110 protein-coding genes and 1 tRNA gene (2 of these 111 running past the window's edge) are annotated in these 113383 nt (G+C 54.5%); 67 read left to right on the top strand and 44 right to left on the bottom strand.

The features are described 5' to 3' along the window. The 3 genes from BGP77_RS15450 to BGP77_RS15440 all read left to right on the top strand — a co-directional run. Positions 1-247, top strand: the end of a protein-coding gene (locus BGP77_RS15450) for an ATP-binding protein (RefSeq protein ID WP_108165603.1). It extends 3386 nt beyond the left edge of the window; only the last 247 of its 3633 coding nucleotides appear in the window; its start codon lies off the left edge, out of view; it ends in the stop codon at positions 245-247. 25 nt (positions 248-272) lie between these two features. Beyond that, a complete protein-coding gene (gene upp / locus BGP77_RS15445; protein WP_108165602.1) occupies positions 273-902 on the top strand; it encodes a uracil phosphoribosyltransferase in 630 nt (209 codons plus the stop codon). Between the two features lie 120 nt (positions 903-1022). After that, positions 1023-1736 (top strand): winged helix-turn-helix domain-containing protein, encoded by a 714-nt coding sequence (locus BGP77_RS15440; RefSeq protein ID WP_108165601.1) that lies wholly within the window; start codon positions 1023-1025, stop codon positions 1734-1736. 22 nt (positions 1737-1758) lie between these two features. Here the strand turns inward: BGP77_RS15440 and BGP77_RS15435 are convergent, their stop codons facing one another. After that, positions 1759-2733 carry a class I SAM-dependent methyltransferase gene (locus BGP77_RS15435; protein ID WP_108165600.1) on the bottom strand — a complete coding sequence of 325 codons (975 nt, stop codon included), beginning with the start codon at positions 2731-2733 and terminating at the stop codon, positions 1759-1761. 285 nt (positions 2734-3018) lie between these two features. On the opposite strand from BGP77_RS15435, the gene BGP77_RS15430 reads away from it, so the two are divergent. Further along, positions 3019-3633 carry a hypothetical protein gene (locus BGP77_RS15430; protein ID WP_108165599.1) on the top strand — a complete coding sequence of 205 codons (615 nt, stop codon included), beginning with the start codon at positions 3019-3021 and terminating at the stop codon, positions 3631-3633. Between the two features lie 4 nt (positions 3634-3637). Here BGP77_RS15430 and BGP77_RS15425 read toward each other — a convergent pair whose 3' ends face one another. Next, positions 3638-3946 (bottom strand): hypothetical protein, encoded by a 309-nt coding sequence (locus BGP77_RS15425; protein ID WP_108165598.1) that lies wholly within the window; start codon positions 3944-3946, stop codon positions 3638-3640. 508 nt (positions 3947-4454) lie between these two features. On the opposite strand from BGP77_RS15425, the gene BGP77_RS15420 reads away from it, so the two are divergent. The 4 genes from BGP77_RS15420 (at position 4455) to BGP77_RS15405 (ending at position 7629) form a co-directional block, all read left to right on the top strand. Beyond that, the gene (locus BGP77_RS15420; protein WP_108165597.1) at positions 4455-5174 is read left to right on the top strand and encodes a hypothetical protein; all 720 of its coding nucleotides are present in this window, start codon (positions 4455-4457) and stop codon (positions 5172-5174) included. Positions 5175-5311: 137 nt separating this feature from the next. Beyond that, positions 5312-6007 carry a tRNA (adenosine(37)-N6)-threonylcarbamoyltransferase complex dimerization subunit type 1 TsaB gene (gene tsaB, locus BGP77_RS15415; RefSeq protein ID WP_108165596.1) on the top strand — a complete coding sequence of 232 codons (696 nt, stop codon included), beginning with the start codon at positions 5312-5314 and terminating at the stop codon, positions 6005-6007. 42 nt (positions 6008-6049) lie between these two features. Then, positions 6050-6859 (top strand): undecaprenyl-diphosphate phosphatase, encoded by an 810-nt coding sequence (locus BGP77_RS15410; protein WP_108165595.1) that lies wholly within the window; start codon positions 6050-6052, stop codon positions 6857-6859. A gap of 2 nt (positions 6860-6861) precedes the next feature. Beyond that, positions 6862-7629, top strand: coding sequence for a class I SAM-dependent methyltransferase (locus BGP77_RS15405; protein ID WP_108165594.1), 768 nt, complete (start codon positions 6862-6864; stop codon positions 7627-7629). On the opposite strand, the gene plsB is transcribed toward BGP77_RS15405, so the two are convergent. Together plsB and BGP77_RS15395 are read right to left on the bottom strand one after the other, a co-directional pair. Continuing rightward, the gene (gene plsB, locus BGP77_RS15400; protein ID WP_108165593.1) at positions 7593-10079 is read right to left on the bottom strand and encodes a glycerol-3-phosphate 1-O-acyltransferase PlsB; all 2487 of its coding nucleotides are present in this window, start codon (positions 10077-10079) and stop codon (positions 7593-7595) included. The genes BGP77_RS15405 and plsB overlap by 37 nt on opposite strands. 144 nt (positions 10080-10223) lie before the next feature. Further along, positions 10224-10430: a SlyX family protein gene (locus BGP77_RS15395; protein WP_158269404.1), complete on the bottom strand. Its 207-nt coding sequence runs from the start codon at positions 10428-10430 to the stop codon at positions 10224-10226. A 199-nt stretch (positions 10431-10629) separates the two neighbouring features. Between BGP77_RS15395 and BGP77_RS18335 the strand changes: the two genes are divergently transcribed. After that, complete coding sequence (locus tag BGP77_RS18335; protein ID WP_108165591.1) at positions 10630-11091, top strand: cold-shock protein; 462 nt, start codon at positions 10630-10632, stop codon at positions 11089-11091. A gap of 67 nt (positions 11092-11158) precedes the next feature. Here the strand turns inward: BGP77_RS18335 and BGP77_RS15385 are convergent, their stop codons facing one another. Both BGP77_RS15385 and BGP77_RS15380 read right to left on the bottom strand, forming a co-directional pair. After that, the gene (locus tag BGP77_RS15385; RefSeq protein WP_108165590.1) at positions 11159-11566 is read right to left on the bottom strand and encodes a hypothetical protein; all 408 of its coding nucleotides are present in this window, start codon (positions 11564-11566) and stop codon (positions 11159-11161) included. Further along, positions 11563-11832: a hypothetical protein gene (locus BGP77_RS15380; RefSeq protein WP_108165589.1), complete on the bottom strand. Its 270-nt coding sequence runs from the start codon at positions 11830-11832 to the stop codon at positions 11563-11565. The genes BGP77_RS15385 and BGP77_RS15380 overlap by 4 nt, the downstream gene beginning before the upstream one ends. An 89-nt stretch (positions 11833-11921) precedes the next feature. Between BGP77_RS15380 and dapE the strand changes: the two genes are divergently transcribed. Beyond that, positions 11922-13052, top strand: a complete 1131-nt coding sequence (gene dapE, locus BGP77_RS15375) for a succinyl-diaminopimelate desuccinylase (RefSeq protein ID WP_108165588.1) — start codon at positions 11922-11924, stop codon at positions 13050-13052. On the opposite strand, the gene BGP77_RS15370 is transcribed toward dapE, so the two are convergent. Further along, positions 13045-13431, bottom strand: a complete 387-nt coding sequence (locus tag BGP77_RS15370) for a DUF2721 domain-containing protein (RefSeq protein WP_108165587.1) — start codon at positions 13429-13431, stop codon at positions 13045-13047. The genes dapE and BGP77_RS15370 overlap by 8 nt on opposite strands. 44 nt (positions 13432-13475) lie before the next feature. Here BGP77_RS15370 and BGP77_RS15365 point away from each other — a divergent pair, with 44 nt between their 5' ends. After that, on the top strand, positions 13476-13913 hold the full coding sequence (locus tag BGP77_RS15365) for a TerB family tellurite resistance protein (RefSeq protein ID WP_108165586.1): 438 nt from the start codon (positions 13476-13478) through the stop codon (positions 13911-13913). 323 nt (positions 13914-14236) lie between these two features. Then, on the top strand, positions 14237-15559 hold the full coding sequence (locus tag BGP77_RS15360) for a M15 family metallopeptidase (RefSeq protein WP_108165585.1): 1323 nt from the start codon (positions 14237-14239) through the stop codon (positions 15557-15559). Between the two features lie 92 nt (positions 15560-15651). Here the strand turns inward: BGP77_RS15360 and BGP77_RS15355 are convergent, their stop codons facing one another. The 3 genes from BGP77_RS15355 to BGP77_RS15345 all read right to left on the bottom strand — a co-directional run bounded on the left by BGP77_RS15355 (position 15652) and on the right by BGP77_RS15345 (position 20766). Then, positions 15652-17004 (bottom strand): class II 3-deoxy-7-phosphoheptulonate synthase, encoded by a 1353-nt coding sequence (locus tag BGP77_RS15355; RefSeq protein ID WP_108165584.1) that lies wholly within the window; start codon positions 17002-17004, stop codon positions 15652-15654. A 120-nt stretch (positions 17005-17124) separates the two neighbouring features. Beyond that, entirely contained in the window at positions 17125-20181 is a 3057-nt protein-coding gene (locus BGP77_RS15350; protein WP_108165583.1) for an FAD-binding and (Fe-S)-binding domain-containing protein, read from the bottom strand. Positions 20182-20286: 105 nt separating this feature from the next. Continuing rightward, the gene (locus BGP77_RS15345) at positions 20287-20766 is read right to left on the bottom strand and encodes a CBS domain-containing protein (protein WP_233252374.1); all 480 of its coding nucleotides are present in this window, start codon (positions 20764-20766) and stop codon (positions 20287-20289) included. A 679-nt stretch (positions 20767-21445) separates the two neighbouring features. Between BGP77_RS15345 and BGP77_RS15335 the strand changes: the two genes are divergently transcribed. Together BGP77_RS15335 and BGP77_RS15330 are read left to right on the top strand one after the other, a co-directional pair. Then, complete coding sequence (locus BGP77_RS15335; RefSeq protein ID WP_146171269.1) at positions 21446-23476, top strand: FG-GAP repeat protein; 2031 nt, start codon at positions 21446-21448, stop codon at positions 23474-23476. Between the two features lie 144 nt (positions 23477-23620). Next, positions 23621-25549, top strand: coding sequence for an FG-GAP repeat protein (locus tag BGP77_RS15330; RefSeq protein ID WP_158269403.1), 1929 nt, complete (start codon positions 23621-23623; stop codon positions 25547-25549). A 72-nt stretch (positions 25550-25621) separates the two neighbouring features. On the opposite strand, the gene BGP77_RS15325 is transcribed toward BGP77_RS15330, so the two are convergent. The 3 genes from BGP77_RS15325 to BGP77_RS15315 form a co-directional block, all read right to left on the bottom strand. Continuing rightward, entirely contained in the window at positions 25622-27346 is a 1725-nt protein-coding gene (locus BGP77_RS15325) for a proline--tRNA ligase (protein ID WP_108165579.1), read from the bottom strand. A 114-nt stretch (positions 27347-27460) separates the two neighbouring features. After that, positions 27461-27901 carry a VOC family protein gene (locus BGP77_RS15320; RefSeq protein WP_108165578.1) on the bottom strand — a complete coding sequence of 147 codons (441 nt, stop codon included), beginning with the start codon at positions 27899-27901 and terminating at the stop codon, positions 27461-27463. A gap of 43 nt (positions 27902-27944) precedes the next feature. Continuing rightward, positions 27945-29057, bottom strand: a complete 1113-nt coding sequence (locus tag BGP77_RS15315) for a GNAT family N-acetyltransferase (protein WP_158269402.1) — start codon at positions 29055-29057, stop codon at positions 27945-27947. Between the two features lie 117 nt (positions 29058-29174). Here BGP77_RS15315 and BGP77_RS15310 point away from each other — a divergent pair, with 117 nt between their 5' ends. The 5 genes from BGP77_RS15310 to maiA all read left to right on the top strand — a co-directional run bounded on the left by BGP77_RS15310 (position 29175) and on the right by maiA (position 33663). Continuing rightward, positions 29175-29612 (top strand): HIT domain-containing protein, encoded by a 438-nt coding sequence (locus BGP77_RS15310; protein WP_108165576.1) that lies wholly within the window; start codon positions 29175-29177, stop codon positions 29610-29612. 111 nt (positions 29613-29723) lie between these two features. Beyond that, complete coding sequence (locus tag BGP77_RS15305; protein ID WP_108165575.1) at positions 29724-30251, top strand: phosphatase PAP2 family protein; 528 nt, start codon at positions 29724-29726, stop codon at positions 30249-30251. Beyond that, positions 30248-31309, top strand: a complete 1062-nt coding sequence (locus tag BGP77_RS15300) for an MJ1255/VC2487 family glycosyltransferase (RefSeq protein ID WP_108165574.1) — start codon at positions 30248-30250, stop codon at positions 31307-31309. Before BGP77_RS15305 ends, BGP77_RS15300 begins: the two co-directional genes overlap by 4 nt. Positions 31310-31443: 134 nt before the next feature. Beyond that, complete coding sequence (gene tyrR, locus BGP77_RS15295; protein ID WP_108165573.1) at positions 31444-33006, top strand: transcriptional regulator TyrR; 1563 nt, start codon at positions 31444-31446, stop codon at positions 33004-33006. Positions 33007-33027: 21 nt separating this feature from the next. Continuing rightward, positions 33028-33663 (top strand): maleylacetoacetate isomerase, encoded by a 636-nt coding sequence (gene maiA, locus BGP77_RS15290; RefSeq protein WP_108165572.1) that lies wholly within the window; start codon positions 33028-33030, stop codon positions 33661-33663. Here maiA and BGP77_RS15285 read toward each other — a convergent pair. From BGP77_RS15285 to BGP77_RS15270, 4 genes are all read right to left on the bottom strand, one after another. Then, entirely contained in the window at positions 33648-34373 is a 726-nt protein-coding gene (locus BGP77_RS15285; RefSeq protein ID WP_108165571.1) for an RNA methyltransferase, read from the bottom strand. The genes maiA and BGP77_RS15285 overlap by 16 nt on opposite strands. A 66-nt stretch (positions 34374-34439) precedes the next feature. Beyond that, the gene (locus BGP77_RS15280; RefSeq protein WP_108165570.1) at positions 34440-34862 is read right to left on the bottom strand and encodes a DUF4864 domain-containing protein; all 423 of its coding nucleotides are present in this window, start codon (positions 34860-34862) and stop codon (positions 34440-34442) included. 56 nt (positions 34863-34918) lie between these two features. Then, on the bottom strand, positions 34919-36199 hold the full coding sequence (locus BGP77_RS15275) for an HlyC/CorC family transporter (protein ID WP_108165569.1): 1281 nt from the start codon (positions 36197-36199) through the stop codon (positions 34919-34921). Positions 36200-36287: 88 nt separating this feature from the next. Further along, positions 36288-37082 (bottom strand): inner membrane protein YpjD, encoded by a 795-nt coding sequence (locus BGP77_RS15270; RefSeq protein WP_108165568.1) that lies wholly within the window; start codon positions 37080-37082, stop codon positions 36288-36290. Positions 37083-37265: 183 nt separating this feature from the next. On the opposite strand from BGP77_RS15270, the gene ffh reads away from it, so the two are divergent. The 16 genes from ffh to BGP77_RS15190 all read left to right on the top strand — a co-directional run bounded on the left by ffh (position 37266) and on the right by BGP77_RS15190 (position 54816). Next, a complete protein-coding gene (gene ffh, locus BGP77_RS15265) occupies positions 37266-38693 on the top strand; it encodes a signal recognition particle protein (protein WP_108165567.1) in 1428 nt (475 codons plus the stop codon). 220 nt (positions 38694-38913) lie between these two features. Beyond that, the gene (gene rpsP / locus BGP77_RS15260; protein ID WP_108165566.1) at positions 38914-39165 is read left to right on the top strand and encodes a 30S ribosomal protein S16; all 252 of its coding nucleotides are present in this window, start codon (positions 38914-38916) and stop codon (positions 39163-39165) included. A gap of 19 nt (positions 39166-39184) precedes the next feature. Beyond that, on the top strand, positions 39185-39724 hold the full coding sequence (rimM, locus tag BGP77_RS15255; protein ID WP_108165565.1) for a ribosome maturation factor RimM: 540 nt from the start codon (positions 39185-39187) through the stop codon (positions 39722-39724). Positions 39725-39732: 8 nt separating this feature from the next. Further along, positions 39733-40518 carry a tRNA (guanosine(37)-N1)-methyltransferase TrmD gene (gene trmD, locus BGP77_RS15250; RefSeq protein ID WP_370446859.1) on the top strand — a complete coding sequence of 262 codons (786 nt, stop codon included), beginning with the start codon at positions 39733-39735 and terminating at the stop codon, positions 40516-40518. Further along, complete coding sequence (gene rplS / locus BGP77_RS15245) at positions 40508-40873, top strand: 50S ribosomal protein L19 (protein WP_108124591.1); 366 nt, start codon at positions 40508-40510, stop codon at positions 40871-40873. Before trmD ends, rplS begins: the two co-directional genes overlap by 11 nt. A 231-nt stretch (positions 40874-41104) precedes the next feature. Further along, positions 41105-42403 carry a homoserine dehydrogenase gene (locus tag BGP77_RS15240; RefSeq protein ID WP_108165563.1) on the top strand — a complete coding sequence of 433 codons (1299 nt, stop codon included), beginning with the start codon at positions 41105-41107 and terminating at the stop codon, positions 42401-42403. Positions 42404-42430: 27 nt separating this feature from the next. Continuing rightward, positions 42431-43825, top strand: coding sequence for a threonine synthase (thrC, locus tag BGP77_RS15235; protein WP_108165562.1), 1395 nt, complete (start codon positions 42431-42433; stop codon positions 43823-43825). Positions 43826-43829: 4 nt separating this feature from the next. Next, positions 43830-45545: a single-stranded-DNA-specific exonuclease RecJ gene (recJ, locus tag BGP77_RS15230; RefSeq protein ID WP_233252372.1), complete on the top strand. Its 1716-nt coding sequence runs from the start codon at positions 43830-43832 to the stop codon at positions 45543-45545. Positions 45546-45615: 70 nt separating this feature from the next. Then, a protein-coding gene (prfB, locus tag BGP77_RS15225; protein ID WP_108165560.1) for a peptide chain release factor 2 occupies positions 45616-46723 on the top strand; the annotation gives its coding sequence in 2 pieces (ribosomal slippage) (positions 45616-45699 and positions 45701-46723; 1107 coding nt in all). Positions 46724-46775: 52 nt separating this feature from the next. Further along, positions 46776-48290, top strand: a complete 1515-nt coding sequence (gene lysS / locus BGP77_RS15220; protein ID WP_108165559.1) for a lysine--tRNA ligase — start codon at positions 46776-46778, stop codon at positions 48288-48290. A gap of 15 nt (positions 48291-48305) precedes the next feature. Beyond that, on the top strand, positions 48306-48761 hold the full coding sequence (locus BGP77_RS15215; RefSeq protein ID WP_108165558.1) for a hypothetical protein: 456 nt from the start codon (positions 48306-48308) through the stop codon (positions 48759-48761). Between the two features lie 624 nt (positions 48762-49385). Then, positions 49386-51764, top strand: a complete 2379-nt coding sequence (lon, locus tag BGP77_RS15210) for an endopeptidase La (RefSeq protein WP_108165557.1) — start codon at positions 49386-49388, stop codon at positions 51762-51764. A 131-nt stretch (positions 51765-51895) separates the two neighbouring features. Then, positions 51896-52453 (top strand): glycine zipper 2TM domain-containing protein, encoded by a 558-nt coding sequence (locus tag BGP77_RS15205; RefSeq protein WP_108165556.1) that lies wholly within the window; start codon positions 51896-51898, stop codon positions 52451-52453. Between the two features lie 22 nt (positions 52454-52475). Continuing rightward, positions 52476-52772 carry a PepSY domain-containing protein gene (locus BGP77_RS15200; RefSeq protein ID WP_108165555.1) on the top strand — a complete coding sequence of 99 codons (297 nt, stop codon included), beginning with the start codon at positions 52476-52478 and terminating at the stop codon, positions 52770-52772. An 18-nt stretch (positions 52773-52790) separates the two neighbouring features. Continuing rightward, entirely contained in the window at positions 52791-53468 is a 678-nt protein-coding gene (locus tag BGP77_RS15195) for a response regulator transcription factor (RefSeq protein WP_108165554.1), read from the top strand. Between the two features lie 40 nt (positions 53469-53508). Then, positions 53509-54816 carry an ATP-binding protein gene (locus BGP77_RS15190; RefSeq protein WP_158269401.1) on the top strand — a complete coding sequence of 436 codons (1308 nt, stop codon included), beginning with the start codon at positions 53509-53511 and terminating at the stop codon, positions 54814-54816. Here BGP77_RS15190 and BGP77_RS15185 read toward each other — a convergent pair. Genes BGP77_RS15185 through BGP77_RS15175 form a run of 3 tightly spaced genes read right to left on the bottom strand, consistent with a single transcriptional unit; the run spans position 54813 to position 56100 of the window. Then, entirely contained in the window at positions 54813-55184 is a 372-nt protein-coding gene (locus BGP77_RS15185; RefSeq protein ID WP_108165552.1) for a hypothetical protein, read from the bottom strand. The genes BGP77_RS15190 and BGP77_RS15185 overlap by 4 nt on opposite strands. Then, complete coding sequence (locus BGP77_RS15180; protein WP_108165551.1) at positions 55181-55876, bottom strand: M48 family metallopeptidase; 696 nt, start codon at positions 55874-55876, stop codon at positions 55181-55183. Before BGP77_RS15180 ends, BGP77_RS15185 begins: the two co-directional genes overlap by 4 nt. Next, positions 55873-56100 (bottom strand): DUF3820 family protein, encoded by a 228-nt coding sequence (locus BGP77_RS15175; RefSeq protein ID WP_108165550.1) that lies wholly within the window; start codon positions 56098-56100, stop codon positions 55873-55875. The genes BGP77_RS15180 and BGP77_RS15175 overlap by 4 nt, the downstream gene beginning before the upstream one ends. 5 nt (positions 56101-56105) lie before the next feature. Here BGP77_RS15175 and BGP77_RS15170 point away from each other — a divergent pair, with 5 nt between their 5' ends. Next, positions 56106-56453, top strand: a complete 348-nt coding sequence (locus BGP77_RS15170) for a DUF3024 domain-containing protein (RefSeq protein WP_108165549.1) — start codon at positions 56106-56108, stop codon at positions 56451-56453. Here BGP77_RS15170 and BGP77_RS15165 read toward each other — a convergent pair. After that, the gene (locus BGP77_RS15165; RefSeq protein ID WP_108165548.1) at positions 56426-57556 is read right to left on the bottom strand and encodes a MalY/PatB family protein; all 1131 of its coding nucleotides are present in this window, start codon (positions 57554-57556) and stop codon (positions 56426-56428) included. The two genes, BGP77_RS15170 and BGP77_RS15165, sit on opposite strands and share 28 nt — an antisense overlap. Before the next feature lie 124 nt (positions 57557-57680). Between BGP77_RS15165 and tcdA the strand changes: the two genes are divergently transcribed. From tcdA to BGP77_RS15120, 9 genes are all read left to right on the top strand, one after another. After that, the gene (tcdA, locus tag BGP77_RS15160) at positions 57681-58517 is read left to right on the top strand and encodes a tRNA cyclic N6-threonylcarbamoyladenosine(37) synthase TcdA (RefSeq protein WP_108165547.1); all 837 of its coding nucleotides are present in this window, start codon (positions 57681-57683) and stop codon (positions 58515-58517) included. A gap of 91 nt (positions 58518-58608) precedes the next feature. After that, complete coding sequence (locus BGP77_RS15155; protein ID WP_108165546.1) at positions 58609-59112, top strand: TIGR03546 family protein; 504 nt, start codon at positions 58609-58611, stop codon at positions 59110-59112. 12 nt (positions 59113-59124) lie between these two features. Next, positions 59125-61023, top strand: a complete 1899-nt coding sequence (locus BGP77_RS15150) for a TIGR03545 family protein (protein WP_108165545.1) — start codon at positions 59125-59127, stop codon at positions 61021-61023. 53 nt (positions 61024-61076) lie between these two features. Next, complete coding sequence (locus BGP77_RS15145) at positions 61077-61892, top strand: RluA family pseudouridine synthase (protein WP_108165544.1); 816 nt, start codon at positions 61077-61079, stop codon at positions 61890-61892. 195 nt (positions 61893-62087) lie between these two features. Then, positions 62088-63092 carry a glycosyltransferase gene (locus BGP77_RS15140; protein ID WP_108165543.1) on the top strand — a complete coding sequence of 335 codons (1005 nt, stop codon included), beginning with the start codon at positions 62088-62090 and terminating at the stop codon, positions 63090-63092. Positions 63093-63318: 226 nt separating this feature from the next. Beyond that, entirely contained in the window at positions 63319-64509 is a 1191-nt protein-coding gene (locus tag BGP77_RS15135) for an amino acid aminotransferase (protein ID WP_108165542.1), read from the top strand. Positions 64510-64579: 70 nt separating this feature from the next. Beyond that, the gene (gene uvrB / locus BGP77_RS15130; protein ID WP_108165541.1) at positions 64580-66607 is read left to right on the top strand and encodes an excinuclease ABC subunit UvrB; all 2028 of its coding nucleotides are present in this window, start codon (positions 64580-64582) and stop codon (positions 66605-66607) included. A gap of 22 nt (positions 66608-66629) precedes the next feature. Continuing rightward, positions 66630-67034: a DUF1801 domain-containing protein gene (locus BGP77_RS15125; protein ID WP_108165540.1), complete on the top strand. Its 405-nt coding sequence runs from the start codon at positions 66630-66632 to the stop codon at positions 67032-67034. Between the two features lie 38 nt (positions 67035-67072). After that, positions 67073-67969, top strand: a complete 897-nt coding sequence (locus tag BGP77_RS15120) for a hypothetical protein (RefSeq protein ID WP_108165539.1) — start codon at positions 67073-67075, stop codon at positions 67967-67969. Between the two features lie 86 nt (positions 67970-68055). On the opposite strand, the gene BGP77_RS15115 is transcribed toward BGP77_RS15120, so the two are convergent. After that, positions 68056-68733, bottom strand: coding sequence for a Sir2 family NAD-dependent protein deacetylase (locus BGP77_RS15115; protein ID WP_108165538.1), 678 nt, complete (start codon positions 68731-68733; stop codon positions 68056-68058). A 66-nt stretch (positions 68734-68799) separates the two neighbouring features. Here BGP77_RS15115 and BGP77_RS15110 point away from each other — a divergent pair, with 66 nt between their 5' ends. Continuing rightward, positions 68800-70152, top strand: a complete 1353-nt coding sequence (locus tag BGP77_RS15110; RefSeq protein WP_146171268.1) for a hypothetical protein — start codon at positions 68800-68802, stop codon at positions 70150-70152. A gap of 53 nt (positions 70153-70205) precedes the next feature. Here BGP77_RS15110 and BGP77_RS15105 read toward each other — a convergent pair whose 3' ends face one another. The 5 genes from BGP77_RS15105 to BGP77_RS15085 form a co-directional block, all read right to left on the bottom strand. Further along, positions 70206-72014 (bottom strand): FG-GAP repeat protein, encoded by a 1809-nt coding sequence (locus tag BGP77_RS15105; RefSeq protein ID WP_158269400.1) that lies wholly within the window; start codon positions 72012-72014, stop codon positions 70206-70208. A gap of 264 nt (positions 72015-72278) precedes the next feature. Next, positions 72279-73979 (bottom strand): bifunctional diguanylate cyclase/phosphodiesterase, encoded by a 1701-nt coding sequence (locus BGP77_RS15100; protein WP_108165535.1) that lies wholly within the window; start codon positions 73977-73979, stop codon positions 72279-72281. Between the two features lie 21 nt (positions 73980-74000). After that, a complete protein-coding gene (locus BGP77_RS15095; RefSeq protein WP_108165534.1) occupies positions 74001-74426 on the bottom strand; it encodes a response regulator in 426 nt (141 codons plus the stop codon). A gap of 5 nt (positions 74427-74431) precedes the next feature. After that, positions 74432-76240 (bottom strand): CHASE domain-containing protein, encoded by a 1809-nt coding sequence (locus BGP77_RS15090; protein WP_108165533.1) that lies wholly within the window; start codon positions 76238-76240, stop codon positions 74432-74434. Positions 76241-76670: 430 nt separating this feature from the next. After that, positions 76671-76747, bottom strand: a tRNA-Val gene (locus tag BGP77_RS15085). A 217-nt stretch (positions 76748-76964) separates the two neighbouring features. Here BGP77_RS15085 and BGP77_RS15080 point away from each other — a divergent pair. Then, on the top strand, positions 76965-79061 hold the full coding sequence (locus BGP77_RS15080) for a bifunctional diguanylate cyclase/phosphodiesterase (protein ID WP_108165532.1): 2097 nt from the start codon (positions 76965-76967) through the stop codon (positions 79059-79061). On the opposite strand, the gene BGP77_RS15075 is transcribed toward BGP77_RS15080, so the two are convergent. Continuing rightward, positions 79044-79775 carry a hypothetical protein gene (locus BGP77_RS15075; RefSeq protein WP_108165531.1) on the bottom strand — a complete coding sequence of 244 codons (732 nt, stop codon included), beginning with the start codon at positions 79773-79775 and terminating at the stop codon, positions 79044-79046. The genes BGP77_RS15080 and BGP77_RS15075 overlap by 18 nt on opposite strands. After that, positions 79769-80404, bottom strand: a complete 636-nt coding sequence (locus BGP77_RS15070; protein ID WP_108165530.1) for a SatD family protein — start codon at positions 80402-80404, stop codon at positions 79769-79771. Before BGP77_RS15070 ends, BGP77_RS15075 begins: the two co-directional genes overlap by 7 nt. Before the next feature lie 160 nt (positions 80405-80564). Here BGP77_RS15070 and BGP77_RS15065 point away from each other — a divergent pair, with 160 nt between their 5' ends. Beyond that, positions 80565-81314 (top strand): sulfite exporter TauE/SafE family protein, encoded by a 750-nt coding sequence (locus BGP77_RS15065; RefSeq protein ID WP_233252371.1) that lies wholly within the window; start codon positions 80565-80567, stop codon positions 81312-81314. Between the two features lie 14 nt (positions 81315-81328). Here BGP77_RS15065 and BGP77_RS15060 read toward each other — a convergent pair whose 3' ends face one another. The 4 genes from BGP77_RS15060 to BGP77_RS15045 all read right to left on the bottom strand — a co-directional run bounded on the left by BGP77_RS15060 (position 81329) and on the right by BGP77_RS15045 (position 85112). Then, complete coding sequence (locus tag BGP77_RS15060) at positions 81329-81823, bottom strand: hypothetical protein (protein ID WP_108165529.1); 495 nt, start codon at positions 81821-81823, stop codon at positions 81329-81331. Between the two features lie 266 nt (positions 81824-82089). After that, positions 82090-82518 carry a S24 family peptidase gene (locus BGP77_RS15055; protein ID WP_108165528.1) on the bottom strand — a complete coding sequence of 143 codons (429 nt, stop codon included), beginning with the start codon at positions 82516-82518 and terminating at the stop codon, positions 82090-82092. A 70-nt stretch (positions 82519-82588) separates the two neighbouring features. Beyond that, positions 82589-83485, bottom strand: a complete 897-nt coding sequence (locus tag BGP77_RS15050; protein ID WP_108165527.1) for a chemotaxis protein — start codon at positions 83483-83485, stop codon at positions 82589-82591. 61 nt (positions 83486-83546) lie between these two features. Continuing rightward, positions 83547-85112, bottom strand: a complete 1566-nt coding sequence (locus BGP77_RS15045) for a PAS domain-containing methyl-accepting chemotaxis protein (RefSeq protein WP_108165526.1) — start codon at positions 85110-85112, stop codon at positions 83547-83549. Between the two features lie 237 nt (positions 85113-85349). Here BGP77_RS15045 and BGP77_RS15040 point away from each other — a divergent pair, with 237 nt between their 5' ends. Next, positions 85350-85991, top strand: coding sequence for a hypothetical protein (locus tag BGP77_RS15040; protein ID WP_108165525.1), 642 nt, complete (start codon positions 85350-85352; stop codon positions 85989-85991). Positions 85992-86143: 152 nt separating this feature from the next. Beyond that, on the top strand, positions 86144-86458 hold the full coding sequence (locus BGP77_RS15035) for a hypothetical protein (RefSeq protein WP_108165524.1): 315 nt from the start codon (positions 86144-86146) through the stop codon (positions 86456-86458). 37 nt (positions 86459-86495) lie between these two features. Here BGP77_RS15035 and BGP77_RS15030 read toward each other — a convergent pair whose 3' ends face one another. Beyond that, the gene (locus BGP77_RS15030; RefSeq protein ID WP_108165523.1) at positions 86496-87194 is read right to left on the bottom strand and encodes a VC0807 family protein; all 699 of its coding nucleotides are present in this window, start codon (positions 87192-87194) and stop codon (positions 86496-86498) included. A gap of 140 nt (positions 87195-87334) precedes the next feature. Between BGP77_RS15030 and BGP77_RS15025 the strand changes: the two genes are divergently transcribed. Then, entirely contained in the window at positions 87335-87910 is a 576-nt protein-coding gene (locus BGP77_RS15025; RefSeq protein ID WP_108165522.1) for a mechanosensitive ion channel domain-containing protein, read from the top strand. Here BGP77_RS15025 and BGP77_RS15020 read toward each other — a convergent pair. Then, the gene (locus BGP77_RS15020) at positions 87848-89077 is read right to left on the bottom strand and encodes a sugar MFS transporter (RefSeq protein WP_108165521.1); all 1230 of its coding nucleotides are present in this window, start codon (positions 89075-89077) and stop codon (positions 87848-87850) included. The genes BGP77_RS15025 and BGP77_RS15020 overlap by 63 nt on opposite strands. Before the next feature lie 177 nt (positions 89078-89254). On the opposite strand from BGP77_RS15020, the gene BGP77_RS15015 reads away from it, so the two are divergent. Both BGP77_RS15015 and BGP77_RS15010 read left to right on the top strand, forming a co-directional pair. Further along, the gene (locus BGP77_RS15015) at positions 89255-90466 is read left to right on the top strand and encodes an MFS transporter (RefSeq protein ID WP_108165520.1); all 1212 of its coding nucleotides are present in this window, start codon (positions 89255-89257) and stop codon (positions 90464-90466) included. Positions 90467-90551: 85 nt separating this feature from the next. Beyond that, positions 90552-92336, top strand: a complete 1785-nt coding sequence (locus BGP77_RS15010; protein WP_108165519.1) for an ABC transporter ATP-binding protein — start codon at positions 90552-90554, stop codon at positions 92334-92336. A 5-nt stretch (positions 92337-92341) separates the two neighbouring features. Here the strand turns inward: BGP77_RS15010 and BGP77_RS15005 are convergent, their stop codons facing one another. Then, complete coding sequence (locus tag BGP77_RS15005) at positions 92342-95419, bottom strand: efflux RND transporter permease subunit (RefSeq protein WP_108165518.1); 3078 nt, start codon at positions 95417-95419, stop codon at positions 92342-92344. Continuing rightward, positions 95416-96690, bottom strand: a complete 1275-nt coding sequence (locus BGP77_RS15000) for an efflux RND transporter periplasmic adaptor subunit (RefSeq protein WP_108165517.1) — start codon at positions 96688-96690, stop codon at positions 95416-95418. Before BGP77_RS15000 ends, BGP77_RS15005 begins: the two co-directional genes overlap by 4 nt. 337 nt (positions 96691-97027) lie before the next feature. On the opposite strand from BGP77_RS15000, the gene thrS reads away from it, so the two are divergent. From thrS to BGP77_RS14965, 7 genes are all read left to right on the top strand, one after another. Next, complete coding sequence (thrS, locus tag BGP77_RS14995; protein WP_108165516.1) at positions 97028-98959, top strand: threonine--tRNA ligase; 1932 nt, start codon at positions 97028-97030, stop codon at positions 98957-98959. 45 nt (positions 98960-99004) lie between these two features. Beyond that, positions 99005-99502: a translation initiation factor IF-3 gene (gene infC / locus BGP77_RS14990; RefSeq protein WP_255414367.1), complete on the top strand. Its 498-nt coding sequence runs from the start codon at positions 99005-99007 to the stop codon at positions 99500-99502. Positions 99503-99666: 164 nt separating this feature from the next. Beyond that, on the top strand, positions 99667-99861 hold the full coding sequence (rpmI, locus tag BGP77_RS14985; RefSeq protein ID WP_108165514.1) for a 50S ribosomal protein L35: 195 nt from the start codon (positions 99667-99669) through the stop codon (positions 99859-99861). 27 nt (positions 99862-99888) lie between these two features. Continuing rightward, positions 99889-100242, top strand: a complete 354-nt coding sequence (gene rplT, locus BGP77_RS14980; protein ID WP_108165513.1) for a 50S ribosomal protein L20 — start codon at positions 99889-99891, stop codon at positions 100240-100242. A gap of 133 nt (positions 100243-100375) precedes the next feature. Next, the gene (locus BGP77_RS14975) at positions 100376-100825 is read left to right on the top strand and encodes a protein tyrosine phosphatase family protein (protein ID WP_108165512.1); all 450 of its coding nucleotides are present in this window, start codon (positions 100376-100378) and stop codon (positions 100823-100825) included. 32 nt (positions 100826-100857) lie between these two features. Next, positions 100858-101403, top strand: a complete 546-nt coding sequence (locus BGP77_RS14970; protein ID WP_108165511.1) for a DUF4256 domain-containing protein — start codon at positions 100858-100860, stop codon at positions 101401-101403. A gap of 16 nt (positions 101404-101419) precedes the next feature. Next, on the top strand, positions 101420-102466 hold the full coding sequence (locus BGP77_RS14965) for a hypothetical protein (protein ID WP_108165510.1): 1047 nt from the start codon (positions 101420-101422) through the stop codon (positions 102464-102466). Here BGP77_RS14965 and BGP77_RS14960 read toward each other — a convergent pair whose 3' ends face one another. Together BGP77_RS14960 and BGP77_RS14955 are read right to left on the bottom strand one after the other, a co-directional pair. Continuing rightward, complete coding sequence (locus BGP77_RS14960; RefSeq protein WP_108165509.1) at positions 102467-103234, bottom strand: SDR family NAD(P)-dependent oxidoreductase; 768 nt, start codon at positions 103232-103234, stop codon at positions 102467-102469. Between the two features lie 30 nt (positions 103235-103264). Next, positions 103265-104293 carry an aldo/keto reductase gene (locus BGP77_RS14955; protein ID WP_108165508.1) on the bottom strand — a complete coding sequence of 343 codons (1029 nt, stop codon included), beginning with the start codon at positions 104291-104293 and terminating at the stop codon, positions 103265-103267. A gap of 156 nt (positions 104294-104449) precedes the next feature. Here BGP77_RS14955 and BGP77_RS14950 point away from each other — a divergent pair, with 156 nt between their 5' ends. Both BGP77_RS14950 and BGP77_RS14945 read left to right on the top strand, forming a co-directional pair. Next, complete coding sequence (locus BGP77_RS14950) at positions 104450-105034, top strand: TetR/AcrR family transcriptional regulator (protein ID WP_108165507.1); 585 nt, start codon at positions 104450-104452, stop codon at positions 105032-105034. A 3-nt stretch (positions 105035-105037) separates the two neighbouring features. After that, the gene (locus BGP77_RS14945; RefSeq protein WP_108165506.1) at positions 105038-105637 is read left to right on the top strand and encodes a trans-aconitate 2-methyltransferase; all 600 of its coding nucleotides are present in this window, start codon (positions 105038-105040) and stop codon (positions 105635-105637) included. Here the strand turns inward: BGP77_RS14945 and BGP77_RS14940 are convergent. The 4 genes from BGP77_RS14940 to purM all read right to left on the bottom strand — a co-directional run bounded on the left by BGP77_RS14940 (position 105634) and on the right by purM (position 109104). Beyond that, positions 105634-106626: a 2-hydroxyacid dehydrogenase gene (locus BGP77_RS14940; RefSeq protein ID WP_108165505.1), complete on the bottom strand. Its 993-nt coding sequence runs from the start codon at positions 106624-106626 to the stop codon at positions 105634-105636. The two genes, BGP77_RS14945 and BGP77_RS14940, sit on opposite strands and share 4 nt — an antisense overlap. A gap of 69 nt (positions 106627-106695) precedes the next feature. Then, positions 106696-107415 (bottom strand): DUF3108 domain-containing protein, encoded by a 720-nt coding sequence (locus tag BGP77_RS14935; protein WP_108165504.1) that lies wholly within the window; start codon positions 107413-107415, stop codon positions 106696-106698. Beyond that, entirely contained in the window at positions 107402-108061 is a 660-nt protein-coding gene (gene purN / locus BGP77_RS14930; RefSeq protein ID WP_108165503.1) for a phosphoribosylglycinamide formyltransferase, read from the bottom strand. The genes BGP77_RS14935 and purN overlap by 14 nt, the downstream gene beginning before the upstream one ends. Beyond that, complete coding sequence (purM, locus tag BGP77_RS14925; protein WP_108165502.1) at positions 108058-109104, bottom strand: phosphoribosylformylglycinamidine cyclo-ligase; 1047 nt, start codon at positions 109102-109104, stop codon at positions 108058-108060. Before purM ends, purN begins: the two co-directional genes overlap by 4 nt. A 227-nt stretch (positions 109105-109331) precedes the next feature. Between purM and BGP77_RS14920 the strand changes: the two genes are divergently transcribed. The 3 genes from BGP77_RS14920 to hda are packed head-to-tail and all read left to right on the top strand — an operon-like array spanning position 109332 to position 112117. Next, a complete protein-coding gene (locus BGP77_RS14920) occupies positions 109332-110426 on the top strand; it encodes a DUF2066 domain-containing protein (RefSeq protein WP_108165501.1) in 1095 nt (364 codons plus the stop codon). 39 nt (positions 110427-110465) lie between these two features. Continuing rightward, positions 110466-111422, top strand: a complete 957-nt coding sequence (locus BGP77_RS14915; RefSeq protein ID WP_108165500.1) for a hypothetical protein — start codon at positions 110466-110468, stop codon at positions 111420-111422. Continuing rightward, a complete protein-coding gene (hda, locus tag BGP77_RS14910; RefSeq protein ID WP_108165499.1) occupies positions 111422-112117 on the top strand; it encodes a DnaA regulatory inactivator Hda in 696 nt (231 codons plus the stop codon). The genes BGP77_RS14915 and hda overlap by 1 nt, the downstream gene beginning before the upstream one ends. Before the next feature lie 11 nt (positions 112118-112128). Here the strand turns inward: hda and BGP77_RS14905 are convergent, their stop codons facing one another. After that, positions 112129-112704 carry a hypothetical protein gene (locus BGP77_RS14905; RefSeq protein WP_108165498.1) on the bottom strand — a complete coding sequence of 192 codons (576 nt, stop codon included), beginning with the start codon at positions 112702-112704 and terminating at the stop codon, positions 112129-112131. An 83-nt stretch (positions 112705-112787) separates the two neighbouring features. Between BGP77_RS14905 and BGP77_RS14900 the strand changes: the two genes are divergently transcribed. After that, positions 112788-113054, top strand: a complete 267-nt coding sequence (locus tag BGP77_RS14900; protein WP_233252370.1) for a hypothetical protein — start codon at positions 112788-112790, stop codon at positions 113052-113054. Next, positions 113047-113383, top strand: the beginning of a protein-coding gene (locus BGP77_RS14895; RefSeq protein WP_108165496.1) for a pseudouridine synthase. It continues 467 nt past the right edge of the window; 337 of the gene's 804 nt are visible here — the first part of the coding sequence; it begins with the start codon at positions 113047-113049; its stop codon lies off the right edge, out of view. Before BGP77_RS14900 ends, BGP77_RS14895 begins: the two co-directional genes overlap by 8 nt.

Here is a 113383-nt window from a genome sequence, read left to right as displayed (position 1 = left end):
GGGCCTGCAATTATTGTTCATTATGCCGACCAGTAAATCCGGTCCGTTTATGGATATGATTTCCAACCAGTTTGTGTTCTCCAAAGTGCCGCTGGCCGGTGGCCATCGCATTGGTGAATTGCAATCGCGCGTGCTGGTTGATCGCCAGCGATGCAATCAGGATAAAATTAAGGCGTTGTGGGCCAATCATCGCAAGGTGATTCGTCAACAGGCCGAACTCGATTTTCTGGCGGATGTAGACGCTTAACTTCAGTTAAAGACAGGAGACACCCATGGCCGTTCATGAAATTAAACATCCGCTGATCCAGCACAAACTCGGTCTGATGCGTGAAGCGGGCATCAGTACCAAACACTTTCGCGAACTGGCCGGTGAGGTGGGTAACCTCCTGACCTACGAAGCGGGTCGTGAACTGGAAACCGAGCAATTCGACATCACCGGCTGGACCGGTGAACCGATGACGGTTCAGCGCATTAAGGGCAAGAAAATTACCGTAGTGCCGATTCTGCGTGCCGGTCTGGGTATGCTCGATGGCGTGATGCAGTTAATTCCTAATGCGAAAGTCAGTGTGGTTGGGTTTTACCGCAACGAAGAAACGCTCGATCCGGTGCCTTATTTCGACAAAGTCATTGAAGATGTGGATGACCGAACGGCCTTGATTGTTGATCCGATGCTGGCGACTGGCGGAACGCTGATCGCAACCATTGATTTGCTCAAGGAAAAAGGCTGCAAACGCATCATGGGTCTGTTTCTGGTCGCCGCACCGGAAGGTCTGGAAACCGTAACTCAGGCGCATCCGGATATTGATCTGTACGTGGCGGCCATCGATGAGCGACTGAACGAGCAGGGCTATATCATTCCGGGCCTGGGTGATGCCGGCGACAAGATCTTCGGAACCCGCTAAAAAAGCTGCAATTTCGCGAATACCGTCTAGAGTAATGGCATGACAGAGCAACATGCCGTCGCGCGCTGACGTTGATGGCCTTAATGGAGTTGGACATCCGTGGCATATCGGGCGGACACGATGGGTAAGAAGCGTATTCTGATGGTGGACAGCCACCCTGAAGACGTTCGCAAGCTTCGCGAGTATCTGGTCAATAACGAATACGACGTTGAACTGGAAACCGACAGCAGTCAGGCGTTAAAGCGCATCCGGGATGAGCAGCCAAATCTGGTCTTGATGGAAGTGGATTTGGACGGCGAAAGCGGCCTGACCATCTGCAAGCTGTGCCGCAAGGATTTTGACGGCGGTATTTTGTTCTACACACACCGCGACAGTGAGATGGACCAGGTGCTTGGCCTGGACATGGGCGCTGATGATTACCTGATTAAAAACACCGGTCATCGTCTGGTGCTGGCACGTTGTCAGTCACTGACTCGTCGGGCCGAACGCGGCCGCCGATTGGAAGCCCGACGTCATACCGAACGTCTGGAATTCGGCGACCTGATCATCGATAACACCATGCGTGAAGCCTGGCTGGGTCAGCAGCAGATTGATCTGACCAGTGCCGAATTTGATTTGCTCTGGCTGTTATCCAGTCATGCCGGTCAGATACTGACGCGTGAAGAAATTTTCAGCCGTTTGCGCGGTATTGAATACGATGGCCAGGATCGCTCGGTGGATGTCCGGGTGTCGCGTATTCGTCCCAAGGTCGGTGACGATCCGGTCCACCCTCGACGCATTAAAACGGTGCGTTCTAAAGGCTATTTATTCGTCGGCGACCTTTCCAAGCATTAACGCTTCAACGCTCTAACGCCATTCAGCCTTTGCGCACGGCGCGGTACACCCGAAAACCGCGTTCGTGGGCGAGCTGTTGCACCTCAAAAGCGCCTTTCTGTAACACCGCCTGATAGTCGAGAAAATCGTTAGCGACCCACCACAGACTGCCGCCGGGTTTGAGCCAGTCGTGACTGGCCGCAAAAAAACGCTCGCTCGGTTCATAGTGCGTGCGAATGCCGGTGTGAAATGGCGGGTTGGTGATCAGGTGATCGTAGCGCTGCACGGGTACTTCACTGAGACCGTCAGACCAAATGACCTCGGCACGATCAGCCATGCCGGCATCCGTCAGTGTCCGTTGGGTTGAGGTGGTGGCTAACCAGTCAATATCGACGGTGGTTAAGTGGTTTTGTTGATCGCCATTCAGCAACGCCAGACTCAACACACCCGAACCGCACCCCAGCTCTAACAATTCCCCTGACAAGGCTGGCAATTGGCCAAGCAATACGGCGGTACCGGTATCAAGCCGGTTTTGACTGAATACACCGGGCAGGGCGTGAATGGTGTGGTCATTCCAGTTGAAACTGAGCCAATCCTGACCGGCGGGTAAGGCGTTTTCCTGCCGAACCTCAAATAAGCCACAGTGGCGAGCGCTGTCGAGTTTATCGCAGCGAGCCCAGGGGCTGACACGTTTGGGCAGGCTTTTAATGCCACCGAGATTTTCTCCCACAATCCAAAGCGTTGCTCCGGCAGCCTGTTGCTGAACCTGGCGCAGCCACCATTCAAGGCGGCCTTTGGCTTTGGGGTAGAACAAGACCAGGTGATCGACCGTTGCTGGCCAGTCAGCATCCGGTGCCAACCATTGCGCTGGATTTTGACGGTGATTCGCCCGATTGGGTGTGATGCAATGGTCGCCGGTTTTGATCAGCGAATGGGATTGCGGAGGGTCAAGCCACAATACCGAGGTGGCGTCCAGAGAATCGCGGTGGCGTTCGAGTATTTGCCAGCAAGGGTGCATTGCAAGTCGCTTTCATGATCGGGGGAGCGCAGTGTACCAGCGCCAATAAAAAAAGCGGATACCGGGGAGGGTATCCGCATCAAGTGGGGTAGGACCCCAATCAGGGAGTAGTCACCATTACTGCTGCTGCTACGATCAACAGTTAATTGACTATAGAACAGCTGTTCAGATTGAGAGGCGACTGGTTGGACGATTGTCTTCTAACATCAAGATTTTTAGCGCCGTACCGACATAATAAGAATGTCACTGCCTCAACAGCGCCATTTGGCGCGGGTAACGAATGCTATGGCCGCTAAGACTGTTTTTGTCTCATTATTACTGCTGATATTACCAACGCTGAGTTCTGGCTATGGCGCAACCGGTCATGCGCGTCAGCAATTGCGTTTGATTGCTATTAGCCTTATTGAGCCACAGCTTACCTCCGCCGCTATGCAGTTCAATTTGCCGTCGTTACCAACCACTTTGGTGGATGGTGAACACGATCGGCTGATTGCACAGATGAACGTCTTGGTTGCTGAAGGATTGCTGGATCGTCAGCCGATGATCGCCACCGACCGTCAGTTAACGGTTAATGGTTTGAATACCCGGCGCGTCGGTGCACATCGTTATGATCGTCCACTGATGATCAGACAATCTCCGGTACGTTTTGGTCACGCCCACCTGGCGCAGACTGGAGAAATCTGGGTGACGTCGTCGGCCACCCAGGCCACGCAGGTCGAAGTGCACTTTCAATGGGTTGCCGATCAATTAGCGGAATGGTTATGGGCTCCAGCGTTCGATCAGGAGCCGCGATTGGCGCGTCTAAAAGCCAGTGCAAATCAGCCATTGGTGGGTGTGGCGACGCTGGTTTGGAAGGACCAGCAATGGCAATTAGCCGAGCTCAACCCTTATGCTGACTGATGGTCTACTGCAAACGACGTTGCAATTGACCAATGGCGCATTGCAGATGCGCTGGTAATCGGTTTTCGCCGTGTTCGCTTGGGTTCATCAGCGCCTGAACGACCTGAGACAAAATCTCGGTCCAGTCATCAGCAATAAAGCAGGCTTCGGGCAATTGCTGCAACGAATCGATCAATAAGCCTTTGAGTTGTGGCAGCCGCTGACGCGCTGCTTCGTTAAAGGACAATTCAACAATCATGTCTGCGACTTGCTGTCGACGTAAAAAGACCAGCGATGAAGACGCTTCTACCACTACTTCAGCCGTTACCGCCACGTTGAGTCCCTCAGTCAGGTTAGCTTGAATAGCGCGCGGTCAAGCTACCGCCGAGGTGGCTCGGCTGGCAACGGATAACTCTGGGGAGTGATTGTGGATAAGGTGTCGGTAACCTGGTGTGAGTTGGTGCTATCGGTTAGTGCGTTGAAATATAACGATTTTTACTTTGTAGTTCTTTGTAATTGATGATCATAAGCGCTCTGGCTTTCGGTTGTATGTACGTCATGGAATCGTTATCGATGGTGGTCAAAACAATTAAAACGCTTCATTTTTTGGAAGGCGTTGGTGGTCATTTGAATCGTAAAATGTCAGTCGTTTTATAAATTGAAATTGGAAATTAAGTGCTGCTCGTCGTATCCGAATCACATCACATTTTAATTATTCATCTTTAAATAACATTTTTACTCACTTTTTTATTGCGGTAATTTGCATCTTAGGTTTCAACTGACTAAATTGTTTACCGGGTTTAATCGAATAAATTCGATGATTCCAACATAAGGAGAAAAGGATGGCAGCTGCCAAGAAAAAAACTGCGGCAAAGCGCGGACCCAAACCGGGTTCCAAGCGTACGCCGAAAAAAACTGCGGCAAAGAAATCAACCGCACGTAAATCCACTGCACGTAAAGCCAAAGCGAAAGCCACGACTGCCGAACCGGTAATGACGGCGGGTGTTGTTTCTGCAACGCGGAAATTGGACAAAGCCGAAGCGAACGTTATGAAAGCTGAGGCGAAACTGGGCGCCGCCGCAGCTAAGAAAATGACGGCTCGTACCAAAGCGTCTACGGTTAAGACACCGGCGGCTAAGCGCCAGCTGGATACTGCTCTTAATCAGGAAAAAGCAGCACGCGATGCAGTGAATGCTGCGAAGCAAGCGGTTAAAGCCGCTAAGTTCGACCTGAAAGTCGCTGAAATCGAAGCGCAGGCTGAAGAGTTCAAAGCGAAGGTTGATCTGCGTGTTGCAGAGCAAGAATTGAACCTGACCACCAAGCTGGAAGAAGACCTGGCCGGTGCCTTGGCCAAGTTTGAATCTCAGTGGCGTGCGGCGCGTAAGAAGAAAGACGCGAAAAAGGTGAAAACCTTCCGTGCTAAAGAAGAAGCGAAGATCAAAGCCAACGCTCGTAAGATCAAGGCCAAGGTCAAAGCTTTGGAAAAGAAAGAAGCCACTAAGCAAAAGCCGGGACCGAAGAAAAAACGCGGACCGGGTCGTCCTCCTAAGAAGAAAGCCTGATTTCTGGGATTGTCGATACAAAGAAGCCACCGTTCAGGTGGCTTTTTTTATGCGTGTCATAGATGGCCTGTGACTTGGCTGTGATAAACTGCCGGTTTTAATATTGGCTACAGCGCCACCAAGCTGGAAGAGATTACATGCTTCGATTATTAGCCATCGATACCACGGCAGATGTCTGTTCGCTGGCACTGCTCGGACCCGATACAGACCTCAGTATTCACGAAGAATTGCCCCGCCAGCACGCCCGCCAGCTGTTGCCTCGTTTGGATGCGCTCTTTGCGGACGCAGGTTGGGCAAAACGCAGTTTGGATGCGGTTGTCTATGGTCGCGGGCCGGGGTCGTTTACCGGCATTCGTATCGCCGCCGGTGTTGCCCAGGGCATTGCGTTGGGCGCCGATTGCCCCATCCTGCCCATCAGCACGCTCGAAACGCTGGCTTTTGAAGACAGCCAGGTCGACCAGGAAACCTGGGTTGCTTTGGATGCACGCATGCAGGAATTGTATTTTGCGCGTTATCAGATCGGCGCCGATGGATTGCCCGCTTTGATCGATACCGAACAACTGATGGACCCATCGGGTTTGCCTGAACCTTTATCCGGTGTTCGGCTGGTGGGTAATGGTTGGTTGACTGACTATGGGTTTTCGGAAAACTGGCGAGCGCATCTGACAACACAGCCAATCGCATTGACGTTACCTAAAGCGTCGGTTGCAGCGCGTTTGGCTCAGCGGCGCTTGGTGGAAAACCCCGATTTGGCATTGCCGCCGGAATCCGCATTACCCATCTATCTGCGTGACAAAGTGACCTGGGATAACAAACCCAAGGTCGGTTCGTGAGCGCCATGGTTTTGCCAGCGGCATTTTTATAAGGAACTTTCTGTGCTCAGTGATCTGCAAGTTTTTATTCTGGCTCTGGTTCAAGGACTGACGGAATTTTTGCCCATTTCCAGTTCGGCGCATTTGATTTTGCCATCGCAGTTGCTGGGCTGGCCGGATCAGGGGCTGGCCTTTGACGTGGCGGTCCATCTCGGTTCGTTGCTGGCCGTGTTGGCTTATTTTCGGCGCGATGTCTGGGCCATGCTGATCGCCTGGTTCGCCAGTCTGGTTCATCAGCCGCACTCGAAGGCCGACAGTCGACTGGCCTGGTGGGTCATTCTGGGGACGATTCCCGCCGGTCTGGCGGGTCTGCTGTTGGACGATTTTATTGAACAGCATTTGCGCTCTATGCTGGTGATTGCCGTGGCGACCCTTATGTTTGGCGCCGCCTTATGGTGGGCGGATCGTCGTGGCGAATCACGTTTTGATTTAACACAGTTGAACGCGCGTTCGGTATTGATCATTGGTGTTGCGCAGGCTCTGGCATTGATTCCAGGAACGTCGCGCAGTGGGATTACCATGACGGCAGCACTGGCATTGGGTTTTCAAAAATCTCAGGCGGCCCGTTTCAGCTTTTTGCTTTCCATTCCGTTGATTGCGGCGGCGGCCCTGTTGAAAGGACTTGAGTTGGTGCAATCGGCCTTGCCAGTTTATTGGGGTGAGATACTGGCTGGGGTTTTGATATCTGGTATTAGCGCTTACCTGTGCATCGCACTGTTTTTGAAGTGGATTGAGCGTGTTGGCTTCTTGCCCTTTGTGATCTATCGCTTTGCTCTGGGTGCGGTCTTGCTGGTGATTTATTTCTGGAGTTGAGCATGGCGTCTATTCCGGTTCTTGCCGATCACTCACAAACACCGTCATTGCTCCGAGAAACGCAAAGCGTCCTGTCGGCTTGTGATGTTCAATGGTTACAAGCGCCTGCAGAGGGTTTATTTCTGAGGGTTGAAAATGGCTGCCTGGGTTTGGTTGATGGTCGCGCACTTAAACAAAAACCGGTGGTTGTTGATTTTGTAGCGGGCAAAGCTCGGCACCGGCAGTTGTACGGCGGCGGGCGTTCTCAGGCAATCGCCAAGGCCGTCGGTCTGCATCAGCGTTCGCAATTAGACGTCATCGATGCAACCGCCGGACTCGGGCAGGACGCTTTTGTGCTGGCGGGTCTGGGAGCCCAGGTGCGTCTGCTGGAGCGACATCCATGGGTGTATTTGCTGCTGAGCGATGGTTTAGCCCGAGCGCAACGTGAAGGCCTGGAGGCGGCAACACGGATGACCTTGCTGCCCTTGGCCCAAGATCTGGAATCGGTAGGTGCTACCGATGTGGTTTATCTGGATCCGATGTTTCCCGAAATAGGGCGTAAATCGGCGGTGAAAAAGCCGATGGCGCTTTTTCAGCAGTTGGTCGGTGGGGATGACGATGCTGATGCCCTGTTGCCGGTCGCGTTGGAAACGGCGCGCTTGCGGGTCGTGGTGAAGCGTCCGCGCCTGGCGCCTGTTTTGGCGGGCCAGGCGCCGACTTACGCGCTCACCGGTAAAAGCAATCGCTTTGATATTTATGCATTACGGTCGGTGTTATCCGACGCATCGTGATTGGCTTCTCCTAAGCCGGTGACCTGCATGATGTTATACAACACCTCTGCGGGCACCACCTGATCGGAAGCGCGTACAACACGCGGCAGTCGGTCATCGAATACAATGCAGCTGTCGGCATTGACGCTGATCACGCCTTGTTGTTTCAACGTCTGAATAAAGTATTTAAACAGCGCTTTGTCGAAAAATTCCGGTGCGTCCAAACCGTTTAATACAGACAGTCGTTGAGCCATTTGCTGCGACTGGTTTTCCAGTTCTTTGGTCGATGCCTTGGCGGAGCCCAGACGAATCAAAACGGCCAGCGTCAGCAGATAACGCTCTAGCGTTGGCAGCATAATGGCCGCCAGCAATTCCAGTTGCAGTCGGTTGGCCGAGCCTTTGTCCGCAGCGTACCAGCGCTCTTTATCTTGGAAAATCAGTTGCTGCTTGGCCAGGCAAGCCAGCCAGGTTGGCACACTGTCGGCCGCTTCTTCAGCGCTGATGTCCAAAAACAATTCAGTCCGGACGTAGGGGTAAATCAGCTTAACCCCTTCTTTCAGTGCCGTTTCATCAATGCCCTGACCTTGACCAAGTAAAGCGGCGATCAACGCCGGTAACGCGTAGATGTGCTGGATATTGTTGCGGTAATACGCCATCAGCACGGCGTTTTGGCTGTCGAAGCCGTAAAGATCGCCCAGCTTTTGCGGAATATGGCGCAAGGTTCCCATGGCGAGTGCGTATTCGATCCAGTCATCGGCATTGCCCTCAGGGAGGGTAATGAAGGGGCTGTAAGGGTGGTGTTGCTGCAAGGCACCGAGCAGTGTCAGTTGTTTGCGCAGCAAGGCGCCGTCAATGGCGCGATGCGAGGTGGCTAACAGCGTTAACGCGACCAGGTTGACCGGGTTCAGTGCAGCGGCCTGATTAATGCGGGTACAGACTTGGCGCGCCAGGTTATCGACGAAAGGGACCAGCCAGCCGGGTTTGTCGTCAGCGCTGTATTGATGGTTGCGCCAGTCGGGGTTGTGTTCATCCAGCAGGTGATTCAGCGCCATTGGCTGACCAAAATTGAGATAAACGTGGCCGTAGTTCTTCAGTCGGCGCACGGTTTTGACCAGATCGAACAGATTCTCTTTTTTCTTTTCCTTACCGCGTAATTCACCCAGGTAAGAGCGCGATTCAAGCACCTTTTCATAGCCGATGTAGACCGGGATGAACACAACCGGGCGGGTGTAATCGCGCAGGTGGCTGCGGACCGTCATGGCCAGCGTGCCGGTGGCTGGGTGACGCATGCGACCGGTCCGTGAACGGCCACCTTCAATAAAGTATTCGACCGGGTAGCCGCGGGTAAAAACGCTGTGGATGTATTCGTTGAAGACGGCGGTATACAGCTTGTCACCACCAAAGCGACGACGAATAAAAAAGGCGCCACCGCGACGCAAAATACTGCCCACTACCGGCATATTCAGGTTCTCGCCCGCGGCGATATGCGGCACATTCAGGCCCTGGTAATAGAGCGAGTAGCTGAGCAGCAGATAATCCATATGACTGCGATGGCAGGGCACATAGACGATGGCGTGATCTCGCGCCAGTTCACGAACCGGTTCAATGCCGCTGACTTCGACGCCGTTATAAATGCGGTTCCACAGCCACGATAAAATCAGATCAAGCACTCGAATAACGTTATACGAAACGTCCGCCGCAATATCAGTGGCGTGTTTGGCGGCTTGCTTCTGCGCTTTTTCCAGCGGGATTTTTTTGCTCGCAGCGTGTTGCTCAATGGCCTTACGCACGGCCTCGGTATGCAATAACTGACTGATTAACACTCGGCGATGTGACAGGTCTGGACCAATAACAGCGGTGCGCACTCGGCGAAAATGGATGCGCAATACCCGCGCGACTTTACGCGCCGCCAGGTTAGGTTCTGGTTCGTCTTCGGCTAACCGACGCAATGAAATGGGTTCGTTGAGCTCGAAAAAAGTGTTGCGGCCATTAAACAGAATGGTGAGTAATTTTTGGAAGCGGCCGATGACGTTCCAGTTCGAACTGAGCAAAGCCTTGAGCAGGCTGTTCGATTTACGCGGACCTCGTCCCCAATACAGAGCCACCGGTACCAGCAGGATGTCTTCGTCCGGGTGATCGCTCAAATGATCAAGCAGCTTTGCGATCATCGGTGTGATACTGGAGCGGCGACGTCGCAACACCGAACGACGTGGGTGCAGGGCGATGAACGGCCGGCGTTTTTCCAAACCTTGCAGTTCCAGCCGTTGGCTTAAATCGGGTAAGCCCAGTTGACGGCATTGGCGATCCAGGACCATGGCATCGGCCGTGGATTGTTGTTCCAGAACATAAACAACGGTGCGCGCCTGCTTTAAAGGCTCCAGGTCAATCTTGGCGGGCTTGTTGTCGAGTCGGACCCACCAGAACAGGATGGTTTGAGCAAAGCGACCGATCAGGTCGAACAGGGACCGCATGATGAAGTGTCCTATGAATTGGCCGATGAAAAGCGCGAGTGTAACGGATTGAGGGTGGTTCAGCCCAGTGCCGGACGACGCAACTTAGTCGAAGGTGTGACGGATGTGCACAAGAACACTGGGTTCAGAAAGGGCGGTGTTATTTCAGTAGTGCGGTGGCGGCTTATTATCGATGTCGTCGGGCAGCTCATCGCGCAGGCTTTGTTGATCCGACAGTACGCGTTCCAACGCACGTTCAAGACGTTCGATGCGGTCTTGCTGGGCAATGACCACACGATCGAGCGCTTCGAGGGTGTCATCGAGGTGAGTCAGGCGGGTTTCCAGGTCGATCAGGCGGTCGGTCTCGCTCATGTTCAGTGTTCCAGGGCTGGTTTTTACGGCGGTTTTTGGCATTATGACGACCGTTACAGGGAGTTTGTCTGTCATTTTAAGCTTGGTTAAGACAGGATGTCAGGCCCGCCGGCGCTGCCAGCCAAACACCATAGCGGGCCACAGCATAGCGTATCTATAGACAGAGCGTCATAAAGACAACAACATCCGAGTGGACACTATGAAGTTGAAAGCATTTTTTATTCGAGCAGGGGTTTCCCTGTTGGTGGCCGTCCCTGGCCCCGTCATCATGGCGGCTTCTTTGTCGCTGTCATCCGTACCTGAAACCTGGACCCTTGACGAACTCACCGATGCACGCGTTCATCCGGTGGAGTGGAGTGCGTATGTATTGTCAGCGCTGGTGATGCTGATTTTGACAACGCTGGCGCAATATATTGCACAGCCGATTTTGTCTGAAATCGATGTCGATACCCGCGAAGAAGGCATCGTCAAATGGTTCAATGTCAGCAAAGGTTTCGGCTTTATCACCCGTGACAGTGGCGAAGATGTCTTCGTGCATTTTCGGTCCATCCGTGGACGGGGTCACCGTTCTCTGCAGGAAGGCCAACGCGTAAAATTTGGCGTGGTTGAAAGCACGAAAGGGTTGCAAGCAGAAGACGTTACGGTAGTGCGTCAGCGCTGATTACTGAACCACGAGTACTAAAAAAGGCGAGCCTGGCTCGCCTTTTTTAGTGTCTGCTCGATGGGTGTTATGAGTGTTCGGTTTGCCATTGAATGTTCGTTTGGCTGCCATCGGGCGCAATACTGATCCAGGCATCGGGTTCGGCGCCTTCCTGCCAGCCATCGGCGGCAATGCGGACTTCACGCTGAAAATGTGCGGCGGCCGCCTGAGCGCACTCCTGATCGTCTCGCCAGGGTAGTTCAGGGCTGTTCAGCCAAAGGCTGGTAAAGCCATCGACCACTTTTTCGATCACCAGAATGGTGAAGCGTTCTCCTTCCCAGATGCCTTGAAACGGACGGGCGTTTTTGGGCATGCCAGCCACGCGTTTGGTAGCCGCCAGGTCGTCCAGTTGCTCGGCGAGCCACTGTTCGAGGTCGGTTGCGGCCAACCCTTTTAAATAGATTTCGATGTCAGGAGCGCGATGGTGATGGGTCACGGGCGAGGTTCCAGAATAAACAATAAAACACGAAAAACGCTGAGAGCCAGATAACCCCCTAACGCATAGAGTCCGCCGGCAACGATCAACAGTAAACCGAAGAGTGAAATGGCTTCCTGGGTCATGCTCGGTGCCACCAGTTTATCGGTAAATACGATGATCATCATGCCGGCACAAAAGATAAAACCGCCGGTGGTGAATTGTTTCAGCGCTTGTCTGGGCGATTCCGTCCGACGGCGCAGCCATTCCACCAAAACCGGGCGCATTGCAAGTAATCGAGACAGCATGGGCGATGACGCTGACAGCATTTAACCGTATGATAGCGCGCTCTAAACCCGCTGCACAAAGGTTGTCCATGACGTCCGCCACCCTGGCTTTGGCCAAAGAACTGATCGCTCGCTCCTCTGTTACACCCGACGATGCCGGTTGTCAGGCATTACTGGCTGAGCGCTTGGCGGCGGTAGGCTTTCGCAACGAATCGATGCGTTTTGAGGACGTCGATAATTTGTGGGCCGTTCACGGTGAAGGCGGCCCGTTGTTGGTGTTTGCCGGACATACCGATGTGGTGCCAACGGGCGACCCCAGTCAATGGCGTTTTGCGCCGTTTGAGCCAACGGAATCGGACGGTTATTTGTACGGTCGCGGCGCCGCCGACATGAAAGGCAGCTTGGCGGCGATGACCGTCGCTGCTGAGCGTTTTGCGCAGCGCCATCCGGATCACCCCGGTCGACTCGCGTTTTTGATCACTTCCGATGAAGAAGGCGATGCCTATAACGGCACGACCCGCGTTGTCGATACGCTGGTGGAGCGCGGTGAGCGCATTGATTGGGCGGTGGTTGGCGAGCCGTCGAGCACCGATAAAGTCGGCGATGTCATCAAAAACGGTCGCCGCGGTTCCATGCTTGGCTACCTGACCGTTAAAGGCATTCAGGGGCATGTGGCGTATCCGCATCTGGCCAGTAATCCAGTGCATCGTGTGGCCCCGGCCATTGCTGACCTGAGCACGGAAGTGTGGGATGAAGGCAACGACTTCTTCCCGCCGACCAGTTTCCAGATTGCCAATTTTCAATCCGGAACCGGCGCCACCAATGTGATTCCTGGCGAAGCGCATTTGGTGTTCAGCTTCCGGTTCAGCACCGAAGTGACCGCGGAGCAATTGCAGGAGCGGGTGCATGGCATTTTGGCCAAACACGAACTGGAATATGACCTGCGTTTTGAAGTGAAGGGTCAGCCATTTTTGACCGAGCGAGGGGCCTTAGTGCAAGCGGCAACACAGGCCGTGAAAGACGTCATGGGCTATGAAACACAACTATCGACCGCTGGAGGCACCTCCGATGGTCGGTTTATCGCGCCAACCGGCGCGCAGGTCGTTGAACTGGGGCCGGTCAATGCCACCATTCACAAAGTGGATGAATGCGTAGCGATTGACGATCTCGAGCCACTGACCGATCTGTACCTGGCGGTGATGGAAAACCTACTTACTTAAATTCCAGGCCTTTTAACTGAAGGTTCAGAGCGCGGCCGCTGATCTGAACTTCGTAGAGGCTGAAGCAGAGCGACGCCACCATTAAGATCAGTGACAATGCAAAGCAGCCGGTGCCCAGAAGGGCTTGGTCGAGAAACAGAAAGAACATCGCCAGCACGCAACCAATGAAGGCGAGCACACCAAGCACCTGCATGCGGCGAATGGCCTCGATGCGGATTTTCAGGTTGAGTATCTGGTCGGTTAAATCGCTGTTTGGGTCGTCCTGATTCTGTCGGATCAGGGTTCGGATTAACTGAGCAACCACCAGAAAACGGTTGGTATAAGCCAGCAACAACAGTGAAATGGCGGGGAAGAGTAAAGCGGGTGTGGTCAGATTCATCAGCTTGCTACACTCCGGCGTTCAGCAAGGGGAAGGAGAGTTGTATGTTAGCCAAATTGCTGGACTGGTTTGAAGCACCACAGCAAGCACCGGAAGAATTATCCGCGGATGAGGCCGCTACGGTCTTGATGGTGGAAATCATGCTGGCGGACCACGATCTGGACGAGCGCGAGGCAGACCTTATTGCCGAGCGCCTGGCCAAGCGCACCGGGGATGACAAAGCGACGGCAACGGCGCTGGTGCAAAAAGCCCAGGAACGTCATAGCGAAAGCCCGGACCTTTATCCTTTTACCCGCGTTATTAACGACCATTTTGATGAAGATCAGAAATACGCTCTGGTCGTCGATTTATGGCGCACGGCGTTGGCCGATAACACCATCGACAAGCTCGAAGAGCATATGATCAGGCGCATTGCCGATATGCTTTACCTCCATCATAGCCACTTCATTCAAGCCAAGCGGGAAGCTCAACAGGAAAGCTAATCGGCCGATAACTTTCTGACGCTTGTCGCATTGCTGTCTATTTTGGCGTGTTTTGTGCCGGAAATTTGGCGCTCTATACCCTAAATCCAGCCGAACGTGCGGATCAAAGTTCACAAAGGCAGTCATCGCATTGCAACCTTTGTGAACTCGGTCAATACTAGTGACAATTCGGGTTGCGCGAACAGTTGCCTGCAACCGCAGTCGGATTGGAAAGCGGCTGTCTGACCGTTTTCCCCAATCTGGGCGCAAGGATATATTCTGGTTGGAGTTATAAAGAAGTGAATCGTAGACAGTTCCTATTTCAGGCGCTTTCGGTCTCTGCCATGGCCGCAGGAACCGGTTATGCGACCTTGGATATGATTCGTCGATCTTCACCGGAATGGGCGATCAGCCAGGCTGAAAAAGCTCGCAAAGCAGCTGAAGACGCCTTGAAATCGGGTCCGGTTTCCGATGAAGGCACCTTGGCCAGCGCGCCTGCGCAGCCAGCGGCCAACCCCACCCAACCCAGTTCCCCTGTTGAAACAGCACCGGCAACGCCGGCTGGCGACATTGCCAGTCAGCCAGCGGCGCCCGTTGAGCCGGGCAGCGATGCCTGGCAGCGTACAATGGCGCGCCAGCAAGCACAGCAGGAAGCATTGACCTCTGTGCCGGCCGAGCAGCCCAGTGCTGTCGCGCAAAGCGACGCACCGGCTACCGTGACGCCTCAGCCCCAGCCCAGTCGCCAAGACCGTTTAAACCGATTGGCTCGTCAGGAAGCGGCTCAGGAATCGTTAACCTCGGTGCCCTCTCCGGTTGAACAGGCAACCGCCGAATCCACTGCCCCCGAAGCACCTGTTGAACCGACCGCACTGGCACAGACCGACTCTGTGCTTGATGAAAGCCAGGCAACCAGCGATGCACCGGTCTATGTCGAAGAGTCGCAAGACGAGGCTGAGAAAGTCCGGCAAAAGGTTGAGCACTTCGAATACGATTTTTCGGATGACGTCTTCGTTACCCAGGATGACTTCCAGACTTTGGTTTCAGCACTGGAGCGCATGAATCGCGTTCAGGCTTATGTCGGTCATGGCAATTTCAATATCGTCGCCTTTGATGACATGGTGCGTTACGCCCGCTACCAGCCGCGTATCGGTGAGTTCACACCAGCGGAATTGAATTATCTGGAACAACTGTTTTATGACGACGTCCGGGATTTGGGCTTTTTCGGTGAACGAGTGATCAGTCGCCTCGATCATCGTCTGAACGCCAACGATATTCAGAAAATCCAAGGCACTGGTCATTTCCTGTTGCGCGGTCAATCCGAGAGTTTCTATAACCAGCTGCGGGCGCAGGTTGGGGATTCGCTGATTCTCACCAGCGGCGTGCGCGGCGTGGTTAAGCAGTACCACCTGTTTATGGCCAAGGTGGTGCAAGCGGAAGGCAATATTTCCCGGGCCTCGCGCTCACTGGCACCGCCGGGACATTCCTACCACGCCATTGGCGACTTCGACGTCGGCCGCGTTGGCGGCGGGCTCGCCAACTTCACCTCCGACTTTGCTGAAACCGACGAATACAAGCGCCTGCGCGATCTGGGTTTTGTACACATTCGCTATACCCAGGACAACGAATTCGGCGTGCGCTTTGAGCCTTGGCATATTCGGGTCGTCTGAGACGACCCGTGGCAGACGCTTAACGCTTAACGGAAGATGCTGATTAGCGAAAACCTATCCGGCATCTCCCTTCTTTCATCAAGCAGGCCGTGTTAGCGACCCCGAGCGGTCTTCACCGCGTCGGCAATCAAGAACGCCAATTCCAACGCCTGATCGGCATTTAATCGAGGATCACAGTGACTGTGGTAGCGCTCGGCCAGATCGTGTTCGGTGATCTGGAACGCGCCACCGATGCATTCGGTGACGTTGCGACCGGTCATCTCGAAATGCACACCGCCGGCGTGGGTGCCTTCGGCGCGGTGAATCTGAAAGAAATCCTTCACCTCCGAGAGAATGGAATCGACCGCACGGGTTTTGTAGCCGTTGTCGGTTTTGATGGTGTTGCCGTGCATCGGATCGGAACTCCACACCACCTGTTTGCCTTCTTCTTTCACCCGCTTCAGCAGCGCCGGGAAATGGTCGGCGATCTTGTCGGCACCCATGCGCACGATCAGGTTCAGACGGCCCGGTTCGTTGTCTGGGTTCAGAATATCGATCAGTTTGATCAGTTCATCCGGATCCGTGCTTGGGCCGGTTTTTAGGCCGAGCGGGTTGTTAATGCCCCGGCAGAATTCGATGTGGGCACTGTCGAGCTGACGCGTACGATCACCAATCCACACCATATGAGCGGCGCAGTCGTACCAATCGCCGGTCAGGCTGTCCTGGCGGGTCAGTGCTTGTTCGTAAGGCAGCAGCAGCGCTTCGTGCGAGGTGTAAAACGCGGTCTCGCGAATCTGTGGGGTGTTGTCAGGGGAGATGCCACAGGCGCTCATGAACGCCAGGGTCTCGTCGATCATATCGGCGAAGTGCTGGTAGCGTTCGCCTTGTGGGCTTTTTTCGACAAAACCCAGATTCCACTGATGCACCTTGTGTAAGTCAGCAAGACCGCCCTGGGCAAAAGCGCGCAGCAAATTCAGTGTGGATGATGACTGATGATACGCCTTAAGCATGCGCTCGGGGTCGGGCGTGCGCGAGGCTTCGTCAAAATCAATGCCATTGATGATGTCGCCACGATAAGCCGGCAAGGTGATGTCACCCTGGGTTTCTTTGTCGGACGAACGCGGCTTTGCAAACTGGCCCGCCATACGACCGATTTTCACCACCGGGCTTTGGCCGCCAAAAGTCAGTACCACTGCCATTTGCAGCAGTACCATAAAGGTGTCGCGAATGTGGTTGGTGTTGAATTCTTTAAAGCTCTCGGCGCAATCGCCGCCTTGCAGCAAAAACGCCTCGCCCCGGGCAACTTTGGCCAATTGAGCTTTCAGTTCGCGCGCTTCGCCAGCAAAAACCAGTGGCGGCTGACCAGCCAGTTCGCGTTCAACCGCTTCGAGCGCGGCCTGGTCCGGGTAAGTGGGCATCTGGCGGATGGTTTTAGTGCGCCAAGAATCGGGCGTCCAGCTAGTCATGGAACTTCCTACTGTGGGGTGATCAGACGGAGTAGTTTGCCTGAAAGAGGCAAGGGCTGCATTTTATGCACTGCATTGCTGAAATCTATTGCGGATTCAGCAATGCAGGCTTTCGTCTCGTCAGCTGGCTTGAATTTGCCCGGCCAGAAACTGCAGAGGGTGGCGCAATTCAACGCCTTGCAGACGGTTGACCTGGGAACGACAGGAGTAGCCGGTGGCAACCAGCCCTTCGGTGGGCTCATTGGCGACGACATCGCGCCAGGACAGGTCATAGATGCGTTCGGACGTTGCCCGGTTGCGGCTTTCGTGGCCGTAGGTTCCGGCCATACCGCAGCAGCCGACATTTTTCAGCGTCAGTTCCTGGCCCAGCGCTTCAAAGACGCGCTGCCAATCGGCCATGCTGGCAGCGGCGTTGGTTTTTTCGGTGCAATGACCGAGCAGCTGCACGCGGCCCGGACGGAACAATGGGCGAAGCGATGCCAGTTGTTCAAGGCGCTGACCCAGAAACTCTTGCATCAGCAGCACCTCGGGCAGATCGCCTTCCAAGTATTTACGGTATTCGCTGCGATAAGCGAGTGTCATCGACGGGTCGACACCAACCAGTGGAATACCCGCTTCAGCCAGGGCGTTAAATTCTTTTTGGCGGCGCTGAGCGACTTTGGTGAACGCACCGAGAAAACCATGAACATGCAGCGGCTTGCCATTGGCGCGGTATGGCATCACCCAAACGCGGAAACCGAGTTGTTGCAGCAGTTTCAGAATATCGCCCACGGTGTCGGTGTCGAAAAAGGAGGTAAAGGCGTCTTGTACGATGACCACCGAGCGCTGACGCTCCTCTTCGCTCAACGCTGCCAATTGCTTCGGTTTGGCCCAGCCAATGTTCAGATGACGCATCAGGCTGGCTAGGTGATGGCGGTGAATCAGCGGGCTATCGACCATGCCAGCGCCACGGTCGAGCAACCAGGCGGTTGGTTTAGCGCGCATCAGTCCGTTATAGAGCCATTTGAAGGGTGCGCGGGCCAGCAGGGGAATCACAAACTCTAGGGTGCCGATAAAATAATCTTTCAGCGGGCGTAGATAACGACCGTGATACAGATGCAGGAACTTGGCGCGGAATTCCGGCACATCTACTTTAATCGGGCACTGGCCACTGCATGACTTACAGGCCAGGCAACCGGCCATCGAATCGTAAACTTCCTGGCTGAAATCATAGTCGCCACGCTTCAGAGCCCAGCTGTTTTTAAGCCGTGCCGGCCAGCTGAGCCAGCCCGACCGCTGGCGTTGGGCGTTGGCCACATCCAAGGTATTAACGCCTTGCTCGCCCAGCGCGCGAATCCATTCGCGCAGCAACGATGCCCGCCCTTTCGGTGATTGCCGCCGGTCGCGTGTGCCTTTCCAGGAGGGGCACATGGCATCGTTCGGGTCGTAGTTGTAGCAAGCGCCATTGCCGTTGCAGTAAACGGCTTCTTTTTGATGCTGCCAGCTTTTTACCGGAATGCTTCTGTCGAGTTCGCCGCGAGTTGTTACGGCGTCGATGATGGTGAGTGCCTGGCTGGCATCGGCTGTGGCAATCTTGCCTGGGTTCAGTTGGTTGTGTGGATCAAAAGCGCGCTTGATGGCCTGTAATTCCGGGTACAGGTCGCCAAAGAAGCTGGGCGCGAATTCTGAGCGCACGCCCTTGCCATGTTCGCCCCACAACAGGCCGCCGTATTTCTGCACCAGCTTGACCACTTCATCGGTGATGAGTCGCACCCGCGCCAGAGAGGCTTCGTCTTTCATGTCCAGGGCGGGGCGCACGTGCAATACGCCGGCATCAACGTGGCCGAACATGCCGTAAGTCAGGCCTTCTCGGTCGAGCACGGCGCGAAAATCCATAATAAAATCGGCGAGGTTTTCCGGCGGTACGGCGGTGTCTTCCACAAAAGGCACCGGTCGAGCTTCGCCTTGTGCATTACCCAGCAGACCGACAGCGCGCTTGCGCATGCCCCAGATGCGCCCTACGGCTGCGCTGCCACGGGCAACGGTGTAGCCATTGCACTGGCCGGGCTGACCGGCGAGGGCATCCAAGCGATCGGTCAGACGCTTTATACCGGCTTCCAGTTCGGCTTCGTCGTCGGCGGTGTATTCCACCAGGTTGATGCCTTCGACCACTTCCCCTTCAGCGGCCGGAAAAAACTCGGCCACACCGTTCCAGCTGATGTCGTTTTTGGCAAGACCCAGGACTTTGCTGTCGACGGTTTCAATCGATGTCGGCTGCGCCTGCATCAGCGTCTGGGCATCGCGCAGAGAGGTTTCAAAAGAATCGTAGCGAACGTTCACCAATGCGGAAAATTTGGGAATACGCAGCACATTGAGTTTAGCTTCGACAATAAAGCCGAGCGTGCCTTCGCTGCCGCAGAGGATATTGTTCAAATCGAACTCACCAGCGTCGTTGCGAATATGCGCCAGGTCGTAACCGGTCAGACAGCGGTTCAGTTTGGGGAAGCGTGCTTCGATGTCGTCGCGGCGGCGCTGGTGTACGTCATCAACAGTACGGTGAATGGCCCCGGTCAGGCCGGGAGCCTGCTTTAACGCATCCAGTTCGGTTTCGCTCAGAGGGCCGCTATCGAGGCGCTCGCCGTCGAGCAGAACGGTGCTCAAGGCCAGCACGTGATCGCGTGTTTTACCATACATCACCGAGCCCTGGCCGGAGGCGTCGGTGTTGATCATGCCGCCAATGGTGGCGCGGTTACTGGTCGATAATTCCGGTGCGAAGAAATAGCCGTGTTCTTTTAAAGCAGCATTAAGCTGATCTTTCACCACCCCGGCTTCAACCCGGGCCCAGCCTTCTTCAGCGTTGATTTCCAGAATGTGGTTCATATGCCGCGACAGATCGACCACGATGCCATCGGTCAGCGACTGACCATTGGTGCCAGTGCCACCACCGCGTGGGCTTAATACAATGTCTTGCCATTCGCGACGACTGGCAAGGCCGGTAGCCAGCTGCAGATCAGCCGTGTGTTTGGGGAAGATGACGGCCTGCGGCAATACTTGATAAATGGAGTTGTCGGTCGCCAGCACGGTGCGGTTCGCATAATCCGGAGCAAGTTCACCATCAAAGCCGGCGGCTTTGAGCGCATCAATGTAGGCGAGGTACTGGCTTTGGACCGGGGTGACTTCAGCAATTCGAGGGATCATCAACTTCGGCACTTTTTGGCACTTTCGCAGGGACGGCCGGTATTCTAACGGAATGTGCCCTGATTACGAGTTGACCGGTGCGCTGGAACGCACCGGTCAAGGGATTCAGCTGCGCGGAGAGGGCGCGCGGGCCGCAAGAGGTTTGCTCATGCCGGGTTTACGACCAGCCTCGGAAGCCTGACGCCAGGCGCGCAGTTTCAGCAGTGCCTGAACCACTTGCGTCCGGGTAATCTCACCAATCAGCCGATGATGCTCAACCACCGGGTACTTCTTCGGCTTATCGCCGGTCATGGTTTGGGCGAGATCCACGATGCTCAGATCGCTGTTAACCGTTAGCACATCGCGGCGCATGACATCGGCGACCTGAGCGGCATCTTCACTGTGATAGCTGTCGGTCAGCAATTGTTTCAGGCAATCCTGTTCGGATATGTAGCCAACCAGATGGCCCTGTTGGTCAACCACCGCACTGCCCAGTATGTGATGTTTGATCAGAATCTGGACGGCCTCGGTCACCGTGGCGGAGTCTTGAATGGTAACGCGGGTTGGGGTCATGCAATCGGCGACCGTCAGTGGATCAGGCTTCATCGGCGTGCGTCCTCCAAGTGGATAGTGTGATAACAACAGCCGTTGGGTCTGGATCAGAATAGTCAAGGGTGTGTCGGTCAGCAAACCGGGTGTCGGCTTAAAGACGGTTGTTTTTAATGAAGTTCGAAAATGCCTTTGGAGCAGTGGTTTTCAGTATAGGGTCAAGAAAGTGTCATTTATTTAGGGTTTCTCCAACGATTTGCCCAAAAATAGGCAAATTACCGCTCTTATTAAAACGATTTTTCAAACGGCCGGTAGAGATAATCAGATTACTTCAGTAACACCTATAAAGGTTGGGTGAGATTATGTCTGCAAAACGAATGGAATCTTTTTTACGCCTAGTAATGGGACTCATGTTGGCGATCGTGTTGGCCGCCTGTAGCCAACCCAACGACCCGGAACAATCCGAGTCACCCAACGCTAATAGAATTGACGTTCCGGACATTGGGTTAATTGATAATCCTTTCTATCGCGCTTGCATGGAAAACCCGGAGCAGAGTCAATGCCTCGACAGCTGTAGAGAGGATGCCGATAAACCATTCTGCGATTTAGCATGCGATATAGACCCTTCGTATTCGTTTTGCGATAACACCGAAGAAAATGAAAGCTGCAGTGTTAATCCCAATCAACCCTAGGTGGTGGAGAAACCTGTGAGCCGGGTAATGATGATCCAGAATGTTTGGAAGCTTTATGCAACGCAGACTTTGGTCTTGATGGCTGTGCTGACCTTTGTACTCAAGACAGAGAGAGCTTCGAATTCTGTGATGATATTTGTGCCAATCTCGATGCAGGTTATGGGTTTTGTGATGAAATATGCGAAGACACCGAAAATGGGTATCTGTTTTGCGAAGCAGTCAAAACATGCGAAGAAAATCCGGATCAACCCAAGTGCATTGTCGCCTGCAGTGATACATCAAACCAAAATCAACTTTACTGTGATGCCTTATGTAACATACGACCAACGCTTGCGTATTGCATTGAAGACGACCCCGCCGGATTTACAGTTCAATTGAAAGCTGCCAACAAAATTCAGTTTCATTGGCAGAAATTGGCAAAAGATGAAACGACGGATTATGACAGTTACCGTATTCAGGCTAATTTGGGCGACAGTGAACTGATAAATAAAGAAATAGCTGCGGGCTCTGAACTTTCTTTTACTAAATATATATCGATGTTTGATCACCGCTGGACAGATGCCGTCTATCGTCTTAGTGGTTGTTTAGCGGGTGCTTGTGACGATATTGGTAGTGCTCTGATTGCCTATCCCGACCACATGCTCAAAGGGATGGGCTATATGAAGTCATTTTATGATGTTACACAGCCCGTGGCGGGACAACACTTCGGTATGTCCGTTAACGTCAGCAGTAATGGGCGTTATATGGCAGTTAGCGCCAGAAAAGTAGAAGAAAGCGACGGCCTTTATCCTGGTGCCGTTTATATTTATGCACGAACAGAGGATGGCTACTGGGAAGACCGAAGTATTTTACGGCCTAAAGATCGCATCCTTAGCGATGGTGCAGCCGAGGGGTTTGGCTGGTCGCTCAGTTTCTCTTCAGATGGGAAGTATCTTGCCGTTGGTGCGCCGTTCCAGACGGATGGTCTGAAAGAAAACGAGGGTATGGTTTATATCTATGAACTGAATGATCTCGGGAATTACTACGAATGGCGTTGCAGTTCAGCAATGGTAGACCACGAGCAGGCACAATTCGGTTATAGCGTCAGTTTCAATAAAGACGGTCGGTATATCGCCATAGGCGCGCCATTTGACAGTACCGTTGACCCAAATGGTCAGGCAGTTGGTTCGGTATATGTTCTGAAAGTCAATCTGGAAAAGGAAAACTGCCATGATGGTTTTGTACGGTTCAGTGATCGTAATAAAGAACCAGAAACCCGCTTTGGTCAGGCAGTCGCTCTGAGTGGTGAAGGTGATAGGCTGGCTGTCGGAGCTTCACGGGCAAACCGCGATGGCATGGTGGTCATGTTCGCTAAGAATAGAATGGGTAACTGGGATCAGGGAAATATGGAATGGACCGTCTACTTAAGTGCCATAAGTCTATTCCCAAATAACAGTGCATTTGTAGAGTCTAAGTTTGGTGAGTGGCTTGCTATGAGTGACGATGGAAAAACCATTGCTGTAGCGGCTCGTGACTACAGTGGTAATGGCAAGGCTTCTGGGGCGGTGGTTACATTTACGCTGAATGAAAACTTGTGTGAAAAATTCTACTATGGGGCTTTAGGTGAATGTAATCTGTGGGCCAGTGACAACACCATCCTGACTCCAAATAATATTGCTGAACTGGATCAGTTCGGTTTTAGGCTGAGTATGAGACCCGATGGCGAGATGATTGCCATTTCATCCATTTATGAAAACGGTGCCGATTATGGCGTACTCGACGAGCCTGGTAGCTCATCAGAAGAAATCTCCAAAGCGGGTGCGGTGTATTTGTATAAACGCAACTTGCCCGACGGCAATGGCTGGACTCATATCAAATACATCAAAGCGTCTAACCCCGGAGAGAACGATCAGTTTGGGTACAGTGTCAGTTTAAGTAACGCCGTCCTCGGTAGCATTGATGAAACGGAAGGCACCTTATTAGTGGGCGCGCCTTTCGAAGACCGAAAAGGGGCTCATACGATGAGAAGTGGATTCGATAGTCGTAACGATGTGTCTGAGCGTCGCGAAGATTCTGGTGCTGCCTACCTCTACTAGCAGTGCTTTATGTGCCTGCCTTCTGTAACAGCCTTTAGAGGCAGGCATAAAAGTCCATTGTCGGCAATAGCGACTCGCAAGCGGGTTTGTTGTTTTTAATCGTCGATAAACGGTGAATGGCCAGGAGGCCTTATGATTTTAAGGATGAAAGCATCTCTCTGTTGCCGTGTTTTTATGCTGTTGACAGCTTCCCTTATGGCGGCTTGCCAACCGTCGACCGACAGTGGTGAGCAGCAGAACAAGGGTGACAATGGCAGTGTATATGATCAGGACATAGGGCTCATTGGAAACCCGTTTAAGCCAAACGACGACGAAGTCGATGAAGTTCATGAAGGTGAGGCAGGCAACGATTATATACAAAGTGTAGAGGTAGAAGTCCGTTCACCTAAGCGTCTGCATTTCCAGTGGTCCGCTAAGAAACAGGCAGACTATTACAATTTAATTGCTATGCGTGAAGGCAAAGAGATTTGGTCTTCAGGTCAACTGCAGTATGAAACCGCCTACGACATGCATGTCCCCTTATACGACCCGGCGATGACAACAGAACCGCTCTATATGTTGCAGCCGTGCAGCGCAATCAACGGGTGCGATATGGTAACAGCCGCTCAGACTGGACTTATTAACCGGTACAATATGCTAGACGGCATTGGTTATTTTAAATCGAATGATCCGGTTAAAGACGGTGAGTTTGGACGAGTTGTCGAATTGAGTGAAAACGGCGACTGGATGGCTGTTGGTGGTTCTGGAAGTGACCAACGTTTTGGCTTGGTGCATTTATACCGGCGACACAGCAATGGTTTTTGGTCATTGAATCAGGTTTTGAAATTGCCGGATGCTGAAGCCAATGATGAGTTTGGAGCGTCATTAAGTTTTAGTAGGGATGGTCGGGTGCTCGCAGTTGGCGCTCCTGGTCGCAACGTTGCTTATTCTGCAAATTACACGCTGGATAGTGCCGGTCATGTTTTTCTATTCCAGTATGATGGCAGCGCCTGGCAAGAAACGGATTCACCGCTGATTTCTTTATATCCTCACCGCAATGGGCATTTTGGCGCCAGCGTCAGTCTGAACGATAACGGCGACCGTTTAGCGATCGGCGCGACCGGTGAACATGAAACCGGAGAAGTCTATGTGTTCGAAAAGCCAGCGGCTGGTTGGCGTCAGGCCAGGGTAACTCACTTTGCATTTCCAGATGGCAGAACCAACGTACTGGGCCTCGGTCAGGGCGCTCTGTTTGGTAAGAGTGTCAGCATCAGCGGGGATGGCAGTCGTTTGGCTGTGGGGGCTCCGGAGGAAGTTGCTCCGGTCAGTTTAGGCAAGGTCTTTATCTTTTTCAGAAAAAACGTGCCGACAGGTGAGGCTGATGTTTGGCGAACGGGCAGTGATTGGAGAGTCGGTTTATACGGTCTTAAACAATTGAAATATGGCCAGGGTGAGTCGCACTTTGGAACCAGTGTGAGCTTAAGCGCCAACGGCCGAACATTGGCTGTTGGTGCGAGTTATGACAGCCGATTCTCATCATCTGGCTTCAACAACGAACCGGAGCGCCGGGAATATGTTGGTGCCGCCTATGTTTGGAACTTACCCGAAGATTGTACACAAGTGCCGTGCGAGAATTCCTGGTTGCAGCCGCTCATCGCATGGGATTCGGCACATCGTCATTATATTAAAGCCAGTAATATTGCCGAGAGTACTCGACAATATTTTGGTCACCAGATTAGTTTGAGCTCCGATGGCAAGCGTTTGGCGGTATCGGCGATAAACGAGACCAGTCGTGCAAATGGTATTGGAGGTTCACCGGTGGGTGGAGGGATTGGTTTTGAATATGCCGGTGCCGCCTATGTTTTTCAGCCGGTTGATGGTCAATGGACTGAACGGTCGTATATCAAAGCCTCGAACTCTGGCGGAGGCGACTATTTTGGACACAGTTTGTCGCTAAGCGGCGACGGAGACACCTTGGCCGTCGGCGCACCCTATGAGGACCGTGGTGAGTTTTCTGGTATCAGCAATGGACTGGATAGTAACCAGAACGAGAACAATAAGCTGAAGAATTCTGGGGCTGTGTATTTGTACTAGAAAGACTAGAAAGGTGCGCCAGTCAGGCTCGTGTAGTGAGCCAGACTGGCGCTTAGTCAGGTCGGCAGGCAATTACCGACCCAGTCGCTCACGCAAGAACGCTACTGCGTCGGTGAGCTTCAGGCTTTCTTTTTCGTCCTTGCGGCGAGCTTTGTATTCCAATTCGCCCTCGGCCAGACCGCGGTCACTGACAACGATGCGGTGAGGTACGCCAATCAGTTCCATATCGGCAAACTTCACACCCGGGCTGGTTTTCTTGTCACGGTCGTCCAGTAGAACTTCGATACCGGCTTCGCTCAGTTCACGATACAGCTGTTCCGCTACTTCCATGACCTCCGGTGATTTATGCGCGTTCAACGGCACGATACCGACCTGGAAAGGCGCTAAGGCGTCAGGCCAGATGATGCCGTTGTCGTCATGGTTTTGTTCGATCGCCGCCGCGACGATTCGGCTGACACCAATGCCATAGCACCCCATTTGCATGACCTGGGCTTTGCCGTTTTCATCCAAAACGGTGGCGTTCAGGGCTTTTGCGTATTTGTCGCCCAGCTGGAAGATGTGGCCGACTTCAATGCCTTTAGCAATTTTTAAGGTGCCATTACCGTCGGGGCTGGGGTCGCCCTCAATCACGGAGCGTAGGTCGGCGATCTCGGGTAACGGCAGGTCGCGCTCCCAGTTGATGCCAAACCAGTGTTTGTCGTCGATGTTAGCGCCAGCGCCAAAGTCGCTCATTAAGCTGACAGCGCGGTCGATCACAATCGGCATCGGTAAATTCAGTGGGCCGAGGGAGCCAGGACCAGCACCAACGACGGCACGAATGCGTTCTTCGCTGGCCATGACTAACGGTGCTTTAACCTGCGACAACTTTTCAGCTTTGATTTCATTCAACTCATGATCGCCTCGCACCAGCAGTGCTACCAGACCACCTTCAACGTCGTCTTCAGCTTCAACAATCAAGGTTTTGATGGTTTTCTCGATGGGCAGGTTAAAGCCGTCGACCAACGCCGCGATGGTCTTGGTGTTCGGTGTATCAACCTGACGCAGTTCTTCGCTGGGCGCGGCTCGCTCACCGGCGGGCATGACGGCTTCAGCGCGCTCAATGTTGGCGGCGTAATCGCTGCTGTCAGAGTAGGCAATGTAATCTTCACCCGATTCCGCGAGTACCTGGAATTCATGTGAGCTGTCGCCGCCAATGGCGCCGCTGTCGGCCAATACAGGGCGGTAGTTCAGTCCCAGGCGATCGAAAATCCGGCAGTAGGCCTGGTGCATGTTTTCGTATTCGGTTTGCAGCGAGTCGAGGCTGACGTGGAAAGAGTAGGCGTCTTTCATGACGAACTCACGCGCCCGCATAACCCCGAAACGCGGCCGGAATTCATCGCGAAATTTGGTCTGAACTTGATAGAAATTGGCAGGCAGTTGTTTGTAGCTGGTCAGTTCGTTGCGCACCAGGTCGGTGATGACTTCTTCATGGGTGGGGCCAAAGACAAAATCGCGCTCGTGGCGATCCTGCATTTTCATCATTAAGGCGCCCATGTCATCCCAGCGGCCGCTTTCCTGCCACAGTTCAGCCGGTTGCACGCAGGGCATCAGCACTTCCTGAGCGCCCGCGCGATCCATTTCTTCGCGCACAATGCGTTCGATTTTACGCAGCACTTTCAGGCCGGTCGGCAGCCAGGTGTAGAGGCCGGAGGCGAGTTTGCGCACCATACCGGCGCGCAGCATCAATTGATGGCTGGCGATAACGGCATCGGCGGGCGTTTCCTTGACGGTAGCGATCAAATACTGGCTTGCGCGCATGAAAATTCTCGTTGTTGGCTGTGTGTCGTTGGGTATGAATCAAAAACGGGCCGCCATTGTAGAGCCAACGGCGGCCGAGGTGTAGTCAGCTTTGTGCCGTGCTTGGGTGGTGAGTTACCACTCGCCTTGATTGGACATGGAAGCCCAGGGCTCGGCGGCAGGCAGAGCATCGCCAGCTTGCAGCAGTTCAATGGAAATGTTGTCCGGGCTGCGCACAAAGGCCATATGACCGTCGCGTGGCGGTCGCAAAATGGCAATGCCCATTCCCTGCAAATGTGCGCAGGTGGCGTAGATGTCGTCGACTCGATAGGCCAGGTGGCCGAAGTTGCGGCCACCGCTGTATTCTTCCGGGTCCCAGTTGTAGGTCAGCTCCACCATCGGCGCTTTGTCGGCTAAGGCGCGTTCGCGGTCTTCCGGGGCGGCCAAAAAGATGAGCGTGAAGCGGCCTTTGTCGTTGTCGCTGCGGCTGATTTCGACCAGGCCTAGGCCATCGCAGAAAAAGCGCAGTGAGGCGTCGATGTCGCTGACTCGAACCATGGTGTGTAGATAACGCATAAAAACTCCAGATCGTGCGGTCGGTTTATTCAGTGTGTTTCAGTCAATCGGTTTGCTTGAACGGCAATGCTTCAGTCATTTGTTCGCGATAGCGTTCAACCATCTCCGCTTCTTCCAGACAAAAGCGTTCTACGGCTTCCTGGAATTCTGGTCGTGACAGCCAGTGGAAAGAGCGGGTAATGCGCGGTTCGAACCCCCGGGCGACTTTGTGTTCCCCTTGAGTGCCTGGGTCGAAGCGTTGCAGTCCATGGCGGATGCAATAGTCGATGCCTTGGTAGTAGCAGCATTCAAAATGCAGATTATTGAATTCATCCAGGCAGCCCCAGTAACGGCCGTACAGCGTGGTTGAATCGCGAAAGCACAGAGCCGCAGCAACGCCTTCTTCACCCTGAAACGCCATAAAGAGCACCAGCGAGTCTGGCTGATCCGCCAGCAGTTGCTCGAAAAACTCCAGTGTTAGGTAGCCATGACGGCCGCGCTTGAGGTAGGTGGCATGGTAGAAAACGTAGAACTGACGCAGGGTAACAGCGTCGATTTCCCGACCTTCAAAGCAGTGCATTTCCAGGCCCTGATCGGCAATGGAACGGCGTTCTTTGCGCAGGTTTTTGCGTTTGCGCGATGCGAAGCGATCGAGGAAGTCGTCGAAATCGCGGTAGTTCTGGTTACGCCAGTGGAACTGAACATCTCGCCGTTCTACCCAATCGCTGTGGCTGGACCAGAGATCAGCGGTGGCGTCGTCGGGGAAGAGCAGGTGGCAGCCGCTGTAGTCCTGACTGAGCGTTTCCTGTTGCATGGCTTTTGCCAGGTCGGTGACCAGTGGCGCATTCAGTTCAGCGCTTGCACGTGGCCCCATCGACGGGGTGTAGGGAATGGCACACACCAGTTTTGGGTAGTAAGGCAGGCCGTGTTGCTCATAAGCGTGGGCCCAGGACCAGTCAAAAACATACTCGCCCCAAGAATGCGTTTTGGCGTAGCAGGGCAGTGCCAGCTCGTGTTGCTCGTCTTGCCAGTGCAGATGATGGGGCGACCAGCCTCCGTTTGCACCGCACACGCCACTGCTTTCCAGAGCGCGTAGAAAGCTCGGCTGGCAAAAGGGGTTGTCTGTGTTCTGGCCTAGGTGTTGAGGCCATTGGGTGAGCCACTGAACGTCGGGCATGAGGCCATTCCTGGGAAAGTGCTGAGGCATTATATCGATTGAGCGCATGCATACCCAGAGCCGAGCCACTTATACATCGCAGCCTTTGAGGTACAATGGCTGGCAAAGGAGGGCTCGATGTTCGAACTGGATCACCGCTTGCAGAATGATTGCGTCGAAATTGGCGAGTTGATGCTCAATCGTATTCTGTTGATGAAAGACGCCAACTACCCTTGGTTAATACTGGTACCTCAGCGCGAGGATATCAGCGAGATTTACCAGCTGGATGTAGACGATCAGGAACAACTGATCTGGGAAAGCAGCTTTGTTGCTGAGCGCCTGATGGACACCTTTAACGGTGACAAAATGAATATAGCGGCGCTGGGGAATGTGGTTCCGCAATTGCATATTCATCATGTCGTGCGTAAACGCACGGATGCGGCCTGGCCTAACCCTGTTTGGGGCGCGGTGCCAGCCAAAGCCTATCCGCGCGGGGCTTTGCGTCAGCGAGTGCTGGCGTTACAGTCGGCGTTTGAAACGTCGGTCTTTAAGGCGGCCGAACCGCCCGCAGCCTGATGGTGCGGGCACCCGCTGCAGTCGGGGGGATGTCATGAAAACTTCATCAAACAGTCAGAAAGGTGACACGGGCGAATGAATAATAGACGCCATGACGATGGAGGCTTCTTCATGAAATGGCTGCAGCGCATCCAACACCTCGATACCCTGACCTTTAACTGGTGCATGGCGCGTCGTCGCCGTGAGCGTATTACTGCTTTGAGTCGTGCGGTCTCCCGTACCGCCGATGGTTGGCTTTATCTACTGTTCTTTGCCGTCTATGGCTTAGCGCAGCCGGAGTCCGGCATGGCTTTAGTGAAAGTCGCTGTCTGGGCCTTTGCGGTAGAACGGGCGATCTACTGGGTGTTAAAGAACACCTGTCGTCGCAACCGACCGCAAGAAGCGATCGACGACTTTACCAGCTTTATCATTCCGTCTGACAAATTCAGCTTCCCTTCAGGCCATACTTCAGCGGCGTTTTTGTTTACCGTTCTGGTGGCGAGCCAGTTACCGGTGCTAGTGCCGGCGCTGTTGTTCTGGTCTTGCTGTGTGGCCATGTCACGCATCTTTCTGGGCGTGCATTTCCCGACAGATACGCTGGTCGGTGCAACCCTTGGTTCGCTGGTCGGCTTCTGGGCGCTGGGAGGGTTCGTACTGTGAAAATCCTCTATGGTGTTCAGGGAACAGGTAATGGTCATATCACCCGCGCTCGGGTGATGGCCGAAGCGCTGGCGCACGCTGGCGTTGATGTGGACTGGGTCTTTTCCGGGCGTGAGCGCGACCGTTTTTTTGATATGGAAGTCTTTGGTGATTTCCAGGTGTTTAAAGGCCTGACGTTTGCCACTCGCGATGGTCGGATCGATTTGCGTCGTACCATGAATGACACGTCCATGCGCGGTTTATGGCGCGACATTCGCTCGCTCGACCTAAGTCAATACGATTTGGTGGTGACCGACTTTGAGCCGGTCGTGGCCTGGGCTGCCCGCAGTCAGGGCATGCCTTGCGTGGGTGTCGGTCATCAGTACGCGTTTAACCACGACATTCCCAAGGCCGGTCATTCGGTGGTGTCTGAAGCCATCATGCGTTGGTTCGCGCCGGTCACTGTTGGGCTGGGCGTGCACTGGCATCACTTTGGTGCGCCGATTCTGCCGCCGATTATTGAGCCCACTCAGGCACCCAAGCCCGGCTCACTGGATAAAGCACTGGTTTATCTTCCGTTCGAAAACAGTGACGCGACGTTGGCGCTGTTGAACGACGTCAACACTCCGACCCGCTTTGTGATGCATTGCGCCGACATTGAACCCGGCCAATATGGCCAAGTAACGGTACGCGGTTTCAGCCGGGATGGTTTTCAGGCGTCACTGGCCGAATGTGGCAGCGTAATCTGCAATGCTGGTTTTGAATTGGCCAGTGAAGCTTTGTCGATGAGCAAACGCATTCTGGTCAAACCACTGCGTGGTCAGATGGAACAGCAGTCCAATGCCGCCGCGTTGCAAGCACTGGATTTGGGATCGGTGATGCCGAAAGTATCGACCGGAGCCATCGAATCCTTTCTGCGACAGGGTGAGCCGCGCTGGGTGAATTACCCGGATGTGGCAACGGCGTTGGTGAGCTGGTTGCAGCGCTATCCGCATGCGTCCATTGACAGCCTGGTCGAAGAGCTTTGGTCGGGGGTGAACTTCCCGTCAGAGCAGCTGCCCGCTCAGCAAGTTGCCTAGTTTTCGTAAGTATCATTAGACGGTCCGCTTGCGGGCCGTTTTTTTTTAGCTGTAAAGCTCAGTTGACAAAAAAGCGACCCTGCGGCAATTTAGCGCGCTGGAAACGAATGCGTACAGCGCGGTGGGGACAGTGAATGCGGCTCAAGATCGAATGCGAAGAGCGCCTGGGGATTTGTGCTGAGGTGCTGGATATTCTGGTGCAACACCAGATCGATCTCAGAGGCATCGAAATAGAACCCGCTGGCCGGATTTATCTGAATTTCCCGACGCTCGTGTTTGATGAATTTCAGCATCTGATGCCGGAAATCCGTTTGATACCCGGCATTCAGGACGTCTCCTTAATTCCTTATCTGCCTGGCGAACGCGAACAACAGGAAATGCAGACGTTGCTGAAAACGCTGCCCGAGCCGGTCGTTTCAATCGATAGCCAGGGCAGTGTGGTCATTGCCAATGAAGCCGCGCTCGATATTCTGCAATTGCCCGAAGCGGAAGTGCACGGCAAGTTGCTGAAGAACTGGGTCAAAGGGTTCAACTTCACCCACTGGCTGAATAGTGAACAACCCGGTGCGACCGCAGCGCATTTGCAACTGCGAGGTCGTACCTTTCTAGCCGATATTTATCCGATTCAGGTACCCAACGAAACCGATACCGAGCAAGACGATTACTTTGCCGGTGCGGTGATCACCTTTAAGTCGCCCGAGCGCCTGGGTCGTCAGATTACGGCTTATCAACAGCAGGCCGGCGAGTTTGAGTTGCTGATCGCTGAAAGCCAGCCGATGAAAAAGGTAATTCGTCAGGCTAAGCGCATGTCGGGTCTGGATGCGCCATTGTTGATCACTGGCGAAACCGGCACGGGTAAGGAGTTGCTGGCGAAATCTTGTCATCAGCACAGCCTGCGCAAAGACAAACCCTTGTTGGTGCTGAATTGTGCCGCCATGCCCGACAGCGTGGCTGAAAGCGAACTCTTTGGTTATGCCGCTGGCGCATTTGAAGGTGCGACTCAAGCGAAAAAAGGCATCGTCGAACTGGCCGAAGGTGGCACGGTGTTTCTCGACGAAATTGGCGATATGTCGAAGGTACTGCAATCGAAGTTTTTACGGCTGATGCAGGACGGCACTTATCGCCGGGTGGGTGACGAACAGGAATTTACCGCCGATGTCCGTATTATCTGCTCGACGCAAAAAGACCTGTTGGCACTGTGCCGTGACGGGACTTTCCGTGAAGATCTTTACTATCGATTGAACGTTCTGGCGCTGCACATTCCGGCTCTGCGCGACCGTAAAAACGATATTCTGCCGATGGCTGAGCGCTTTATTGCTCGCTTTGCTGAGCCCCAGCGCCGCCGGATTCGTATCTCACGCGCCTGTCAGAATGCGCTGCAGCAATATCCCTGGCCGGGAAATGTGCGGCAGATGGAAAATGCGTTGTTGCGCGCGGTTTCATTGGCGGAAGACGACGTTCTGGAACCCGAGCATTTGCAATTACCCAGTTATTCCAGTGGCTGGGGTTATGTCGATGAGCACTTTGAAGGCACGCTTGATGAAGTGATGAAACGCTTTGAATCCCAACTGCTGCGTCGACTGTATCCGGCTTATCCCAGCAGTCGGCAATTGGGAAAGAAACTGGGTGTTTCACACACGGCCATCGCTAATAAGTTGCGCGAGTACGGCATTGGCAAGCACAGTCGCACAGACTGAGTCAGCGACCAGGAGAAACCCATGAAATTCTATCATTATTGGCGTTCATCCGCGGCATACCGGGTGCGCATCGGTCTGGCACTGAAAGGCGTCGACGCGCAACAGGTTCCCATTGAGCTGCGCGCGGGTGAGCAGCACAGCACTGCTTATCGAGCGGTGAATCCGGCCGGTCTGGTGCCGTCTCTGGAATTAGAGCCTGGCTTGGTGCGGCAGTCGATGGCGATTCTGGAATACCTGGATGAGATTTATCCGAATCCACCCTTGTTGCCGAACGATCCAGTGGCAAGAGCTGACGTTCGCGCCTTGTGTCAGGACATCGGGTGCGACATCCATCCGTTGAATAATTTGCGGGTGCTTAACCGAGTGCGTTCACAGTTCCAGGCCAGCGAAGCCGAGGTCAGTGATTGGAATCGGCATTGGATTGAAACGGGTTTGAATGCGCTGGAAACCCAGGCGGCCTGCTTCGGCAGTGGTCAGTGGTTCTATCGCAATCAGCTGACCATGGTCGATGTGCTGCTGATTCCGCAGATGTATAACGCTGTGCGTAATGACATTGCGTTGGATGCCTGGCCGCGCTTGCAGCGCATCTATCAGCACGCTACCGCTCAACCGGCGTTTGTGCAGGCCGAGCCGAGTCGACATCAGCCAGAAGGCTGATCTTTGGAAGCCTGTTGAGCGGCACTGAGCACACCTCGCAGCAGGCGCAATTCTTTGGCGGTCGGCTGGGCACGACGAAACAGTGCGCGCAGATGATCCAGTGCCTGTCCTGGGTGGGCTGGGTTCAGAAAACCAATGTCGCCCAGTGTTTCGCCCAGATGATCGTAGAAACGTTCCAAATCAGCATGCAGTGGGTAGGGCGTTTCAATGTTATTGGCTGTTTCACTTTGCGCGGCTTTAAACACTTCGTAACTCAATAACTGGACCGCCTGACTGAGGTTCAACACCGGGTAGTCCGGGTTGGCGTCAATATTCACCTGGGCGTGGCAACGCTGAATGTCATCGTTGTGCAGGCCCATCCGTTCGCGGCCAAAGACCAGAGCAACCGGTGCATCGTGCTGGCGGGTTACGGCTTCTTGTCCACATGCTTCGGCTGACAGAGCCGGTAATCGAATACTGCGTTCGCGGGCGCTGGTGGCAACCACCAGACCACAATCGGCGATGGCTTCATCAAGGCTTGATACTACCCTGGCGTGATCGAGCAGATCGGTCGCCTGACCGGCCCGGTTGTACGCTTCATCCGAGGGGAAATCGATCGGATTAACCAGAACCAATTGCTCCAGCCCCATGTTTTTCATGGCGCGTGCGGCGGCACCAATGTTGCCAGGATGCCAGGTCTGGACCAGGACGATGCGGATATTGAGAGACATGAAAACGCCTTGGGGTTGATCACGGGGTCGCGCAGTTTAACACGGGCGTTGTCTCAATCATCCGGCTCATATACCCGGCGGCTGATACTCGGCCAACTGACAGCCGGCGATGCGCCATTCACCCTGGTTGGTTTCGCTGAGCACGTAGACCGCGAGGTATTGCTGATCGTCGTCGGTGCGGAGCCAGACCGGTAACATCCAGTTGTCTCCAGCGGCTTCCAGCTCTCTGAAGCGAATGACACTGAATTCGGTTAATGGCTGATACTGGCGCGCGATCATGGTGTAAAAACGATCGGCCGTCAGAAAGCGGCCTTTGATGTTGGGGTGCGCCCAGGCCCAGGCCGCTTCGGCATCGCCGCTGCGCAGTGCGCTCAGTTGCTGGGTGATCAGATTGCGGAATTGGTCTTCCAGGGCATTGTCACTGTCCTCAGCCTGGACGCCGGCTGCCAGTAGCTGGCAGCACAGCAGGAGGAGAAGCAGGGAACGCATGGCGGACTCCCGTTTAGGGTGGACCCATTCCCATACGCGCCCGGGTGAAAATTGGTTCAGCGCGCCCGGTTCAAGGGCATTTCCCGAACTCGGGCAGCAATGACGGCATTGTCTTTGATTTGCAGAATCTCGATCAGGTAGCGATCGATTTTAATCGACAGGTTGGCATCCGGAATGTCCTCGACGTGTTCCAGTACCAGGCCGTTCAGCGTTTTCGGGCCGTCAGTCGGTAGTTCCCAGGCCAGGGCGCGATTGATTTCACGGATGTTGGCGGTGCCGTCGATGACATAAGAACCATCTCGCTGCGGATGGATTTCTTTATTGGAGTTGGCAATGTCGGTGGTGAATTCGCCGACGATCTCTTCCAGCAAATCTTCCAGCGTTACCAAACCCTGAATGTCACCGTATTCGTCAACTACCAGTCCCATGCGCAATTGCTGGGTCTGGAAGTTGATCAACTGCGTATGCAGCGGGGTGTTTTCCGGCACGAAGTAGGGATCTTTCGCCGCTTTCGTCAGCATGACCTTGGAGGGTTCATCGGCGTAGAGGAATTCAGCCGCATCGCGGATGTGCAAAATGCCGATGACTTTATCCAGGTCGCCTTTGTAGAGCGGGAAGCGGGTGTAATCGGTGCGGCGAATCTGGTCGGCAATGGTGTCGACATCGGCTTCCATATCGACACCACTGACTTCATTGCGCGGCACCATGATGTCATCAACGGTGACGTTTTCCAGCTCAAGAATACCCAGCAGCATGTTCTGACGCTGCGGTGGCAGCATCTCGCCGGATTCGTTGACCAGAGTTTTTAATTCTTCTGCCGAGAGCGCATCGCTGCTGTCGCCGGTGCGGCCAACGCGGAACAGCCAGAACAGACTGTTAACGAAGAGGTTAACCAGCCAGATCGCCGGTGCCAGCGCGAACATCAAGGGCCGCAGTACAAAGGAGAACGGGAAGGCAATCTGTTCGGGATAGCGTTGTGCCAGCGTCTTGGGCGTGACTTCTGCGAAAATCAGTACCACCAACGTCAGCAATATCGTCGACAGCGCCAACGCCAGATCCTGCTGCGTTGGTAGCAGCCGAATAGCGATGATGGTGGCCAGTGAGGCCGCGGCAATATTGACCAGGTTGTTACCGATCAGAATGGTACTGATCAGACGGTCGGGCTTTTCCAGCAGACGTTGGGCCAGGCTCGCGGAGCGATGACCTTCGTTGGCCAGGTGACGGAGACGGTAGCGGTTGAGTGACAACATGCCGGTTTCCGAGCTCGAGAAGAAAGCGGAACAAAGCAGCAGCAGGCCCAGCAAGACAAAAAGCAGGCCTAGGGGGAGCTCGTTCAAGGGGTAAAAACCTCAGTCACCAATAGAAAGTGCTTTTTAGCGGCGCGGTCACCCCTCTGTCAAGCAATGCCGCGCGCTTTGATCGGATTTAGGCGTATTGATGCAATAAGTATTCAAGAACGAACTTAGAACCGAAGAAAGCCAGCATCAAAAACACAAATCCGAAGATCGTCAGTCGACTGGCTAAAGCACCGCGCCAACCCAGGTGAAAATGACCAAACAGCAAGGTGGCAAAAAAGCCCCAGGCCACCAGAGTCAGTACGGTTTTATGCATCAGATGCTGAGCGAAGATGTTTTCAATGAACAGCCCGCCAGAAATGATGGCTGCGGTCAGCAGAATAAAACCGATCATCAACCATTCAAACAACAGCCGTTCCATAGTCTGCAGCGGTGGCAGAAAACGGTTCAGCCGGCTGTCCAGAGCGTGGTTATGCAGTTGACGGTTCTGAGCACCGAGCAGCACGGCTAATAAGGTAGCGATGGTAATGACCGAATAAGCCAGCATCGACAGGAAAACATGCAAGACCACGCCGGTACGGTACAGGCGGGGAGAAGAGGCATCCGGTGCTAATACTGCGACAATCATAATCACTGCGGCTGCCGGAAGGGCGAACGCAAACAGACTGTGCAGCGGTTTTGACCAGCCGCTGATCAGTAAGGCGGAGATGACAAAAAAGGTGATAACGGAAGCCGCATTCAAAAAACTGATCTGTAAAGCGCCGGAAACCAGAATTTCTGACGCCAGTGTCGACAGGTGTGCCATGGCACCGATCACCGCTGGCCAGAACAACCACTGGCGATTCGGCAACTGCACACGATATAAGCCAGTCAGGGCGACCAGGCCACTGACGAGATAGCCCAGAATGGCAAGCCAGATCAGCATTCGGAAAGGTCCTCACAGTTCGGTCGCAACCGAAAGGGATACAGGATGACGAAGCCGCTAGTTTCGCACAAATGATAGCGGTTCCCAAACTCCACTTGAGGTTGCTTTGACCGTCACCATCATAGAGACGCAGCCGGTGCCCTGTTATACTGCCGAATCTTTTGAATCCCCACGGAAAGCGAGATGTTTAAGAGCCTCACCGACCGTCTTTCCCAGACGCTGAAACAAATTTCCGGTCAGTCCAAACTGACCGAAGACAACATCAAGGCCACACTGCGCGAAGTGCGGATGGCATTGCTCGAAGCGGATGTTGCATTACCCGTCGTTAAAGATTTTATCGATGGCGTGCGTGAGCGCGCGGTTGGTCAGGAAGTCTCTCAGGCGCTGAATCCAGGCCAGCAATTCCTCAAGGTGGTGCAATCCGAACTTGAGCGGGTGATGGGCGAAACCGGCGAGCCATTAGCGCTGAACACCCAGCCGCCAGCGGTTATTTTGATGGCCGGTCTGCAAGGTGCGGGTAAAACCACCACCGTTGCCAAGCTGGCGCGCTTCTTAAAAGAACGCGAGAAAAAGAAAGTCATGGTGGTCTCGGCCGACGTTTACCGGCCGGCGGCGATCAAACAGCTGGAAACCCTGGCTGGTGAAGTCGGCGCGCTGTTCCATCCCAGCGATGAAAAACAGAAACCGGTGGCGATTGCCAAGGGCGCCATCGATGCCGCTCGCAAGCAGGCGGTGGATGTTGTCTTGGTCGATACCGCCGGTCGCCTGGCTGTCGACAGCGAGATGATGGATGAGATCAAGGCGCTGCATAAAGCAGTGAAGCCGATCGAAACGCTGTTCGTCGTCGATGCCATGACCGGTCAGGACGCCGCCAACACCGCCAAGGCGTTCAGTGATGCCCTGCCGTTGACGGGTGTAGTGCTGTCGAAAACCGATGGTGATGCCCGCGGCGGTGCGGCCTTGTCGGTGCGTCATATTACCGGCAAACCGATCAAGTTTATGGGGGTCGGTGAAAAAGCCGATGCCTTGGAACCGTTCTACCCAGACCGCGTCGCTTCGCGCATTCTCGACATGGGCGACGTGATGTCGCTGATCGAAGAAGTCGAGCGCAAGGTTGATAAAGACAAAGCCGAGCAACTTGCCAAGAAGCTGCAGAAAGGCAAAGGCTTTGATCTGGAAGACTTTCGCGAGCAACTGCGCCAGATGGACAATATGGGCGGCATGATGGGTATGGTCGACAAACTGCCGGGCATGGGCCAGATGGGCGCTGCAGTCAGTCAGATGCAGGGTGCGGAAAAGCAGTTTAAGCAGATGGGCGTGATTATTGATTCGATGACGCCGCTGGAACGTCGCTTCCCGGATAAGATTAACGGCTCACGCAAACGCCGTATCGCAGCGGGTTCCGGTACGCAGATTCAAGACATTAACCGTTTGCTCAAGCAGCACAAAAACATGTCCAAGATGATGAAAAAAGCCGGCAAGAAGGGCGGTATGGCCAAGATGATGCGCGCCATGGGCGGCGGTCAGATGCCTGGCGGTGGTCAAATGCCCGGTGGCGGTTTGCCACCCGGTGGTTTCCCCGGTGCGGGTGGCCGCGGTCCTTTCGGTTAATTCTAACCTCTGACGGGGTCGTCCGACCCCCGTCATCCTTGCTTTTTGAACTCTCAAACGTATAATTTCGCGGCCTTGAAAACCGGGGTGGGCCTGGTTTTCGTTTCACTTTGGGTTAGGAAAGCGGTTTTCGAACGGTCTTTCCGCATTCAGAGGTAATCCCTCTGGAGATCCAAAACGGCAGGTGATTTCAAAGCTTGCCCGCAACAGGAGGACGCGAATGGTCGTCATTCGACTCTCACGGGGTGGTTCCAAGAAGCGCCCGTTTTACCACATTACCGTCGCTGACAGCCGCAACGCCCGCGATGGCCGTTTCATCGAGCGCGTTGGCTTTTTCAACCCTATCGCTCGTGGCCAGGAAGAACGCCTGCGCGTCGCCCTGGAGCGGGTAGAGTACTGGCAGGGCAAAGGTGCACAGACGTCTGATCGTGTCGCCCAGCTGTTGAAAGACTATCAGAAGGCCCAGGCCTGATTCGTACGACAAGGCCTGAATGATGACGCCGGAAACACCGGACAAGATGGTTGTCCTGGGTAAAGTCTCATCGGTGTACGGTATTAAAGGATGGGTGAAAATCTATTCTTACACCGAACCGATGGATCGCATCCTCGAGTATGGCGAGTGGATGCTGAACCTGGGTGGCAACTGGACCCACGTCGAAATCGACAAGGGACGCAGTCACGGCAAGGGCATGGTTGCCCATATCGCCGGCTGCGATGACCGCGACGAAGCCCGCCGCTACTGCGGAGCCGACATCGCTGTCCCGGAGGAGTTTTTGCCGGAACTGCCTGAAGGTGAGTACTACTGGTACGAACTGGAAGGTTTGAAGGTTGAAAACGCCACGGGCGTCAGACTGGGTAAAGTGGATCATTTAATGAGTGCGGGCGGCGGCAACGATGTATTGGTCGTCAAAGGCGATGCCGACAGTGTTGATCGTCAGCAGCGTTTAATCCCGTACGTACCGGATGTCTACGTCCAGGATATCGATCTCGAAGCAGGTCGCATTCTGGTCGACTGGGACCCGGAATTTTGACAACGGAACTGTCTCGAACAGCCGAACCGAAAGCTTGGTTCGGGCTGGTCAGCCTTTTTCCGGAGATGTTCGAACCGTTTTTACGGCAAGGCGTCATCGGAAGGGCGGTGCAAAACGGGTTGATTGAAGTCGGGTTATGGAACCCGCGCGATTACACCCACGACAAGCACCGTACCGTGGACGACCGACCGTTTGGCGGTGGCCCCGGAATGCTGATGAAGGTGCAGCCATTGCGCGACGCCATTCAGGCCGCCAAGGCCTCCAGCGGCAATCAGGCAAAGGTGATCTACCTTTCGCCACAAGGCCGCCGGCTGGACCAAAACGGGGTGAATGAACTGCGCAATCACCGTCACCTGATTTTCGTCTGTGGCCGCTACGAAGGCATTGACGAAAGAGTCATCGAGACGGAAGTGGATGAAGAGTGGTCGCTGGGCGATTTTGTACTCAGCGGCGGCGAACTGGCCGCTCAGGCGTTTATCGACGCCATTGGTCGTCAGGTTCCCGGCGTATTGGGGCACGAAGCCTCTGCCGAGGAAGATTCATTCACCGATGGGTTGTTGGATTGTCCGCATTACACCAGGCCTGAAGTATTGGATGGCCGAGCGGTGCCGCCGGTTTTGCTCAGTGGTCACCACGACGACATTCGTCGCTGGCGATTGCAACAAGCATTAGGGCGCACCTGGCAAAGAAGACCGGACCTGTTGGCTGATAAGATACTTAACGCAGAACAGCAGGCGCTTTTGGATGAGTTTTTGACTCGCGCGATAGATCAGGAGCGGAGTGATGAGCAATAGCAATTTGATTATTCAGCAGCTTGAAGCTGAACAGATGAATAAAGAAATCCCGGCCTTTGGCCCGGGTGACACTGTCGTTGTACAGGTCAAAGTAAAAGAAGGTGACCGTGAGCGTCTGCAGGCGTTCGAAGGTGTGGTCATTGGTAAGCGTAACCGGGGTTTGAACTCCGCTTTCACCGTTCGCAAAATTTCCAGCGGTGTTGGCGTTGAGCGTACCTTCCAGACTTACTCACCGTTGGTTGACAGCATTGAAGTCAAGCGTCGCGGTGCGGTTCGTCAGGCCAAGCTGTACTACTTGCGTGAGCGTTCTGGTAAGTCTGCTCGCATCAAGGAACGCATCGACCGCAAAGGCTAAGCCTGGATCGATGTTTCCCAAAAAGCAGCTTCGGCTGCTTTTTTTATGGCTGTCATCTGTGGTGATGCAGTGAAACAGCTTCTTGCAAAAAAATCACAGAGCGAATTTGGGCGCAAAGCCCATAACGGCGGGCTTCGCGTTGACAGCAGCCAGCCCCCTCAGTATGTTTCGCTCAGCATTCTTCCGGCATTTTGCCGGGCGCGATCCAACCTTGAATAAGAGAGGCAGGTTTTGAAATCAGTCAATGTGGGACTCTGTGGTCTGGGCACCGTCGGCAGCGGCACCTTTAATGTCATGCGTCGGAACCTGGAAGACATTGCTCGTCGAGCTGGTAAGCCGGTGCGAATTACCCACGTTGGTGCCCGTCGCGATCACCCGGACTGCGAACTGGGTGATGTTCAGGTATCGCGCGACATCTTCGAGGTCGCTCGCGATCCGAATGTTCATATTCTGGTCGAACTGATTGGTGGTGAAGAGGTTGCCAAAGCGCTGGTGCTTGAAGCCATTGCCCACGGCAAGCACATCGTCACAGCCAACAAGGCGATGATTGCCAAACACGGCAACGAGATTTTTAAAGCCGCCGAAGCCCAGGGCGTGGTCGTGACCTATGAAGCGGCGGTCGCCGGTGGCATTCCGATCATCAAAGGCATTCGTGAAGGTCTGGTCGCCAACGACATTAAATGGCTGGCCGGCATCATCAACGGTACCGGAAACTTTATTCTCACCGAGATGCGAGAAAAGGGTCGGATGTTTGATGATGTGCTCAAGGAGGCGCAGGCCTTGGGTTATGCTGAAGCCGATCCGACCTTCGATGTGGAAGGCATCGACGCAGCGCACAAGCTGACCATTCTGGCGTCCATCGCCTTCGGTATTCCGCTGCAGTTCGAGAAGGTCTACACCGAAGGCATCAGCCGCATTACCCGCGAAGATGTTCAGTATGCCGAAGAGCTGGGTTATCGCATCAAGCATCTGGGCTTCAGCCGCAAAACGTCCGAAGGTGTTGAGCTGCGTGTGCATCCGACACTGGTACCGGAAAAGCGTTTGCTGGCCAACGTTAATGGCGTACTGAATGCCGTACTGGTGGAAGGAGACGCCGTCGGTCCGACGATGTACACCGGACCGGGTGCGGGTTCTGAGCAAACCGCGTCGTCGGTTATTGCGGACATCGTCGATATCGCCCGCGAGATTGATAATGCCGGAAACGTGCCGCATCTGGGTTACAGCGTTGAAACCGAAAACCTGCCGGTGCTGCCGGTCAGTGAAATCGAAACGTCCTATTACCTGCGCATCACCGTGCGTGATGAAGTCGGTCAGATGGCCAAGATTGCGCAGGTGTTGAGTGATAACGGCATTAATATTGAAGCCATCATTCAGAAAGAGCCGGAAGACGAAGCGGCCGTTGTTCCGCTGATTCTGCTGACGCATAACGTGCGTGAAAAGCGCATGGATAAAGCCATTGAGCAGCTCGAAGCATTGGATTCCGTACCGCGCCCGGTGGTTCGGATTCGGGTAGAGCAATTAGACGGCTAACCAAAAGAATATAAAGAGAGAAGCAGCGTGAAATACATCAGCACCCGGGGCCAGGCTCCGACTCTGGAATTCGAAGACGTTTTGCTGACGGGGCTGGCCAGCGATGGTGGTTTGTACGTTCCGGAAACGTTGCCGCAATACAGCCAGGATGCAATCCGCTCCTGGCGCGGATTGCCGTATCACGAACTGGCGTTTCGCATCATTCAGCCGTTCGTTGCCGGTGCTGTCAGCGATGATGAACTGGCAACCATGCTTAAGGAAACTTACGGCGTTTTTGGCCATAAAGCCGTAGCACCGTTGGCGCAGATTGATCACAACGAATACGTGCTGGAGTTGTTCCAGGGCCCAACGCTGGCGTTTAAAGATTTTGCGTTGCAACTGCTGGGTCGTTTGCTCGATGTGACGCTGGCGAAACGAGGTGAGCGCGCGGTGATTGTAGGCGCGACGTCTGGCGATACCGGCTCGGCAGCCATTGAAGGCTGTAAGCGCTGCGACAACATCGACATCTTTATCCTGCATCCGCATCAGCGCGTGTCCGAAGTGCAGCGCCGCCAGATGACGACTGTTGTAGGCGACAACATTCATAACATCGCCATCGAAGGCAATTTCGACGATTGCCAGTCGATGGTTAAAGCCAGCTTTGGGGATCAATCTTTTCTGCGTGGTGAGCGCCGTTTAGTCGCGGTCAATTCGATCAACTGGGCGCGCATAATGGCGCAGATCGTCTACTACTTTTATGCAGCGCTTAACCTCGGTGGGCCGGATCGTCAGGTGGCTTTTTCGGTGCCGACCGGTAACTTCGGCGACATCTTTGCCGGCTATCTGGCCAAGAAAATGGGATTGCCGATCGGTCAGTTGGTGGTCGCTACCAATCAGAACGACATTCTGCACCGGGTGCTCAGCAAGAACCTCTACGAGAAACAGCCGTTGGCGCATACCTTGTCGCCATCGATGGATATTGTGGTGTCGTCCAACTTCGAACGACTGCTGTTTGATCTGTACGACCGTGATGGCGCCAGCCTGAGCACGCTGATGGATAAACTGAATAACGAAAACGTCAGCCTTGACGAAGCGCGCTTGGCCCGCGCCCGCGAATTGTTCGACAGCCATGCGCTGGATGATGCGGGGACCGTCGACACCATTCGCAGTGTGCATGCCGACACCGGTTATCTGCTCGATCCGCATACGGCTATTGGTGTGGCCGCAGCGAGAGCGACGCGACGCAGCGATATTGATCCGATGATCACATTGGGCACGGCGCACCCGGTCAAGTTTGCCGATGCGATCGAACAAGCCGGACTGCAATCGCCGGAATTACCGCATCATCTGAGCGATTTGATGCAGCGTTCGGAGCGCTACAGCGTCTTACCGGCGGATCTCGCCAAGGTGCAAGCCCACATTGCCGATACCGTGTTCGGTTGATGTTTTGAGTGCCGATCTACCGGCCATCAGTGAACGAACGCTGGCGGAAGGGCCAGCGGTTCACGATCATCCCTTGCTCGACCGGCTGTACCGCGCTCGCGGAGTAACCGCAGCGGTCGAGCTCGACTCCCAACTGAAACACCTGCTGCCCTGGCAATCGCTTAAGGGCATCGACGCGGCTGTCGATTTGTTGCAACAGGCGTTGCAGCACCGCTGGCGGGTGTTGATCGTGGGTGATTACGACGTCGATGGCGCGACCAGTACGACGCTGGCGGTCGAAGCTCTGAGCGCTTTTGGCCTGGACGTCGATTTTCTGCTGCCCAATCGCTTCGAATACGGTTATGGGTTATCTCCGGAAATCGTCGAATTGGCGTTGCAACAAGCGCCGGACCTGATCATTACGGTCGATAACGGCATCGCCAGTCTGGATGGCGTGGCGGCGGCGAAAGCCGCGGGCGTTAAAGTCTTGGTCACCGATCACCATTTGCCCGGCGAGCAATTGCCCGACGCCAATGCCGTGCTCAATCCCAATCAACCCGGCTGTAAATTTCCATCTAAGGCGGCCTGCGGCTGCACGGTGATGTTTTATCTGCTGATTGCCTGGCGCGCGCGATTGCGCGAATCCGGCTGGTTTGAGCAGGGGCACCGCGAACCCGCATTGGCCGATTGGCTCGATTTGGTGGCGTTGGCCACGGTTGCCGATGTGGTGCCGCTGGATGCCAACAATCGTCGCCTGGTGCAGCAAGGCTTGGCGCGCATTCGGGCGGGTCGTGCCCGGCCAGGCATCCTGGCGTTATTTGAAGTCGCCGGACGCGACTGGCGCCATGCTCGCAGTCAGGATTTCGGTTTTGTGGTCGGTCCGCGTTTGAACGCAGCAGGCCGGCTGGACGATATGACGGTCGGTGTTCAAACCCTGCTGGCACGTGACCCGGCGCAGGCACGCCAGCGCGCTGCTGAACTGGATGCGCTCAATCGCGAGCGGCGTTCCATCGAACGCTCCATGTTGGTCGATGCCGAGCGCTATCTCGACGATCTCAGCGATTTAGAAAACCGCAATGGACACGTGTTGTTTGAAGCCGATTGGCACGAAGGTGTGATCGGTATTTTGGCATCGCGGGTTAAAGATCGAGTGCATCGTCCGGTGATCGCTATGGCCGCCAGCGATAATGGGCTGCTTAAAGGGTCGGCGCGATCCATTGCCGGTTTTCATCTGCGCGATGGTCTGGATTGGATGGCCAGTCAGTGCCCGGGTTTGTTGCGCAAGTTTGGTGGGCACGCCATGGCCGCCGGGTTAACCATTGAAGCAGAGCGTCTGGACGAATTACGCCAGTGGTTTGATCGGGCGGTCAGTGAGCTGTGCGAGCCAGAAGCGTTGATTCCAACCATCGTGACCGATGGCGAACTGCAGGCAGCGGAGTTGAATCTGGAAACTGCTCTGTTGCTCGAAACCGCTGGACCTTGGGGCCAGAATTTCCCGGAACCGCGTTTTCACGGCCGCTGGCGTATCGAAAGCCAGCGCATCGTAGGTGAGCATCATCTAAAACTGGAATTGAGTGATCCGAACGGCCAGGTGGTCGACGCTATTGCCTTTAATATCGAACCCTCAATCTGGCCAACGCAAAAACCCTATCTGGATGGCGTCTATCAATTGCAGTGCAATCGATATCGCGGTCGCGAAAGCGTACAACTGGTTTTTAACGACCTCGCACCGCGCGATTAATCACTACCTAAGGCATTGAATTTTCGATAAAATACGCCGCCCGAAATCGGCAAACCCTGCTTTTTTGCAAATGGAGCGGCCCGTGGAAATCAATCCGATCAAAGAACAGATCAAAGACCTTCAGGCGCGCACCGACGTGCTTAGGGGGTACCTTTGACTTCGATGTAAAGCAAGAACGCTTAGACGAAGTCGAACGTGAACTGGCCCAGCCGGACGTCTGGAATGAACCCGAACGTGCCCAGGCCCTGGGGCAGGAACGCAGTAACCTCAGCACCATTGTCACCACACTGACGCGTCTGATCGATGGCACTCGTGATGCCGGCGATTTGTTGGATATGGCTGCCGAAGAAGACGATGCCGGCACCGTGGCCGATATTCAGGCGGATTTAAATGCCATGGAAGCCGAGCTTGAAACGCTCGAATTCCGTCGTATGTTCAGCGGCGAAATGGATGCCACCAACGCCTATTTGGATATTCAGGCGGGTTCTGGCGGTACCGAAGCGCAGGATTGGGCAGAAATGCTGCTGCGCATGTATCTGCGCTGGGCTGAAGAAAAAGGTTTCAAAGCCGAATTGATGGAAGCCTCCGCCGGTGAAGTGGCCGGTATTAAGTCGGCGACCATTCGCATTGAAGGGGAATACGCCTTTGGCTGGCTGCGCACCGAAACCGGCGTCCATCGCCTGGTGCGCAAATCGCCCTTCGATTCGGGCAACCGTCGCCATACGTCCTTTACCTCGGTGTTTGTCTCGCCGGAAGTTGATGACAGCTTCGAAGTGGAAATCAACCCGGCCGATCTGCGTATCGACGTTTACCGCGCTTCCGGTGCCGGTGGTCAGCACGTTAACCGGACCGAATCGGCGGTGCGGATTACCCACTTGCCCACCAACATTGTGGTGCAGTGTCAGAACGACCGGTCACAGCACAAAAACAAAGACCAGGCGATGAAACAGCTGAAAGCTAAGCTGTACGAATTCGAGATGATGAAACGCAACGAAGCCGCCCAGGCGGTGGAAGACTCGAAATCGGACATCGGCTGGGGCAGTCAGATTCGTTCTTACGTGCTCGACGATTCGCGCATCAAGGATCTGCGCACCGGCGTGGAAACGCACAACACCCAGGCGGTACTCGATGGTGCCCTGGATCAATTCATCGAAGCGTCTCTGAAGAAGGGGCTCTGAAACCGTGCCCGGTGCCCGCACGCCGGGCACCCCGACAGTGGACTGACAGAAGATGACCGATAACCAAATCGATAACCAAACCGCAACGGACGAAAACCATCTGATTGCCGAGCGCAAACAGAAACTGGCTGACCTGGCTGCCAGCCGGCCGCAGGCGTTTCCGAACGATTTCCGCCGCGAGCAGATGGCCGGTGATCTGCAGTCGCAGTATGGCGACCTGGACAAAGAAGCGGTCGAAGCGGAAGACGTCAGCGTGGCCGTTGCCGGTCGTGTGATGCGTCGCGGCGGACCTTTTATTGGCCTGCGTGACAGCAGTGGCCGTATACAGGCCTATCTGCCCAAGCTGTTGCAGAAAGAAAGCCAGGACTGGCAGTTGCTCGACATCGGCGACATCGTCGGTGTGCGCGGCAAGCTGGCCAAATCGGGAAAGGGCGAACTCTATGTCTCGGTTGAATCACTCGACAACCTGACCATCCTGACCAAGTCGCTGCGGCCGCTGCCCGATAAATTCCATGGCCTGGCCGATCAGGAAATGAAGTATCGCCAGCGTTATGTTGACCTGATGATCAGTGACGATACCCGCCGAGTGTTTGAAGTGCGCACGGGCATCGTCAACGGCATTCGCCGGTTTTTGACCGAGCGTGGATACATGGAAGTCGAAACGCCCATGTTGCAGGTGATTCCCGGCGGCGCTACCGCCAAGCCGTTTGTCACTCACCACAACGCCATGGACATCGACATGTACCTGCGCATTGCGCCGGAACTCTATCTGAAGCGACTGGTGGTGGGTGGTTTCGAGAAGGTGTTCGAGATCAACCGTAACTTCCGCAACGAAGGCGTCTCGACGCGACACAACCCCGAATTCACCATGCTCGAGTGGTATCAGGCGTACGCCACCTATCACGACCTGATGGATTTGACCGAAGCCATGCTGCGTGAGATTGCGCAGAAAGTGCTGGGTACGACCGAGCTGCATTATCAGGGCAAGACATTCGATTTGGGCGCGGCCTTCGAGCGCTTGACGATGTTCGATGCCATCCTCAAATACAACCCGGATTTGTCGGCCACTGATATCGACAAGCGCGATGCGGCGGTAGCCGTGGCCAAGCGTCATGGCATTGAAGCGCAACCCGGTTGGGGATTGGGCAAACTGCAGACCGAGATATTCGAAGCCACCGTTGAAGAAAAACTCGATGGTCCGGTGTTTATTACCGCTTATCCGGCCGAAGTATCGCCGCTGGCGCGTCGTAATGACGACAACCCGGAGGTCACCGACCGTTTCGAGTTCTTCCTTGGCGGCCGCGAAATTGCCAACGGCTTCTCGGAGCTGAACGACCCCATCGATCAAGCTGAACGCTTCCGAGCCCAGGTCGATGCCAAGGACGCCGGTGACGACGAAGCCATGTTTTATGACGACGATTACATCAACGCCCTGGAGTACGGCTTGCCGCCTACGGCAGGTGAGGGCATCGGTATCGATCGATTGGTGATGTACTTCACCGATTCACCTTCGATCAAAGACGTCATCCTTTTTCCACATATGAAACCCCGCAGTGCGGGCGAATAACCCAGGAGACAGTGAATGCTAGACCCGGATCTGGATAAGAAAATTCAGGAACACGAAGCCAAGATCGAAGAATTGCGCAAGCAAAAAGAAGCCCAGGCCAAACGGATGGAAGGCTTCGAGCAGTATCAGGAAGAAGTGCGTAAGTTGTTCGACGAGTACGGCATCTCCGAATACGACATCTTCACGGCCCGTTCGAAAGCGATCATTGAATGGGTTAAGGCTCAGGGTAAGAAGGCTGACAAACCGGAATTCTACGAAGAGCTGCAAGCGTATTTCGCTCGTGTCGGTGGTGTTAAAGGCGCTCGCAAGAAGGCTGCCAAAGCTTCTACTGGTCCGAAGCTGGCAATCGGCACCTATGAAAATCCGAACACCGGTGAGCGTGTCGAGAAGAAACGCCGCAATCCCAAGCCGTTGGACGTGTGGATTGAAGAGCACGGTATCGACACCGTTCAGGGCTGGTTGGTCGACTAAGACGTTGCCCTTGCTCAAAGCCGGCTGAATGCCGGCTTTTTTGTGCGCGTCCGTTGGCATTATTGCGTCATAAAAACGGACGCCCTTGACGCTCAGGCGTGACAAAAATATGAATGATTACAAATTGATACAAACTTGACGTAAGGCGTGGCTTGAAGCGATATGAAAAAGAGTTTAGGCAATCTATCCCCAAGCTGGTGTGCGGTTGAGTGGAACACTGCTTTGGGCCTCTGAGTCAATACGCACTTGGATATTTTATATGCTGAAAACCTGTAACCTATTGATATTAAAAGAAAAATAAACATAGTTTAAATTTTGATCAATTTATGGCAATACCGTTACGATGGTAGCTGAGGCCACCTTAAACAGTTTTTTTCACAGAGATATCCACAGATTTTGTGGACACTCTTCGCTAGCCCTGATGGGCTCAGGGTTTCGGTAACCTTGTGAACAGTGTCAAGCTGACGGCGCGATGAAAGGCGGATATACAATGATCGAAATCGGGTCGAGATTCGGCGGCCAGGAGCAACTTTGGTGCGGCTTTCAAACAGCGTGACGATCAGCAATTGATTTGCCGGCCCATGGCCCCACTTTCGAGTCGACTTTGCAGTTGGACTCAAATGCATGACTGATCAAGATCCACATCAACCTGAAATAATCAGCCGCGGTTCTGCCCTGGTCCCCAGTGATGAACAACTCCCCGATAAACTCTATCTGATCCCGGTCCAAAACCGACCCTATTTCCCCGCTCAGATCATGCCAATCATGGTGCAGGCCGATGCCTGGCGGGAAACGCTGGAGCGGGTCAGCAACACACCGCACAAGTTGCTCTGCCTGTTCCACCTTGATGACTTTGAGGCCCATTCGATCCGACGCGATCAACTGCCGCTTACTGGCACCGTGGTGCGGGTTCACCAGGTGCGTGAGCGCGATGGAGCCATTCACTTTATCGCCGAAGGGCTGCGCCGGGTGCAGATGCGTTCCTGGTTATCGCGTAAGCCGCCGTATCTGATGGAGGTCGCCTACCCGACGGAACCGCAAGAGTCGGAAAGCGAAGTGCGTGCCTATGCCATGGCCTTGATCGGCGCCATTAAAGAGCTGTTGCCAATCAATCCGCTCTATTCGGAAGAGTTGAAGCAGTACCTGAATCGGTTCAGTCCGAATCAGCCGTCACCACTGGCCGACTTTGCTGCGGCCATTACCTCAGCCGATACCGATGCGCTTCAGGACGTGCTCGATACGCTGCCGTTGCTGGCGCGCATGGAAAGGGTGCTGGCCTTGTTGAAGCGCGAACTGGAAGTGGCGCGCTTACATCAAGAGATTAACGATCAGGTTAATCAGGAGATGTCTGAGCATCAGCGTGAGTTCTTTTTGCGCGAGCAGTTGAAGTACATCCAGAAAGAGCTGGGCATCAGCAAGGATGATCGTCAGAGCGATGCCGACGAATTCCGTCAGCGCCTGGAAGACAAAACCGTACCGCCCGAGGCGATGAAGCGCATCGACGAGGAGCTGCATAAGTTGTCCATGCTGGAAACCGGGTCGCCTGAATACGGGGTGACTCGGAATTATCTGGATTGGGCAACGCAAATTCCCTGGGGCCACTACAGCGAAGACAAGCTGGATCTTCAGCGCGCCCGTAAAGTGCTCGACAAACATCATTCGGGCCTGGAAGACGTTAAAGAGCGCATCCTGGAATTTTTGGCGGTGGGCGCCTATAAGGGCGAAATCGCCGGATCCATTGTGCTGTTAGTCGGTCCGCCCGGGGTGGGTAAAACCTCCATTGGCCGGGCGGTGGCTGACAGTCTGGGGCGTCCGTTCTATCGCTTCAGCTTGGGGGGTATGCGCGATGAGGCTGAGATTAAAGGCCATCGTCGCACCTACATTGGTGCCATGCCGGGCAAGTTTGTCCAGGCGCTGAAAGACGTCGATGTCATGAACCCGGTCATCATGCTGGATGAGATTGATAAAATCGGCGCGTCCTATCAAGGCGACCCGGCGTCGGCGTTGCTGGAAACCCTCGATCCGGAACAAAACAGTCAATTTCTGGATCACTATCTGGATCTGCGTCTGGATCTGTCGAAGGTGCTCTTTGTGTGTACCGCCAATCAGCTCGACACCATCCCGCCAGCCTTGCTCGACCGCATGGATGTGATTCGCCTGTCCGGTTATCTGGCGGAAGAAAAGCTGGATATTGCCAGCCGTCATCTGTGGCCACGCCAGCTGGAGCGCGCTGGCGTTGATAAAAAGCAACTGAAAATCAGCCGGAAGGCGTTGCGTCAGGTGATCGAAGGCTACGCCCGTGAAGCGGGTGTGCGGAATCTTGAGAAGCAGCTGGCCAAGATCATTCGCAAGTCGGTAGTGCGTCTTTTGGAAGCACCGGACAGTGCGATACAGGTCCAGCCGGAAGACCTGCCCGGATTACTGGGTACGCCGGTGTTCCGGCACGAGAAACGACTCAAAGGCGTGGGCGTGGTGACGGGTCTGGCGTGGACCTCGATGGGCGGTGCCACCTTGCCGATCGAAGTGACACGCGTGCACGATTATCAGCGGGGCCTGAAGCTGACGGGCAAACTGGGTGACGTGATGCGCGAGTCCGCTGAAATCGCCTACAGCTTCGTTGTGGCAAATGCACAGCGTTACGGCGGCAATGCTGAGCTGTTTAAGCAAAGCCTGATTCACGTCCACGTGCCCGAAGGCGCGACACCGAAAGATGGACCCAGCGCGGGCGTAACCTTGTCCACCGCGCTATTGAGTCTGGCTTTGAACAAGGCGCCGCCGGCGGGCCTGGCGATGACCGGAGAAATCACCTTGACCGGTGAAGTGCTGGCCGTGGGTGGTATTCGTGAGAAAGTCATTGCGGCGCGGCGTCAGGGCATTCGCAAACTGATTCTGCCGGAACCTAACCGCGGTGATTTTGACGAGCTGCCTGCTTACCTGAAGAAAGGTTTGACGGTGACCTTTGCCGATCATTTTGATCAGGTGGTGCAGGGCGTTTTTGGGTAGCTTGCAATCGGTCTTAACCAGGGTTCCTTCGTTTGGATTCAAACGGTTCAGCCAGGGTTAAGACCGGCGGCACTAGAGTCAGCGTCAGAAACACAGAAACCGGCTTTAATCCGGAAATGCTGGAGACGCACATGAAAACCATCCGTTTGTTGACTCTGACCCTGGCGCTGGGTGCCAGCAGTGCCGCCATGGCGGATCACTATCGCGACCATTATCGCTACAGTGATCGTCAGCATTTCTACGCTGATGCCCGGGTGGTATACGCCGAGCCCATCTATGAAACCTACTATTACCGCGACAGTGGCTCGCGATATGAAATCTGCCGCACTCGGGATGTCGAAGTTGAACGCTATACGCAGAACAACGGCAATCCCGGTGCAGCTATTATTGGCGGTGCTCTGGGTGCAACGGTCGGTTCCAATGCCGGCCATTCGCCTGAATCGCAGATATTCGGTGCGATTGCCGGCGGCATCATTGGGGGTGCCATTGGCCACGAGCTCGGCGGTGGCAAAGAAACCGTGGTGCGTTACCGCACTGAGCGTCAATGTGAAGTCGAATACCGCCATCATCGCCGCGAGTTGATAGGCTATGAAGTTCGCTACCGGTACAATGGTCGAGAATTCACCACCATCATGGATCGTCATCCCGGCCGCTACGTTCAACTGGAGGTCGAGGTGACGCCGAGATAATAACAATGAGGCACACCTACCCATGTTGAGGTTGCTCGGGCTGACCCTGGCCACCGCCCTGTATACCGTCATGCTGACCGCACCGGTCAGCGCCGAAAACCATCCCTGTACCGGAGCCGGATTACCTTTGACGACAGAGGGCGCTGTCGTGCAAGCGGCTGAGTGCCTCTACAGTGGTCGGGTGGTGAAGGTTGAGCGCGCCGGCAGCGGCAGTAATTGGGTGTATCGACTGCGTATTTTGCTTGAAGGCGGTCGGGTACGTTCTGTGGATTTTGATCCCGCCAGCGGTCAGCCCGTTAATCCGGCGGACCGACCCTGATCACACCAGGAGAGAAAGATGCGCTTATTGATCGTCGAAGATGAGGCTGGGCTGCGCGAACACCTGCAGCAGGGTTTCAAGAAGGAAGGGTTCGCGGTTGATCTGAGTGTCGATGGCCGCGATGGCCTGTTTATGGCGCGTGAGCACGATTACGACGTGGCGGTCGTGGATCTTGGTTTACCGGAACTGGATGGCATCGAATTGATCAAGCAGGCGCGCGCAGCGGGCCGTGGATTTCCCATCCTGATACTGACCGCACGCGGCCATTGGCAGGATAAAGTGACTGGCCTCGAAGCCGGTGCGGATGACTACTTGGCCAAGCCCTTTGTGTTTGCCGAGTTGCTGGCCCGTGTCAAAGCGTTGGTGCGGCGCAGCGTTGGCATGGCATCGCCGTCGTTGAGTGTCGGCATCTATGAGCTCGATACCGCCAGTAAAACCCTGAATGTCGAGGGTCAGTCCGTCGAACTGACCAGCTTTGAATACAACACCCTCGAATATTTGATGCTGCACCGCGACAAAGTGGTGTCCAAAGCAGAACTGACGGATCACCTCTACGAGCAGGATTTTGACCGCGACAGTAACGTCATCGAAGTCTTTATCCGCCGGTTGCGCAAAAAGCTGGATCCCGAAGGCGAGCGCAACCCCATCCTGACCCAACGAGGTCTGGGTTATCGCTTTAACGCTGATGCCAGCTAAGCCAAGCCGTCCCACCTACTCATTGCGTCGGCGCCTGTTGGTGTCGGCGACCGTTGTGTTGCTGTTGTTTCTGGGTATTACGGGTCTGGCGTTGGATCGAGCGGTCGAGCGCAGCCTGGTGACCGGGCAGTCAGAGCGTTTGTTTCTGCGTGTGCTGAACTTGCTGGCGGAATCGGAGCTCAACGGTAACGATTTCTGGTTGCCGACCTATCTGGCTGAAGAACGCTATAACTCACCTGAATCGGGCTTGGTCGCTTTGGTCCTCAATGAGCAGCGGCAAATCGTCTGGGAAAGTTTGTCCAGCCAATGGTTTGAACAACTCGACTGGGTTCGTAATCAGCCGGATGTTCCCCCGGGCGAGGAAGAATTTGGTAATTATGGTGGGTACGTTTACGAACGTTACGCGGTGCTCTGGGAAGGCCTTAATGGCGACACGCCCCGGTTTGAATTTTGGGTGTTAGAAGATGCCGCGCCACTGCAGCAGACGCTGCAAGCCTTTCGTAATCAGCTTTGGGGCGGGCTGGGTGCGGTGACCATGGCACTGTTAGTGACGCTCTGGCTGGTGGCTCGCTGGGGCCTGGCGCCGTTGCGTCAGGTCGCGCTGAACCTGCAGCGCATTCGCAGCGGAGATGCCCGACGCCTGGAAGGCCAGTACCCCAGAGAACTGACGCCTTTAACCGATAATCTGAACCGCTTGCTGGAAGCCGAGCAGGGTCAGCGTGATCGCTACCGTCAGGCCATGGCCGACCTGGCGCACAGTCTGAAAACACCCCTGGCCGTGATGCGAACGCTGGAGCCGGGTGATGTTGACGAGTTAAACGAGCAAATCGTGCGCATGGATCAGATTGTGCGTTATCAGTTGCAGCGTGCAGTGACTGAAGCGCGGTCCGGACCAGTGCTGGGCCAGCGAGTGGATTTAGGTGAGGCGCTCGGCCGGGTTGGACGGGCACTGGAAAAAGCCTTTGCCAGTGAAGATAAGGTACTCGATCTGCCTGATATCGCCGTTTGGCCGGTGGCCATGGACGCTAACGATCTGCTCGAAGTGTTGGGCAATTTATTGGAAAACGGCTTTAAATACAGTCGTTCTGTGATCACCGTTTCGGTCCGCCGCGAACAAGCCTTTCCCGACAGCTGGTGCGTCGATATTGACGACGATGGCCCGGGCATTTCACCTCAGGCGCGTGAGCAGGTGTTGGGGCGTCATCAGCGCCTGGATACGTTGCAGCCAGGGCAGGGGATCGGCTTGGCGATGGTGCGCGATATTCTCGCCAGCTATGGCTTAACGCTGGACATCGATACCAGCCCATTTGGTGGCGCTCGTTTTCGACTGTATCTGCCAGCGGCTTAGCGAATTTCGGTCCAGTAAAAGACCACGGAAAACGCGATCAGCACCAACAGCAACCAGAGGTTGCGGTACTTCCCGTCCTGACGGCGACGTGAGCGATAGTGGCTTAACAGCAACGCCGCAACCGATAAGCTGATGCAGCCGATCAGTGCGACTGGCATCCACGGCAGCACGCTTTGCATCCACTGCGTACGCATTTCTAATTGGTGATAGCGCACCACGCCGGTATCCATTTCTGGCTTGGCAATCCACCACAAACACTGAAAGCCCAGCAGCACAATCCAGGCTGAGACATTGGATATCTGCAACAAGCGCATCCAAATATCGGGCTTACGACGGTGGCGACGATCAACAGAGTATTCTTGGTTCATAACTGCAAACGGTGTCCGTTTTCGTGCAACCAGCGGCGTTCAGCTTGCCAGCCGGTGTGGCTGCGATTGACTTCAGCCCAGAATGCCGGGCCATGGTGCGGGTGAAGCAAATGGGCGGTTTCGTGCGCCACCAGATAATCGACCACGCGTTCTGGTGCCAGCATGATCAGCCAATTGTACTGAATACGGCCTTCGGCGGTGCAATGACCCCACTTGGTTCGAGTGCGCCGCAGTCGAATATCCAGCAGTCGGTCCGACCAGCCCCGGGCCGCAAGCAGCTGTTCGGTTTTCTGCGTCAGTATGTGCCGCGCCTGCGTCTTGTAAAAGTCAGCCAGCAGGGTGTGAACGTTGTCTTTGTCGATATCAGCCACATCGAGCTGCAGGCTATCGCCCTGCCAGTGCCATTGTGCCCGACGGCCGGGGCGAATGAGCAACTGGAGTTGCTGATCCATCAGTGGACAGAATGCGGACTGGGAAAAATCGGGGCGTTCTTCACTGCGCTGGCGTTGGTGCTCGCGGACTTTGTGAATCCAGTCAGAGCGGCTATCGACAAAAGCCAACACTTCAGCCGACCGAGTGCGGTTGGGTAAGCGTAATTCGACCTGACCGTCGCGCACGTGCAGCGCCAGGGTTTTGCGCTTGGAGCGACGAATGGGAATCTGCTCACCGCGCCAGTTGAGCACCTCCGTCATCGCGAGGGGTTTTCCATCAACGGCGTTATCAGTGACTCCAGCCCTTCACTGCGAATCAGCAGTGCCAATGCCATTAACTGCCCCAGGCGACCCGATGGCCAGCCTTTGCTTTGAAACCAGAGCAAATACTCTTCGGGCAGGCGAATCAGCGGACGTCCGCTATATTTGCCAAAGGGCATGGTGGTTCGTGCCAGTTCGATGAGATCTTGTTGTTGGAAGGACATGCCGTGTGAGTGCCTCTGTAGAAAACCCTGTGACCTTACCGGAATTTGTCCGCAGGCAGGCTGAGCACAGCCTGGCGCGGTTTCTGGAGCATCGGCGTCGGGGTATTGAACTGACCGGTCAATTGTATAAAACAGCGCTGGTGATTCAGCAAACAACACCGCATCCGTTAACACGCGAGACGGTGACTCTGCCGATAGCGCTGTTGAATTGGCATGAAGACCGCTGGCGGCTGTACTTTCGGGGCACTCGAGGCCGTTGGCTGAGAGTGCCGGATAGCCCCGAATTAAGCCGTCCGGAGCCGTTACTGGACGCGGTGTATGACGATCAGCTGGGCATATTCTGGCGCCAGTAATCACTCAGCCGCTGAATGGCCATATCCAATGTTGCTGCGTCGGTACCAAAGTTCAGTCGTACCGCGCGATCATCGCCAAAGTCCTTGCCATCGCTGGGCATCACGCCCGCCGCAATAAAATGCCGCATCGCTTCTCCCGGTGCCAGATCGGATTCAATCCAGGCCAGGAACGTCGCTGGCTGCGGCTGATAGCGTAGGCCGGGCAGGGCGTTGATGGCGTCAGCCAGGCGGTCGCGGTTATCGCGCAATTGCAACCGCAGCGCATCTAACCAGGGTTTACCGGCGGTGAACGCGGCCTCGGCGGCGAAATAGCCCGGGAAGGACGGGTGCGGAAGTAAGTCATGACCGCTTTTCTGATAACGCTGGCGCAGCTGCGCATTGGGCACGATGGCAAACGAACAACCCAGGCCAGCGACGTTGAAGGTTTTGCTGGCCGCCATCAACGTGACGCTGTTATCACGCAAAGCCTCCAGTGAACCCGCCGGGCAATGCTGGCCGCCTTCCAAACGCAGGTCGCAATGAATTTCATCGGAACACAGCATTACCTGGTGGGCCTGGCACAGCTGCGCCAGTCGCTCCAGATCGGCTCGCTCGAGCACGGTGCCATGTGGGTTCATCGGATTGCACAAAATCATCAGGTGACAATCCGGATGCGCCAGTTCGGTGGTCAGCTGTTGCCAGTCCCACATCCAGCGGTCGCCATCGAAGTGCACCGACAGGGGGACCGGCGTGCAGCCTCGATTGTCGGCCGCTGCGCGTAATGGCGGATAATTCGGTTCCTGCACGATAACGCGACCGCCTTGGGCGAAGGCCTGAATCGCCAGGTTGAAACTCGGCACCACACCGGGCATCCATAGAATCCAGTCCGGCTCGATGGCCCAGTTGTATTCCTGAGCGCACCAGCCCACCACCGCCTGGTTTAATTCCGGCCAGGGATGGGTATAACCATGCACCGGATGGCTGAAGCGTTGTTCCAAGGCTTGCTGGACAGTCGGCGCTGTGGCCAGGTCCATATCGGCGACCCACATGGGCAGTACCGGTTGGTCGCAGTAGCGTTCGAGTTTAATGGCGTGGGTGTTGCGACGATCGACAGCGTTAAACATGGCAGGATCAATTGAGGTTTGGCGGCATGCTGCCCCATGGCGGCAAAACTGGCAAGTTCCGGTGATGCTTCTGCTACAATGCGCGCCGCTTGTATCAGGCACAGTAAAGCGGGGTAACAAACAGATGACCAGTGAGCGTTTTGGCGGCACGCAGCGCTTGTACGGCCAAGATGAAACGGCCTATTTGCAACAGCGTCATGTGGTGGTGGTCGGGCTTGGTGGCGTCGGCAGCTGGGCAGCCGAGGCATTGGCGCGAACCGCGGTCGGACACATCACTCTGATTGATTTGGACGACGTCTGTGTCTCGAACACCAACCGTCAATCACACGCCTTGGAAGGCAACATCGGTCGTATGAAAGTTGATGCGATGGCCGAGCGTTTGCGGGCCATCAATCCGGAAATCGAGGTGACTGCGATCACCGATTTTCTAACGCCTGATAACCTGACTCGCTACCTTGACCCAGCGCCGGATGCCGTTCTCGACGCCATCGACAGTGTGCGCGTTAAAGCAGCGCTGATAAATTTCTGTAAACGCCGGCGCATCTCGTTAGTGACCACCGGTGGTGCCGGCGGTCAGATTGATCCGTTGCAGATCAAAGTCGACGACCTCAGTCGAACCATTCAGGATCCTCTGGCCGCGCGGACCCGTCAACTGTTGCGGCGCGAATATGGGTTCAGTCGTAATGCAAAACGCAAATTTGGGGTGGAGTGCGTCTATTCCACTGAGCAACTGCGCTACCCTCAGGCTAACGGTGACGTCTGTGCCGCCAAGCCGAGCGACGGTGACAGCGTCAGGCTCGATTGCGCCACCGGTTTTGGTGCATCCATGATGGTGACTGCCAGCTTTGGCATGGTCGCCGCCAGTCGGATTGTGGATCGATTGCTGCGCAAACACCGACACTCCGGTAATCCAACAAGCCGCGCTGAACAAAAGGTGAATGCGGGCGCGACTGCCGGCTGACGTCTTAACTCGCTCGGGATACACTGCGCTTACGTTTATCCGTCTGTTCTTCATCAACCGTTAAGACGGTTCTTAGACCTGAGGTCCATCCATGCTGACCCTGTTGCTGAAAATCCTGCGTGCCGTGAATTCTGAAGCCGGGCCCTGGCAAATTTCTTTCGCCGCTGGCCTGGCGCTGATCATTGGCTTAACCCCCGTGCTGTCAATGCATAACGCCTTGATCCTGCTGTTAGCTTTTATCTTCCGCGTCAACCTGGCGACGTTTTTCGCGTTGTGGGTCATCTTCTCCGGCTTTGCGTATTTGCTCGACCCCTTGTTCGACCAGTTGGGATACGCCTGGCTGATGGCGTCGGGCTGGAGTGAATTCTGGACGGGTTTGTATCAAAACGATTTCTGGCAACTGACCCGCTTTAACCACACCGTCACTCTGGGCAGCCTGGTGGTTTCCCTGTTGCTGTTTGTGCCGGTTGTGCTGCTGTTTCGCTACAGCGTGGTGGGTTACCGCGCCAAGCTCATGCCGTCTTTGGAGCGTCTGAAAATTGTGCAGGCGCTGAAGGCGAGCAAACTCTATGACCTTTATCAGAAACTGCCATAAGGAATCGCTGAGATGAAAGTATTTCGCTGGAGCGGTTTGATCGGTTTTGTGGCAGTGCTGGCGCTGTTGTTGGTGATAGGGTTTTTCTTTATCGATAACTGGATTAAAGCCGGCATCGAGGCCGGTGGCACTCGTATCAATGGTGCGGAAGTCAACGTCGGGGATGTCGACCTGACGTTCAGTCCCATCGGTTTCAAACTCGAAGACTTGCGCATCACCGACGTCGATGAACCGAGCAAAAATTTATTCGAACTGGACGAAGCGCGTTTGCAGTTGCGATTGGCGCCGTTGTTTTTTGGACGCGTTAATATTGAAGCGATGATCGTCGACGGTATGCGTTCCGGTACCGAGCGTCGGCGACCGGGTCGAGTGCTGCATCAATCAGGCGACGAACGTTCAGCTGCGGATACGGATGGCGCATCGGCTAATAATGCCAACGTCGATGCCGCGTCAGAACCCGCAGCCACAACGACGGCACCGTCCAATGCAGAAACGTCCACGGCCGCAAGCGAGCGTTCTGCAGACGATGGTGATGCCTCTTCGTTGCCTGACCCCACACAGGTGGCCTTAGCCAATCTCGAACAAACGCGTGCCGCGGTCGATCAGGCTCGGACGCAAATGCAAGCCGCCAGTGACAATGTAGGGTCCGCACTGGATGCGTTACCCAGCGATGAGAGCCTGGCTGATTACGATCGTCGATTGGATGCGCTGGGCGAGCGACGTCTGGACAGCATTGATGCCGTGCGTCGCACACTCGACGATCTGAACGAACTGGCAGAGCAGGCGGGACGCGATCAGCGCAGTGTTGCCAACGCTCGCCAGGCCGCTCGTGACGCTGTGCAAACGGCCGAAACATCGATTGAAAACGTCGCTGCAGCGCCGGGCGAAGACTGGAACGCACTGCGGGAAAAATACCCTCTGAATGCGGCGACCGCGACACGCTTCGGTCGGATGTTGCTCGGCGATGAGATTTTCGATCAGGTCGAGCAGGTGCAAGATTGGTATGAGCAGATTTCTCCATGGCTGGCACGACTGGCTCCGGAGGGTCGTGAAGAGGACGGACCGCAGCGTCTTGATGGCCGTTATGTTCGCTTCCCGCACCCCAACCCCAGCCCCAATTTTTTGTTGCGCGAAGCGTTGATCGGTTTCGAAGCTGACGGCCAACCCTGGCGCCTGCAGCTGTTGGATGTGACCGGCCAGCAAGGTATGACCGGCCGCCCCGTGCGCATCGAGATCGTCAAGGGCGATTTGGACGATCCGCGTCTGCGCGTTGAAGGGGTACTCGACCGACGCGGTGAACGCGTGCATGACCGCTTTGAACTCTTTGGTCGTGACCTGGGTCTGGGCGCACGCCGTCTGACCGTTTCCGATGCTCAGTTGGACTGGGCACCCGGACGTACCGATTTGTCAGGCAGTGTGGATGTCATCGACGGTGAGCTGGACGGTGAATTATTGCTGCAGTTCAGCGACAGCGATTTCGAGGCCGATGGCAGCAGCCGAACCGCGACCTTGCTGAACCAGGCACTGAGCCGCGTCGCTTCATTCGACATGGGTATTGATGTAGAAGGCACGGTGCGTCGGCCACAAATATCGTTGACCTCAGACCTCGACAATCAATTAAACCAAGCGCTGAGCCGAGTGGTGCGCGAAGAATACGACCGCTGGTTGTCGCAAAGTCGAGCCAGTATCGAAGCGCAAGCCGACCAGCTGAGAGCGCCACTTGAGACGCGATTGGCCGATGTGCGTGCGCAGCGCGATCGTGTTCAACAGCAAGCGGATGAATTTCAAACGCAAGTCACCGATCGCATTGAATCTGAGCGCGACCGAGTTCGTCAGCGGTTACGTCGTTTGGAATCGCAAGCGGAAAACGCCATTAAAGATGAAATCAAGAAACTTGATCTGCCATTTTGATGTTGGCCGGTCCAATAGCGCGGCTTGTGGCCGCCAGTGAGACGTAATGCCTTATGCAGATAGACCTGGTACTGGAAGTTGAAGACAGCGACGCTTTGATCGCCATCGATTTTTTGGTCGATAACATTGAGCTGTCAAAGTCGAAACTGAAAGACATGATGAATAAAGGGGCGGTTTGGCATGTCGACGGCAAAAAAGGCAAACGCCGTCGCTTGCGTCGTGCAATGACTGACATCGCGCCGGGTGATCGATTCGAAGTGTTTTATGACGAAGACTTGTTGGCAATCAAACCCCCGTTGCCACGATTGATCGCCGATGAAGCGCACTATTCCGTGTGGGACAAACCTCCGGGTGTTCTGAGTCAGGGAACCGACTGGGGCGATCATGCGGCGTTACCTCGCCTGGTCGAGCTGTATTTCAGCCCGCGCCGTGACGTGTTTTTGATTCATCGTCTCGATCGCGAAGCCTCCGGTCTGATGATTCTCGCGCACAGCCGCAAAGCCGCTGCGCAGCTGTCGGAATTGTTCGCTTCTGGCAGCGCTGTGACCAAGCGTTATCGCGTGGAGGTTTTGGGCGATATTAAAGACGAAGGGGTGATCAACAACGAGATAGAAGGCAAGTCAGCCCTGACTCGGTTTAAGAAACTGAAATACGAAGCAGAGCCGAACCGATCAACCCTGGATGTATGGATTGAAACCGGCCGCAAACATCAGATTCGACGCCACTTTGATGGCATCGGCCATCCCGTCATTGGCGATCCCCGCTACGGAGAAGGTAATAAGAGCAATGAAGGGATGAAGCTCAAGGCGGTAGAAATGTCCTTCGATTGTCCAGTCACCGCTAAACACCAGCGGTTTTCCTTGTTGTAAGGCAGGCCAGCGAGCGCCCAGTATTTGGGCGCGTCGTTAAGGGACGATTTCAGGTTACGGATTAATCAGTGTGTTTGTGACGATTGCCCCATCATCACACGTTAGATGAGTCACAGTGTGGGCATCGGGCTGCTGGAACATTCGTGACCATTAACACGAAAACGAAATAAGCGACGTTAAAAAGCGAAAGGGTAAATGAATAAAAAAACAATCATGGTGCATCCATTAATGAGTGGGAATCCCTATATAAGAATTCTCTACGATTCAATGGATGAATATGATTTTGAGGGTTTTTATTCCAGCCGGCTTGGGTTTCTTTTTAACGGTGCCCGAGTGCTGCATATCCATTGGATGGATGACTTTATTTCGGGCGGTGTTGTAAAAGGTTTTCTGCGGATGATTCGTCTTTTGGGGGTGGCCTCTGTTATTCGTTTAAGGGGCGGATTGGTGATATGGACATTGCATAATTCGGTCAGCTATACCCATAACCGTCGTAATAGGGTATATGCGCGTTGGCTGGGGTATTTTTTACAGGTTATCGTTAACTACATCATTGTGCATTCTGATTACCAAAGAGAGCACATAAAAAAGAGGTTTCGTAAGAAAGCAGTCACAGTTCTGCACCATAACTACTTGTCAGATATTGCACTGCATTTCCAACCAGACATTCACAATGACAACGACAGTTCCGTTTTGTATTTCGGGATGATCTCAGAATACAAAGGCGTAGACAGGCTGGTTGATGCTTATAACCAATCCCAGCGCCGGCGAAAGCTTGAAGTGTGTGGCTTTTGTGAACCTTCTTATGGTGAATATCTTATTCAGTCGGATAGCAGTCGTTCCATCAGCTTTGATTTTGATTGGTTTTCAGATGAACAGCTGTATCAAAAAATCATCGGCGCTGGCGTGATTGTATTGCCGCACGTCAGTATCACTAATTCAGGCTCACTTTATTTGGCGTTGTCGCTGAGAAAAACAGTGATCATCAGGCGCAGTCGTTTAGTGGAGGAGACCCTGCAGAAATGGCCGACGCTCGCTCAAGCTATCCATGCTTTCGATGATGACGATCAGTTGCGGCAACTATTGGATGGCGTTGAAGTGACGCAAAATACCGCCTGCTTTGACTCTTTTATCCAGGATACGTCGATTGAGAAGGTAAGGCAGTCGTACCTGAGGCTCTATAAACAGGGCGGAAACTGATCGTCAGACCGGAGATTTGAACGGCGCTTGAGGTGCGTTGGGCGTCTGCTCAGCCTGCTCTATAGCGGACTGTGTGAGCGGTTGAAATGTCCTCTAAGTGCCCAATACATCTAGCTGGTTGGTTATTTTGTCGTTGTGAGTGCAACGCGCGTAGTCCACGGTTTGGGCACGCGCTATACTCCAGAACCCAACTGTCATCCACTGACTGAAAAGGAAGCCCGCCTCCATGTTTGAACGCGTCAGCGCTGCCCCGGCCGATCCGATCCTGGGACTGAATGAATCCTTTGCCGCCGACCCCCGGCCCAACAAGGTTAATCTGGGCGTCGGTGTGTTCATGAATGACGATGGTGTGACGCCGATTCTCGATACCGTCAAACAAGCCGAAGCGCGGTTGGTGAAGGAAGAGACCACCAAAAGCTACCTGGCCATTTCCGGTGACGGAGAATACGGCCGCCAGGTTCAGGCACTGCTGTTCGGTCAGGACAATCCCATCATCACCGAGCAGCGCGCTCGCACAGCCCAGACTCCTGGTGGCACCGGCGCTTTGCGTTTAGCCGCTGATTTTCTGAAAACCCAGCTGGGCGTAAACACCATTCATGTCAGCGATCCGACCTGGGCAAACCACGGCAACGTCTTCAAAAGTTCCGGTCTGACCGTCGCCAGCTATCGGTACTATGACGCCGACCATTACAGCCTGGATTTCGACGGCATGCTGGCTGATCTCGCTAACATACCTGCTGGTGATGCGGTGATGTTGCACGGCTGCTGCCATAACCCCACTGGCGTCGATCCCAGCGCCGAACAATGGCAGCAACTGGCCGATGTCGCCGCCGAGCGCGGTTTTGCCGTGCTGTTCGACTTCGCCTACCAGGGCTTTGCCAAAGGCATGGATGAAGACGCTGCCGGCTTGCGCGCCTTTGCGCAAAAAGTACCGGAACTGCTGGTGGCTTCATCGTTCTCGAAAAACTTTGGCTTGTACAACGAGCGTGTTGGTGCCATGACGTTGGTGGCGAGTAACAGCGATACCGCTGAGTCTGCTTTCAGCCAGATAAAAACACTGGCGCGCGGTAACTATTCCAACCCGCCGGCACACGGCGCCAAAGTAGTAGCGACCATTCTGACCGATGAGAAACTGCGCAGCGCCTGGGTGCAGGAAGTGGCCGACATGCGTGATCACATCCAACAGTTGCGCGATCTGATGGTTGCCAAGCTGGCGGAGCGGGGCGCCAAGCGCGATTTCAGCTTTATCAGTCGCCAGAACGGTATGTTTTCCTTCACCGGTTTAACGCCGGAACAGGTTAAGACGCTGAAGGAAGAGCACGGTCTGTATATGGTGGGCAGTGGCCGCATCAACGTGGCCGGTATGTCACGCTCCAATATTGATGCCGTCTGCGACGCCATCGTCGCAGTACTTTAAGGTGTAACCCGGCCGGTCGTCCTGACCGGTCGGTAGCATTATTTCAGTCAGTCATCTTCAGGAACTCGCCATGAAGCCGTTTAAGGTGCATTCCAAATATCAGCCAGCGGGCGATCAGCCCAAGGCCATCGATCAGTTGGTGACCGGGCTGGAAGCCGGTCTGACTGCCCAGACGCTCTTGGGCGTGACCGGGTCGGGCAAGACCTACACCATGGCCAAGGTGATTGAATCGGCGCAGCGCCCGACCATCGTAATGGCGCACAACAAAACCCTGGCGGCGCAGCTGTATTCGGAGTTCCGTGAATTCCTACCGGAAAACGCCGTCGAGTACTTCGTTTCCTATTACGACTACTATCAGCCCGAAGCCTATGTACCGTCTTCAGATACGTTCATCGACAAAGATTCGTCGGTAAATGAGCACATCGAACAGATGCGACTGTCGGCGACTAAAGCCTTACTGGAACGTCGCGATACGCTGATCGTTGCTACCGTTTCCGCTATCTATGGCCTGGGTTCACCGGAGTCTTACCTAAAGATGATGCTGCACCTGAAAAAGGGTGATTCGGTGGATCAGCGTTTTATTCTGCGTCGCCTGGCCGAGTTGCAATATAAGCGCAATGACGTCGATTTTGGGCGGGGTACCTATCGGGTACGCGGCGACATCATCGATGTGTTTCCAGCCGAATCGGAAATGGAAGCGGTACGCATTGAATTGTTCGACGAAGAAGTGGAGCAGCTCAGCCTGTTTGACCCGCTGACCGGTGAAGTACTCAACAAGCTGACGCGCACTACCATCTATCCGAAAACGCATTACGTCACGCCGCGCGAAACCATTGTCAAAGCCATCGAAGATATTGAAACCGAATTGGGCGAGCGGCTGAAAGTGCTCGAAAACGACAATCGCTTGGTGGAAGCGCAACGTCTGGAGCAGCGTACTCGTTACGATCTGGAAATGATGCGAGAGCTGGGTTACTGCACCGGCATCGAAAACTACTCACGCTTTCTGTCCGGTCGTGGCGCCGGCCAGCCGCCGCCGACGCTGTACGAATATCTGCCCGATGATGCGCTGATGTTTATCGACGAAAGCCACGTTTCCATTCCGCAGATTGGCGCCATGTATAAAGGTGACCGCTCGCGCAAGGAAACTCTGGTTGAGTATGGTTTCCGCTTGCCATCAGCCCTCGATAACCGGCCGCTGAAATTTGAAGAGTGGGAACGGCTGGCACCGCAGGCCATTTATGTCTCGGCAACGCCTGCCAAGTACGAAGCCGAGCACAGCCAACAAACCGTAGAGCAGGTGGTTCGACCGACTGGCCTGGTCGATCCGCAGGTTGAAGTGCGGCCGGCATCCACTCAGGTCGATGATTTGCTGTCGGAAATTCATAAGCGTATCAAGCTCGGCGAACGTACGCTGGTGACGACGCTGACCAAACGCATGGCCGAGGATTTAACCGATTATCTGGCGGAGAACGGCATCAAGGTACGCTATCTGCATTCGGATATTGATACGGTTGAGCGCGTCGAAATTATTCGCGATCTGCGCCTGGGTGAATTCGATGTGCTGGTTGGCATTAACCTCTTGCGTGAAGGTTTGGATATGCCGGAAGTGTCACTGGTAGCGATTCTGGATGCGGACAAAGAAGGCTTCCTGCGCAGTGACCGCTCGCTGATTCAGACCATCGGCCGTGCCGCTCGTAATCTCAATGGTACCGCCATTCTCTATGGCGATAATATGACCGGCTCGATGCAGCGCGCCATCGAAGAAACCGAACGCCGACGCGAAAAACAGATTGCCCATAACGAAGCCCATGGCATCACACCGCAAGCGTTGCAGAAAGATGTTCAGGACATCCTCGAAGGCGCCATTACACCGGGAGCACCCGGACGCAAAGGCAAAATGGCCAGTCGTCGGCAAAAAGTTGAACGCATTGACGCCGAAGCGAAAAGTTACGCCACCATGTCACCGGCGGAATTGTCGAAGGAAATTGTTCGACTGGAAGATGAAATGCATCGCGCCGCCAAAGACATGGCCTTTGAAAAAGCCGCTGCTTTGCGCGATGAAATGGTTGAAGCTAAAAGCCTGTTAAAAGTGGTCTGATGCTGCCCAGGGAGGCACTGCCATGACACCGGAAGTCGCTGCACACTTTACAACCTACCCACCGGAAGTTCGGGAATATCTGCATCAGGTACGGCAGTTGATTGTTGATGTTGCTAAAGAGCATCAGTTGGGATCCGTGGAAGAAACGCTTAAATGGGGCGAGCCCAGTTATAAGGTGAAAGGCGGCAGCCCGGTTCGTTTTGATTGGAAACCCAAACAACCTAGTGAATGTGCCCTTTATTTTGTGTGCACAACGCGGTTAGTGGAAACCTTCCGCGAAATATACGGTGACGAATTGGTATTCGATGGTAAGCGTGCCATCCGCTTGTCATTAGCGCAGCCGTTTCCGGAAGGGCCCTTGGCGCATTGCATTGCCATGGCTCATCAGTATCAATCGGTCAAACACCTGCCTATATTAGGTGCCTGATTCCGCTTCTATTTAGTAATGCTCTGGACCGTTTGCGAATGTCGAGTCATGATCTGAAAACCCTATTGGTGCAACGGAAAATTCCTTTTGTGGAAGAGGTAGCGGGCCTTCGAGTGACGGCTGACTGCAATCTTTCCAAGAGTGCGGTCTTTGAGCTGCCTAAGAATTTTTGCGTTGATGGTTATTTAAACCTTACAAGTACGGCGATACGGCATTTACCCGAAGGGCTTAAAGTAGGCGCCTGGCTCAGTTTGACAGGCCTGGCTGTGGATGAGTTGCCCGCCGGATTGACGGTCGGAGGGGCGCTCGATTTGAATGGGACGAGCGTTACCCGTTTGCCCGCTGATATCGCTATTGGCGGTGGACTGGACTTAAGAGGTGCGCCAATACAATCCTTGCCTGACGGTTTGAGCATTGTCGATGGCTTGGACTTGTCGGGTACACCAATCACCGAACTGCCCAGCAATCTCAGTGCTTCTGGACTTAATTTACAAGGCAGTGCCATTACCCAGCTCCCGGCAGATCTTCATGTGTCGGGCGGTATGAACCTGCGTGATACGGCGATTACCCGACTGCCGAATGACCTTCAGTTGTGGGGGCTCAACCTGCGTAACAGTGCGGTAACTTCGCTACCGACCGGACTTCAAATTGGAGGTTTGCTGGATTTGAGAGAGACCGCCATCACTGCACTGCCGGATGGTTTTTCCATCGCGGGCTCTCTGGATTTGCGTGGCAGTTCCATTCAATCATTACCGATAGGATTGAGCGTTGGTGGTGGGCTGGATCTGCGCCAAACGTCAATTACAGACCTACCTGCGAGGCTGAAAGTCGGTGGTCTGCTTAACCTTCAAGGGCTGGATATCAAAACGTTGCCAGAGGATATGGAAGCCGGTGATGTCAGTCATGGCACTGCAGTCAGGCGTAGACTGCCTTAGTCTGGAATGGTGACGACGCGGGTGTTAGTTCCGTTGTGGTGCCGCTAACGGCCGTCGCAAGATAAGGTTCACGGCTCATCGACTGATCAGCTGAGCCATTGCGTCACCAGAGGTGGCAGACAATCATCCGCCTGACCCACGATCAGTTCAAAGCCAGCATTCAGGGTGACGGGGTCGGCATTGATGATCACCTTGGTCGCCTTGTCAGCAGCCAATGTTAACAGTGAGGCTGCCGGCTGAACAGTTAACGACGTACCCACAACCAGCACCTTATCAGCGGCGGCCATCGCGGTTTCGGCTTCCGTAAAGCCCAGTACCGGCTCGCCAAACCAAACCACGTCAGGACGCCATTGCCCCCCATCGGGCGCCTGTTCATCAAGGTCGACTGGCTGGCCACGCATCCAGCGCTTGTGCGACGCATCTTGTGTGGAGCGGACACGGTCGAGCACACCATGCAGGTGTGTCACCTTGCTGCTGCCCGCCCGTTCATGAAGGTCATCCACATTTTGAGTGATGATCTGAACATCAAAACGCGTTTCCAAGCGCGCCAAGGCCAGGTGCGCTTCGGTAGGCTGGGCGTTCCATGCCAAGGCGCGGCGTTCATTATAAAATTCCGTCACTAATTGTGGGTCAGCCCGCCAGGCTTCAGGCGTCGCTAACGTCATCGGATCGCGTTGTCGCCATAAGCCATTGGGCCCTCGGAACGTTGCCAGGCCAGCACCGGCGCTCAAGCCACTGCCAGAGAAAACCGTAATTCGGGACATGATCAGACTCCGAAGGACAGTGATGTCAGCATCATGGTCTCGGGTTTTAGGGTCAAGTGTTCTAAAGTGCTCATCGTTGCTGCCGTTAACCTCTTCGATAAGCCACAATTTTTGCCTGGCTGGAGCGTCTGGATGGTTTCAATCAACAATCGATTTGAGGGGTTGGCCGCTAAGCTGGATTTTGACCAGTTAAGCCAGGTACGCCCGCCGTCGGTTGATGAGTCGGACCAAACTCCTCAGCGCACCCTGGGGGCCAGCTTCTCCATCCATCTGACACTGGATTCCGGGACCCAGGTTGAGTTCGGTGTTCGCCAAGGCTTGTCAGGTCGAATGTCCGACCTAACGCTGTACGCTTCTCAGACCCTCACCGACAAAGAAAAAGACGCGTTTGAGTTGTTGGTGCAGGGCTTGGCCAGCGGAATTGATGAGTTGTTCGGCGGTCGCGCGAATGGCAAAACGGATTTGTTTCAGTCGTTAGCGAATGCACCGGTTGATGATTTGGAAGTCAGTGCGTCGAAACAGACGGGCACCTTGTCGCAGCAATTGTCGCTCGATCAGGAAGAGCGGCGCTCGGGGGAAACACACTTACAGTCGGACTGGCAGCAGAGTGATATGGAGTCGGGTATCAGTGACCGACATGGCTTTGAACTGCTCAAGAAACCCGGCTCCGTTGCACAAGCATACGGTCAGGTCGATACCGGTTGGCTGGAACAGAAACTGTCTGCAGCAACATCGGTTTTGGGGGCGACGCTTAACTTAGCGGGCGGTTTGCAAAGCGATGCGCTGAGCAGTTTTTATGGCTCGGGTCTGAATGCGTTATTGCAAGCTGCAAACGAAGGCAGTCGAGCCCTGCAGGATATTGGAGCCAGCGCAGAACAGGCGCGACACCTGGTCACTCATACGCTCGACGCACTGACACAGGTTGCGATGAAACCGGATGCGAACGATCGCGGCGGCATTCAGGCCGGTTCCGATTTCGATGGCACTTTTACGTCGCATCGCACCCAGGGTTTTCGTGAAACCGGTCCGGGAACCTATAACTTCGATCTGGAAATGGCGCAACGCAGTCATGAGTCTTACGACGCTGAGCGTGACGAAACCAATACCAGCCAACGGCGTGAGCTAACCCTGAACTACGAAACCGCGAATGAACAGCAAAGCCTCTCATTACGTTGGGACAGTGAAGAGCGTCAGCGTTATACCAAGGTAGATGGTCAGATCGAGCAGGGCGAAAACCGCCGACGGGAAATCCTGCAGTGGGTCATCAAAGACACGGAAGGCAGAGCCAGTGGTTATGAGCGCCTGAGAGAGCGCTACAACGTTGACTACAGCAAGGTTGGTGAAGCCACGCCGTTCGCTGACATTGGCAATGACGGTCGTCACATCAGTACCCAGCAACGTATTAATTATCAGGTCTAGCGATGATGGGTATCGATCGCTTAGTGGCCATGGGGCTGCTGGCCGTTCACCTTTTAGTAAAGAAAAACCGCACCAATCTCATCCCCTGAGCGATCATTCTGGTTACTCTGAATGCCGGTGGTTAAACCGTCTTCTGCCCAACTTCCAACCAGCAGTCGTTGACCGTCGTTACTCAGGTCTAGGCTGGGCTGGACATGGTACCCGAAACCGCCGTCACCACTGCGATTATTGCTCGCCTTAACATAAGCCTGTTCAGACCAAAGAGTGGTGTTACGGCGATAGAGATAAACCGCACCGGCACCGGGGACACTGTTGTTGCGTTGGTTTCGGCTTGATCGATGGACGCCCGCTGCCGCGCTCGACTCTTCTTTGGCGACCACCGCCAGCCACTGGCCATCACTGCTGAGCCGTACGCCGATGCCGAAGTGATCATTGTTATCGGCGTTGTCGGCTTTTATAAAAGCTGCTTCGGTCCAGGTGGAACCCGTTCTGGCAAAGACATAGGCCGCACCAGAACCAGAGCGGTTATGGCTTGCGCCAGGACTGGGGCGTTGATGTACGCCGTGCATATTCGTCGCTTCATCTTGAGCACCAACGGCGAGTAAGTCGCCATCGTTATTGAAACTCACACTGGCACCAAAGCGGGCTTCCGTTAAGGTATTGCTGGCTTTGATATAAGCCTCTTCGGTCCACTGGCCGCCTGTGTAGTAGTACAGATAGGCCGCACCGGATCGCCATTGGTTGCCCGTATCGGCTGCATTGGGGAAGGTGGTGCTGACACCGGTTGCATCGTTGTCTTCTTGGATGGCGCCAACCACGAGCCGTTGGCCATCACCGCTCAGGCTGACACTGTAACCAAACCAGTCTTTGGTATGGGCATTACTGGCTTTGATATAGGCGTCTTCATGCCACTGGCCGCCTGAGTATCGGTACAGATAGAGAGCGCCGGAATCTGCCAACCCTGTGACGTCGGTGCTGGCCGGGAAGGTTGTGCTGATGCCTCGGTCATCATTGTTTTCAGCGTTGGCGCCAACGGCTAACAGCGTACCGTCAGCGCTTAAACTGATGGAACGACCAAAATAGGCGTACTCGGTAACATTGCTGGCTTTGATATAAGCCTGCTCAGACCAGTTCGTCCCACTGCGGCTGAACACATAGACGGCACCGGAAAAAGTAGCACCGCCTGTACTGGCTCCGGATCGAGCGCTGTAGATGCCTGTAGCGTTGCTGTTATCAAGACGTGAACCGACGGCAAGTCGGTTGCCATCGCTGCTGAAAGCCAAGTCGGATGCGGGTGAGCGCAAGCCGATTTTGTCTTGCTGTTGCCATTGCCCTGCGGCGGTTTCCACGAAGATATACAGATCATCCCCGCCGGCAACGGCCATGGTTTTGCCATCGCCACTGAGTGCCACGGCTTGCCCAAATTCATAACCAAATGACACCAGTACATCGGGTTTGAAATAGCCGACACCCCTGGCCAGATTGTCGGCTATGGTGGTGGCCCGGCTGTCGGCGCACTCGGAACCATCACATCGCTGAAGAATGTATTGCGCACGGATACGGGCGTGTAATGGCACCTCTATCGTGAAGGTTTCAGTGCCAATAGGAATGTCGCCACTGACGTCGGTAAACCCAGATTGCCCATCCGGATTTTCCAGAATGCGATAGTGCGTGCCGCTTTCGCTGGCGGGCCAATCAAAACGGAACTGCTTAATCGGTTCGACCGTTAATACCGGACCGGGAGGGCCAGTTGGGCCATCTGGGGTATTGGATTCGGGAGAACAAGCGCTTAAGAGGGCAACCAGAGCGAGGATCGTGACGGATGGTCGTAAAGCTTGGTACAAGTAGATTGCTGAATTCACGAACGCCTCAACATCATTCACTGAACGACATCGTCGACAGGGTCTGCACATTCATCCAAGGGTGCGCGGACGTCGACCGATCAACTTTCCATTGAAAGGCGCGGCTAATATGCCCTATTGCTCAGAAATGAGTGTGATGCAAATCACAGAAATTGAGTTCTTCGTGCTAAAAGTTGTCTTTGAGTGGATTATTTAGTCGGTGGTCGGTTATTGGGCTAGTTAATTGCTACCAATCTAAGGTGAATAATGGCCGGACTGTGAGTGTTAGCTCAACCACCGGCTCTTTAACTGGTGCGCAGGAAGAGGTCGTGAAAAGAAATAACCCTGTAGCCGTTTTACTCCGAGTTCACGGCATATTTTAACTTGCTCTTTTGTTTCAACACCTTCGGCTACCGTTTCATATTCCAGCGAATGGGCGAATGAGCAGATGGCTTTTAATAAGTTAGCTTGTTTCTTATCGTCGATATTTTGTACGAACGATTTATCAATTTTTAAGATATTCAACGGATACTGTTTTAGGTGAGACAATGAAGAGTAACCCGTTCCAAAATCATCCAGCGCCAATTGAATGCCCATGTCTGTCAGACTGTTCAGCATGTCCAAGGCGCTGAGGCTTTGCTCTAGGCTACTTTCCGTTAGCTCCAGCTCCAGTGAAGCCGGAGGGATTTGGTACTTTTCAAGGCAGCTGGTTAGAAAGCTCACCAAGCCGCCATCTTTCAACTGTCGTGCGGAGAGGTTGGCAGCAATCGAGTATTTCATGTTTGTGCTGGCTCCAGCTTTCAGCCATTCACTAAATTGACGACAAGCTGTATCGATTACCCAACGGCCTATCTCGATGATGAGATTTGATTCTTCAGCAATGGGTATGAATTCATCGGGTGGGACCAATCCGAGTTCAGGGTGTTCCCAGCGTATCAGCGCTTCAATGCCCACTAATGAAGAGTCTTTCGCATCGACTTGCGGTTGGTAGTGGAGCAACAGTTGATTTGCTGCTAATGCCTTACCTAAGTCGTTTTCAATGCGAACACGGCTTTCGACCGCTTGGTGAAACGTTCGTGAGTAATACTGAACCTGGTTTCGTCCCAAGGATTTCGAGCGATACATCGCCACATCAGCACACTTCATTAAGCCGACTGCATCGGTTGCACAGTCGGGGTATGTCGCGATACCCACACTGGCGGTAATCTCCAGACTGTGACCGTCAATTTCAACAGGACCAGCCAGCGCATCAAACACACGGTTTACCAGTAGGCGTACCTGGGTAGGGTGAACCAGGTCATGGACCAAGATGGCAAACTCATCTCCGCCTAAGCGGCATAATTTATCACCTTCACGGATGGGCACTTCCATGCGCTGTGCCACTTCCTGCAGAAATATATCCCCGGCCTGGTGGCCCAGAGTGTCATTAATGTTCTTGAATTTGTCTAAGTCGAGTAATACGACAGCCAGTTGTTTGCCGTTGCGTTCTGCTTTAGGGATTGCATCTTTCAATGCTTCATCGAAAAAATACCGGTTACTGAGACCGGTCAGGCTGTCTTGTTCGGCAAGCCGTCTCAGCATATCGTGACTGTCACGTACTTGCAGTTCCAAGTGGTGGCGCTCTGCGGACAATAAGATGGCGCGCTTTAATCGGGTTGCAGTGACTTCGCTTTTCATCACGAAGTCTTGAGCACCTGCTTCAATACAATCGAGAGCCAATTGCTCATCATTACTATGACTGAGCATCACGATGGAAGTGGCGTAGTCGTTACTGCCTCGGATTTCACGCAGGACTTCGATGCCATTGTAGGGCGGGATTTGGTAGTCCAACAGAATGACATTATATTTCCGCTGCGTAGCGAGCCTAATGCCTTCTTCGGCCGTAGGTGCTTGATCGACTTGATCAAGCGTTAATTCTGACTCTCCAAGGGTCCTAATAGCGGACATACGGTCGATCGCGTCGTCATCAATGATCAATATATTCATAGTTTTATCGACTCTACAGCTCTAGGACGGAAGGACAACTAGCTGCCAATAGTGATCCAGGAATTTAAGCACTTGATTGAAGTCCTGGCTTAACGATGACTTAATGATGTAGTCAGCAATGTTTTTTTTATACGCCTCATAAATTTCTTCTTCACTTTGTGATGTTGTTAATACAAAGACGACAGTGTCATTTAATTTTTCGTCATTGCGAATAGCTTCTAAAAATTCCAACCCACCCATTCGTGGCATGTTTAGATCGAGTAATACGATACGCGGCTTGGGAATACTGTCATTATGAAGAACGGCTAATGCTTCAACACCATCGATAACCCTAACCAGCGGATTCGCCAGCCTCATCTTTTTAATGGAGCGTTCAATACTCATTGCATCGATGTCATCATCTTCAACCAGCAAGATGCTGACTTGTTGATAAGGTTGTTCCGTCATTGTTTTTACTCCTTGACCTCCCGAACAAATGGCCAGTCAAATTCGAAAGTGCAGCCGCGCTGGCCATCAGAGATGAGACGATATTGACAGTTATAGCGATCGAGTGTCTTTTTGATGACCGATAAGCCTAATCCACTCCCTTCGACTTGGTCACGGGGTTTAAGAGTATGGAACAGGTCGAATACTCGTTCCTGATGCTCTGGAGGTATGCCTGGTCCATCGTCAGTTACACTGAATTGAATGCGAGTGCCAACCTCTTTAGCAACAACGCTTATGGTGCCGCTCTGTTTGTCGTGGTGTTTAATGGCGTTGCTCATCAAGTTCCGCAGTATCAATTCCAGGGGAATGCTCATAGTGGTGACGGTACCAACGGCGTCTTTATAGTCGAGTTTAAAACTGTCAGGCGGGCTGAGTAGGGAGAAAATGTCATCAATAAACTTGCTAACCGTGATCTCTGTCATTTCCCCTTCTTTGCGTCCGACGCGTGAGTACGCCAACAAGTCATTGAGGAGCTTTTCCAGCCTGGCAGTGCGGTTTTGCAATAGATCTAAGTACTCTTTAGTTTGAGGCGTCAGGCTTTCCTTGAGATCTTCTTCAATCCACAGCGCTAACTGGTTAATGCCTCTCAGTGGGGCTTTAAGATCGTGCGATGCAACAAACGCGAATTGATCGAGTTCTTTGTTCGCTTCTACCAGCTCATGGTTACGGGATTCTAAGTTCTGTGAAACGCTCTCAAGTTCATTTTTCTGAGCTCTAAGGTCTTTGGTAACCCGATCTGCATAGGCAATCGCACTTTTATTCGATCGTGCTAATACAATGAAAATGAAAATTATAAGAATCTCGATCGTGATACCGCCAGCAAGAATTATAAAAGGCTGAGTATTGGTCTGTTGATCGCGGAATAGCTGCGTGGATTGAAGATTAAAACGCCATGGCCGGCCATAAAGTTCAAGTGTTTCTTCGCGGGTGTATAGTGGGTCGGGATCGTAGTTCTCAGAAGAACTGTTCAATTCGTTGTAGAGCTCAACGTCTCCATCATGAATGCTGAAATTTACTAAGCGGTTAGTGTTCGCCAGCGTTCCGTCCATTAGCTTGAACATAATGAAAGGGGCATACACAAGCCCCATAAAATTCCCGTTGCTGTCACCGTGTGTCGCGACAGGGCCTCGATCAGCATACCAGGGGGCGTAGAATAGGAATCCAGGTGTTTGCTGAGCATCCTGGACCAGAGTAATGGGACCGGTGATGTTGGCTTTACCGGTATCCCTGGCTTTTTTAGCCGCGGTGAAACGATTCTGCTCGTGGGCCATATCTAAACCGACAGCGCGCGTATTGGTTATTTCTGGTTCGATATAGGTAATTGGCCAGTATTCGTCTTCATTGTGTGCAGGATGAATGTTGTATCCAGGCATTGATTCACGCTGCCAAGCTAGGTAATCCTCCAGTTTTTCCGGTGGTACGTAGTGAATGACACCAATGCCATTGATACCAGGGAATCGCTCGCCTATGTCTAGACTGTCGGCAAACGTTAGCCAGTCTGAGCGGGTCGCGGTCGAAGGAAACATTCGCAGTGATGAGACTCCAGCCAATAACGCTTCTTCGTACTTGGCCATACGCTCCTGTACGAGATCCAAAATTTGTTGAGATTGAAACTCAAATTGCTCTTCACTTTTTAGCTGGACCTGTCTTTCTGTGATCTTGAAAGCACCGAGAGTCAACATTAGTGATAAGCCGATAACTAACCAGTGATACCAGTGAAGTCTCCCGTGAGAGTTCTTCACAGCGGGAACATCGTTGGCTACAGCTTGGTTCATGAAGGGGGATCTCTTCGCAGTTTCGAGTTGTGTTAGGAAAGTTAGCAGGGATTTTCAGAAGTGCACGAAACTGGAATTGAACAGAGTTTTTGGTGGGAGGTCAGCGATACCAGATGTCGTATTTGGCAGGACAAAGCACCAAAAGGTATTGGTGAGTATCTTCAGATATGGGACACACTAAACTTCGTAAGCATTTGGTGTTGATTACTACAATGGTGGCAAAAAGTGCTGACTACGATGATCCATTGCCAAGCAGAGTAATAGCCGCGGGAGGTTTGATGAATCATTGCCTCTTAATTTTGGGGCATACGAACGGAAGGCGTGAGTCTAGGGTACTGTCTGTCGTTAGTAGAATATTGTCAAAACTTCGCACAACCTCAAGCACAAAAAAAACCAAGCACCGCTAAGTGCTTGGTTTTCATGAAGAATTTGGTAGGACTATCCAGACTCGAACTGGAGACCTCTACCATGTCAAGGTAGCGCTCTAACCAACTGAGCTATAGTCCTTCAGGTCGGGGCGTATAATACTTGGAAAATTGCCTCGCGCAACCCCCGCCTTTAAAAAATTTAAGGGATTCAATCAGTTACCCCGATTTAGCTGGTCAGAAGCCCAAGGCAGGTCGGTATGCTATTGACGGCCTGAATGTCACCTTGATCCAGGTCAGTCAGTGTCTGCCTGTGCCGTTTTAGACTGCCATTGGTTTTATGGTATCGGGTGGCGAAAATGGATGCTTTGCTGAGGTTCGGAGCACTGGCGTTGGTCGTCGCGTGTGTGCTGCTGGGACTGGGGCTATTGGCCCGACTGCGGAAGCAGATCAGGCGCAATGCAGTGCTGCGCGCGACCTTGGCCGCAGCGCCGGATTTCGTGTTTGAGCTCGATGCCGAAGGGCGTTTTTGCGAGCTGCACTCACGCTCTTACGATGTGCTGTACCGACCCCGCGAGGCCTATCTTGGGTCGACGCCTGAAGCGGTTTTGCCAACCGAGGCGGCCTCGGTAATTCGGGCGTTGATAGTCCAGCCGGGCGGCACTGCCGATGCCGTATCCGACCAGGTTTCGCTGCCGGTCAATGGTTATTGGCGGTGGTTTGAGGTAACGGCCTGCTGGCGGTCGGAGCCCCAGCCTGGGCGTTGGTTGTTGTGGATGCGCGATATAACCGATCAGAAAGAGGCGCTTGCAGACCATCAGATATCCGCTATTGCGCTGCAGACTCAGGATGCGGTGCTGATCACTGACCGTGAACGACGCATCATTCGGGTTAATGCGGCGTTTACCGAGATCACCGGCTATCGCGAAGATGAGGTTATCGGACGCAATCCGTCGTTGCTCAGTTCTGGCATTCATGATGAGTCTTTTTATCAGCAGCTTTGGCGTGACATCGAGCAGGAAGGTTATTGGTCCGGGGAGCTCTGCAACCGGCGCAAGAATGGCGGGCTGTTTACTGAGCGGGCGGTGATCAAGGCGGTGCGCGATGGGGCCAACATGGTCACACACTACATTGCCAGCTTCAGTGATATTACCGAGCGCAAGGCCGCCGAAGCGCAAATGCAAAAGCTGGCGTATCAGGACCCATTGACGCTGTTGGCCAATCGACGCCTGCTGATTGAGCGTCTTGATAACGTCCGTCAGCAATCGAGGCGCACGCGTCAGTATGCGGCCTTGCTGTACATCGACCTGGATCATTTTAAACAGCTCAATGATGCCTTTGGCCATTCGCTCGGCGATGAGTTACTGGTGCAGGTGGCCCGGCGTATGAAAGCCTGTTCGCGCACCTCAGACAGTCTGGCGCGTACCGGCGGTGATGAGTTTGTGGTCTTGGTTGGTGGCCTGCCCGGTGATCTGGGGCAGGCAGAAAGCGCGGTTCAGGCCTATGGCAACAAATTACTGGCCGCCTTGCGTCGTCCTTATGATTTGCAGGGCCAGGCTTATATACTCAGTGCAAGCATTGGCGCAACGGTGTTCCGGGGTGATGAACAACCGGTGGATACGTTAATGATGTCGGCCGATTTGGCGATGTATGCGTCCAAGCAGGCTGGTCGCGATCAGCTGTGTTTCTTTGAGCCGGATATGCAGGCGCGGTTGCAACGGCGCAGTCAGTTGGAGTTGGACTTACGTCAGGCGCTGGCAGCCGATCAATTCGAGCTTCACTACCAAGCGCGCACCAATCTGCATGGCCGTATTCTGGGTTACGAGGCACTGTTGCGGTGGCGGCATCCACGGCTGGGGTTGCTGAGACCCGAGCATTTTCTGAGTTTGGCCGAATCCAGTGGGTTGATCATCGACATCGGGCGATGGGCGTTGCGGCAGGTCTGCGAGCAAAGCCGGATCTTTGCGGACGAGGCTGCGTTGCCAATTTCGATCAATGTCAGTGTTCGGCAATGGTTGGCGGCGGATTTTGTCGATCAGGTGGATGCCATTATCGCACTGACCGGTGCCGATCCGACCGTGCTGGAACTTGAAGTCACTGAAGCCTTGATCGGCCGCGACCTGGATCGCAGTCGCGAGTGTATGGCTCAGCTCAGTGAGCTGGGCCTGCGTTTTGTGCTGGATGATTTTGGCACCGGCTGTTTATCGTTGCCGTTGTTGCATGCGTTGCCACTGGATCGATTGAAAATTGATGTGTCGCTGGTGGAAGGGCTGGAAGCGCGCAGCAGTGCCTACACCATCATTAAGTCCATCATCGCTATGGCTCGGCCATTGGGATTGCAAGTTTTGGCGGAAGGCGTGGAAACGCCGGAGCAGGTGCAAATTCTCGCGGCGCTGGGTTGTGATCAATGTCAGGGCTATTGCTTTGGCGAGCCTGCGTTATTGGCTCAGCATTGAGCGAAGGCTTTCGGCAATGCCGATGGTGAGCAGGGTCGATGTCAGGGTGCCGATCAGGACGTATTCGGCAAAGGCGCGTTCCTCAAGCTGTCGAAAACGGGCAAAGCCCTTGGCGGCAATGATGATGGCAATGACGTTGTAGTTAGCGCTGCCAACCAGCACCAGATACATCAACCAGCGTTCCAGAATGCCAATCACCCGGCCAGCATTGTATTCGCGCGCGTCGACCTGAGTGTCGGCGCTGTCGTCATGACCGTTGAGCCGGGGCTCCAACGCAAAGCGATGAAAGAGGCTGCGGATCAGCAGGTTGGCTTCGTTGGCGACCAATAAAAACCCGGTTAACCAGATTAAGGTGCGCGTCAGCTGTGCCGGGCTGAAGCCTGCATTCCACAACCAAGCGTCCATATTGCTTTGCCAGTTGGGGGCGGGCAGGGCCTCTGTCAGCAAGGTTAGAGCGATCAGCATGATCACCGTTGCTGCCAGTCGGCCGTCGTTGAGCCAATGTTTAGGAACGAGTCGCTCCGGAACAATGAGCGCCAGCAGTATCAGACCGCTGATGCTCAGGCTGGCGAACGATGCGCCCAATGTCAGCCAGCACCACAGTAATTGCACGGACAGTAGACCGAGCAGAAACCGCGAACTCAGCGGCTCATCGCGTACGATCAGTGCTAAACGACTGGTCAGCCAGCCGACCAGAAACAGCCAGGTCAGCATGCTCTGCCTCGCATCGATTCGTTGAGGGTTTGAGTCAGGGCGGTGAGCAGTCGAATGACCGCATGCAGGCCGCCGCTGTTGATGTTCTTATAAACCGCTTGCTCGCTGATGTTCAGTTCTTCGGCGATGCGTTCGACCCGCCAGTCTTGCAGTAAACGGTTCAGAATATGCAGGCGATTGGCGTTCCATTTGTTGAGTTGATGACTGAAGAGTCCCAGACCTCCGGTCGCTAATGGCTGTTCGGCGTCATTCAGTCCCGCCAGCCTAAACAGTTCACCGCTGCGTTTGAGCTGATCAATACCATCGCGGGCCTGATAGAACGCCGGGCCGTCCATGCCCAGAGCCTGATCCGGGTTCAGCTCGGTGCTGATTTCACCCAGGCTCAAAGAGAAACGCATGCGCACCGGATAGACCGCGGCGGCGATCGCTAGGCAGTCGGCGAAGACCCGATCTGCCTGTTCGTACACCACCTGAAACTCATCGCCGAGCGTGATGGTATAGGGTGATGTCAGGCCGGTTCGGTCTTGGTTTAGGTCATCGAGAGCCTGCTTGAGTTGTTCTTGCAGCTGTTGGCGCAGGCTGGAGCGGCGTGACGCGACCAGATCACCGATCAGCACCAGAGGAGTCATGATCAACCTCTTAGGTTGTTTAATGATGATTTAAACCATAATGGTTTTATTGGTCGATTTGCAACCACTTTGGTGGATGGCTTACAGCGCGAATGTTGTCGAGACCGGCGCTGGGCGCGTTAGAATGACGCGTCTTTTGACCGATGTAAGGAACCGCCCCGTGTTGTCGCCTACTTTTTACGTGCTTGCCGTGATCGCCATTCTGATCGTGGGTATATCCAAAGGCGGATTCGGTGGGGGGCTGGGCATGGTAGCGGTGCCATTGATGTCGCTGGTCATTTCTCCCTTCGATGCAGCCGCTATTTTGTTGCCGATGCTGTGCATTATGGATCTGGCGGGATTACGGGCGTATTGGAGGCGCTGGGATCCGCGTAATTTGTGGATTATTCTGCCCGGCGGAATCGCTGGTGTCATCGTGGCAACGGTGACCTATCGCTGGGTGGATGAGCAGGTACTGCGGTTGCTGATTGGGGGGATCGCGGTTGCCTTTGCGCTGAATTATTACAGCCAGGCTTGGCGTCGGGAGCGACCGGCGCAGCAAGCCAGCCGAGTGCGCGGCGGCATCTGGTCGGCGGTGGCTGGGTTTACCAGTTTTTCGGCACACGCCGGTGGACCGCCGATCAGCGTCTATCTGTTGCCGCAGCGTCTTGATAAGACCTTGTTTGTCGGTACCACTGTCGTCTTTTTTGCGTTCGTTAATTACATCAAACTGGTGCCCTACGCCTTTTTGGGACAGTTCCGTCCGGAAATATTACTCAATGCGGTCTTATTGGCGCCGGTTGCGGTGGCGGGAGTCTATCTGGGGCTTTGGTTGCACCACCGCCTGTCTGAGCGGTGGTTTTATCGACTGTGCTATGCGCTCTTGCTGCTGACGGGCTTGCGTTTAGTGCAGCAAGGTTTGGTTGGTTAGCGCAATGAACGCTCTTAATCGGACGTTTCGATTCTCCAGGACAGTACCGTCTCCAGCCCGTTTTCGGTGACCCAGTGGTTCAACTCGCGCGGTGCGCGGGTTTTTTTCTCCAGGGTTTCCAGCTTCAGTGGGTGGCGATACTGGCCCGGTGGCAGTTCACGCGCTGGCTGAGGGCGACCCGTCAGGGGTTTTTTGCGAGCTTGCTGCTTAAGGCGGTCACCAATGAATTTCTCCAGGCGCGCCAACAGCGCTGATTTATTCAAACGCGGCAGGTCAGTGGTAATCCAATCGCCAATCTTTACGCTGCGACGATTAAAAATATCTTCTTCGGTTAACTCGTAATCGCGCTTTAACGTTTCCAGCAATGCCAAATATTGGTCAAAGCCTTCTTCTTTTTTCAAAGCGGCCGCCTTGGCCTGTTTTAATTCTTCCAGTTCGGCTTGATATTGCTGAATTTGTTGATCGATCAATTGATCGTCAATAGGGGTATATGCCTTAGCTTCGGTCATAGTCTCAATATTCAAAATAGAAGTGGATGAACAAACCGCCCTGGCGCGAGAAGTGCGCTTCAGAGCATCAACACTGGCGGTCTATTGAGGCCGGGTAGGGCCATCAATGAGAGAAACCGGCGACAGTGGGCAATGCAATACGCAATCACACCCGATGATTACGTATTGGGCATTAAATCAGCTCACGTATCGGTCTAAAAAGTGCGAGATATTTGGAGCGATATCAATTTAGGGGCCGATGGTCGGTAATTCAAGTTTAAGATTCCTTAATATCCAACCGAACGTAATATTTGTGTGACGATACCAAGAATCGTCAAGGTTTCACTGTCGGGAATAATGACTGCCTCGATATCCGGGTGGTGTGCAATCAGCCGTGGAGAAGGCGATAACTGTAATTCCCGAACCGTCAATTCCCCCTGAAAAGCAGCAATGACAATTTGCCCGGAACGGGCTGTTTGCGCTTGGTGAGCAATCAACAGATCGCCAGGGCCGATGCCGGCGTCGATCATGGCGTCGGTTTCCACGGCCACAAAAAAGGTTTTGTCCGGGTAGCGCAGGCAGAGTTGATTGAGATCGACCCCTGTCGAATCGTCTACCGTCGCCGCTGCATTTTGGCTGGCTTCAGCGCCTTCAATAAATAACGGTAGATTCAGTTGAGGCCCGGCCACACTGCGACCTAGTAATTGAACAGCCATAATTCTCGCCCAATAACTGTATTTATATACAGTATATTAGGCGCCTCGAACCGCGCAGGCAAGTGTCCTGTCAGTCACCGGTCATTGTCTGGGCGCCACGCAACATGGCATGAACCAGTTCATCGGCGTCAAATTTGGTGAGGGCTTCATTGGCGCCGACCTGATTGGCGTAGGCCAGGCTCATCTCGCTGTTTAATGACGTGTGCAAGATGATGTAGGTCTTCTTGAGTTCAGCAATATCGCGAATCTTGAAAGCCAGTTCGTAGCCATCGAGGCCCGGCATTTCGATGTCGCTGACCAGAATGTCGGTGGCGTTGCCAGCCCGTGCGTTTTTTTCCATCACTTCCAGTGCTTCCAGGCCGTGACTGGTGACCTGATAGGGAATGTTCAGATGGTCCAGCGCGTCCGACAGTTGCTTGCGCGCTACATGGGAATCATCAACCAACAGAATGTTCAGCGGTTGCAGCTGTTCGCGTTGCACGTCGGTCAGGTTGGCGTATCGCCGTCCGGGAGGGTCCGGGTAGATGCGCGACAACAGCAATTCAACATCGAGCAACTGGATTGTGTTATCGCCATCCATAAACAGGCCCGTCAGGTAGGCGTTCTTACCGAGCATGTCCGGTGGTGGTTTGACGTCTCGCCAGTTGGTATCGACGATTTTCTCAATACGCCGTACCAGAAAACCCACTTCTCGACGCTGCACATCGGTAATGATGATGGACGACTGGGCCAGCTCTTCGGTGCTCAGCGGTGTATAGCCAACCGCGGCCGCCATGTCGATGACCGGGATGGTTTTGTTGCGCACCGTTGTCGCTCCCAGCACAGCCGGATGGTCCTGCGGTAATTTGGACAGCGCGCGGTAGGGAATGATTTCCCGCACCTTGAGTGTGCCAATGGCGAAGCTCTGCGTGCCAGTAAGCGAGAACAGCAGCAATTTTTGAGCGTGCTTGTTGGCCTTGATATTCATACTGCGTCCTATCGTTGGCAGGCGGCTCGGTTACGGTGTTAAACAGTTTAGTCGCGGTGACTCAAGTACGAAACAACACAACCAGTTCGTGCATCTTATCGGACAGCTCGCTCAGCGTTTCTGCGCCTTTCACGGAGTGTCGGCCTTGTTCCAGGCTGTGATCGGCAAGCCCAGTGATGCGGGTCAGCTGTTGGTTGATCTCTTCCGAAACTTGGCTTTGTTCTTCGATGGACGTGGCCATCTGGTGGGTCATTTCCGTGATGCGAACCACCGCAGCGGCAATGTCGTGCAACGCTGAATCGGCTTCACCGACGCGGCTGACGCTGTCTTCAGCAATAGTGCGACCGCGTTCGGCGGCCGCTTCAGCATCGCCGGTTTTGGTTTTCAGCTTGTCGATGATGGTTTGAATCTGGGTGGTGGTGTCGGCGGTGCGAATGGCCAATGAGCGCACCTCGTCAGCGACCACAGCAAAGCCGCGTCCGTGTTCGCCAGCCCGCGCGGCTTCAATGGCTGCGTTTAACGCCAGTAAGTTCGTCTGTTCGGTGACTTCCTGAATGAGCTTAGCGGCTTCGGCAATGGACTGAGTCTCGCTCACCACCTCTTTAACGGTCTGGCCAATGGACTCAACGGCCTCCGCCAATTCTTGAATGCCTTGCCGTGCCTGGCTGATGGTGGCTGTGCCCTGATCGGCCAGCTCGTGCGCTTTGTCGGCTTCACCGGCGGTGTCCTGAACGTTGCCAGATACTTCATGAATGGTCGCGGCCATTTCGTTAACGGCGGCCGCGATTTGTGTGGTTTCGCTTTGCAATTGGTCAATAGCGGTGACCGACTCTTCGGTCAGCTTGCGCGACTGAATGGCCTGGTTGTTGACGCCACCAGCGGCGTCATCGATACGCGTCAGCACGGTTCGCAGGTGTGCTTTGGCACTGTCCATCGCCAACTCCAGTTCGGCCATGGTGCCTGGCGCGTCGGAGAAGGTCATTGCGATAATGGGGTCGCTGAACTGACCGGCCGTGCGCTCCTTCATACGGCTGAGAATCCGCTCGCGTTGGCGATACGCCAAGATGCTCAGGGCGGTCATCACCACGGCGGCTGCACCCAGGCTGACCCAGTCACCGGTGACATAACCGATAGCGGCCAGGAAAAACGCCGCCAGACTGTTTGGTCCCCACAACACAATGCGTTTGCGAATGCGTTGCAGCCAGGACAGCGGATGCTTGCCAGCGTTCAGGCGCTGGTAGATGCGAAAGGCCCGATTCACGTCCTCGCGCTTGGGTTTTACTCGGACCGATTCATAGGCGATGACCTTGCCGTTTTCGGTCACTGGGGTGACGTAGGCATTGACCCAGTAGTAGTCGCCGTTGATGCGGCGATTTTTCACCAACCCCATCCACGGTTTGCCCGCTTTGAGGTATTCCCACATGTTCGCGAATGCGGCCTGAGGCATGTCCGGATGGCGAATCAGGTTGTGCGCCTGACCAATCAGCTGATCCCGGTTGTAGCCGCTGACCTCACAAAAGGCGTCGTTGCAATGTAGGATAACGCCTTTAACGGTGGTCGAAGAGATCAGGATCTGATCGTCTCCCAGCTCGTATTCGGTATCGGTGACAGGTAGATTTTTGCGCATGTAAGTATCCGGGTCTCTGAGTCGTGGCGGTCTTATTAGAAAAATTCAGTCAATTAGCTATCGGCTGCCGCCAGGCCGATTTTAGCGACACTTGCATGGATATGCTTGTGTTTGCAGGGAACAGACTGTCTTCAATTGTTGAATGCATTGAGCTGTGTCAACGGTAGAGTCCCGACTGCTACAATTGATGAGCAGACATCGAACTATCCCTGCCTGGGAATCGTGTAAGGAGCCTTTGTGACAACGACGACGTCCGTTCGCCTGATTACTGTCCTAGCACTGGTCGTCGGCTCGACCGCGGCGCTCGCTGAAACCTTTGTCGAAGCCATCAGTAACTGTCGTGAGTTGAACAACCGAGAGCGGCGCTATGCCTGCTACGACGATGCTGAAGCCTACAGCGGTAACGTTCAGCGTGAAGTCGCCGCCTTCAATTACGAAGCCACATCAGATCCGCTGACCGGTCAGACCGAACATCAGTTGACCATTCGATCCGCTCAAGGGTTGAACGGGCGCGGCGATCCGATTGTGCTGTTGTGGCAGTGCGACTCCACGGCTCCAGGTCGCTATACCCTGACGCTGCGCTGGGAAGATTTTCTCCCCAGTGGTCGTCCCGAAGTGACCACCCGATTGGGCCAGCAAGCGCCGGTGACCGGGCGTTGGCAGGCGGGCAGCTACCGTGAATCATCGATTCTGGATGGCCCCGATACCGGCTTCACATTGACGGAGTTTGTCACTCAAGTGGCGGCGCAGATTGATGCGGGACATACCACCATGGTCTTTCGCACCAGACCTTATAACGATGACCCCATTACCGCCGTTTTTGATTTCACCGGCTTCACTGAGGTGGTAGAGCCCATGCGTCAATCCTGTCGCTTCTAAGCGGCTGGACTTGCATTCCGCCGAATGATGATCAATCTTATAACAACGTCATCACAAAGGAGGCCTCGAGCCTATGCAGTGCCCGTCCAACGACGGTGATCACATATCCCATCCCAATTAAGTTCCATCCTAATTAAGAGCGAGGTGATGCTATGAATGATGTAAAAGAATTCGAGCTGATCGTTTCCGAAAATTTTGATTTCAGCGCTCTTGACGTCTGCCGCGATGAACAGGGGGATCTTCAGGCCAATCTGGATCCGATTTACGACATTCTCTGTGCGTCCGGTATCGCAACCAGCCTGGTAGACAACCAGGATGTGCTATCTGCCCTTATTAACACTTTGTACGATTTCCATTTGGAAAACGGCGGTTCCGTCGATTTAGAAGTGGAACGCCACCGTGCTGTGCATGAATTGACAGATGAGTATGGCCGCGCCGGTGTGACCGGTAGCGCGACCTTACACTGAGTTCGCTGCCAGCCGCGCCAGGGTGGTGCGGCTGGTTTTAGCGAGCTTTTTCAGCCAATAACTCTTCCATATCCAGACCAGTCAGCTTGCGCAACTGGTTGAGCAAATAAAAGATCGCGCCCATCAGAATGACGGTCGATGGCAAGGCAATAACCGGATAACTCAACAGAGTCATTTTTCCCAGCTCTTCACTGAAGGCCGTGGTTCCGGGTTGGCTGACGACAATCAGCTTTGCCAGCACGTAGTTCAATACCGCTGAGAGCATAAAAGAGGCGGTAATGATGTAACTGACCAAGCGCAGCCGACGTTCCAATAATTGTGCCGTGCCTCGTTCTTTCAGCGCGTGTTGGACTTTATCCATGGCAAATAACTGCGCATTAAAAATCAAGGTGCGCACCAATGGAAAACGCGTGAACTGGCTGATTAAGACGGCGACGCCAAGCAACGCCGGAACCGCAGCTTCTTTGATGGCGATGTACTTAGGGTCAAGTTGCAGCAGGCTGATGCCGCCGGTCAGTAAGACGCTGATCACGCCGATGACCGAAAAAACGTTGACCTTGTTGGTCTGGCGCATTTCCCACAGACCGTAACCAATTGGGAAGGCCAGGGCGATGACAATGCCCCAGACCGGGCCCAGCGACTCTTCGCCGCTGAAGCGCGTCAGGATGACGACGGGCAGTAAGATGTTAAACAGCAGGTTGGTAAAAAAACCACCGCTTTTAGGTTCATTGCTCAAAATACAGCTCTCTCATCTCTCTGATCGTAGGTGCTGGCATTGTATGCAAAAGCGGGCCGGACGACATCCCGCCATGACGGCCTTTCCGTTATCTTTAGGCTGTTGCATTATCACGCTGGGTAACTGAATGGAACGGACAGATGGAGTGGCGGTTATTACTGGCCTTGGCGGTACTCGCTCTGGCTTTTTTCCTGACTCAGGGATTGTTGAAGTACTTTTTGGCGCTGTTCGTCGACAGCAAAGACGTTTCCATTCAGCGCAAGGCGCTGATTCGTAAGTCACTGCAGTTCTTTCATATTTTGGCCTATGCCTTCGCCTGCGGCCTGGTGTTTGGCGTGGGCTATGGGCAGTTTGTACTGTTTCTGTCGTCCTTTTTTGCCGTCCTGGGCGTCGCCTTATTTGCGCAATGGTCCATTCTCAGTAATGTCACCGCCAGTATTATTATCTTTTTTCAGTTCCCGTTTCGCATTGGCGACAACATTAAAATTGTCTTTAAAGACGAAGATCTCAGCGGCGTTATCGAGGAGATAACGCCGTTTCACGTGCTGATTCGGCGTGAACAGGGCGATCAGCTGATCTATCCCAACAGTTTGCTGTTGCAAGCAGCGGTGATCAAACCTGTGCCAAAGGCTCAGCCGACCCCCGAGTCGGATTCAGTTCCGGTGGCGGCTGAATCGACTGAGCGACAGCCAGTAGAAACCCGTCAACAGCAATAAGGCGGCGAGCAGCGCCCAGGGAACCACTTCGAGTGAATAGCGCGCGGCCAGAACACCACTGAGCGCTGGCAGGCCAGCGCCACCGATGCCCGCGGCAGCGATCTGCATGCCCATGGTGTTGTCCTGGTGCGCTTTGCCGACGCGGTGCAACGTCCCGGAGACCAGCCCGGGGAAGACGGGTGCGAACGCAAAACCGATTAAGCCGATGGCGAACAGACCGACAACATTCATCGGATTCCAAATCAACAAAAAGGTGCCGATCAAGGCCAGCGCCAGGCTGCCCCAGATCAACCGCTGGTGACCGAGCCAGTTAGCAAAGGCACCCGCCAGCAGTCGGCCAACGGTAAACATACCCCAGTAGATCGAGACCCAAAGGCCCGCCGTAGCCACTGAGAAACCGCGCGATTCAGCCAGCAAGGAATACGTCCACAGACCCATGGTTAATTCCAGACCGGTGTAGCAGAAGAACAGCAGCATGCTGAGCCAGACCGACAGCGTACGCATGGACGTAAACAGCGAGGCCGGTTGCACGAGGTCAGGGCGGGTTGTGGTGACTTTACCGGCGTCATCATGCAGTTGTACCGGCGTTTCAGAGGTTTCACGATCGCTGCGTTTAAGCCACAGCGACGCCGTTAATAAGAACACCAGGGCCAACCCCAATTGTGCCAGACCGACGGCCCAGTAACCCGGTTGCCAATTCCCTGTCAGTTTCAAACCGGCCGTCATGATCAAAGGGCCAAGGGTAACGCCGACCCCAAAGCTGGCGTGCAACCACTGCATCATTCGATCGCTGTGGTGAGTGGCAACATAGCTGTTCAGACCGGCATCAATAGCGCCCGCGCCCAGCCCCAGAAGCAATGCCAGACCGATCAGCAACCACCAGTAAGGTGCTAAAGCATAACCGATCAAGGCCAGGGCCGTGGTTGCGCAACTGACCGCCAGCAGGCGGCCAATACCCAGACGGCGACTCACCGCCCCACTGACAAAACTGCTCAACATATAGCCGGTGGTCGCACCCACCAGTAAGGTCCCTAGAGCATCCAGCGGCAGATTGAAATCGTTGCGCATTGATGGCCAGGCAACGCCCAGTAAGCCATCGGGCAAACCCAGAGAAATAAAGGCAATAAATGCCAACAGAATCAGTAACAGATTGCGATTCGCCGCCATGGGCACCTCCTGAATATTCGGATACAACACACCCGTTGGCCTGTCCCAAAGCGGGCGATGACCGCGGCGCAGGACTATAGCGCCACGCGCCAGACCACTGCAAGAGCAGGCTTGTCGGTGCCAGTTGTTGGCGCTATTGTCGGGCGCTTGTCTGCCCAAGCGGAGTCCTTCCTGATTATGAAACGTCGTCTGTTACCGGTTTTGCCTGTATTGATCAGCGCCTGTCTGCTGTTAATGCTGTCCTTTGGTTACCGCGCTGGGTTTGGTCTATTTATGCAGCCAATGTCACAGGCCAATGGCTGGGGGCGCGATGTGTTTTCCATGGCCTTGGCCATTCAGAATCTGGCTTGGGGCGTGATTGCCGTGCTCGCCGGCGGGCTTGCGGATCGTTATGGCAATTTGAAAGTCCTGCTTGCCGGTGTGGCTTGCTATGCCGCGGGGATGGCGGGGATGGCTTACGCTGCGAGCACCGGGGCGATTATCGCGACGGCTGGTTTGCTGGTGGGTGCCGGGGTTGCCGGTACGGCCTTTGGCATTGTTTTGCCGGCTCTGGCTCGCGCTGTTCCTGAAGAGCGCCGTAGTTGGGCATTGGGACTGGGAACCGCCGCTGGCAGTTTTGGTCAGTTTTTGGTGGTGCCGCTGATGCAGACGCTGGTCGATGCTGTCGGCTGGTTTCAGGCACTGCAGTGGTTGAGTTTATCAGCACTGGCAATGGCTGTGTTGGCGATCCCGCTGGCGCCATATGGCGGCGCATCCGACACATCCAGTCCGGCCATTGACGCCTCACTGTGGCAAATTTTGCGTCGCGCCTTTGGCGTTCGTTCCTACACCTTGCTGGTGCTCGGTTTCTTTGTTTGCGGTTTCCATGTGGCGTTCATTACCGTTCACATGCCTGGTTACGTGGTCGATTTGGGTTTTGATGCCAAGGTGGGTGCCTGGAGCATCAGTCTGATTGGTTTGTGCAATGTGATTGGCGCTTACGTGGCCGGTGTGCAAAGCGGGCGATTGCCTAAGCAGCGCATTCTGGCTTTTATTTATTTGGGTCGCGTCGTGGCGATCACTGCCTTTTTGCTGGCACCGGTCAGTCTGGTCAGCATTTTGGTGTTCAGTGCGGTCATGGGGTTTTTGTGGCTGGCAACGGTGCCTCCGACATCTGGATTAGTCGCTGTTTTTTTTGGTACGCGCTATATGACCTTCCTCTATGGCGTGGTGTTCCTCAGCCATCAAATAGGCAGCTTCAGCGGCGTATGGCTGGGTGGTTTTTTGTACGAAACCTTCGGTCATTACGACGGCATCTGGATCGCAGGCATTATTCTGGGCTTGGTGGCCGCGGTATTGCACTGGCCGATTCGTGAACAGGATGCCAGTGGTCAGCTGCGTGCTGCCTGAGCAGGCGCTATGGCGTTATTTAAGTGTGTTGTTTTCATTGCGCGTTGGGTAACTGGCGCGCTGTTCATTTGATTTAAGGATAGGTATGTCTGACGCTACCCAGACCAGTTTTCGTTCCTTGCTGCGTTTGTTGCGCTACGCGAGGGGTTATCGGCTTCGCCTTATTGGTGCCATTAGCTGTTCAGTTATCAATAAATTATTCGACATCGCCCCGGAAATTCTGATCGGTATTGCCATTGATGTGGTGGTGAATCAGGAAGCCAGCTTTGTGTCGCGCCTGGGCTTGGCGACGCCAGAATCGCAGATTACGGCACTGGCTGTGCTGACCTTTTTCATCTGGGCCGGTGAGTCGCTGTTTGAATATCTGTATCAAATTTTATGGCGCAACTTGGCGCAGCGGTTGCAAGCCGATTTTCGCCAGGATGCCTATGAACATATCCAGAAGCAGGACCAAAGTTTCTTTGAAAATCGCTCCAGTGGTCAGTTGATTTCGGTATTGAACGACGACGTTAATCAGTTAGAGCGGTTCCTCGATGGGGGTGCTAATGAACTGGTTCAGATTCTGGTGGCGGTGGTCGCCGTTGGCGCGGTCTTCTTTGTGATTTCGCCGTTGATCGCGGTGCTTGCTTTTACCCCGGTACCGTTGATTATCTGGGGCGCTTTTTATTACCAGAAAAGGGCCACGCCTCTGTATGCCAAGGTGCGTGATCAAGTCGGACGATTAGCCACTCGGCTGGCTAACAACATTGGCGGTATGAGTACCATTAAGGCCTTTACCGCCGAGCAAACCGAAGCGGCCCGAGTGCGAGCCGACAGCGAAGCTTATGCCGAGGCTAACCGTCATGCCATCGCCGTGAGTTCTGCGTTTATTCCGATCATTCGTATGGCGATTTTGACCGGGTTTCTATTCACCTTTGTGATTGGTGGCATGCAGACGTTGGATGGGCAACTCAGCGTCGGCGCTTACGGCGTGTTGGTGTTTTTAACCCAGCGATTACTGTGGCCGCTAACGGCATTAGCGCAAACCATTGACCTGTATGAGCGGGCAATGGCCAGCGTGCGACGCATTCTGGGATTGATTGAAACGCCCATAGAGATTCCCGATCAAGGCACGCAGACTTTGGCCTTGCCCGTGCGTGGCGAAGTGGATTATTCATCGGTGAACTTTGTTTACGGTCGTACTGGCGCCGGTGTGCATGACGTTAACTTTAACGTGGCTCCCGGAACCACGGTGGCGTTGGTGGGTGCTACCGGCTCAGGCAAGTCGACACTGATAAAATTGTTGCTGCGCTTTAATCAACCGCACAGCGGTGAGATTCGTGTCGATGGTACGCCCATTGAACAACTGACGTTACACAGCCTGCGCTCGGCCATCGGTTTGGTTAGCCAGGATGTGTTTTTGTTTGAAGGCACCATTGGCGAGAACATCGCCTACGGACGACCGGACGCCAATGAAGAAGACGTCATTAAGGCAGCGCAAACGGCGGAAGCCTGGGAGTTTATTGAGCGATTGCCGGATGGTTTGGACACCGCCGTGGGTGAGCGCGGTGTGCGTTTATCCGGTGGGCAACGTCAGCGATTGTCGCTGGCACGGGCACTGCTCAAAGATCCGGCCATTTTGATTCTCGATGAAGCCACCAGCGCGGTGGATAACGAAACCGAAGCGGCCATTCAGCGCTCACTGAAACACATTTCTCACGAGCGCACGGTGATTATGATTGCGCACCGTTTGTCGACCATCGTTCACGCCGAGCAGATTCTTGTGCTGGAGCATGGGCGTATTGTTGAGCAGGGACGCCACGATGAGCTGGTGGCTCAGCGAGGCGCATACTGGTCGCAGTGGCAGGTGCAGACCGGTGGGGCAGCCTGACCGGTTCAGACCTTGACGGTTTCCATATCGCCACCGTCGCGACGGCTGGCGATGCGCGCTTTGAGCCGGCCGATGTGCAGCAGCAAAATGGGCACCAATAGCAAGATCAGCACGGTGCCAAAACCCAACCCAAACACCATGCCCACGGCGATGGGTTTCAGCAGAGCCGCGTCGACACTGGTTTCAAACAACAATGGAATCAGGCCAGCCATAGTTGTAATTGACGTCAAAATGACTGGGCGCAACCGCGACAGTGAGGCTTCGACGGCGGAGTCGTAAAGACTCAAACCATCGTTATGCAGTCGCCTGAAAACGGTGACCAGAATAATGGCGTCGTTTATCACAATCCCCGACAGTCCAATCAGGCCGAACACGGAAATTGTGGACAGCGGCATGCCCATTATCCAATGTCCGATGACGGCACCCGTCAGCCCGAACGGAACCGTTACTAAAATAGCGAACGGCCATAGCCAGGATTCAAAAACCCAGGCCAGAATCAGATAAATCAACAAGATGGAAATACTCACCGCCAGCAAGGTGTCGCTGAAGAAAGATTCCAGCTCCTCGGCCTGGCCGCTGATTGACCAGTCCACATCAAAGCGCGCACTGATGCCCGGCAGGACGGTGTTTTCCAACTCCGGATAGAAGTCGACTAACTGATCGCCGTTGTAGGTCGCGGTGACTTCCACCTCCAATTCGCCGTTGCGAGAGGTGATGCGATTCAGGCCCTGATCGAAATGGAAATTCACCAGACCCCCCAAAGGTCGAGTGGTGCCATCGCTTAACTGAATGGGCAGATTTTCCAACCAGGCGTCGCTTTCGCGCTGATGCTCAACCAGTTGCAGGACCACCGGTATTTCCTGATCGCCTTCCTGCACCGTGACCAGGGTTTTCCCCGACAACTGACCGGCGACTTGGCTGGCCACGCTGTTCATATCGACCGCGGCGGTTTGTGCTGCCTGTGTCAGGCTCATTTGATATTGCTGACCGTCGAGTGGTAAATCATCGGTGATGTCACTGAGCACATCGGAATAATTCAACAGCTGCGTTTGCAGTGCGAGCGAGGCTTGTTTTAATTCTTGGATATCGTCGCCGACCAGGCGGATTTCCAAGTCACCGCCACCACCTGGGCCGCGGAAAAAGCGTCCGCTGGAATAGGCGCGCACCACCGGTGGCAGTTCGAATTCGTTCTGAACCCGTTCCAGCACGTCGGCGTTACTCAGTGCGCGATTGGTATCGCTGGTAAGGGTTAGTTCCAGGGAGGCGCGGTCGGGTTCATCAACGCTTTCAAATTCCTGAACGATGTTGGCGATAAGGCCACCACCGACCGAAGCGTCGATGTCTTCTACCACGGCTTGCAACTGGTCGAGAGCGCTTTCCGCTTCTGCCAGCGTGGTGCCATCGAGCAGGTCGAGGGTGACACTCATGGTTGGCTGATCCAGCGATGGCGACGGTTCAAACTCAATGCGGCCGCTGGTCACCGCGCCCAGCGTTAGTAAGGCAACAGCGAAAATGGCAGCCACAAAGATGCTCGATTGACCCAGCGCCTGCTTGACCAGACGTTGAAACGGACCATCACGAAACCGATGAAAGGCCTCTTCGAACTGTAGCCGCCGCACACCCATCGGTTTGGTTTTGCCGTTGTGGCCGAGGTGGCCCGGCAAAATGATAAAACACTCCACCAGCGAAGCGATGATGGCAGCGGTGACGACGGTGGGGATGTCCACCAGCAGGTTGCCGAAAGAGCCACCGATTAACAGCAGCGGCATAAAAGCCGCAATGGTGGTGAGGCTGGAGGCGATCACCGCGGGCATCATGCGCTTGGCCGCGGTGCGTGATGCCTGTTCGGATGATAAACCCTGAGATTCCAGCGCCGCCGCGTCTTCAGCGACCACGATGGCATCGTCGACGATGATGCCAATGGCGATAACAAAGCCGAACAAGCTGATGGTGTTGATGGTGGTATCGGAGTAACCCATAAAGGCGAGGGTGCCCATAAAGGAAACCGGAATGCCGGCGGCTACCCAAATCGCCAAGCGTGTGCGCAGGAAGACAAACAACACCAGCAACACCAACACCATCCCTGCGATGCCATTGCTGATCACCAGGTTGAGCTGGTCCTGCACGACCTGCCAGATTTCGTTGTATTTGTGCATGCCGACGCCGTACGGCAATTCATCGGCAAAATCGGCCATCCAGTTGTCCAGCAATTCGGCGTTTTCCAGGGTGTCTTCACCGGCGACTCGGCTGACTTCCAGTTTGATGGCAGGCATACCGTCGTAACGCAGAATATCCGTGTTGTCGTAAGCCTCGCGGACTTGTGCGACCTGCGCTAAGCGAATCACGCCACCGGCATTTTGCGCGATGATGGCTTCGTTCAGGGCGTCGACGGTCCAGTCTGGTGAATCGGTGACCAGTGACGTGCTGTTTGCGCCTACGGCGAGGGTTCCCGCTGGCGTGGCATTGAACTGGGCTGTGATGCGGTCGGCTAGGGTGTCGAGCGTCATACCCAGGGAGCCGAGCGTGGTGAGATCGACATCAATCACCCGTTCACGGCCAGGCGCGCCCGAGAGTTCAACCACCGCAACGCCTTCCGCCAACAGAGACTGTTGGGCTTGATAACCCAGGCTGGCCAGATCACTGCGTGGCAGGTCGCCATACAGCAGCACCGAAGCGACCGGCTCGGTGACTTCAATTTTTTCCAGATCATCGATGATGACACTGGATGGCAGGCCGATGTTATCGATGGCGTCTTCGAGGGTGGCAAACCCCTCGTCAACACTGAGGCCGTCTTTGACCGCCGCAAAGACGCGGTGACCGCCGCGATAGGAAACGGCGCGCACGAAATCGAAATCCCCACTGTCCATCATCTCCTGATCGAGTGGGTCACCCAACTGGGTGCGAATGGTATCGACGTCGGCGTTGTCCCAACTGAACGTGGCCCGCACCAGCGGCAACTCAAAGTCTGGGAACAGCTGTGAACGCACCGATTGTAAGCCCCAGATGCCTGCGCCAATCACCAACAGCATCATCAGGTTGGCGGCCAGACGATGACGCAGTATTTGATCGTAAAAACCGTTCATGAGGCGTCACCGTTTTCGGTGGGTAGGGTGTTGCTCTGAGTGTGACCGACCCGGGTCACGGGGGTGCCGTCTGTGGGCTGCGATAAGCGAGTCGTCAGGACGGTGATGGGGGCGTCGGTGGCGTCTTCGAAGCTGACCAGGGCCCACTGTTTACCGTCGCGCTGCTGATAACCGAGTACTTGCACGGTTTGCCGACTCAAAGCGCCATCAATCAGCTGATACAGCCGGTCGTTTTGGTAGATGGCGTCCTGTGGAACGGCGTAGCTGGATACTGCCGGGAGTTTCAGTTGCAGCTCAATGGTTTCGTTGATCAGCACGGGAATATTGGCGGGCAGGGCGACTTCCAGTGCCACCGCACCGGTCTCAGCCGAGGCGGCCAGACTGGTAACGGTCAGAGGATAGAGGGTGTCGTCGATGATCGCTTCGGCTTCGATTGCTTGGCCGCGAATGCGTCGATACACCGACAGCGGTACCTGGGTGCGGGCAAAGAGTGAGCTGCGGTCCACTAAAGTCATCAGATCGGTGTCGGCAGGTAAGCGTGCACCGGTGGCTACATTGATGCTGACCACCTCGGCGTCAAACGGCGCCACAGGCCGTAAGTCATCTGCATCGGCTTGAGCTTGTTCCAGAGCGATGCGTGCCTGTTCGAGGTCAGCTTGTTGCTGTATTAACTCGTCGGCATACACATCAACGCTTAACTCGGCGCTGCGTAAGGCTTCTTCTGCGGTCTGTAAGCTGGCGGCATTGGAATAGCCTTGCTCGTTCAAGGCCACTTCGCGTTGATAGCTGGCGCGGGCGTTATCGAGCGCCGCCTGGTCTACTTGATGCTGTCGCTCGGCGATGCGAATGGCCGCTTCCTGCTGGGCGACGGCGGCTTGTTGCTGACGTAAGGTCCATTCGATCGAGTCGGCGTTTAACTCAATTAAGGCGTCGTCGGCGCTGACCAACTGGCCCGCTTGCACGGCGATGTCGATCACGCGGGCTTCGGCGGGAACGGTGAGCGTTTCTTGTCGTTTAGCATCGACTTGCGCGAGCAGCGGTGTGGTTGGTGCGTTGTCGCCCCATTCAACATCGATGGCTTCAACCTGCAGAGTGTTACTGCTGGCATTGCTGCGCCCCCAGCGCGAGCCAGCGAGGCCGGCACGCATACTCATGGCAGCGTTACCGCCGCGTTGCGCGCCACTGTCTGAGCCGATTGGACTGCTCATGAGCAGATAGCCGCCGGCACCGACGGCCAGAATGACTGCGACAATGATTGACTGCTTCTTCATTCACTACTCCCAAAGTGCCAGGATGCTGACCGGCCAGTCGTATTAAAAAGAATCAACAAAGTGTGCGCCAGTTTACGGAACAAAGATGGAGAGAAAATGCAGCTGTGCGGTCAACAAACCGTAAACACCGAGCGATGATCGGGGTGACCGGTCGGATGTGATCAGGTAAACTGCGCAGCTCGTTTCAAACGGGCAAAGGCTTGTTCAGACCGTCCGGTGAAATGTCGGTCCGATACGGTCCCTTGGTAGGGGTAGGTCGGACCAGAGTAAAACCATTCAAAACCTTAAATATCCAACATGTGGCCCTTGGTAGGGGTCACCACTGAAGGAGCGCATCATGCCTGTTATTACCTTGCCCGACGGCGCCAAACGTTCGTACGACACCCCTGTATCCATTATGCAGATTGCCGAAGATATCGGCCCTGGCCTGGCTCGCAATACGCTGGCTGGACGCATCAATGGTGTGCGTGTCGATGCCGTTGATGTAGTCAGCGAAGATTCCGATATCGAGATTATTACGCCGAAGGATGACGATGGTCTGGAAATCATTCGTCACTCTTGCGCGCATTTGCTCGGCCATGCTCTGAAACAATTATGGCCCGACGCCAAGATGGCCATTGGTCCGACCATTGAAAACGGCTTTTATTACGACGTCGATCTGGATCATCGTCTGACCGAAGAAGATCTTGAGGCATTGGAAAAGCGCATGATGCAGTTAGCCAAAACCGACTACGCCGTGGTGCGCCACAAAGTCAGCTGGCAAGAAGCGCTGGATACCTTCCGTGAACGCGGCGAGCCCTACAAGATGGAAATTCTTGAGCAGAACATCAGCCAAGATGATCAGCCGGGTTTGTACCATCATGAAGAATACGTAGACATGTGCCGTGGTCCGCACGTGCCGAACATGAAGTTCTGTCATCATTTTAAATTGATGCGGGTTTCTGGTGCCTATTGGCGTGGTGACAGCAGCAACAAACAGTTGCAGCGTATTTACGGCACTGCCTGGGCCGATAAGAAGCAGCTGAAAGCGCACCTGAACTTCCTCGAAGAAGCGGCCAAGCGCGATCACCGTCGTATCGGTAAAAAGCTCGACCTCTTCCATCTTCAAGAAGAAGCGCCGGGTATGGTGTTCTGGCATCCCAATGGCTGGACCATGTATCAGGTGATTGAGCAATACATGCGCGCTAAGCAGAAAGCGCATGGCTACAGCGAAATCCGCACACCACAGATTGTTGACCGTTCACTGTGGGAGAAGTCCGGTCACTGGGACAAGTTCGGTGACGACATGTTCACCACACACAGCGAACACCGCGACAACGCGGTCAAGCCAATGAACTGCCCATGCCACGTTCAGGTCTTTAATCAGGGGCTGAAAAGCTACCGTGACCTGCCATTGCGTTTGGCAGAATTTGGTTCCTGTCACCGCAACGAAGCGTCCGGTGCCTTGCACGGCATTATGCGGGTGCGCGGTTTTACTCAGGACGATGCACACATCTTCTGTACTGAAGCGCAGATACAGCCAGAAGTGGCTCAATTCATCGAGATGCTCAACGAAGTCTATTACGACTTTGGGTTTGATGATGTCATCCTGAAGCTGTCGACCCGCCCGGAAAAGCGCGTTGGCAGCGATGCCGACTGGGACCGCGCCGAAGCCGCCTTAGCCTCCGCTTTGGATGCCACCGGCAAGCCTTGGGAAACATTGCCGGGCGAGGGCGCTTTCTACGGCCCTAAAATTGAATTCACCCTGAAGGACAGTCTGGGCCGGATGTGGCAATGCGGAACGATTCAGGTCGATTTCTCCATGCCGGGGCGGCTTGACGCCCAGTACGTGGACGAGCAGGGTAATCGTCAAACACCGGTCATGTTGCACCGAGCCATCCTCGGCAGCTTTGAACGCTTCACCGGTATCCTGATCGAACAGCACGCCGGTGCCATGCCGCCATGGCTGGCTCCGATTCAGGCGATGGTGTGCAATATCACCGATGCACAAGCGGATTTCGTCAAATCCGTCCAAAATCGCCTGATTTCCGCTGGTTTCCGGGCTGATGCCGACTTGAGAAATGAGAAGATCGGCTTTAAAATCCGCGAGCACACGATTCAGCGCATTCCTTATCTGCTGGTAATTGGCGATAAGGAAGTCGAAAACGAGGCCGTAGCGGTCCGCACCCGAGATGGGAAGGACCTGGGAACGCTGTCAGTTGACGCCTTTATTGAACGTCTGACTGCTGATGTCGCCCAAAAAGGCCGTCTGGTAACAAACGGAGAGTGAGTTATAAAACGCAACGCGAGAGGCGCCAAACCTACCAATCGTCATATTATTAATGAGCAGATTCAGGCGGATGAAGTCCGTCTGATCGCGGAAGACGGCGAGCAGCTCGGCATTGTGCCGCTGGCCGACGCCATTGCGCGGGCTCAACAAGCCGAACTGGATCTGGTACAGATCTCCAATGCCGACCCTGTGGTCTGCAAGATCATGGACCTGGGCAAGAAGCTCTACGAAGAGAAGAAAGCCAAGGCCGCAGCCAAGAAGAAACAAGTTCAGGTGCAGGTGAAGGAGGTGAAATTCCGCCCCAACACCGACATTGGTGATTACAACGTCAAGTTGCGTAACCTGACCAAGTTTCTGGAGCACGGTGACAAGGCTAAGGTAACGCTGCGTTTTCGTGGTCGTGAAATGGCTCACCAGGAAATCGGTATGGAACTGCTGCAGCGGGTCGCCAATGATCTGGAAGATCTGGCCACTGTAGAGCAGCGTCCTAAGATGGAAGGCCGTCAGTTGACCATGGTCATGGCGCCGACCAAGAAGAAGTGAGGCTGCCTTAGGTAGCATCCCGAAGTGGTTCGCCACTTCGTCAGTGACGACGACTCTGATGGAGTCGTCGTTTTTTAATGGCAACCGTTAGCTCCCGGATCAGGTGTTTCACCCAATCCATAAGGGATGCAAAGCGGTTATGGAAGTAGATCGGGAGATTGAAAATGCCAAAAATCAAGAGCAACTCCGGCGCTGCGAAGCGTTTCAAGAAGACCGCGAATGGCTTTAAGCACAAGCAGTCTTTCCGTAACCACATCCTGACCAAGAAAAGCACCAAGCGTATGCGTCATCTGCGCGGCACTCAGCAAGTTGCTGAGTCTGACGTGCCTTTGATCAAGCGCATGTTGCCTTACGTTTAACGGTCACCGGATTAGGAGGAAAGATAAATGGCTCGTGTAAAGCGGGGCGTCATCGCCCGTCGTCGTCACAAGAAGGTTCTGAAGCAAGCTAAAGGTTATTACGGTGCACGTTCACGTGTATTCCGCGTAGCCAAGCAGGCGGTCATCAAAGCAGGTCAATATGCTTACCGTGACCGTCGTCAGCGCAAGCGTCAGTTCCGCGCTTTGTGGATCGCTCGTATCAACGCTGAAGCTCGCGTGAATGGTCTGTCTTACAGCAAATTCATCGCTGGCTTGAAGAAGTCGTCCATCGAGATCGACCGTAAGATCCTTGCTGATCTGGCCGTTCACGACAAGGTCGCCTTCACTGCCCTGACCGAAAAAGCCAAGGCTGCTGCCTAAGCTTGATTGGTTTCCGGTGATTAAAAACCCGCCTTTTGGCGGGTTTTTTTATGGCTGTTTGAAGCGTCTATCGGTAGTGAAAACGTAACCGCTTAAGTAGGCTGGAAAGGTTTTTCAGACAGGTACCCCGGTTATGGATTCCATCCGAAACTTTGTCCAGGTAACACCCAATATTGGCAGTGCAGGACAGCCTAGGGCAGAACAGCTTTATTTAATCGTAGACCATGGCTATCGACATGTTATCAACCTCGGGTTATCTAACCACCGCGATGCCGTTGCCGATGAAGACAGACAACTGTCAGAACTGGGCGTGAATTACTTCCATATTCCTGTGCCCTTCGACAACCCCGGGCCGGATCAGTTGCGCCACTTTTGTCTTTTGATGGATCTGTTGCGTGACGAGAAGGTGTTTGTGCATTGCATCATGAACTATCGAGCATCGGCATTTTTGTACCAATATCTGACCAAGCTGGCCGGCTACGATGAAACCCGTGCTCGTTCTCCGGTTTTGGACAGCTGGGTCTTGCCTTCAGCGTGGCAGGCGTTAATGTCCTGGACTTGCCAGGACATCGGCTTGGAATAATAAAGACAAGAATTTTACGGTAGGAGAACACGATGGCATTGGAAAATGAACAGCAGTTAATGGCCACATTAAAACAACGCTTTGCTGATCATCCTGAGCGACACAGTGGTATTGATTGGCAGGATGTAGTCACTCGCTTACTCGCAAACCCCAGCAAGCTCAGTATCCTCGAGCAGATGGAGCAAACGGGCGGCGAGCCAGATGTGATTGCCTACGATGACTCTGTCGATGGTTTTATTTTTTGCGATTGCTCAACAGAAAGCCCGACGGGACGACGCAGTCTGTGTTACGACGACACGGCGTTGCAGGCACGCAAAAAAAACAAACCGGCGGGTAGTGTTGTCGATCATGCCGTGGCAATGGGCATCGAATTATTATCCGAAGCCGATTATCGCTATCTGCAAAGTTTGGGTGACTTTGACCTGAAAACCTCCAGTTGGGTTGTGACACCCGATTCAGTGCGCCAGCGCGGCGGGGCGCTCTTTGGTGATCGCCGCTATGGCCAAGTATTTATATATCACAATGGTGCCGATTCTTATTATGCCGCTCGCGGTTTCCGTGGCCGGTTAACGGTTTGATCAAAGGTATGTCTCGATGCATCGATGGCCATTAATAGGGTTTTTATTTTTGCTTCAGTCGGTGATGGCGGCTGATTGGCAAAACCCGGCGGAACGTTATCAGGATGCCTATCAGGCTTATGTATCCGAGCGTTGCCCCCTTCCCAATGATGGGATGTCGCATTACGCCTACTTTGCACGTGACCGTGAAGCGATGCGCGATCATCCGTTTCTGGAAGCCGAACGCTTTGAGGGTGCACAGATCATGTACTCCTGGCGTGACCTTGAACCAGAACGCGATCACTACGATTTTGAGCCAATACGCGACGATCTCGTTTATCTGGCCGAGCATGGCAAGACCCTCTTTATTCAGCTTCAGGACGCGACCTTCTATAACCAGAATTTAAGCGCACCGGATTATTTGCGCAGTGCTGAATTTGATGGCGGCATGATTCAGCAATATACCGACGATGGTACACCCGAAGGTTGGGTCGCCAAGCGCTGGAATGCAGCGGTCCGTGAGCGTTTCGCGGCGCTGATGACAGTATTGGGCGATGAGTTCGATGGCGACATTGCGGGCATAAATTTGCAGGAAACGGCGATTGGGGTGTCTGCCGATTACGATTCAAGTTTTACACCGGCTGGCTATGTCGAAGGGCTTAAAGCCAACATGCAGGCTCTGGCGGACGCTTTCCCAAACACCATTAAATTGCAGTACGCCAACTTTATGCCGGGTGAATGGTTACCCTGGGAAGATAAAGGCTACTTGCGCTCAATTTACGAGCACGGCAATCACATTGGCGTCGGTCTGGGTGGGCCGGATCTGATGGTGCGGCGCAAAGGGCAATTGAATCACACCATTGCCATGATGCATGAAGGGGAATTCAGCGTGCCGTTGGGCATTGCCGTTCAAGACGGTAATTATATCGGCGCGACCAATTCTGATCGTATTGCAACGGATCGCGCCAATATTGTGCCTCTGCTGCATGCCTTTGCCGCAGATTTTATGGGCGTTTCACTGATGTTCTGGAGTTATCAGGAACCCTATTTCAGCGAAGATGTGCTGCCCTGTGTTACGGACTGATTACCAGGGGTTCGGTCCGTTTTCGCCGGAGAAGGTAAAACCGGAAAAAGTCCCGGTCGGGCCATCATCATCCAGTAATGCCAGGCGCACCGCTTCGGCGGCACCGTCTTTAACGGTTCGGTTGCCGAAAAAGTTATTGAACTCCGTTGCCGTTGGGCCCGGGTTAGCGGCGTTGACTTTAATGCCACTGTCTTCAAGTTCAATGGCCAGGGCCAGAGTGAAGGCATTCAATAAGGTTTTCGACGGTCCATAGACGGCGCCAAAATGCTTGCGCATGGCAAAGTTTGGATCTGCATGGGCGCTGAGCGAACCCGCACCACTCGACACCATCACAATGCGCGCGGCCGGAGCTTGGCGCAGTAAAGGCAGCATAGCCTGGGTCACCGCAAGCGCACCGAAAGCGTTGGTCTCAAATACCTGTTTCAGTTCGTCCATTGATACCAGGCTCGGCTGAGCGGCCTGAGTGAGCTCGTCGAGGGATCGGTTGCCAACACCGGCATGGGCTATGGCTGCGTTATTCACCAGTACGTCAAGACGGCCGTATTCCTGGGAAATCTTCTGCTTGGCAGTGTCGATGGATGCTGAGTCGGTTACGTCTAGCTGAATCGCCCGAGCCTCGGGCCCCAGTTCTTCAGCGGTCTGCTGTCCTTTGTTTGGGTCACGTGCGCCAATCAGAACGATAAAACCATGATCGATCAGCTCGGCGGCAATCTGGCGGCCAATGCCTTTATTGGCACCGGTTATTAGGGCAATTTTCGGTGTGTTCATGAGTCCGTCCTATGCAATAAAGGAAAACGATCAGGCTGCACTGCGCGCAGTGGCCGGTCGGCGTCTGAGGCTGGGCTGGTTCATTGCCGGTGTTTCATAAGGCGCATGCAGTGGGCCGACGTCGGTACCTGGAGCAACAATGGCATCGATGCGATCCAGCAGGTCGTCACTGAGTTCAAACTGGGAGCCAGCGAGTAGATCGTCGAGTTGTAGCTGAGTGCGGGGTCCCAAATTGGCGGCTGTCACCGCTGGATGAGCAATCGTGAATGCCATGGCCAGGTGTGTCAGGGGGACACCGGCTTCCTGAGCCAAACTGACCAACTGCTCCACTGCATCCAGCTTTTGTGCATTGCCATAAAAATGCGGCAGACGTGTCGCTCGGGTAGCGTCGGTTTGCTGGCTGCGCCGGACTCGGCCGGTCAGCATGCCCATATGCAGCGGGCTCCAGACCATCACGCCCAGGCCGTATTGTTCGCAAATTGGCAGCACTTCACGCTCAATGCTGCGATTAAGAATGGAATAAGAAGGCTGCTCAACCCGGACCTTAGCCAGGTGATGGCGATCGGCTGTCCATTGGGCTTCGACAATTTGTGACGCCGGGAAGGTTGAGGTTCCGATCGCACGGATTTTTCCGGCACGCATTAAGTCCGTCAGCGCCGACAGGGTCTCTTCGATGTCTGTTTCCGGTGATGGACGGTGCACCATATAGACGTCGATGTAGTCGGTTTGCAGGCGACGTAAAGAATCGTCCAGCGCTTGGGTAAGCCAGCGACGTGAATTGCCTTGTTGGTTTGGGTCGTTGCCCATGGGTAAGTGGGCTTTAGTGGTCAGTACCACCTGGTCTCGACGACCTTGTAATGCTTTGCCGACGATCTGCTCGGACTCGCCTTGGCTGTAAAAATCGGCGGTATCAATGAAGTTGATGCCCGCATCCAGCGCTTTATGAATGATGCGGATGCCGTCATCGTGGTCAGGGTTGCCAACGGCGCCGAGCATCATGGTACCCAGAGCGTAGGGGCTGACTTTGATACCGGTCTTGCCCAGGTTGCGATAGTTCATGTGAAGCTCCTGATAAATGAAGAAGGAAGACGAGCCACCTAGGCGCCTTAAGTGGATCGTCGTTCCGTATTATATGGATCATTGTTCCGTTTTCAATTAAATGGATCAATGTTCCGTATTTTGGCAAAATAGACCCAGCAATCGAGGAGGTAGTTGATGAGTCAATTTGAAACCGGCAGCCCGGCGAAACCTACGGTCAGAGCCGATGCGCAACGCAGCCAGGACGCGATTCTGTCGGCCGCTTTGGACGTGTTCGCCAGCGCCGGTGTCGATGCTCCGGTGCGTGAAATTGCCAATCGTGCCGGGGTCGGAGTCGGGACGCTGTATCGTCATTTTCCACAGCGCTCTGATTTGATCGTGGCGGTTTTTCGCCAACAGGTGGATGCCTGCGCTCAAAGTGCGCCGGAGTTGGCACAGCAGCATTCACCGGCGGATGCGTTGGCGCATTGGGTACAGCGCTATGCTGACTTTATTGTCACCAAGCGTGGTCTGGCTGCTGCCTTGCATTCCGGTGATCCGGCCTACAGTGCGCTGCCCGCCTATTTTGATGCCCATTTGCGTCCAGCCTTGCAAAGCTTGCTGGATGCGGCCATCGCCGCTGGTGAGGTTCGTACCGATGTGGATCCGGATGAGCTGTTACGCGCCGTAGGGAATCTGTGTCTGTCGGCCAGAGAAGACCGCCTGGAAACCGCTCGACGAATGGTGGGATTATTGGTGGATGGAATGCGCTATGGAGCTTAATGGATGACACCAGAACAGATTGGCCAAGCCTACGATGGCATCACTCACCTTTGGCAAGGTGACGATTTTAATCGGGACAACGGCATGGCGGAGCACCGTCGCGCTCTGGGTTTTGTCGACAGCCGAGGTTCGGCGCTGGACGTGGGGTGTGGCTGTACAGGGCGGTTTATCGATTGGTTGCAACATGAAGGCTTTACGCCGGAAGGCGTCGATGTCTCAGCCAGGATGATCGAACTGGCGCAGCAACGGCACCCTCAGGTGACGTTTTATCATCAGGATATTTGTCAGTGGCCATTGCCAAAGCACTACCACTTTATCACCGCGTGGGACAGCATCTGGCACATTCCCTTATCTGAGCAGAAGCCCGTGCTCACGAAATTGGTAAAGGCTTTGGCACCCGGCGGTGTACTGATCTTTAGCTGTGGCGCTACCGACGAAGCGGGGGAGCACACCGACGACTTTATGGGGCCGGAAGTGTTGTATTCGTCGTTGGGAGTGAATGGTTTCTGGCAGTTATTCAGTCAGTTACCGTGCCGGATACGTCATTTCGAAGTTGGCCAGCACCCGCAACTGCATTCTTATTTTATCGTCCAGAAAACTTAAACCGAGACTTCGTGCATGGTGTTGAAGTCACCCTCATCGAACGCATCCAGATTCGCCAGCGTTACATCGGCAATGGCGGCGAGTGCTTCTTGGGTGAAAAATGCTTGATGGCCAGTGACCAATACGTTGCGGAACGTCAGTAAGCGGGCAAAGGTGTCGTCGCGCAGAATCGCATCAGAATTGTCTTCGAAAAAAAGATCGGCCTCTTCTTCGTAAACGTCTAACCCCAGATAACCCACTTGGCCGGATTTTAACGCGTCAATAACATCCTTGGTTTCAATCAGTGCGCCCCGGCTGGTGTTGATGATCATCACACCTTCTTTCATCTGCGCCAGCGTATCGGCGTTAATGAGATGGCGGGTGGCAGGCATCAATGGACAGTGCAGTGAAATAACATCGCTTTCGGACCACAGCTGTTCCAAGGGCACATACACCGCGCCGGCTTTCTCCACGTCTGGATTGACGTAAGGGTCGCTGCAGATCACCCGGCAACCAAAACCGCTCATGATGCGCACAAACGCCGCACCGATCTTACCGGTACCAATAACGCCAACGGTCTTGTTATGAAGATCAAAACCGAGCAGGCCGTGCAGTGAATAATCGTTTTCACGCACGCGGTTAAAAGCGCGGTGGGTGTTGCGATTTAACCCGAGAATGAGCGCAACAGCGTGTTCAGCAACAGCGTAGGGTGAATACTCCGGCACGCGAGCGACGCGAATGCCCAGTTTTTGTGCCGTGACTAAATCGACGTTGTTGAACCCGGCGCAACGCAGCGCAATCAGCTTTACGCCCTGACGGTGCAGTTCGTTCAGGGTGTCGGCGTCAACAGTGTCATTGACGAAGCAGCACACCGCCTGATGTCCCTGGCTAAGGGCGGCGGTCTGAGGCGTCAGATGAGCTTCAAGGAAGCTGAATGTGTGCCGGCCATGGTTGGCGGCCTCCAGCGAGTGCTGGTCATAGGCTTTACTGCTGAATACGGCGACTTTCATAGCGGCTCCCGTGCCAAGCTGTTCAAGTCTTACTGTTCAAGTGTCGCTGAACCAGCCGGCTTTCATGGATCAGTTAAAGCGGACGCGCTCGCCATCGAGGGTCAGTCCGGTGACACGGAATTCTTCACGTATTTTACCGTCTTCTTCCCGGGTAAAGCGCAAGGGAACAAAGCCCAGTTCGGGTGCGATCCAGATGCGTTTGCGTTCTTTACGACGCAAGGGCGCAGTCTGATCGATGATCAAGGTATCGACGGTACCGCCCGCAATGCGCAGACGTTCTTCGCCGACCACCCGGAAGGCGAAATCGTCCACTTCGTCTTCGCGAAATACGTCGAATTCCATTTCGCGTTCACCCGCTTTCAGGCGTTGTTGTAACACCAGTTGGTAACCCAGAGCGTCATAAACGCTGTTGCCAATTGATTCATTGACGTCTTCGCCGTCGGCTTCACCGACCACGCGTTGTGCCAAGTGATCGAACGTCAGATTCTGGCGTTCGCGCGACCACAGAACCTTAGTATCGGCGGTGTAACGCAAAGGGCGAATGTCGCCGTCAACTTCAGTGACCCAGCTGTCTTCGCGCAGATGAATGCCCCGTGTTTCAGCGTGCAATTGGTAATGCCATTCACCCGCATCGTTTTGCCGCAGACGCAAGCGGCCTTCGGCACTGATATCAACCAGGCCATAACGGGTGACTTCCATTTCGGCTTCAAATGGGACCAGAGGTTCTGCCAAAGTGACGAGTGGCAGGGCGAGCATGACGGTGAGACTGAATCGTTTAAGTTGCTTCATGATTGGCAGTATCCAGTAGACGACCGGTCTTGGGAAGGGGGGTGCCGTCGAGAATTGCCTGATTGTTGACCAAGGTCAAACGTCCCTCGGCAAACCATCGAACAACGCTCGGATAAAGTCGATGTTCTTGAGCCAGTACACGTTTGGCAAGTTCGCTGGCGGTATCATTCTCTTTTATCGGCACGCTGGCTTGAGCGATGGGCGGGCCGCCATCGAGCTCGGCGGTCACAAAGTGAACCGTGGCGCCTGCGTCCGTATCGCCAGCGTCGATAGCGCGCTGATGGGTGTGCAGCCCTGGGTATTTGGGCAGCAAAGAGGGGTGGATGTTGAGCATCCGTCCCTGATAGCGCGCGACAAAACCGGCAGTGAGAATGCGCATAAAACCGGCCAGCGCGATTAAGTCTGGCTGATGGTGATCAATGCGTTCGGCCAACGCCGCGTCAAAGTGTTCGCGATCGGCAAACTGGCGATGATCAATCACTTCCGTTGCGATGCCCGCTTGTTGAGCGCGCTTTAAACCAAAAGCGTCGGCTTTGTTGGAGATGACGGCCACAACCTCTGCGGGAATGTCGCCGTTGTGACAGCCGTCCAACAGTGTCTGGAGGTTACTGCCGCCACCACTGATTAATACAACCAGTCGGGTCACGCCAGCGGACCGTCCAGAATAACTGCTTCATCGCGACGGCTTTCGATCTGACCAATGACCAGCGGTTTTTCCCCGGCGGCATGCAAAATGTCCAGCGCGTTATCGGTTTGCGCCGCTGCGACGACCAGCACGAGGCCGATGCCGCAGTTAAAGGTTCGCGCCATTTCGCGATTGCTGATGTTGCCCGCTTCCTGCAGCCAGTCGAACACAGCCGGACGTTGCCAGCGGTTAGTGTCGAGACGAATGGCCAGCGAGTCTGGCAGCACGCGTGGCAGGTTTTCATAGAAACCGCCACCGGTGATGTGGGAAATGGCGCCAACCTGATGTTGAGCCAGCAGTTGCAGTACCGGTTTGACATAAATGCGCGTCGGGGCCATCAGAGCGTCGGCCAGCGTTTGCTCTCCCAGGCTTTGTTGCAAGTCGGCACCGGACACTTCCAGAACCTTGCGAATCAGTGAGTAGCCATTGGAATGTGGGCCGGATGAAGGCAGGCCGATGACGGTATCACCGGCGCGGACACTGGTGCCGTCGATCAGGTTGTCTTCTTCGGCAACGCCGACACAGAAGCCGGCCAGATCGTAGTCTTCGCCGTGATACATCCCGGGCATTTCTGCCGTTTCACCACCCACCAACGCGCAGTTGGCCTGGCGACAACCTTCGCCAATGCCTTCAACAACCTTGGCAGCAATGTCGACTGACAGCTTTCCAGTGGCGTAGTAATCGAGGAAAAACAAGGGTTCGGCGCCACAGACAATCAGGTCGTTAACGCACATGGCGACTAGGTCGATGCCAATTTGATCGTGTCGATTCAGGTCCATCGCCAGGCGCAGTTTGGTGCCCACACCGTCGGTACCGGAGACCAGTACCGGTTTACGATAGTGACTGGGAATACGCGTCAGTGCGCCAAAGCCGCCCAGGCCACCGATAACTTCGGGGCGACGGGTGGATTTCACCGTGTCTTTAATGCGATCAACCAAGGCGTTACCGGCGTCGATATCAACACCAGCGTCTTTGTAACTGAGGGATTTGGGCGCGTCCGTCATTGAGGGCTCCGTCGGCGGGCGGTGGCTAGGCGCGCGGATTGTAGCAGGCCCGGCGCTGGGAAACAGCTTGACCATACGGTCAAATCTTTGGCAGCGCTAATAACGACGTCGCGGCAGCCGCAGCCACGGTTCTTTTCAGCTCCTATACGCAAGATGAGCGCCGCTCAGTGCCTGATTTTCTGCTCGTCCTCTGTCACAATGGCCGCCTTTATGGCCTTGAGAAGACGATGATGTCTGTGCGAATTCTGGTAGCTCTAATGCTGGCTAGCTTGATGGCGCCAGCCTGGTCCGCCCGAACTCTGGATTTGTATTCCGAACAAGCCGTACTGGCTCAAAATGCCGGTCAGGACGATCAGGATGAAGCCGTTGCCGACGCACTGAGCCGCGTTTTGATCCGGGCGACGGGCAATGACAGCGTCATCGAGCTTGAACCCATGGCTGCGGCCATGGAATCTCCGAATCGTTTTCTGTCGACCTTTCGTTTTGAGCGCAGTGAGGTCACCTTAACCAATGTCCTTGGTGAATCAGTACCGACTAAACTGATGGTCATGCAGTTCGACCGCGGTGCGGTTGAGCAATTGCTCATCGAGAACAGCCTGCCGGTTTGGGGCAGCAAGCGTCCGGTAACCTTGGTGTGGCTGGCAGACCGGCTCGACGGCGGCGACCATATTCTGGCCGACAGTGAGCACGGATCGTCCGCTCAACGATTGAAAGACTATTCACGCGAGCGCGGTATTCCGCTGACGCTGCCCATCATGGATCTTGACGACACCCTGAACGTCGATTTCACCGATGTGTACGGCCTCTTTGTCGATAACCTGGATTCCGCCTCCGAGCGCTATCAACCCGATGCGGTTCTCATTGGTCGTCTCACACGTCAGGGCAATGAGTATCAAGCCAACTTTGTTTACCGCTTGCAGGACGAACGCCGTCGGTATCAGGTCAGTGCCAGCAGTCGTTCCCGACTGATGGAGGCGCTGGTTGATCAAATGTCGATGCGCCTCGCCAACCAGTATGCGGTGGTGCTCGATCCGACGTTAGCTGGTCAGCTGTCGCTGCGTGTCAGTGCCGTCGACAACCTGGCCACTCTGGCTGAGGTTGAGCGCTATCTGCAGTCCCAGAATCTAATCACCCGAGTGACATTGCGGCAGGTTGAGCCAGAGGCCGTGCGCTTTGATCTGGAAATCAGTGGCAGCGAAAGTCAGTTGCGCGATATTTTTGCGTTGGATGAGCGGTTGTCACTGAGCGACGATGTCTCACTGGAAAGCCGCGACAACACCGAATTGCTGTATCAGTGGGTGGCCAGCGCTAACACTTTCTAAGATTTTGACCGGTCAATGTTTGGAGTTTGGATAGCCGCAATGTCAACGCCTACGTGGAATCCCATCGATCGCTTAACAGCTGTCACTGTTTTGGTGGCGCTGGTGGTCTTGGCGGTCTTGGCTGCACCGGTCGCAACGCCATTGTTGGCCGGATTGTTAATCGCTCAGGCACAGCGCGCCCAGCGTTTGGATCTTCCTGCTGCTGTGTTGGTTGGCTGGGCTTGGGCGGGCTTAGCCGTGTTACTGCTGTTGGCCGCCGGACTGTGGGGCTGGCCGCTGTTGCTTGAGCACAGTGCTCGCTTCGATGCGCTGTTGGTCGCTGTTGATCTGGCTTGGCTCGAATGGTTGCTGGGCCGGTCTGCGGGTGTGAGTGTGTCGCTCCTTACCTGGCTGTTGCTCTTTCCGGCGGGTTTCATGCTTGCGTGGCTGGGTTCCACGTCATTGTCTGGATGCTTGGCCCGGCATCATTCCTCTGGCCCGTCGGTTTACCGTCAGTGGGCGCTGAACGTGCAGCGCATTGTGTTGATGTTGGTGCTGCAATTAGGGGGGCGTTTATTGCTCTTTAGCCTGGTGTTTTGGGGGTTGGGCATCGAGGCGTGGTGGCTGCTGGCCGTCTTGCTTACGGCAGCTGCGATATTGCCGACATTACCCTTGGTGCTTGCCATGGCGGTGGTTTGGTTATCGGAGGCATCACCACAGATGTTTGGATTGCTGACCGCTGTTGCCGTTATTGAGGCAGGCCTCTTTAGTCTGGCTCAACGCGGGCCGCGTTGGGCGCGCCATAAAGCCTTATTTTTGCTGCTCGTTGGCAGTGTCCTGATCGTTAGTGTGGCTGCTTTGGGCAGTGTTGGCGTCGTGCTGGCAGTCATGCTTTTGGCGGCCGCGACCGTGGGCGTTGAACAACAAGCCGCGTCTTTCTCTTCAGCAACAGCGCTGACGGAAGCGGATGATCCAGTCGGCGCCATTGATGAAAGCATGCGCCAGGAGGACAGTTGATGACGCTGGGACAATTACCCCTGGGCGTGACCTTTCGCGAACACGCCGTCTTCGATGATTTTCTGCCCGGTGACAACGCCCAAACGCTGGGTGCCTTGCGTCATGCCTTGGCGCGTTTGGACGACACGCTGATGTATTTGTGGGGCGCGCCCGGGTCGGGCCTCAGTCATCTGCTGCAAGCCAGCGTGCATGAACTGCAAGGGCAGGGACTGACGGTGATCTACCTGCCCATCGCCGATTGTCTGGAATACGGCCTGCAGACATTGGAGGGGCTGGATGAGATGGATGTGGTTGCGCTGGATGACATTGATCTGATTGTCGGTCAACCGGAGTGGCAAGAAGCCATCTTTCATCTGTTTAACCGACTGCGTGACAGTGGCAAGCTGTTGCTGGTCACCAGTCACACCAGTCCGTTGCAACAATCGATTGAATTGCCGGACTTACGGTCGCGACTCAGTTGGGGGCTGACGTTCCAGGTGCAGCCGCTCAGTGATGAGCAGAAGCTCGATTGGTTGGTTTGGAAAGCCCGGCGCCGGGGGCTGACACTCGAAGAGGATGTGGCCGCGTTTTTGATTAACCGCGTCGCCCGTTCTATGGCGACGCTGGTTGAGGCTTTCGAGCAACTCGATGAGCGCTCTCTGGCTGAGCAGCGCCGCCTGACCATCCCGTTTATCAAAGACGTGCTCAGCCTGTAGCGACTGTTTGTTTAGCCTTCAGCGCGGCCGTCGGCATCTTCGTCGTCCAGCTCGCCATCATCGGCGGGCTGAACCAGCATCTCCGGTTCAATGTCTTCAGCGCTGATGCCATGAATGCGCGCGTACAGATGCACAAAGGTACGGGCGACGTCTTCAGCGTGAATCGCTGTTAAGTCTTCGGTTTCCATAATGAATCGGCGCTGATCTTCCACATCCAGCGGATCGAATTCTTCGAAGGCAACCGATGCCGGCACCACTTCAACACTCATTTCCCGACCGTAAGCATCGTGCATCAGGTCCAGGCAGTACTGGGCCATGGCCGGATCCTCGCAGTAAACCTCACCCTGTTCGAAGTCATTAGCCCACTCTTTCAAAACATCGAGGACGGTTTCGCCGCGCTCGCGCAGATCTTCCAACGGTGGTGCACCGGCCGCGAGCTGGCCGCTGTCCCAATCGATGAGCCAGTCGTCTTCAGGTTGCAGCAAAACAGCCTTGTACTGGCCGCTGGGTAGCGTCCAGGCAACGGCATAGGGGTACCCCTGTTCTTCGTCGGTGACTTCGAAGGCAAGAAAACTGGGCAATTGCATGGCAGTCCGGCATGGTCAAAATGGGCGCGCATTATAGCTGTCTGTCTCGGCATCCGCGACAGCTGCGGGGTCCGGTCGCTATAATGCCGCCCCTTTTAAGCAGTCACTTCAACCACAGCGGAGACAGCATGAGCGGCGAGCCGATTGAGCGTGATTTTTATCAACGAGACCCCGAAGAACAGCAGGCTTTTCTGGAAAATACCTGGTGTAACGATTGTCAGGCTCTGGATTTAGGGATGGTCGAACCGCGAGAGTACGAACTGAACGGCCGCGTCTACATTGAAGGCCAATGTGCGACCTGCGGAGCCACAGTACGTACAGAATTGGCGGACGAGGACGAGGATGTCTGAACTGACCATCCTCTATGAAGATGAGTATTTGCTGGCCGTCGATAAACCGGCCGGACTGCTGATGCACCCAAGTTGGCTGGATAAAGCCGAAACCGACACCCTGGCAGGCCGTGTGAAGCGCCATTGGCAAGGCGCTAAAGTTCATACCATTCATCGGCTCGATCGTCCAACCTCGGGTGTGGTGTTGATTGCCCGCAGCGATGACGTGGCCCGGCAGTTAGCCGACGCCTTTCGTGAACGCCGTGTCAGCAAAACCTACTGGGCCATTGCACGAGGCTTTACCGATTCCGCCATTGATTGCGACACCCCCTTAAAAGAAGAGCTGGACG

This window comes from Saccharospirillum sp. MSK14-1 (assembly GCF_003054965.1).
Taxonomy (GTDB): Bacteria; Pseudomonadota; Gammaproteobacteria; order Pseudomonadales; family Natronospirillaceae; genus Saccharospirillum.
The sequence above is the reverse complement of the archived record's forward strand: the minus strand, read 5'-3'. Positions and strand labels throughout refer to the sequence as shown.

What these genes read in the sequence shown, in the direction of transcription:
- uvrB (WP_108165541.1), top strand. Translation starts at nt 64,580, where the DNA reads ATGAAGCCGTTTAAGGTGCATTCCAAATATCAGCCAGCGGGCGATCAG.
- BGP77_RS15180 (WP_108165551.1), bottom strand. Translation starts at nt 55,876, where the DNA reads ATGACGGAGGTGCTCAACTGGCGCGGTGAGCAGATTCCCATTCGTCGC.
- lysS (WP_108165559.1), top strand. Translation starts at nt 46,776, where the DNA reads ATGACCGATAACCAAATCGATAACCAAACCGCAACGGACGAAAACCAT.
- rimM (WP_108165565.1), top strand. Translation starts at nt 39,185, where the DNA reads ATGATGACGCCGGAAACACCGGACAAGATGGTTGTCCTGGGTAAAGTC.
- BGP77_RS15145 (WP_108165544.1), top strand. Translation starts at nt 61,077, where the DNA reads ATGCAGATAGACCTGGTACTGGAAGTTGAAGACAGCGACGCTTTGATC.
- BGP77_RS15055 (WP_108165528.1), bottom strand. Translation starts at nt 82,518, where the DNA reads ATGGCTGTTCAATTACTAGGTCGCAGTGTGGCCGGGCCTCAACTGAAT.
- BGP77_RS15355 (WP_108165584.1), bottom strand. Translation starts at nt 17,004, where the DNA reads ATGACTAGCTGGACGCCCGATTCTTGGCGCACTAAAACCATCCGCCAG.
- BGP77_RS15215 (WP_108165558.1), top strand. Translation starts at nt 48,306, where the DNA reads ATGCTAGACCCGGATCTGGATAAGAAAATTCAGGAACACGAAGCCAAG.
- BGP77_RS14940 (WP_108165505.1), bottom strand. Translation starts at nt 106,626, where the DNA reads ATGAAAGTCGCCGTATTCAGCAGTAAAGCCTATGACCAGCACTCGCTG.
- BGP77_RS15330 (WP_158269403.1), top strand. Translation starts at nt 23,621, where the DNA reads ATGAAAGCATCTCTCTGTTGCCGTGTTTTTATGCTGTTGACAGCTTCC.
- BGP77_RS15025 (WP_108165522.1), top strand. Translation starts at nt 87,335, where the DNA reads ATGGAGTGGCGGTTATTACTGGCCTTGGCGGTACTCGCTCTGGCTTTT.
- BGP77_RS15165 (WP_108165548.1), bottom strand. Translation starts at nt 57,556, where the DNA reads ATGTTTAACGCTGTCGATCGTCGCAACACCCACGCCATTAAACTCGAA.
- tsaB (WP_108165596.1), top strand. Translation starts at nt 5,312, where the DNA reads ATGCTTCGATTATTAGCCATCGATACCACGGCAGATGTCTGTTCGCTG.
- BGP77_RS15120 (WP_108165539.1), top strand. Translation starts at nt 67,073, where the DNA reads ATGTCGAGTCATGATCTGAAAACCCTATTGGTGCAACGGAAAATTCCT.
- BGP77_RS15140 (WP_108165543.1), top strand. Translation starts at nt 62,088, where the DNA reads ATGAATAAAAAAACAATCATGGTGCATCCATTAATGAGTGGGAATCCC.
- BGP77_RS15365 (WP_108165586.1), top strand. Translation starts at nt 13,476, where the DNA reads ATGTTAGCCAAATTGCTGGACTGGTTTGAAGCACCACAGCAAGCACCG.
- BGP77_RS14950 (WP_108165507.1), top strand. Translation starts at nt 104,450, where the DNA reads ATGAGTCAATTTGAAACCGGCAGCCCGGCGAAACCTACGGTCAGAGCC.
- BGP77_RS14905 (WP_108165498.1), bottom strand. Translation starts at nt 112,704, where the DNA reads ATGCAATTGCCCAGTTTTCTTGCCTTCGAAGTCACCGACGAAGAACAG.
- BGP77_RS15000 (WP_108165517.1), bottom strand. Translation starts at nt 96,690, where the DNA reads ATGAAGAAGCAGTCAATCATTGTCGCAGTCATTCTGGCCGTCGGTGCC.
- plsB (WP_108165593.1), bottom strand. Translation starts at nt 10,079, where the DNA reads ATGCGGTCCCTGTTCGACCTGATCGGTCGCTTTGCTCAAACCATCCTG.
- BGP77_RS15325 (WP_108165579.1), bottom strand. Translation starts at nt 27,346, where the DNA reads ATGCGCGCAAGCCAGTATTTGATCGCTACCGTCAAGGAAACGCCCGCC.
- BGP77_RS15320 (WP_108165578.1), bottom strand. Translation starts at nt 27,901, where the DNA reads ATGCGTTATCTACACACCATGGTTCGAGTCAGCGACATCGACGCCTCA.
- BGP77_RS15185 (WP_108165552.1), bottom strand. Translation starts at nt 55,184, where the DNA reads ATGAACCAAGAATACTCTGTTGATCGTCGCCACCGTCGTAAGCCCGAT.
- BGP77_RS15155 (WP_108165546.1), top strand. Translation starts at nt 58,609, where the DNA reads ATGCTGACCCTGTTGCTGAAAATCCTGCGTGCCGTGAATTCTGAAGCC.
- BGP77_RS15305 (WP_108165575.1), top strand. Translation starts at nt 29,724, where the DNA reads ATGAAATGGCTGCAGCGCATCCAACACCTCGATACCCTGACCTTTAAC.
- ffh (WP_108165567.1), top strand. Translation starts at nt 37,266, where the DNA reads ATGTTTAAGAGCCTCACCGACCGTCTTTCCCAGACGCTGAAACAAATT.
- BGP77_RS15125 (WP_108165540.1), top strand. Translation starts at nt 66,630, where the DNA reads ATGACACCGGAAGTCGCTGCACACTTTACAACCTACCCACCGGAAGTT.
- BGP77_RS15285 (WP_108165571.1), bottom strand. Translation starts at nt 34,373, where the DNA reads ATGTCTCTCAATATCCGCATCGTCCTGGTCCAGACCTGGCATCCTGGC.
- BGP77_RS14965 (WP_108165510.1), top strand. Translation starts at nt 101,420, where the DNA reads ATGCATCGATGGCCATTAATAGGGTTTTTATTTTTGCTTCAGTCGGTG.
- BGP77_RS15430 (WP_108165599.1), top strand. Translation starts at nt 3,019, where the DNA reads ATGGCCGCTAAGACTGTTTTTGTCTCATTATTACTGCTGATATTACCA.
- BGP77_RS15435 (WP_108165600.1), bottom strand. Translation starts at nt 2,733, where the DNA reads ATGCACCCTTGCTGGCAAATACTCGAACGCCACCGCGATTCTCTGGAC.
- BGP77_RS15080 (WP_108165532.1), top strand. Translation starts at nt 76,965, where the DNA reads ATGGATGCTTTGCTGAGGTTCGGAGCACTGGCGTTGGTCGTCGCGTGT.
- BGP77_RS14960 (WP_108165509.1), bottom strand. Translation starts at nt 103,234, where the DNA reads ATGAACACACCGAAAATTGCCCTAATAACCGGTGCCAATAAAGGCATT.
- BGP77_RS15060 (WP_108165529.1), bottom strand. Translation starts at nt 81,823, where the DNA reads ATGACCGAAGCTAAGGCATATACCCCTATTGACGATCAATTGATCGAT.
- BGP77_RS15280 (WP_108165570.1), bottom strand. Translation starts at nt 34,862, where the DNA reads ATGCGTTCCCTGCTTCTCCTCCTGCTGTGCTGCCAGCTACTGGCAGCC.
- BGP77_RS15440 (WP_108165601.1), top strand. Translation starts at nt 1,023, where the DNA reads ATGGGTAAGAAGCGTATTCTGATGGTGGACAGCCACCCTGAAGACGTT.
- BGP77_RS15195 (WP_108165554.1), top strand. Translation starts at nt 52,791, where the DNA reads ATGCGCTTATTGATCGTCGAAGATGAGGCTGGGCTGCGCGAACACCTG.
- BGP77_RS15135 (WP_108165542.1), top strand. Translation starts at nt 63,319, where the DNA reads ATGTTTGAACGCGTCAGCGCTGCCCCGGCCGATCCGATCCTGGGACTG.
- BGP77_RS15205 (WP_108165556.1), top strand. Translation starts at nt 51,896, where the DNA reads ATGAAAACCATCCGTTTGTTGACTCTGACCCTGGCGCTGGGTGCCAGC.
- BGP77_RS15270 (WP_108165568.1), bottom strand. Translation starts at nt 37,082, where the DNA reads ATGCTGATCTGGCTTGCCATTCTGGGCTATCTCGTCAGTGGCCTGGTC.
- rpmI (WP_108165514.1), top strand. Translation starts at nt 99,667, where the DNA reads ATGCCAAAAATCAAGAGCAACTCCGGCGCTGCGAAGCGTTTCAAGAAG.
- BGP77_RS18335 (WP_108165591.1), top strand. Translation starts at nt 10,630, where the DNA reads ATGAAGTTGAAAGCATTTTTTATTCGAGCAGGGGTTTCCCTGTTGGTG.
- rplT (WP_108165513.1), top strand. Translation starts at nt 99,889, where the DNA reads ATGGCTCGTGTAAAGCGGGGCGTCATCGCCCGTCGTCGTCACAAGAAG.
- BGP77_RS14970 (WP_108165511.1), top strand. Translation starts at nt 100,858, where the DNA reads ATGGCATTGGAAAATGAACAGCAGTTAATGGCCACATTAAAACAACGC.
- BGP77_RS15315 (WP_158269402.1), bottom strand. Translation starts at nt 29,057, where the DNA reads ATGCCCGACGTTCAGTGGCTCACCCAATGGCCTCAACACCTAGGCCAG.
- BGP77_RS15045 (WP_108165526.1), bottom strand. Translation starts at nt 85,112, where the DNA reads ATGCGCAAAAATCTACCTGTCACCGATACCGAATACGAGCTGGGAGAC.
- BGP77_RS15395 (WP_158269404.1), bottom strand. Translation starts at nt 10,430, where the DNA reads ATGAGCGAGACCGACCGCCTGATCGACCTGGAAACCCGCCTGACTCAC.
- BGP77_RS14915 (WP_108165500.1), top strand. Translation starts at nt 110,466, where the DNA reads ATGTCAACGCCTACGTGGAATCCCATCGATCGCTTAACAGCTGTCACT.
- lon (WP_108165557.1), top strand. Translation starts at nt 49,386, where the DNA reads ATGACTGATCAAGATCCACATCAACCTGAAATAATCAGCCGCGGTTCT.
- BGP77_RS15075 (WP_108165531.1), bottom strand. Translation starts at nt 79,775, where the DNA reads ATGCTGACCTGGCTGTTTCTGGTCGGCTGGCTGACCAGTCGTTTAGCA.
- BGP77_RS15360 (WP_108165585.1), top strand. Translation starts at nt 14,237, where the DNA reads ATGGCCGCAGGAACCGGTTATGCGACCTTGGATATGATTCGTCGATCT.
- BGP77_RS15370 (WP_108165587.1), bottom strand. Translation starts at nt 13,431, where the DNA reads ATGAATCTGACCACACCCGCTTTACTCTTCCCCGCCATTTCACTGTTG.
- rpsP (WP_108165566.1), top strand. Translation starts at nt 38,914, where the DNA reads ATGGTCGTCATTCGACTCTCACGGGGTGGTTCCAAGAAGCGCCCGTTT.
- BGP77_RS14955 (WP_108165508.1), bottom strand. Translation starts at nt 104,293, where the DNA reads ATGAACTATCGCAACCTGGGCAAGACCGGTATCAAAGTCAGCCCCTAC.
- tcdA (WP_108165547.1), top strand. Translation starts at nt 57,681, where the DNA reads ATGACCAGTGAGCGTTTTGGCGGCACGCAGCGCTTGTACGGCCAAGAT.
- BGP77_RS15200 (WP_108165555.1), top strand. Translation starts at nt 52,476, where the DNA reads ATGTTGAGGTTGCTCGGGCTGACCCTGGCCACCGCCCTGTATACCGTC.
- BGP77_RS15350 (WP_108165583.1), bottom strand. Translation starts at nt 20,181, where the DNA reads ATGATCCCTCGAATTGCTGAAGTCACCCCGGTCCAAAGCCAGTACCTC.
- rplS (WP_108124591.1), top strand. Translation starts at nt 40,508, where the DNA reads ATGAGCAATAGCAATTTGATTATTCAGCAGCTTGAAGCTGAACAGATG.
- hda (WP_108165499.1), top strand. Translation starts at nt 111,422, where the DNA reads ATGACGCTGGGACAATTACCCCTGGGCGTGACCTTTCGCGAACACGCC.
- BGP77_RS15345 (WP_233252374.1), bottom strand. Translation starts at nt 20,766, where the DNA reads ATGAAGCCTGATCCACTGACGGTCGCCGATTGCATGACCCCAACCCGC.
- BGP77_RS15095 (WP_108165534.1), bottom strand. Translation starts at nt 74,426, where the DNA reads ATGACGGAACAACCTTATCAACAAGTCAGCATCTTGCTGGTTGAAGAT.
- BGP77_RS15035 (WP_108165524.1), top strand. Translation starts at nt 86,144, where the DNA reads ATGAATGATGTAAAAGAATTCGAGCTGATCGTTTCCGAAAATTTTGAT.
- BGP77_RS15015 (WP_108165520.1), top strand. Translation starts at nt 89,255, where the DNA reads ATGAAACGTCGTCTGTTACCGGTTTTGCCTGTATTGATCAGCGCCTGT.
- upp (WP_108165602.1), top strand. Translation starts at nt 273, where the DNA reads ATGGCCGTTCATGAAATTAAACATCCGCTGATCCAGCACAAACTCGGT.
- tyrR (WP_108165573.1), top strand. Translation starts at nt 31,444, where the DNA reads ATGCGGCTCAAGATCGAATGCGAAGAGCGCCTGGGGATTTGTGCTGAG.
- thrS (WP_108165516.1), top strand. Translation starts at nt 97,028, where the DNA reads ATGCCTGTTATTACCTTGCCCGACGGCGCCAAACGTTCGTACGACACC.
- BGP77_RS15405 (WP_108165594.1), top strand. Translation starts at nt 6,862, where the DNA reads ATGGCGTCTATTCCGGTTCTTGCCGATCACTCACAAACACCGTCATTG.
- BGP77_RS14920 (WP_108165501.1), top strand. Translation starts at nt 109,332, where the DNA reads ATGATGTCTGTGCGAATTCTGGTAGCTCTAATGCTGGCTAGCTTGATG.
- BGP77_RS15090 (WP_108165533.1), bottom strand. Translation starts at nt 76,240, where the DNA reads ATGAACCAAGCTGTAGCCAACGATGTTCCCGCTGTGAAGAACTCTCAC.
- BGP77_RS15150 (WP_108165545.1), top strand. Translation starts at nt 59,125, where the DNA reads ATGAAAGTATTTCGCTGGAGCGGTTTGATCGGTTTTGTGGCAGTGCTG.
- BGP77_RS14900 (WP_233252370.1), top strand. Translation starts at nt 112,788, where the DNA reads ATGCCGCCCCTTTTAAGCAGTCACTTCAACCACAGCGGAGACAGCATG.
- BGP77_RS15380 (WP_108165589.1), bottom strand. Translation starts at nt 11,832, where the DNA reads ATGCGCCCGGTTTTGGTGGAATGGCTGCGCCGTCGGACGGAATCGCCC.
- purM (WP_108165502.1), bottom strand. Translation starts at nt 109,104, where the DNA reads ATGACGGACGCGCCCAAATCCCTCAGTTACAAAGACGCTGGTGTTGAT.
- BGP77_RS14945 (WP_108165506.1), top strand. Translation starts at nt 105,038, where the DNA reads ATGACACCAGAACAGATTGGCCAAGCCTACGATGGCATCACTCACCTT.
- maiA (WP_108165572.1), top strand. Translation starts at nt 33,028, where the DNA reads ATGAAATTCTATCATTATTGGCGTTCATCCGCGGCATACCGGGTGCGC.
- BGP77_RS15050 (WP_108165527.1), bottom strand. Translation starts at nt 83,485, where the DNA reads ATGAATATCAAGGCCAACAAGCACGCTCAAAAATTGCTGCTGTTCTCG.
- BGP77_RS15310 (WP_108165576.1), top strand. Translation starts at nt 29,175, where the DNA reads ATGTTCGAACTGGATCACCGCTTGCAGAATGATTGCGTCGAAATTGGC.
- BGP77_RS15420 (WP_108165597.1), top strand. Translation starts at nt 4,455, where the DNA reads ATGGCAGCTGCCAAGAAAAAAACTGCGGCAAAGCGCGGACCCAAACCG.
- BGP77_RS15115 (WP_108165538.1), bottom strand. Translation starts at nt 68,733, where the DNA reads ATGTCCCGAATTACGGTTTTCTCTGGCAGTGGCTTGAGCGCCGGTGCT.
- BGP77_RS15020 (WP_108165521.1), bottom strand. Translation starts at nt 89,077, where the DNA reads ATGGCGGCGAATCGCAATCTGTTACTGATTCTGTTGGCATTTATTGCC.
- BGP77_RS15070 (WP_108165530.1), bottom strand. Translation starts at nt 80,404, where the DNA reads ATGACTCCTCTGGTGCTGATCGGTGATCTGGTCGCGTCACGCCGCTCC.
- BGP77_RS14935 (WP_108165504.1), bottom strand. Translation starts at nt 107,415, where the DNA reads ATGAAGCAACTTAAACGATTCAGTCTCACCGTCATGCTCGCCCTGCCA.
- BGP77_RS15010 (WP_108165519.1), top strand. Translation starts at nt 90,552, where the DNA reads ATGTCTGACGCTACCCAGACCAGTTTTCGTTCCTTGCTGCGTTTGTTG.
- BGP77_RS14975 (WP_108165512.1), top strand. Translation starts at nt 100,376, where the DNA reads ATGGATTCCATCCGAAACTTTGTCCAGGTAACACCCAATATTGGCAGT.
- dapE (WP_108165588.1), top strand. Translation starts at nt 11,922, where the DNA reads ATGACGTCCGCCACCCTGGCTTTGGCCAAAGAACTGATCGCTCGCTCC.
- BGP77_RS15005 (WP_108165518.1), bottom strand. Translation starts at nt 95,419, where the DNA reads ATGAACGGTTTTTACGATCAAATACTGCGTCATCGTCTGGCCGCCAAC.
- BGP77_RS15175 (WP_108165550.1), bottom strand. Translation starts at nt 56,100, where the DNA reads ATGTCCTTCCAACAACAAGATCTCATCGAACTGGCACGAACCACCATG.
- BGP77_RS15100 (WP_108165535.1), bottom strand. Translation starts at nt 73,979, where the DNA reads ATGAATATATTGATCATTGATGACGACGCGATCGACCGTATGTCCGCT.